110 protein-coding genes and 1 pseudogene (2 of these 111 cut by a window edge) are annotated in these 111260 nt (G+C 68.2%); 38 read left to right on the top strand and 73 right to left on the bottom strand.

Features of this window, described 5'->3' with window-relative positions:
• The 3 genes from AC5WJ1_RS00765 to AC5WJ1_RS00755 form a co-directional block, all read left to right on the top strand.
• Positions 1-315: the end of a CobW family GTP-binding protein gene (locus tag AC5WJ1_RS00765; RefSeq protein WP_494476301.1), read on the top strand. The gene continues 945 nt to the left of window position 1, outside the view; 315 of the gene's 1260 nt are visible here — the last part of the coding sequence; its start codon lies off the left edge, out of view; the stop codon is at positions 313-315.
• Positions 260-724, top strand: a complete 465-nt coding sequence (locus AC5WJ1_RS00760) for a hypothetical protein (protein WP_494476300.1) — start codon at positions 260-262, stop codon at positions 722-724. The genes AC5WJ1_RS00765 and AC5WJ1_RS00760 overlap by 56 nt, the downstream gene beginning before the upstream one ends.
• A 164-nt stretch (positions 725-888) precedes the next feature.
• Positions 889-3057 (top strand): TonB-dependent receptor, encoded by a 2169-nt coding sequence (locus tag AC5WJ1_RS00755; protein ID WP_133098127.1) that lies wholly within the window; start codon positions 889-891, stop codon positions 3055-3057.
• Positions 3058-3190: 133 nt separating this feature from the next.
• On the opposite strand, the gene AC5WJ1_RS00750 is transcribed toward AC5WJ1_RS00755, so the two are convergent.
• The 24 genes from AC5WJ1_RS00750 to AC5WJ1_RS00635 form a co-directional block, all read right to left on the bottom strand.
• Positions 3191-4114 carry an MBL fold metallo-hydrolase gene (locus AC5WJ1_RS00750; RefSeq protein ID WP_133098202.1) on the bottom strand — a complete coding sequence of 308 codons (924 nt, stop codon included), beginning with the start codon at positions 4112-4114 and terminating at the stop codon, positions 3191-3193.
• 11 nt (positions 4115-4125) lie between these two features.
• A complete protein-coding gene (locus AC5WJ1_RS00745) occupies positions 4126-4389 on the bottom strand; it encodes a DUF1289 domain-containing protein (protein ID WP_133098126.1) in 264 nt (87 codons plus the stop codon).
• Positions 4382-4816, bottom strand: a complete 435-nt coding sequence (locus tag AC5WJ1_RS00740) for a thioesterase family protein (protein ID WP_133098125.1) — start codon at positions 4814-4816, stop codon at positions 4382-4384. The genes AC5WJ1_RS00745 and AC5WJ1_RS00740 overlap by 8 nt, the downstream gene beginning before the upstream one ends.
• Positions 4813-5313: a YbaK/EbsC family protein gene (locus AC5WJ1_RS00735; RefSeq protein ID WP_029047310.1), complete on the bottom strand. Its 501-nt coding sequence runs from the start codon at positions 5311-5313 to the stop codon at positions 4813-4815. Before AC5WJ1_RS00735 ends, AC5WJ1_RS00740 begins: the two co-directional genes overlap by 4 nt.
• Before the next feature lie 21 nt (positions 5314-5334).
• On the bottom strand, positions 5335-6270 hold the full coding sequence (locus tag AC5WJ1_RS00730) for a hydroxymethylglutaryl-CoA lyase (protein ID WP_133098124.1): 936 nt from the start codon (positions 6268-6270) through the stop codon (positions 5335-5337).
• A gap of 56 nt (positions 6271-6326) precedes the next feature.
• On the bottom strand, positions 6327-7268 hold the full coding sequence (locus tag AC5WJ1_RS00725) for a 2-hydroxyacid dehydrogenase (protein ID WP_133098123.1): 942 nt from the start codon (positions 7266-7268) through the stop codon (positions 6327-6329).
• A 149-nt stretch (positions 7269-7417) separates the two neighbouring features.
• Positions 7418-9448, bottom strand: a complete 2031-nt coding sequence (locus AC5WJ1_RS00720; RefSeq protein WP_135704198.1) for an acetyl/propionyl/methylcrotonyl-CoA carboxylase subunit alpha — start codon at positions 9446-9448, stop codon at positions 7418-7420.
• 110 nt (positions 9449-9558) lie between these two features.
• Entirely contained in the window at positions 9559-10581 is a 1023-nt protein-coding gene (gene bioB / locus AC5WJ1_RS00715) for a biotin synthase BioB (RefSeq protein ID WP_133098118.1), read from the bottom strand.
• Positions 10582-10604: 23 nt separating this feature from the next.
• Positions 10605-11342: a dethiobiotin synthase gene (gene bioD, locus AC5WJ1_RS00710; RefSeq protein ID WP_494476299.1), complete on the bottom strand. Its 738-nt coding sequence runs from the start codon at positions 11340-11342 to the stop codon at positions 10605-10607.
• The gene (gene bioF, locus AC5WJ1_RS00705; protein WP_494476298.1) at positions 11339-12553 is read right to left on the bottom strand and encodes an 8-amino-7-oxononanoate synthase; all 1215 of its coding nucleotides are present in this window, start codon (positions 12551-12553) and stop codon (positions 11339-11341) included. The genes bioD and bioF overlap by 4 nt, the downstream gene beginning before the upstream one ends.
• Positions 12543-13949 carry an adenosylmethionine--8-amino-7-oxononanoate transaminase gene (gene bioA, locus AC5WJ1_RS00700; protein ID WP_494476297.1) on the bottom strand — a complete coding sequence of 469 codons (1407 nt, stop codon included), beginning with the start codon at positions 13947-13949 and terminating at the stop codon, positions 12543-12545. Before bioA ends, bioF begins: the two co-directional genes overlap by 11 nt.
• 326 nt (positions 13950-14275) lie before the next feature.
• Positions 14276-15064, bottom strand: coding sequence for an enoyl-CoA hydratase/isomerase family protein (locus tag AC5WJ1_RS00695; RefSeq protein WP_133098114.1), 789 nt, complete (start codon positions 15062-15064; stop codon positions 14276-14278).
• 44 nt (positions 15065-15108) lie between these two features.
• A complete protein-coding gene (locus tag AC5WJ1_RS00690) occupies positions 15109-15999 on the bottom strand; it encodes a dienelactone hydrolase family protein (RefSeq protein WP_133098113.1) in 891 nt (296 codons plus the stop codon).
• An 80-nt stretch (positions 16000-16079) separates the two neighbouring features.
• Positions 16080-17687 (bottom strand): carboxyl transferase domain-containing protein, encoded by a 1608-nt coding sequence (locus tag AC5WJ1_RS00685; RefSeq protein WP_494476296.1) that lies wholly within the window; start codon positions 17685-17687, stop codon positions 16080-16082.
• An 87-nt stretch (positions 17688-17774) separates the two neighbouring features.
• The gene (locus AC5WJ1_RS00680; RefSeq protein WP_133098511.1) at positions 17775-18203 is read right to left on the bottom strand and encodes a YchJ family protein; all 429 of its coding nucleotides are present in this window, start codon (positions 18201-18203) and stop codon (positions 17775-17777) included.
• Complete coding sequence (locus AC5WJ1_RS00675; protein WP_133098510.1) at positions 18200-18886, bottom strand: HAD family hydrolase; 687 nt, start codon at positions 18884-18886, stop codon at positions 18200-18202. The genes AC5WJ1_RS00680 and AC5WJ1_RS00675 overlap by 4 nt, the downstream gene beginning before the upstream one ends.
• A gap of 95 nt (positions 18887-18981) precedes the next feature.
• A complete protein-coding gene (locus tag AC5WJ1_RS00670) occupies positions 18982-20112 on the bottom strand; it encodes an acyl-CoA dehydrogenase family protein (RefSeq protein ID WP_494476295.1) in 1131 nt (376 codons plus the stop codon).
• A gap of 31 nt (positions 20113-20143) precedes the next feature.
• On the bottom strand, positions 20144-20824 hold the full coding sequence (locus AC5WJ1_RS00665) for an SDR family oxidoreductase (RefSeq protein ID WP_133098508.1): 681 nt from the start codon (positions 20822-20824) through the stop codon (positions 20144-20146).
• 105 nt (positions 20825-20929) lie between these two features.
• Positions 20930-22108 (bottom strand): acetyl-CoA C-acetyltransferase, encoded by a 1179-nt coding sequence (locus AC5WJ1_RS00660; RefSeq protein ID WP_133098507.1) that lies wholly within the window; start codon positions 22106-22108, stop codon positions 20930-20932.
• 58 nt (positions 22109-22166) lie between these two features.
• On the bottom strand, positions 22167-22838 hold the full coding sequence (can, locus tag AC5WJ1_RS00655; RefSeq protein WP_133098506.1) for a carbonate dehydratase: 672 nt from the start codon (positions 22836-22838) through the stop codon (positions 22167-22169).
• Complete coding sequence (gene aceK / locus AC5WJ1_RS00650; protein WP_133098505.1) at positions 22835-24658, bottom strand: bifunctional isocitrate dehydrogenase kinase/phosphatase; 1824 nt, start codon at positions 24656-24658, stop codon at positions 22835-22837. Before aceK ends, can begins: the two co-directional genes overlap by 4 nt.
• A gap of 126 nt (positions 24659-24784) precedes the next feature.
• On the bottom strand, positions 24785-25966 hold the full coding sequence (locus AC5WJ1_RS00645) for an isovaleryl-CoA dehydrogenase (RefSeq protein ID WP_135704157.1): 1182 nt from the start codon (positions 25964-25966) through the stop codon (positions 24785-24787).
• A 37-nt stretch (positions 25967-26003) separates the two neighbouring features.
• Positions 26004-26498 carry a PaaI family thioesterase gene (locus AC5WJ1_RS00640; RefSeq protein ID WP_135704156.1) on the bottom strand — a complete coding sequence of 165 codons (495 nt, stop codon included), beginning with the start codon at positions 26496-26498 and terminating at the stop codon, positions 26004-26006.
• Positions 26499-26590: 92 nt separating this feature from the next.
• Positions 26591-27055 carry a MerR family transcriptional regulator gene (locus AC5WJ1_RS00635; protein ID WP_133095012.1) on the bottom strand — a complete coding sequence of 155 codons (465 nt, stop codon included), beginning with the start codon at positions 27053-27055 and terminating at the stop codon, positions 26591-26593.
• Positions 27056-27262: 207 nt separating this feature from the next.
• On the opposite strand from AC5WJ1_RS00635, the gene AC5WJ1_RS00630 reads away from it, so the two are divergent.
• A complete protein-coding gene (locus tag AC5WJ1_RS00630; RefSeq protein WP_133095011.1) occupies positions 27263-28339 on the top strand; it encodes an MBL fold metallo-hydrolase in 1077 nt (358 codons plus the stop codon).
• A 9-nt stretch (positions 28340-28348) separates the two neighbouring features.
• Here AC5WJ1_RS00630 and AC5WJ1_RS00625 read toward each other — a convergent pair whose 3' ends face one another.
• The 5 genes from AC5WJ1_RS00625 to argS form a co-directional block, all read right to left on the bottom strand.
• Positions 28349-29182 (bottom strand): helical backbone metal receptor, encoded by an 834-nt coding sequence (locus AC5WJ1_RS00625; RefSeq protein ID WP_135704155.1) that lies wholly within the window; start codon positions 29180-29182, stop codon positions 28349-28351.
• 2 nt (positions 29183-29184) lie between these two features.
• Positions 29185-29988, bottom strand: a complete 804-nt coding sequence (locus AC5WJ1_RS00620) for an SDR family oxidoreductase (RefSeq protein ID WP_133095009.1) — start codon at positions 29986-29988, stop codon at positions 29185-29187.
• A 93-nt stretch (positions 29989-30081) separates the two neighbouring features.
• Positions 30082-30717 (bottom strand): thiol:disulfide interchange protein DsbA/DsbL, encoded by a 636-nt coding sequence (locus AC5WJ1_RS00615; protein WP_133095008.1) that lies wholly within the window; start codon positions 30715-30717, stop codon positions 30082-30084.
• A gap of 184 nt (positions 30718-30901) precedes the next feature.
• The gene (locus AC5WJ1_RS00610) at positions 30902-31660 is read right to left on the bottom strand and encodes an SPOR domain-containing protein (RefSeq protein ID WP_135704153.1); all 759 of its coding nucleotides are present in this window, start codon (positions 31658-31660) and stop codon (positions 30902-30904) included.
• 111 nt (positions 31661-31771) lie between these two features.
• A complete protein-coding gene (argS, locus tag AC5WJ1_RS00605) occupies positions 31772-33568 on the bottom strand; it encodes an arginine--tRNA ligase (RefSeq protein ID WP_135704151.1) in 1797 nt (598 codons plus the stop codon).
• Positions 33569-33846: 278 nt separating this feature from the next.
• Here argS and AC5WJ1_RS00600 point away from each other — a divergent pair, with 278 nt between their 5' ends.
• Positions 33847-34170 (top strand): DUF1840 domain-containing protein, encoded by a 324-nt coding sequence (locus AC5WJ1_RS00600; RefSeq protein WP_063239886.1) that lies wholly within the window; start codon positions 33847-33849, stop codon positions 34168-34170.
• Between the two features lie 160 nt (positions 34171-34330).
• Here AC5WJ1_RS00600 and AC5WJ1_RS00595 read toward each other — a convergent pair whose 3' ends face one another.
• The gene (locus AC5WJ1_RS00595) at positions 34331-34756 is read right to left on the bottom strand and encodes a DUF883 family protein (RefSeq protein ID WP_135704148.1); all 426 of its coding nucleotides are present in this window, start codon (positions 34754-34756) and stop codon (positions 34331-34333) included.
• A 49-nt stretch (positions 34757-34805) separates the two neighbouring features.
• Positions 34806-34970 (bottom strand): DUF1328 domain-containing protein, encoded by a 165-nt coding sequence (locus tag AC5WJ1_RS00590; protein WP_029047756.1) that lies wholly within the window; start codon positions 34968-34970, stop codon positions 34806-34808.
• A 285-nt stretch (positions 34971-35255) separates the two neighbouring features.
• On the opposite strand from AC5WJ1_RS00590, the gene AC5WJ1_RS00585 reads away from it, so the two are divergent.
• On the top strand, positions 35256-36659 hold the full coding sequence (locus AC5WJ1_RS00585; protein WP_133095004.1) for a sensor histidine kinase: 1404 nt from the start codon (positions 35256-35258) through the stop codon (positions 36657-36659).
• Between the two features lie 30 nt (positions 36660-36689).
• Here AC5WJ1_RS00585 and AC5WJ1_RS00580 read toward each other — a convergent pair whose 3' ends face one another.
• The 5 genes from AC5WJ1_RS00580 to AC5WJ1_RS00560 all read right to left on the bottom strand — a co-directional run bounded on the left by AC5WJ1_RS00580 (position 36690) and on the right by AC5WJ1_RS00560 (position 42628).
• Positions 36690-37097 (bottom strand): response regulator, encoded by a 408-nt coding sequence (locus AC5WJ1_RS00580; RefSeq protein ID WP_135704146.1) that lies wholly within the window; start codon positions 37095-37097, stop codon positions 36690-36692.
• 66 nt (positions 37098-37163) lie between these two features.
• The gene (locus tag AC5WJ1_RS00575) at positions 37164-37796 is read right to left on the bottom strand and encodes a response regulator (protein WP_133095002.1); all 633 of its coding nucleotides are present in this window, start codon (positions 37794-37796) and stop codon (positions 37164-37166) included.
• A 303-nt stretch (positions 37797-38099) separates the two neighbouring features.
• Positions 38100-38537, bottom strand: coding sequence for a hypothetical protein (locus tag AC5WJ1_RS00570; RefSeq protein WP_135704144.1), 438 nt, complete (start codon positions 38535-38537; stop codon positions 38100-38102).
• A 265-nt stretch (positions 38538-38802) separates the two neighbouring features.
• Positions 38803-41550, bottom strand: a complete 2748-nt coding sequence (metH, locus tag AC5WJ1_RS00565) for a methionine synthase (RefSeq protein WP_135704141.1) — start codon at positions 41548-41550, stop codon at positions 38803-38805.
• Positions 41551-41566: 16 nt separating this feature from the next.
• Positions 41567-42628 (bottom strand): homocysteine S-methyltransferase family protein, encoded by a 1062-nt coding sequence (locus AC5WJ1_RS00560; protein ID WP_133094999.1) that lies wholly within the window; start codon positions 42626-42628, stop codon positions 41567-41569.
• A 208-nt stretch (positions 42629-42836) separates the two neighbouring features.
• Between AC5WJ1_RS00560 and AC5WJ1_RS00555 the strand changes: the two genes are divergently transcribed.
• Positions 42837-43229 (top strand): rhodanese-like domain-containing protein, encoded by a 393-nt coding sequence (locus tag AC5WJ1_RS00555; RefSeq protein WP_133094998.1) that lies wholly within the window; start codon positions 42837-42839, stop codon positions 43227-43229.
• Between the two features lie 81 nt (positions 43230-43310).
• Here the strand turns inward: AC5WJ1_RS00555 and AC5WJ1_RS00550 are convergent, their stop codons facing one another.
• The 4 genes from AC5WJ1_RS00550 to AC5WJ1_RS00535 form a co-directional block, all read right to left on the bottom strand.
• Positions 43311-43568: a BTH_I0359 family protein gene (locus AC5WJ1_RS00550; protein ID WP_133094997.1), complete on the bottom strand. Its 258-nt coding sequence runs from the start codon at positions 43566-43568 to the stop codon at positions 43311-43313.
• Positions 43569-43802: 234 nt separating this feature from the next.
• Positions 43803-44645 (bottom strand): alpha/beta fold hydrolase, encoded by an 843-nt coding sequence (locus tag AC5WJ1_RS00545; protein ID WP_494476294.1) that lies wholly within the window; start codon positions 44643-44645, stop codon positions 43803-43805.
• A gap of 128 nt (positions 44646-44773) precedes the next feature.
• Positions 44774-45763 (bottom strand): DUF3108 domain-containing protein, encoded by a 990-nt coding sequence (locus AC5WJ1_RS00540; RefSeq protein ID WP_434034033.1) that lies wholly within the window; start codon positions 45761-45763, stop codon positions 44774-44776.
• A gap of 58 nt (positions 45764-45821) precedes the next feature.
• Positions 45822-46655 (bottom strand): IclR family transcriptional regulator, encoded by an 834-nt coding sequence (locus AC5WJ1_RS00535; protein WP_195427779.1) that lies wholly within the window; start codon positions 46653-46655, stop codon positions 45822-45824.
• A 254-nt stretch (positions 46656-46909) separates the two neighbouring features.
• Here AC5WJ1_RS00535 and AC5WJ1_RS00530 point away from each other — a divergent pair, with 254 nt between their 5' ends.
• The 7 genes from AC5WJ1_RS00530 (at position 46910) to rfaE2 (ending at position 54051) form a co-directional block, all read left to right on the top strand.
• Positions 46910-47872 carry a Bug family tripartite tricarboxylate transporter substrate binding protein gene (locus tag AC5WJ1_RS00530; RefSeq protein ID WP_240746010.1) on the top strand — a complete coding sequence of 321 codons (963 nt, stop codon included), beginning with the start codon at positions 46910-46912 and terminating at the stop codon, positions 47870-47872.
• Positions 47873-47963: 91 nt separating this feature from the next.
• Complete coding sequence (locus AC5WJ1_RS00525) at positions 47964-48944, top strand: fumarylacetoacetate hydrolase family protein (RefSeq protein WP_494476293.1); 981 nt, start codon at positions 47964-47966, stop codon at positions 48942-48944.
• A gap of 130 nt (positions 48945-49074) precedes the next feature.
• Positions 49075-49911, top strand: a complete 837-nt coding sequence (locus AC5WJ1_RS00520) for an enoyl-CoA hydratase/isomerase family protein (protein ID WP_135704132.1) — start codon at positions 49075-49077, stop codon at positions 49909-49911.
• 65 nt (positions 49912-49976) lie between these two features.
• Complete coding sequence (locus AC5WJ1_RS00515) at positions 49977-50843, top strand: PhaM family polyhydroxyalkanoate granule multifunctional regulatory protein (protein WP_133094991.1); 867 nt, start codon at positions 49977-49979, stop codon at positions 50841-50843.
• 70 nt (positions 50844-50913) lie between these two features.
• Entirely contained in the window at positions 50914-52200 is a 1287-nt protein-coding gene (locus tag AC5WJ1_RS00510; protein ID WP_434033238.1) for a patatin-like phospholipase family protein, read from the top strand.
• A gap of 186 nt (positions 52201-52386) precedes the next feature.
• Positions 52387-53250: a ferritin family protein gene (locus AC5WJ1_RS00505; protein WP_133094990.1), complete on the top strand. Its 864-nt coding sequence runs from the start codon at positions 52387-52389 to the stop codon at positions 53248-53250.
• A 306-nt stretch (positions 53251-53556) separates the two neighbouring features.
• On the top strand, positions 53557-54051 hold the full coding sequence (rfaE2, locus tag AC5WJ1_RS00500) for a D-glycero-beta-D-manno-heptose 1-phosphate adenylyltransferase (RefSeq protein WP_133094989.1): 495 nt from the start codon (positions 53557-53559) through the stop codon (positions 54049-54051).
• Between the two features lie 9 nt (positions 54052-54060).
• Here rfaE2 and AC5WJ1_RS00495 read toward each other — a convergent pair whose 3' ends face one another.
• The 3 genes from AC5WJ1_RS00495 to AC5WJ1_RS00485 are packed head-to-tail and all read right to left on the bottom strand — an operon-like array spanning position 54061 to position 56093.
• Positions 54061-54309 (bottom strand): hypothetical protein, encoded by a 249-nt coding sequence (locus AC5WJ1_RS00495; RefSeq protein ID WP_494476292.1) that lies wholly within the window; start codon positions 54307-54309, stop codon positions 54061-54063.
• Between the two features lie 33 nt (positions 54310-54342).
• Positions 54343-55215, bottom strand: coding sequence for a type III pantothenate kinase (locus AC5WJ1_RS00490; protein ID WP_494476291.1), 873 nt, complete (start codon positions 55213-55215; stop codon positions 54343-54345).
• Entirely contained in the window at positions 55212-56093 is an 882-nt protein-coding gene (locus AC5WJ1_RS00485; protein WP_494476290.1) for a biotin--[acetyl-CoA-carboxylase] ligase, read from the bottom strand. Before AC5WJ1_RS00485 ends, AC5WJ1_RS00490 begins: the two co-directional genes overlap by 4 nt.
• 193 nt (positions 56094-56286) lie before the next feature.
• On the opposite strand from AC5WJ1_RS00485, the gene AC5WJ1_RS00480 reads away from it, so the two are divergent.
• The 5 genes from AC5WJ1_RS00480 to AC5WJ1_RS00460 are packed head-to-tail and all read left to right on the top strand — an operon-like array spanning position 56287 to position 61251.
• Complete coding sequence (locus AC5WJ1_RS00480; RefSeq protein ID WP_135704123.1) at positions 56287-57417, top strand: MlaE family ABC transporter permease; 1131 nt, start codon at positions 56287-56289, stop codon at positions 57415-57417.
• Positions 57414-58268, top strand: a complete 855-nt coding sequence (locus AC5WJ1_RS00475; protein ID WP_205751645.1) for an ABC transporter ATP-binding protein — start codon at positions 57414-57416, stop codon at positions 58266-58268. The genes AC5WJ1_RS00480 and AC5WJ1_RS00475 overlap by 4 nt, the downstream gene beginning before the upstream one ends.
• Positions 58265-59206: an MlaD family protein gene (locus AC5WJ1_RS00470; protein WP_135704121.1), complete on the top strand. Its 942-nt coding sequence runs from the start codon at positions 58265-58267 to the stop codon at positions 59204-59206. The genes AC5WJ1_RS00475 and AC5WJ1_RS00470 overlap by 4 nt, the downstream gene beginning before the upstream one ends.
• A 42-nt stretch (positions 59207-59248) precedes the next feature.
• On the top strand, positions 59249-59932 hold the full coding sequence (locus AC5WJ1_RS00465; protein ID WP_135704120.1) for an ABC-type transport auxiliary lipoprotein family protein: 684 nt from the start codon (positions 59249-59251) through the stop codon (positions 59930-59932).
• 20 nt (positions 59933-59952) lie between these two features.
• The gene (locus AC5WJ1_RS00460) at positions 59953-61251 is read left to right on the top strand and encodes a VanZ family protein (protein WP_133094982.1); all 1299 of its coding nucleotides are present in this window, start codon (positions 59953-59955) and stop codon (positions 61249-61251) included.
• A gap of 30 nt (positions 61252-61281) precedes the next feature.
• On the opposite strand, the gene pxpA is transcribed toward AC5WJ1_RS00460, so the two are convergent.
• The 6 genes from pxpA to AC5WJ1_RS00430 all read right to left on the bottom strand — a co-directional run bounded on the left by pxpA (position 61282) and on the right by AC5WJ1_RS00430 (position 66193).
• On the bottom strand, positions 61282-62022 hold the full coding sequence (gene pxpA / locus AC5WJ1_RS00455; protein WP_133094981.1) for a 5-oxoprolinase subunit PxpA: 741 nt from the start codon (positions 62020-62022) through the stop codon (positions 61282-61284).
• Positions 62023-62098: 76 nt separating this feature from the next.
• The gene (locus AC5WJ1_RS00450) at positions 62099-63118 is read right to left on the bottom strand and encodes a 5-oxoprolinase subunit C family protein (protein WP_434033241.1); all 1020 of its coding nucleotides are present in this window, start codon (positions 63116-63118) and stop codon (positions 62099-62101) included.
• Positions 63115-63765, bottom strand: coding sequence for a 5-oxoprolinase subunit PxpB (pxpB, locus tag AC5WJ1_RS00445; protein ID WP_133094979.1), 651 nt, complete (start codon positions 63763-63765; stop codon positions 63115-63117). Before pxpB ends, AC5WJ1_RS00450 begins: the two co-directional genes overlap by 4 nt.
• A gap of 120 nt (positions 63766-63885) precedes the next feature.
• A complete protein-coding gene (lipA, locus tag AC5WJ1_RS00440; protein WP_133094978.1) occupies positions 63886-64881 on the bottom strand; it encodes a lipoyl synthase in 996 nt (331 codons plus the stop codon).
• Positions 64882-64921: 40 nt separating this feature from the next.
• Positions 64922-65659: a lipoyl(octanoyl) transferase LipB gene (gene lipB / locus AC5WJ1_RS00435; protein WP_135704116.1), complete on the bottom strand. Its 738-nt coding sequence runs from the start codon at positions 65657-65659 to the stop codon at positions 64922-64924.
• Positions 65660-65824: 165 nt separating this feature from the next.
• Complete coding sequence (locus AC5WJ1_RS00430; RefSeq protein ID WP_029047785.1) at positions 65825-66193, bottom strand: DUF2917 domain-containing protein; 369 nt, start codon at positions 66191-66193, stop codon at positions 65825-65827.
• 248 nt (positions 66194-66441) lie between these two features.
• On the opposite strand from AC5WJ1_RS00430, the gene AC5WJ1_RS00425 reads away from it, so the two are divergent.
• Positions 66442-67398, top strand: a complete 957-nt coding sequence (locus AC5WJ1_RS00425; RefSeq protein ID WP_133094976.1) for a transcriptional regulator GcvA — start codon at positions 66442-66444, stop codon at positions 67396-67398.
• Position 67399: 1 nt separating this feature from the next.
• Here AC5WJ1_RS00425 and AC5WJ1_RS00420 read toward each other — a convergent pair whose 3' ends face one another.
• The 7 genes from AC5WJ1_RS00420 to AC5WJ1_RS00390 all read right to left on the bottom strand — a co-directional run bounded on the left by AC5WJ1_RS00420 (position 67400) and on the right by AC5WJ1_RS00390 (position 75492).
• On the bottom strand, positions 67400-68497 hold the full coding sequence (locus AC5WJ1_RS00420; protein ID WP_494476289.1) for a tyrosine recombinase XerC: 1098 nt from the start codon (positions 68495-68497) through the stop codon (positions 67400-67402).
• Between the two features lie 10 nt (positions 68498-68507).
• Positions 68508-69188 carry a DUF484 family protein gene (locus AC5WJ1_RS00415; RefSeq protein WP_133094974.1) on the bottom strand — a complete coding sequence of 227 codons (681 nt, stop codon included), beginning with the start codon at positions 69186-69188 and terminating at the stop codon, positions 68508-68510.
• 79 nt (positions 69189-69267) lie between these two features.
• Positions 69268-70410, bottom strand: a complete 1143-nt coding sequence (rodA, locus tag AC5WJ1_RS00410) for a rod shape-determining protein RodA (protein WP_133094973.1) — start codon at positions 70408-70410, stop codon at positions 69268-69270.
• Between the two features lie 11 nt (positions 70411-70421).
• Positions 70422-72713 (bottom strand): penicillin-binding protein 2, encoded by a 2292-nt coding sequence (mrdA, locus tag AC5WJ1_RS00405; RefSeq protein ID WP_195427760.1) that lies wholly within the window; start codon positions 72711-72713, stop codon positions 70422-70424.
• 46 nt (positions 72714-72759) lie between these two features.
• Positions 72760-73272, bottom strand: coding sequence for a rod shape-determining protein MreD (mreD, locus tag AC5WJ1_RS00400; protein ID WP_029047791.1), 513 nt, complete (start codon positions 73270-73272; stop codon positions 72760-72762).
• Positions 73269-74252: a rod shape-determining protein MreC gene (gene mreC / locus AC5WJ1_RS00395; RefSeq protein ID WP_494476288.1), complete on the bottom strand. Its 984-nt coding sequence runs from the start codon at positions 74250-74252 to the stop codon at positions 73269-73271. Before mreC ends, mreD begins: the two co-directional genes overlap by 4 nt.
• A 196-nt stretch (positions 74253-74448) precedes the next feature.
• Positions 74449-75492, bottom strand: a complete 1044-nt coding sequence (locus AC5WJ1_RS00390) for a rod shape-determining protein (RefSeq protein ID WP_008648066.1) — start codon at positions 75490-75492, stop codon at positions 74449-74451.
• Between the two features lie 634 nt (positions 75493-76126).
• Between AC5WJ1_RS00390 and gatC the strand changes: the two genes are divergently transcribed.
• The 5 genes from gatC (at position 76127) to gatB (ending at position 81170) form a co-directional block, all read left to right on the top strand.
• Positions 76127-76426, top strand: a complete 300-nt coding sequence (gatC, locus tag AC5WJ1_RS00385; RefSeq protein WP_133094970.1) for an Asp-tRNA(Asn)/Glu-tRNA(Gln) amidotransferase subunit GatC — start codon at positions 76127-76129, stop codon at positions 76424-76426.
• A 101-nt stretch (positions 76427-76527) separates the two neighbouring features.
• The gene (gene gatA, locus AC5WJ1_RS00380; protein WP_133094969.1) at positions 76528-78033 is read left to right on the top strand and encodes an Asp-tRNA(Asn)/Glu-tRNA(Gln) amidotransferase subunit GatA; all 1506 of its coding nucleotides are present in this window, start codon (positions 76528-76530) and stop codon (positions 78031-78033) included.
• Positions 78034-78035: 2 nt separating this feature from the next.
• The gene (locus tag AC5WJ1_RS00375; RefSeq protein WP_135704110.1) at positions 78036-78494 is read left to right on the top strand and encodes a hypothetical protein; all 459 of its coding nucleotides are present in this window, start codon (positions 78036-78038) and stop codon (positions 78492-78494) included.
• A gap of 32 nt (positions 78495-78526) precedes the next feature.
• Entirely contained in the window at positions 78527-79615 is a 1089-nt protein-coding gene (locus tag AC5WJ1_RS00370; RefSeq protein ID WP_195427776.1) for a dienelactone hydrolase family protein, read from the top strand.
• Positions 79616-79712: 97 nt separating this feature from the next.
• Positions 79713-81170: an Asp-tRNA(Asn)/Glu-tRNA(Gln) amidotransferase subunit GatB gene (gene gatB / locus AC5WJ1_RS00365; protein WP_494476287.1), complete on the top strand. Its 1458-nt coding sequence runs from the start codon at positions 79713-79715 to the stop codon at positions 81168-81170.
• 48 nt (positions 81171-81218) lie between these two features.
• Here gatB and AC5WJ1_RS00360 read toward each other — a convergent pair whose 3' ends face one another.
• Positions 81219-81923, bottom strand: a complete 705-nt coding sequence (locus AC5WJ1_RS00360) for a tetratricopeptide repeat protein (protein WP_135704104.1) — start codon at positions 81921-81923, stop codon at positions 81219-81221.
• Positions 81924-82072: 149 nt separating this feature from the next.
• A complete protein-coding gene (locus tag AC5WJ1_RS00355; protein ID WP_133096687.1) occupies positions 82073-83044 on the bottom strand; it encodes a magnesium and cobalt transport protein CorA in 972 nt (323 codons plus the stop codon).
• A gap of 242 nt (positions 83045-83286) precedes the next feature.
• Here AC5WJ1_RS00355 and minC point away from each other — a divergent pair, with 242 nt between their 5' ends.
• The 4 genes from minC to AC5WJ1_RS00335 all read left to right on the top strand — a co-directional run bounded on the left by minC (position 83287) and on the right by AC5WJ1_RS00335 (position 86697).
• Positions 83287-84129, top strand: coding sequence for a septum site-determining protein MinC (minC, locus tag AC5WJ1_RS00350; RefSeq protein WP_494476286.1), 843 nt, complete (start codon positions 83287-83289; stop codon positions 84127-84129).
• 67 nt (positions 84130-84196) lie between these two features.
• A complete protein-coding gene (gene minD / locus AC5WJ1_RS00345; protein ID WP_029047801.1) occupies positions 84197-85012 on the top strand; it encodes a septum site-determining protein MinD in 816 nt (271 codons plus the stop codon).
• Between the two features lie 21 nt (positions 85013-85033).
• Positions 85034-85288 carry a cell division topological specificity factor MinE gene (gene minE, locus AC5WJ1_RS00340; RefSeq protein WP_006164360.1) on the top strand — a complete coding sequence of 85 codons (255 nt, stop codon included), beginning with the start codon at positions 85034-85036 and terminating at the stop codon, positions 85286-85288.
• A 329-nt stretch (positions 85289-85617) separates the two neighbouring features.
• Complete coding sequence (locus AC5WJ1_RS00335; protein ID WP_135704100.1) at positions 85618-86697, top strand: porin; 1080 nt, start codon at positions 85618-85620, stop codon at positions 86695-86697.
• Between the two features lie 94 nt (positions 86698-86791).
• Here the strand turns inward: AC5WJ1_RS00335 and AC5WJ1_RS00330 are convergent, their stop codons facing one another.
• Positions 86792-87499 carry a response regulator transcription factor gene (locus tag AC5WJ1_RS00330; protein ID WP_133096684.1) on the bottom strand — a complete coding sequence of 236 codons (708 nt, stop codon included), beginning with the start codon at positions 87497-87499 and terminating at the stop codon, positions 86792-86794.
• 202 nt (positions 87500-87701) lie between these two features.
• Here AC5WJ1_RS00330 and AC5WJ1_RS00325 point away from each other — a divergent pair, with 202 nt between their 5' ends.
• The gene (locus tag AC5WJ1_RS00325; RefSeq protein WP_133096683.1) at positions 87702-88382 is read left to right on the top strand and encodes a response regulator transcription factor; all 681 of its coding nucleotides are present in this window, start codon (positions 87702-87704) and stop codon (positions 88380-88382) included.
• Between the two features lie 16 nt (positions 88383-88398).
• On the opposite strand, the gene AC5WJ1_RS00320 is transcribed toward AC5WJ1_RS00325, so the two are convergent.
• The 3 genes and pseudogenes from AC5WJ1_RS00320 to AC5WJ1_RS00310 all read right to left on the bottom strand — a co-directional run bounded on the left by AC5WJ1_RS00320 (position 88399) and on the right by AC5WJ1_RS00310 (position 90609).
• Positions 88399-89394 (bottom strand): Bug family tripartite tricarboxylate transporter substrate binding protein, encoded by a 996-nt coding sequence (locus AC5WJ1_RS00320; RefSeq protein WP_494476285.1) that lies wholly within the window; start codon positions 89392-89394, stop codon positions 88399-88401.
• 109 nt (positions 89395-89503) lie between these two features.
• Entirely contained in the window at positions 89504-89809 is a 306-nt protein-coding gene (locus AC5WJ1_RS00315) for a hypothetical protein (protein ID WP_434034035.1), read from the bottom strand.
• A 58-nt stretch (positions 89810-89867) separates the two neighbouring features.
• A pseudogene (locus AC5WJ1_RS00310) lies at positions 89868-90609 on the bottom strand (EamA family transporter).
• A 186-nt stretch (positions 90610-90795) separates the two neighbouring features.
• On the opposite strand from AC5WJ1_RS00310, the gene AC5WJ1_RS00305 reads away from it, so the two are divergent.
• A complete protein-coding gene (locus AC5WJ1_RS00305; protein WP_494476284.1) occupies positions 90796-91356 on the top strand; it encodes a MarR family winged helix-turn-helix transcriptional regulator in 561 nt (186 codons plus the stop codon).
• Between the two features lie 39 nt (positions 91357-91395).
• On the opposite strand, the gene AC5WJ1_RS00300 is transcribed toward AC5WJ1_RS00305, so the two are convergent.
• Positions 91396-92637, bottom strand: a complete 1242-nt coding sequence (locus tag AC5WJ1_RS00300) for an MFS transporter (protein ID WP_434033245.1) — start codon at positions 92635-92637, stop codon at positions 91396-91398.
• 124 nt (positions 92638-92761) lie between these two features.
• Between AC5WJ1_RS00300 and AC5WJ1_RS00295 the strand changes: the two genes are divergently transcribed.
• Positions 92762-93643: an AraC family transcriptional regulator gene (locus AC5WJ1_RS00295; RefSeq protein WP_135704093.1), complete on the top strand. Its 882-nt coding sequence runs from the start codon at positions 92762-92764 to the stop codon at positions 93641-93643.
• Here AC5WJ1_RS00295 and AC5WJ1_RS00290 read toward each other — a convergent pair.
• The 3 genes from AC5WJ1_RS00290 to AC5WJ1_RS00280 all read right to left on the bottom strand — a co-directional run bounded on the left by AC5WJ1_RS00290 (position 93600) and on the right by AC5WJ1_RS00280 (position 96780).
• Positions 93600-94880 (bottom strand): M20 aminoacylase family protein, encoded by a 1281-nt coding sequence (locus AC5WJ1_RS00290; RefSeq protein WP_494476283.1) that lies wholly within the window; start codon positions 94878-94880, stop codon positions 93600-93602. The two genes, AC5WJ1_RS00295 and AC5WJ1_RS00290, sit on opposite strands and share 44 nt — an antisense overlap.
• Positions 94881-95174: 294 nt before the next feature.
• On the bottom strand, positions 95175-96023 hold the full coding sequence (locus AC5WJ1_RS00285; RefSeq protein ID WP_135704089.1) for a fumarylacetoacetate hydrolase family protein: 849 nt from the start codon (positions 96021-96023) through the stop codon (positions 95175-95177).
• Positions 96024-96060: 37 nt separating this feature from the next.
• The gene (locus AC5WJ1_RS00280) at positions 96061-96780 is read right to left on the bottom strand and encodes a GntR family transcriptional regulator (RefSeq protein WP_240745916.1); all 720 of its coding nucleotides are present in this window, start codon (positions 96778-96780) and stop codon (positions 96061-96063) included.
• A 188-nt stretch (positions 96781-96968) separates the two neighbouring features.
• Here AC5WJ1_RS00280 and AC5WJ1_RS00275 point away from each other — a divergent pair, with 188 nt between their 5' ends.
• The 3 genes from AC5WJ1_RS00275 (at position 96969) to gstA (ending at position 99881) form a co-directional block, all read left to right on the top strand.
• Entirely contained in the window at positions 96969-98267 is a 1299-nt protein-coding gene (locus tag AC5WJ1_RS00275) for an MFS transporter (RefSeq protein ID WP_133096676.1), read from the top strand.
• Between the two features lie 87 nt (positions 98268-98354).
• Complete coding sequence (locus AC5WJ1_RS00270) at positions 98355-99083, top strand: maleate cis-trans isomerase family protein (protein WP_029047813.1); 729 nt, start codon at positions 98355-98357, stop codon at positions 99081-99083.
• A gap of 171 nt (positions 99084-99254) precedes the next feature.
• Positions 99255-99881 carry a glutathione transferase GstA gene (gstA, locus tag AC5WJ1_RS00265; protein WP_133096675.1) on the top strand — a complete coding sequence of 209 codons (627 nt, stop codon included), beginning with the start codon at positions 99255-99257 and terminating at the stop codon, positions 99879-99881.
• 33 nt (positions 99882-99914) lie between these two features.
• On the opposite strand, the gene AC5WJ1_RS00260 is transcribed toward gstA, so the two are convergent.
• The 6 genes from AC5WJ1_RS00260 to AC5WJ1_RS00235 form a co-directional block, all read right to left on the bottom strand.
• Positions 99915-100532, bottom strand: coding sequence for a glutathione peroxidase (locus AC5WJ1_RS00260; RefSeq protein ID WP_133096674.1), 618 nt, complete (start codon positions 100530-100532; stop codon positions 99915-99917).
• A gap of 82 nt (positions 100533-100614) precedes the next feature.
• The gene (locus tag AC5WJ1_RS00255; RefSeq protein WP_195427753.1) at positions 100615-102168 is read right to left on the bottom strand and encodes an MDR family MFS transporter; all 1554 of its coding nucleotides are present in this window, start codon (positions 102166-102168) and stop codon (positions 100615-100617) included.
• Between the two features lie 272 nt (positions 102169-102440).
• Positions 102441-102881: a CBS domain-containing protein gene (locus tag AC5WJ1_RS00250; RefSeq protein WP_133096672.1), complete on the bottom strand. Its 441-nt coding sequence runs from the start codon at positions 102879-102881 to the stop codon at positions 102441-102443.
• A 156-nt stretch (positions 102882-103037) separates the two neighbouring features.
• A complete protein-coding gene (gene dbpA / locus AC5WJ1_RS00245; protein WP_494476282.1) occupies positions 103038-104459 on the bottom strand; it encodes an ATP-dependent RNA helicase DbpA in 1422 nt (473 codons plus the stop codon).
• 22 nt (positions 104460-104481) lie between these two features.
• Entirely contained in the window at positions 104482-105393 is a 912-nt protein-coding gene (locus AC5WJ1_RS00240; protein ID WP_494476281.1) for a DUF72 domain-containing protein, read from the bottom strand.
• 150 nt (positions 105394-105543) lie between these two features.
• Positions 105544-106746 (bottom strand): DUF4382 domain-containing protein, encoded by a 1203-nt coding sequence (locus AC5WJ1_RS00235; RefSeq protein ID WP_135704083.1) that lies wholly within the window; start codon positions 106744-106746, stop codon positions 105544-105546.
• A gap of 279 nt (positions 106747-107025) precedes the next feature.
• Between AC5WJ1_RS00235 and AC5WJ1_RS00230 the strand changes: the two genes are divergently transcribed.
• On the top strand, positions 107026-108825 hold the full coding sequence (locus AC5WJ1_RS00230; RefSeq protein WP_494476280.1) for a methyl-accepting chemotaxis protein: 1800 nt from the start codon (positions 107026-107028) through the stop codon (positions 108823-108825).
• Positions 108826-108871: 46 nt separating this feature from the next.
• Here the strand turns inward: AC5WJ1_RS00230 and AC5WJ1_RS00225 are convergent, their stop codons facing one another.
• Entirely contained in the window at positions 108872-109300 is a 429-nt protein-coding gene (locus AC5WJ1_RS00225) for a helix-turn-helix domain-containing protein (protein ID WP_135704081.1), read from the bottom strand.
• A 74-nt stretch (positions 109301-109374) separates the two neighbouring features.
• Between AC5WJ1_RS00225 and AC5WJ1_RS00220 the strand changes: the two genes are divergently transcribed.
• Together AC5WJ1_RS00220 and AC5WJ1_RS00215 are read left to right on the top strand one after the other, a co-directional pair.
• Positions 109375-110265, top strand: coding sequence for a class I SAM-dependent methyltransferase (locus tag AC5WJ1_RS00220; RefSeq protein ID WP_494476279.1), 891 nt, complete (start codon positions 109375-109377; stop codon positions 110263-110265).
• Positions 110266-110410: 145 nt separating this feature from the next.
• Positions 110411-111260: the 5' portion of a hypothetical protein gene (locus AC5WJ1_RS00215; protein WP_494476278.1), read on the top strand. 281 nt of this gene lie beyond the right edge of the window; only the first 850 of its 1131 coding nucleotides appear in the window; it begins with the start codon at positions 110411-110413; its stop codon lies off the right edge, out of view.

The raw sequence follows: 111260 nt of genomic DNA, 5'->3' as shown, positions 1-111260 counted from the left end.
GATGACGCCGACCGTGCCGGGATCGAGGCCGACATGCAGGTCGACGGCGCGCCGGCACCGTTTGGCGACCGCCGCCAGGAGCTGGTGCTGATCGGCTTGGACCTGGACGCTGCCGCGCTGGCGGCGCGGCTCGATGCCTGCCTGCTGGACGATGCCGAGATGGCGGCAGGCACGCAGGCGTGGGCGGACTACGCAGATCCGTTCCCGGCGTGGGTCGACGAGCTGGACGAGGACCACGAACACGACCACGGCCACGATCATGACCATGGCGACGATTGCGGCTGCGGCGCGCCGCACCATCCCCATGCGCACTGACTGGTTCACCCGCCTGCGCGCGCACGGCCCGGGCTTGTGGCTCGCGCTGTGGCTGGCGCTATGCCTGCTGCTGGCGCAGCATGCCGGGCTGACCCACCGCATCGTGCACGGCGGGCTGCCGGGGACCAGCGCAGCCGCGTCGGTCACGTCGGTCACGCCGGCCGAGGCCGACGCGACCAACGCCGATACCGATTCCCATCCACTGACGCAGAAATTCAGCGGCCACTCCTGCGTGCTGTTCGACGGCGCCACGGTGGCCGACACGCTGTGCGGCAAGCTGCCGCTGCCGCGGCTCGCCTTCGGCAAGCCGGTCAAGCCTGCCAACCTCGCCTGGCGCTGGCCCGACCTGCCCGCCGCCCACCCCTTCCATTCGCGCGCGCCACCGGCGCCGGCCATCGCCCTCGCCTGATCCGGGACGCGGCCATCGCCGCGTGCCCGGCTTTCGAATTTTCCTGAGCTGAACGCCTGCCGCCCGCCTGGTGCGGCCGTCCCATACGGGGCGGCTCGCGCCACGCCACGCCATGCAGCCGTGCCCAGCCCGGGGCTGATTGCCACTGCTTCGTTACGCGCGCCATGTCCAAACAGAACTGCACGAAAAACAGCGCCCCTCGCCTGACCCCGCTCGCGGCCATTGCCGCCTCCCTGACCGCCTCGCTCGCTGCCCTGGCAGCGCCCGCGCACGCGCAGACCGCCACGCCTGCGGCCACCGCCGAAACCGCTCCTGCCACCGCCACTGCTACCGGCACGCTGCGCGAAGTCGTCGTCACCGCCAACCCGCTCGGCAGCGAACTGAACGACATGGTCGCGCCGGTCTCGACGCTGGGCGGCGACGCGCTGGCCGTGCGCCAGGCCAGCACACTGGGCGAGACGCTCGACAAGCTGCCCGGCGTGTCATCGACGTACTTCGGCCCCAATGCCAGCCGCCCGGTGATCCGTGGCCTGGACGGCGACCGCATCAAGGTGCTGCAGAACGGCGGCAGCACCGTCGACGCTTCGACCCTGTCCTATGACCACGCGGTGGCGCTGGATCCGCTGGTGGCCGAGCGCATCGAGGTGGTGCGCGGCCCGGCCGCACTGATGTACGGCGGCAATGCCATTGGCGGCGTGGTCAACGTGATCGACAACCGCATCCCCAAGGAGCCGATCGAAGGCGTAGGCGGCGCCGTGGATGCCAGCGGCACCATCGGCGGCGACCAGGCCCGCAATGCCAGCGCGCTGATCGAGGCCGGCAACGGCCAGTTCGCGGTCCATGCCGACGCGTTCGCGCGCAAGACCAGCGACCTGCGCATCCCCGGCTACGCCCGCAGCGACCGCCTGCGCGCCGCCGAGCCCCTGCCCGAGGGTGAAAGCGAGGCCTACGGCCGCCTGCCCAACACCAGCGCCGATCAGCAGGGGGGCTCGCTGGGCGGCTCCTACACCTGGGCCGATGGCTTTGTCGGCGCCAACTACAGCGCCTACCGCAATGACTACGGCACGCCCGCCGAGGACGACGTGCGGCTGAAGATGAAGCAGGACCGCTTCGCGCTGGAAGGCGAGGCGCGCAACCTTGCCGGCACCACCGGCGGCTGGATCGAATCGGTCAAGGGCAAGTTCGGGTACACCGACTATGAGCACAAGGAGATCGAGGGCGGCGAGACCGGCACGATCTTCAAGAACCGCGGCTGGGACGCGCGCTTCGAGGCCAGGCACGCGAAGATCGGCAACATGACGGGGGTGATCGGCACGCAGTTCGGGCATACCGACTTCTCGGCGCTGGGCGAAGAAGCGTTCGTGCCGAGCACCAATACCGACAACGCCGCGCTGTTCCTGTTCGAGGAACTGCCGCTGACCGCGTCGGGCGACCTCAAGCTCAACTTCGGCGGCCGGCTCGACCACAGCAGCATCAAGGCCAGCGCCAACGGCAACGACCGCTTTGCCGACGCCAACCGCAGCTTCAACGCCACCAGCGCCTCGGCCGGCCTGCTGTACAAGGTCAACCCGGCGTGGTCGCTGACCAGCAACCTGTCCTACACGGAACGCGCGCCGACCTTCTACGAGCTGTACGCCAACGGCCCGCACGTGGCCACCGGCTCGTGGGAGCTGGGCGACCCCAACGCCAACAAGGAGCGCGCCACCTCGATCGACCTGGGCGTGCGCTTCAAGTCGGGGGCGCACAGCGCGGGCGTGTCGGGCTACTACAGCCGCTTTGCCAATTACCTGGCGCTGTCGGCCACGGGCCGCGCGCGCGACGAGGCCGGCGACGTGGTCGCCCCGGGCAGCCCGGATTCGCTGCCGGAGTTCCAGTACCTGGGGGTGCCGGCCACGCTGTACGGCTTCGAGGCCGAGGGCAAGACACGGCTGCTGCAGAAGATGCTGACCACCAGCGACACGCTGGATTTCGAGGCGCGCGCCGACTACGTGCGTGGCGAGAACCGCGACACCGGCGAGCCGCTGCCGCGGCTGGCACCGCTGCGCCTGGGCGGTGCGCTGGTGTATGGCGCGGGGCCGTGGGGCGCGCGCGTGGATGTCACGTACGCGGCCAAGCAGACGCGCGTGCCGAGCAACGACACACCGACCGATGCATATACGCTGCTAAGCCTGGCGTTGACCTACAAGTTCAAGGTGGCCGGGACGCAGACGCTGGTGTACCTGCGCGGGGATAACCTTACCAACCAGGATGCGCGCAATGCGACGTCGATCCTGCGGGATATCGCGCCGCTGGCTGGCAGGAGTGTGAAGGTGGGGTTCAGGACGTCGTTTTGAGGCCGCGTGGCGGCTTAGCGGCTGGCGCGACTTCGTTGAGACGCCGGTCCTATCCCCCGGCCCCTCTCCCGCAAGCGGGAGAGGGGCCGGGGAGAGGGCTGGCGCTTCCCATCGCGCAAGCCCTGCAACCACCTCAATCCCGATTCACCACCCACTCCCCCTCCACCGCCAACGCGCCCGCTCCCACCAGCGCCCGCACCGTCTGCGCGGAAATCCCGGCCATCTCCTGCCCCGGCATGAACCGGTCGCGAATCCGCACCATCAACGGCGCCTCCGCCATCCACCGCGCCAGCTCCGCCTGCGCCATCCGCTGCTGCTCCAGCAGCTTGAACTTCACCAGCACCTTGACCGCGTGGCTGGCATTGCGCGCGGGATCGGCGCTGAGGTGACGCAGCCGCGCGGTCGCGCGCTCGACCGCGGCATCGACGTCGGTAAACATGGGCCCGTGACCGGGAATCACCAGCCGCGCATCGAGCTCCGCGATGCGCGCCAGCACGGCCGCCTGCTCGGTGAAGCCGCTCTCGCCATCCAGCTCGGGAAAGATCACGCCGAAGCCGTTCTCCCACAACGCATCGCCGGAAATCAGGATGCGCGGCCCCGGTGCGAACAGCATCACCGCATGCGGGTCATGGCCTGGCGCGGCCACCACCTGCCAGTCGATGCCGCCCAGCGTCACCGCATCGCCATCGTGCAGCACGCTGTCGAAGCCGAAGCGGTCGCACTGCTGTCCGGTGGCACGGTAGGTGAGCGCCTCGGTATCCCACGCGGCCACGGCCGCGGCTTCGGCTGCGGGAATCGCGGTACGCGGCTGCCAGCGTGCCTGCAGCGCGGCATTGCCGCCGCAATGGTCCGAATGCAGGTGGGTGTTGAGGATGCGCACCAGCGGCCGTCCCTGCAGCGCGGAAGCGACCAGCGCCACGGTCTGGGGCGCATGCGTGACGTAGCCGGTGTCCACCAGCGCGGTCTCGTCGCCATCGACGAACAGGATGTTGTTGGCCGACAGCCAGCCGCGCTCGAACACGCGCATGGTGTCGGGCAATGCGGGCAACGCGGGCATCGATGCTTCGCTCAAGGGGGTGTCTCCTCGCCCGCCAGCCAGGCGGCGCGCCGGGGCAGTTGCGCCCAGATGCGGCGCTTGTCTTCGTCGCTGGCCGATGACCAGCCGGCGATCTCTTCGATGGTGCGCAGGCAGCCCTCGCAGTAGCCGCTGGCGGCGTCCATGCGGCAGACGTTGCGGCACGGCGAGGGCACCGGCGATTCCAGCCGGGCGGCCTGCGCGGCAAGCTCCGCGGCCAATGCCGCAAGCGTGGCTGCCGCGCGCGCTTCAGGCATGTTTGTGCTGCCGCGCCGCCTTGGCCGCCACCTTCTCGTTGAAGCGGCCCGCGTCGATCATGTGGCGCTCGTGCACGCCCTCGGAAATCTTGTCCTCGCCATCCCAGGCGCTCAGTTCGAAGCGCAGGCGGCGGCCGTCCACCTCGACCAGCTGGCCCTTGACCGTCACCGTCATGCCCGGCGGCGTCGGCGCCAGGTGCGAGAAGCTGACCAGCGTGCCGAGCGACTGCTCGCGCGGCCAGTCCAGGTGCTTGCGCAGCATCTGCAGGCAGGCGCATTCCATGATGCCGACCAGGTAGCCGGTGGCCAGCACGTCGGGCATCTCCGGGCAGCAGGGAATATCGTCGTACAGGCGCGGCACGGTGGCCTTGGGCGGCACCGTGTATTGCCAGCTGAAGGTCAGCCCCGGACGTAGCTCGGGGCTCATGCCGGCGCTCCGGCGGCCACGTCGGCAACCTCCGCGCCGGTCATCTGCTGCAGCTGCTGCGGCGTCAGGTTGAACACCGCATGCGGATGGCCGGCGGCGGCCCACAGGCTGTCGTAGCGGAACAGGTCCTGGTCGAGCAGCATCACCGGCGCGACCGCATGGCCGATCGGGCAGACGCCGCCGATGGCATAGCCGGTCTTCTCGCGCACGAAGCGCGCATCGGCCTTGCCCAGCGCACCAACGCGGGCGGCCACCTTGGCCTCGTCGACGCGGTTGCTGCCGCTGGCGATCACGAGCACCGGCGCATCGTCCTCGACGCGGCGGAAGATGATCGACTTGGCGATCTCCGCCACGCTGCAGCCCAGCCCCGCCGCGGCTTCGGCGGAGGTCTTGCCGGTGGCGGGCAGCATCACCACCGGGCGGTCGTGGCCGAGTCCGGCCAGCAGGTCCGCCACGCGCTGCGCGGATTCGGGCAGCGCTTCGTTACTTGCCGTCATGGGTTCTCCTTGTTTCTGGACTCAGGCGCAGGCCGGCGCCGCATCGCTGGCGGCGGCCCACTTGGTCAGCAGCGCCCGGCCCACGCGCGAGCTGTTGGCGCGGCCGATCGCCTGCGAGATGTAGTCGCCGGTGCGCACCACCGCTTCCAGGTCGATGCCGGTATGGATGCCCATGCCGTGCAGCATGTACAGCACGTCTTCGGTGGCCACGTTGCCGGTCGCGCCCTTGGCATACGGGCAGCCGCCCAGCCCGGCGACCGAGGCGTGGAAGATCGCGATGCCCACTTCCAGGCTGGCCAGGATATTGGACAGCGCCTGGCCGTAGGTATCGTGGAAATGCCCCGAGAGCCGGTCCAGCGCGAACTCCGCGGCGGCGGCGCGCATCACTTCCTGCACGCGCACCGGCGTGCCCACGCCGATGGTGTCGGCGATATCGATCTCGTCGCAGCCCAGCTCGCGCATGCGGCGCACCACGTCGACCACGGCGCTGACCGGGACCTCGCCCTGGTACGGGCAGCCCAGCGCGCACGAGATGCTGCCGCGCAGGCGCACGCCCTTCTCTTTTGCCGCGGCGGCGACCGGTTCGAAGCGCCGGATCGACTCGGCGATCGAGCAGTTGATGTTCTTCTGCGAGAACGCCTCGCTGGCGGCGCCGAAGATCACCACCTCGTCGGCGCCGGCGGCAATGGCGCCCTCGAAGCCCTTCATGTTCGGCGTCAGCACCGAGTACAGCGTGCCGGGCCGGCGCTGGATGCGGGCCATCACATCCGCGCCATCGGCCATCTGCGGCACCCACTTGGGCGAGACGAACGAGGCGGCCTCGATATTGACGAAGCCGGCGTCGGTCAGCTGGTTGACCAGCGCGACCTTGACGTCGGTCGGCACCATGGCCTTTTCATTCTGCAGGCCGTCGCGCGGGCCGACTTCGACGATCTTCACGTAGTTCGGGATGGTCATGGCCGTCTCCTGTCTGTTCTTCGCTGTCTGTTCTTCGTTGTGGGGTGCCGCGGCGCTCAGTACCCGCGCTGCAGGTCGACCACGCCGGCAATCGGCTGGCCCGCGCGCAGCGCGCGGATCTTGCCGGCGATCTGGGCGATGCTGTCCTCGCGCAGGGTCAGCGCCGAAATATGCGGCGTCACCGTGATGCGCGGCTCCTGCCAGAACGGATGATCCGCCGGCAGCGGCTCGGTGCGGAACACGTCGAGCGTGGCGCCCGCAACCTGGCCCGACTGCACTGCGGCCAGCAGGTCTTCCTCGACCAGGTGCTGGCCACGCGCCACGTTGATCACATAGGCGCCCTGCGCCAGCCGCGCGAACAGGCCGGTGTTCAGGATGCTCTCGGTTTGCGGGGTCAGCGGCAGCACATTGACCAGCACGCGCAGGCCGTCCAGGAACGGCGCCTGGCCCGCATCGCCATAGAAGCCGCTGACGCCTTCGATCGCGCGCGCGGTGCGGCTCCAGCCGCGCACCGGGAAGCCGAAGCTGGCCAGCGTGCGGGCGATATGGGTGCCGAGCGTGCCCACGCCCATCACGCCGATGGTGAAGTCGGCGCGGCGATGCGGCTTGAGGAATTTCCAGTTGCCGGCGCGTTCCTGCGCCTCGTAGGCGTCGAGCTTGCGGAAATAGCGCAGCACGGCGGCGGTGACGTACTCGGCCATCTGCGCGGCCATGCCGGCATCGTCCAGCCGCACGATCGGCACGCCTGCGGGCAGCGCATCGGGTGCCTCGTCGCGCAGCCGCAGGATGCCGTCGACGCCGGCGCCGAGGTTGAAGACCGCCTTCAGGTCGGTGCGGCCGCGCAGCATTTCCACCGGCGGGCGCCAGACCACGGCGTAGTCGGCTGGCTCGCCCCGGCTGCCCTCCCAGGTCACGCATTCGGCTTCGGGCAGGGCTTCGGCAAAGCCTTCGACCCACGGCTCATAGCGGCCGTCGGGGACGTACAACTGCAACTTCATCTTGTCTCCAGGGGATATTGCGGGGCGCGCATCGACTGTCATTCCCGCGCAGGCGGGAACGACGGGTGAGCAGATACCCAGAAGGCTATTTTGGCAGAGGAATGCGATCCGGGTCAGGCTTCGGGCCGGACCCGGACCGTACGCGCCCCTTACTTGCCCTCGAACGCCAGCAGCTGCGCCCCTTCGGCCACCTGCTCGCCGACACGATAGAGCACTTCGCTGACCACGCCGTCGGCCGGCGCGCTGATGGTGTGCTCCATCTTCATTGCTTCCATCACCAGCAGCGGCGTGCCGCGCGTGACCGTGCTGCCGGGCTCGACCATCACCGCGATGACCTTGCCCGGCATCGGCGCGGTCAGCTTGCCGCCCTCGCCTTCGGCCTCGCCGGCGTGGGCCAGCGGGTCGAGCCACGCCAGCGCGACATGCCGCCCGCCATAGAACACATGGAAGGTCTCGCGGTCGCAGTGCACCTGCCCATGCGCACGGCGGGTGCCGAGGTTGACGCGCAGGTCGTCGGCCTGGCAGGTGCTGGCGAAGGGCGCGGCCTGGTCGGCATAGATCAGCGTGCTGCCGCGCGCATTGGTGTTCAGCGTCACGTCGAGCACATGGTCGCCGTAGCCGAAGCGCAGCTGGCGCGAAACGCCGCCATTGAGCCGCCATGCCCCGCCGTGGGTCCACGGCGAGTGCGGATCGGCGGCGTCGATGCGCAGTTCGCGCGCCTCGCGGTCCAGCAGCGCGGCGACCGCCAGCGCGATGATCTCCATGCCGACCGGGGCCGGCGGCGGGAACAGGGTCTTCTCGTTGCGATCGATCAGCCCCGTGTCCAGATCAGCAGTGCGGAACGCTTCGGACTTGACCAGCCGCTGCAGGAACGCCACGTTGGTCGACAGTCCGACCACGTGATACGCCGCCAGCGCCTGCCGCATCCGCGCCAGCGCCTCGTCCCGGTCCTTGCCCCAGACGATCAGCTTGGCGATCATCGGGTCGTAGTACGGGCTGATGGTGTCGCCCTCGCGCACGCCGGCATCGATGCGGATGCCCGCCGGGCCATGGGCGTCCTCGCCGCGCATGAACTGCACCGCCGGCGGCGTGCGCAGGAAGCGCAGCGTGCCGGTGGAGGGCAGGAACTGCTTGTCGGGGTTCTCGGCGTAGATGCGCGCCTCCAGCGCGTGGCCGTCGATGCGCAGTTGCTGCTGCGTCAGCGGCAGCGGCTCGCCGGCGGCGACGCGCAGTTGCCATTCGACCAGGTCCTGTCCGGTGATCATCTCGGTGACCGGATGCTCGACCTGCAGGCGCGTGTTCATCTCCATGAAGTAGAAGGAGCCGTCCTCGCCGTTGGAATAATCGGCGATGAATTCCACGGTGCCGGCGCCGACATAGCCCACCGCCTTGGCCGCGGCGACTGCCGCTTCGCCCATGGCGCGGCGGCGTTCTTCGGTCATGCCCGGCGCGGGCGCCTCTTCCAGCACCTTCTGGTGCCGGCGCTGCACCGAGCAGTCGCGCTCGAACAGGTAGACGCAGTTGCCGTGGGTGTCGGCAAATACCTGGATCTCGATATGGCGCGGGCGCGTCAGGTACTTCTCGACCAGCACCTTGTCGTCGCCGAAGCTGGCGCTGGCCTCGCGCTTGACCGACGCCAGCGCGGCCTCGAAGCCATCGCCCGACTCGACCACGCGCATGCCCTTGCCGCCGCCGCCCGCGCTGGCCTTGAGCAGCACCGGGTAGCCGATGCGATCGGCCTCGCGGCGCAGCAGCGCCGGGTCCTGGTCTTCGCCGTGGTAGCCGGGCACCAGCGGCACCGACGCCTTTTCCATCAGCTGCTTGGCCGCGCTCTTGCTGCCCATCGCGTGGATCGCGGAGGCCGGCGGGCCGATAAAGACCAGCCCCGCCGCGGCGCAGGCCTCGGCGAAGGCTTCGTTCTCGGACAGGAAGCCGTAGCCCGGGTGGATCGCCTGGGCGCCGGTCTCCTTCGCCATCTCGATGATGTGGTCGGCGCGCAGGTAGCTGTCGCGCGCGGCGGCGCCGCCGATATGGACGGCCTCGTCGCAGAAGGCGACGTGGCGGGCATCGGCGTCGGCATCCGAGTACACCGCGACGGTGCGGATGCCGAGCCGGCGGCAGGTGGCGGCCACGCGGCAGGCGATCTCGCCGCGGTTGGCAATCAGGATCTTGCTGAACATGGCTCCCTCCTTGTTATGCCGTTATCGGCATCTTACGGCGGGGAGGTGTCCAATGGGTTAATTCCGCGTCGCTATCTCACGTAACCTTGCCGCGAGACCATCCCGCTCAACTACCCCGCGTAACCCTCCGCGCGGATGTCGAGCCGGGCCAGCAGGGCGCGGTCGCGATCTGCCTGCGGGTTGCCGGTGGTCAGCAGCTTTTCGCCGTAGAAGATGGAATTGGCGCCGGCCATGAAGCACAGCGCCTGCAGCGCCTCGTCCATGGCTTCCCGGCCGGCCGACAGGCGCACCATCGCTCCGGGCATGGTGATGCGGGCCACCGCGATGGTGCGGACGAATTCGAACGGGTCCAGCGCCTCGGTGCCGGCCAGCGGCGTGCCTTCGACCTGGACCAGGTTGTTGATGGGCACCGACTCCGGGTACGGGTCCATGTTGGCCAGCTGCGCGATCAGGCCGGCGCGCGCCTCGCGCGATTCGCCCATGCCGACGATGCCGCCGCAGCAGACGTTGATGCCGGCGTCGCGCACATGGCCGATGGTGTCGAGCCGGTCCTGGTAGGTGCGCGTGGTGATGATCTTGCCGTAGAACTCGGGCGAGGTATCCAGGTTGTGGTTGTAGTAGTCCAGCCCGGCTTCCTTTAGCTGCTGCGCCTGCTCGGCCTTGAGCATGCCCAGCGTGACGCAGGTCTCCAGGCCCATCGCCTTGACCTCGCGCACCATGTCCATCACCGGCTCGAGGTGGCGGTCCTTGGGGCTGCGCCAGGCGGCGCCCATGCAGAAACGCGTGGCGCCGTTGGCCTTGGCGGCGCGCGCGGCGTCGAGCACCTCGTCCAGCGCCATCAGTTTCTCGGCCTTGACGCCGGCGTCATGGTGCGCGCTTTGCGGGCAGTAGCCGCAATCCTCTTCGCAGCCGCCGGTCTTGATCGACAGCAGCGTCGAGAGCTGCACGGTGTTGGCGTCGAAATTCTCGCGATGCACCTGCTGGGCGCGGAACAGCAAGTCGTTGAACGGCAGCGCGAACAGCGCGGCAACGTCGTCGACGCGCCATTTGGCGTCGTCGGGCAATGCATGCTGGCGGGCAGTCTGGCGCAGCGATTCGGCGGAGATGGTGGTAACGGTGTGGGCTTGGGTCATGTTGTTTTCAGTCGGATTGTGGTTCAGGCGGCGAGGCCGGCGGCCTCGGCCCGGGATCTGGCGGTGGCGGCGAACAGCGGCGCGAGGTCGAGGCGCCCTGCTGAGGCGGCGGGGTCGAGTTGCCACGGCAACTCGACCAGGCACGGCGCGTCCAGCGATGCATGCAGCGTGGCGATGTTCTCGTCGGCGAGCAGCAGGTCGGGGTCGACGCGGTTGGCGATCCAGCCGGCCAGCACCAGGCCGCGCGCGCGGATCGCTTCGGCGGTCAGCACGGCGTGGTTGAGGCAGCCGAGGCGGATGCCGACCACCATCACCACCGGCAGGCCCAGCATCACGGCCAGGTCGGCGGTGCTCCAGCGCACCGCGCCGGCATCCAGCGGGACGTGGAAGCCGCCCACGCCCTCCACCACCACAGCGTCGGCCTGCCGGCGCAGCGCGTCGAAGGCAGCGCGGATCGGTGCGCGGGTGATGCGCACCCCTTCCCGCGCCGCGGCCAGATGCGGCGAGCACGGTGTGCGCAGCAGGAACGGACAGGTATGGCCGAGCGGCACCGTCACCGAACTGGCGGCGCGCAGCTGCGCCACGTCGTCGTTGTGCCAGTGGCCATCGCGCCATTCGCTGCCGCTGGCGACGGGCTTCATGCCCGCGCTGCGGTAGCCGGCGCCCTTCAACGCATGCAGCAGCGTGGCGCTGGCGTGGGTCTTGCCGACGCCGGTATCAGTACCGGTGACGAAGCAGGCGAAATTGCGCGGCGCGGTCATGCAGCCTCCTTGCGCGGCATCGCCTCGGACAGCGCGTCGAGCAGCCGTTGCACATCGGCCTCGTCGTGCGCGGCGCACAGCGTGATGCGCAGCCGCGCGGTGCCTTCCGGCACGGTCGGCGGCCGGATCGCGCCGACGCGGATGCCGCCGGCTTCCAGCGCGGCCGACAGCGCCAGCGACGCGGCGTTATCGCCGATGATCAGCGGCTGGATCGCGGTCTGGCTCTCGCCCAGCGACCAACCCGCGCTGGCCGCCAGCCGCGCCAGGCCTTCGCGCAGCAGCGCGATGCAGCGCGCCAGTTGCGCGCGGCGTTGCCGGCCTTCCTCGCCTTCGATGATCGCCAGGCTGGCCAGCAGCGCATGCGCTACCGCCGGCGGCGCGGCCGTGGTGTAGATGTATGGCCGCGCGGTGTTGACCAGGTGCTCGATCACGGTCTCGTGCGCGGCGACGAACGCGCCCGCCACGCCGGCGGCCTTGCCGAGCGTGCCGATGTAGATAAAGCGCTCGGACGACAGCCCCAGCGCTTCCAGCACGCCGTGGCCCTGCTCGCCCAGCACGCCGAAGCCATGCGCGTCATCGACGATGATCCACGCGTCGTAGCGCTCCGCCAGTGCCAGCAGCTCACGCAGCGGCGCGACGTTGCCGTCCATGCTGAACACGCTGTCGGTGACGATCAGCTTGCGCTCGCTGGTGCTCGCCGCCAGCAGCGCTTCCAGCGCGACGGTGTCGCAATGCGGGTAGCGCTGCACGTCGGCGCGCGCCAGCCGGGCGCCGTCGATCAGCGAGGCATGGTTGAGCGATTCGCAGAACAGCGTCGCGCCCGCCGTGCCCAGCGCGGTCAGCACCGCCATGTTGGCCATGTAGCCGGTGCAGAAATACAGCGTCTGCGCATGCGGGATTTGCGGCGCGAACCAGCGTGCCAGTTCCTCCTCCAGCTGCGCATGCGCCAGCGAATGGCCGCTGACCAGGTGCGAAGCGCCGCTGCCGGCGCCGTAGCGGTGCGCGCCTTCCGCCAGCGCGGCGATCACCTTCGGGTGGTTCGCCAGTCCGAGGTAATCGTTGCTGCAGAAAGTCAGCAGCGGCTGTGGCTGCGCATCGGCGGCACCCACAGCCTGGTGCGGCGCGCACGCGGTATGGGCGATGCGGCGGCGGCGCGTCAGCGCCAGTTGCTGGCGCTGTGCGGCGGCCTGTTTCAGTTGTTCAAGCAGCATGGCGGACCTCCGCGCCGGTGGTGACATCGTCGAGCGTGGCCAGCAATTGCTGGCCCAACCAGCTTGCCTGCGCGGCATCGAAGACATAGGGCGGCAGCACGTACAGCGTGTTGCCGATGGGGCGCACCAACAGCTCGCGCGCGCGCGCGGCATGGTGGAAGCGCGATGAGAAATCGGCGCCGGCCACGTCGTCGCGCACATCGGCGGCCCAGACCAGGCCGCGCTGGCGCACGTGCTGCAGGCGCGCGTCGGCGGCCAGCGGCGCCATCGCGTCGGCCAGCCAGCGGGCGCGCTCGCGGTTCTGCCCGATCACGTTGTCCTGCTCGAACAGGTCGAGCGTGGCCAGCGCGGCACGGCAGGCGAGCGGGTTGCCGGTGTATGAGTGCGAATGCAGGAAGCTGCGCGCCAGCTCGTCGGCAACAAAGGCGCGCTGGATTTCCGGGCGAGACAGCACCAGCGACAGCGGCAGGTAGCCGCCGCTGATGCCCTTGGACAGGCACATGAAATCGGGCCACGCATGCGCGGGCAGCGGCGTCTCGGCCGCGGCTTCGCCGCGCGACTGCTCCCATGCGAAGAAGGTCCCGGTGCGGCCGCAGCCGACCGCGATCTCGTCGGCGATCAGGTGGATCCGGTAGCGATCGCACAGCGCGCGCGCGCCGTCGAGGTAGGACGGGTCATGCATCGCCATGCCGGCGGCGCCCTGCACCAGCGGCTCGACGATCAGCGCGGCGATCTGGCCGGCGCGCTCGCGCAGCAGCGTTTCCAGCTCCGCCAGCGCGCGCGCGGCCACGTCGGCGGCCGATTCGCCGCGCAAGGCCTGGCGCGCGTCGGGCGACATCACCACGTGGGCGCGGCGGATCAGCGAGTCGTAGGCGTCGCGGAAGATCTCCACGTCGGTCACCGCGAGCGCGCCCACGGTCTCGCCGTGGTAGCCGTTGCGCAGGCAGACGAACTCCCGCTTGGCCGGCAGTCCGGTGTTGCGCCAGTAGTGGAAGCTCATCTTCAGCGCGATCTCGACCGCCGAGGCGCCATCCGAGGCGTAGAACACATTGCCGAGCGCGCCGCCGCTCAGCGCGGACAGGCGCTCGGCCAGCTCCACCGCGGGTGCATGCGTGCAGCCGGCGAGCATCACATGCTCGAGCGTCTCCAGCTGGCTCGCCAGCGCGGCGTTGATGCGCGGGTTGGCGTGGCCGAACAGGTTGACCCACCACGAGCTGGTGGCGTCGAAATAGCGGCGGCCGTCGGCATCGAACAGCCACGGCCCTTCGCCGCGCACGATCGCCAGCGGCAGGGCGTCGTCATCGGGGCGCAGGCGGGTGCAGGGGTGCCAGACCGCGTTGCGGCTGCGCTGGCCCAGCGACTGCGCGCCGCCTGGGGAAAGGGACAGGTGATCCAAGGTAGCCCTCCTTTGTTGACCGCCCGGGTGTCTGGCGCTGCCGGCTGGACCGGGTACGCGACGTTGGCGGACGGGTTGGGAGGGTCATGTTAGGGATGTCTCCTTGGGGTTGGCAATGTTGCCGAATTTCTTGATTTGGGGGTGATTTGGCAGGAATTGGGGGATGTTATCGGGATGAAGCACCAGTCTTGCGCTTAGCGTGCCGCGATCTCCACGCAAAATTCGGCGAGCTTTTTTTCGGAGCTGCAAGCTTCCGGTGTGCTGCAACGTGGCGTCCCTCTCCCGCACGCGGGAGAGGGGCGCAAACACTCGGTTGGATTAAAGCCTCAGGCCGGCCGCCACGACGGCGACCGCTTTTCCAGGAACGACCGCACCCCTTCCTTCCCTTCCTCCGACGCGCGGATCTTCGCGATCCGGTCGGCCGTATCCGCCAGCAGGTCGTCATCGATCATCCTCCCCGCGATTTCCTGCACCAGGCGCTTGCTCTCGCGCACGGCGTTCGGGCTGTTGCCGACCAGCGCGGCCGCCAGCTCGGCCACCTTGGCGTCGAGCGCTTCGGCCGGAACCACCGCGTGCACGAAGCCGAGCCGCAGCGCCTCGGCCGAGTCGAAGCGCTCGGCGGTGATGAAGTAGCGGCGCGCCGCCTGCTCGCCCATGGCGCGGATCACGTAGGGGCTGATGGTGGCGGGCAGCAGCCCCAGGCGCGCCTCGGACAGGCAGAAATGCGCGTGCTCGGCGGCGACCGCGATATCGCACGCGGCAACCAGCCCCATGCCGCCGGCATAGGTGTCGCCCTGAATGCGCGCGATCACCGGGCGCGGGCACGACCACACCGTATGCAGCATCTGCGCCAGCGTCAGCGCATCGGCACGGTTCTGGTCATCGGAGTAGCCGGCCATCTTCTTCATCCAGTTCAGGTCGGCGCCTGCGCAGAAGGCCGGGCCATTGCCGGCCAGCACGATGGCGCGCACCTCGTCCATGTCGCCGAGCGCGCGGAAGGCGCCGGTGACTTCGGCGATCACGGTCTCGTTGAAGGCATTGCGCACGTCGGGCCGGTTCAGCGTCACGGTGGCGACGTGGTTGGCGATATTGACGGTGAGGGTGGTGAATTCCATGGTTCGCTCCGTTGGCGGATGTCTGAATGATTGGCGGATGCGGCTCAGGAGCCGGTCTCGAACGGCAGGCCGAGCGAGTGGAAAAATGCGGCGACCTCGGGCAGCCACAGCGGGATGCCTTCGCGCGCGCTGAACAGCCGGTGCGAGTCGTTGCCGAAGTCGCCCACGTCGACCAGCCAGGCCCTGGCCGCTTCTCCCTTGGCCTGCGCCTTGTATGCGTTGAACATGCGGCCGGGCAATGGCACCGGCCAGTAGCTGTCATTGTCGCCGTACACCCACAGCGACGGGTAGCGCGCGGAGCTGCCATAGCTCGCGAAGGCGTCGACCAGCCGGTCTTCCCAGTCCGCGCAATTCAGGTTGCGCAGCCCGCCGGCAAAGTTGACCACGCCACGCACGCCGGGATAGCCGATGGTGCTGAAGGCCATCGTGGTCAGCCCGCCGTGCGACTGCCCGATCACCACGATGCGCTCCATGTCGATATAGGGCAGCGTGGCCATGTAGTCGAGCGCGGCCACCACGTCGTCGGCCTGCATCATGCCGTTGGCCTCGATGTCGCAGCTGCCGCCCACGTAGGCGCCGCCCGAGCGCGCAAAACCCTGCCGCATCGGCAGCACCACCGCGTAGCCGCGGCGCAGGAACTCGGCGCTCTGCGCCGCGAAGCGCGCGCGCCCCTGCATGAAAGGCCGGCCCGGCGCCTTGCCGTGGTTGATCACCACCAGCGGGAACGGCCCTTCTCCCGGCGGCTTGAACACCGTCGCTTCCAGGTCGATGCGCGACGGTATCGCGGCCTTGGGCAGCATCACCACCTGCTCGGTGAAACGCATGCGCGGCGTGGCCTGCCCGGTACCGGCCCCGGTCTGCGCCGGCGCCGGCAGCGCCGGCAGCAAGGCCAGCACCGTGGCAAGGCAGGAAAGCAGACGGGTCACGCAACGCATGGAAGTAGCAGCCAAAAAACCGATGAAACCGATGAAGCCATGAAACCAGTAAAGCAGACAGCGACGATGCCGTGACGGCGCTACATGCGGAACACGCCGAACTTCATGTCCTCGATCGGCGCGTTCAGGCTGGCCGACAGCCCCAGCCCCAGCACCGTGCGCGTCTGCGCGGGATCGATCACGCCGTCGTCCCACAGCCGCGCGCTGGCGTAGTACGGGTGGCCCTGGTGCTCGTACTGGTCGCGGATCGGCTGCTTGAACGCATCCTCTTCCTCCGCGCTCCACTTGCCGCCTTTCGCTTCGATACCATCGCGGCGCACCGTCGCCAGCACGCTCGCCGCCTGCTCGCCGCCCATCACCGAGATGCGCGCATTCGGCCACATCCATAAAAAGCGCGGCGAATAGGCACGCCCGCACATGCCGTAGTTGCCGGCCCCGAACGAGCCGCCGACGATCACCGTGAACTTGGGCACCTGCGCCGTCGCCACCGCGGTCACCATCTTGGCGCCATTGCGGGCGATGCCTTCGTTCTCGTACTTGCGCCCCACCATGAAGCCGGTGATGTTCTGCAGGAACACCAGCGGGATCTTGCGCTGGCAGCACAGCTCGATAAAGTGCGCGCCCTTCAGCGCCGACTCCGAGAACAGGATGCCGTTGTTGGCGACGATGCCGACCGGGTAGCCCCAGATGCGCGCAAAGCCGCACACCAGCGTGGTGCCGTAGCGCGCCTTGAATTCGTCGAACTCGGAGCCGTCGACGATGCGCGCGATTACCTCGCGCACGTCATAGGGCTTGCGCGTGTCGGTGGGGATCACGCCATACAGTTCTTCCACCGCGTACAGCGGCTCGACCGGCTCGTGCAGGCGGATCTGGTCCGGCTTGCGCCGGTTCAGGTGCTGCACGATATTGCGCGCCAGGCTCAGCGCGTGGTGGTCGTTCTGCGCGAAGTAGTCGGCCACGCCGGACAGGCGCGTATGCACGTCGGCGCCGCCCAGGTCCTCGGCGCTCACCTCCTCGCCGGTGGCGGCCTTCACCAGCGGCGGGCCGCCCAGGAAGATAGTGCCCTGGTTCTTGACGATGATCGACTCGTCGCTCATCGCCGGCACGTACGCGCCGCCGGCGGTGCACGAGCCCATCACCACCGCGATCTGCGGGATGCCCTGCTTGGACAGGTTGGCCTGGTTGTAGAAGATGCGGCCGAAGTGGTCGCGGTCGGGGAACACGTCGTCCTGGTTGGGCAGGTTGGCGCCGCCGGAATCGACCAGGTAGATGCACGGCAGGTTGTTCTGCTCGGCGATCTCCTGCGCGCGCACATGCTTCTTGACCGTCATCGGATAATACGTGCCGCCCTTGACGGTGGCGTCGTTGCAGACGATCACGCACTCCTGCCCGGCCACGCGGCCGATACCGGTGATGATGCCCGCGCCCGGCGCGGCATCGTCATACATGTCGTAGGCGGCAAGCTGCGACAGCTCCAGGAACGGCGTGCCCGGGTCGAGCAGTTGCTGCACGCGGTCGCGCGGCAGCAGCTTGCCGCGCGACAGGTGCTTGCTGCGCGCATCGTCACCGCCGCCCTGCGCCAGCTTTGCGACCTTCGCCTTGAGGTCGGCCACCAGTTCCCGCATCGCGTCGGCATTGGCCTTGAACGATTCCGAGCGGGCGTTCAGTTTGGTTTCCAGCGTGGGCATCGTATCGTCTCGTTGCTAGGGTCTTGGTGGGGATCCGTCCAGCCTGCGCTGCATGCGAGGGATGGAGGCCGGCCTATGTGGCGATGCTCATGGCGCTTCCCCGATCATGTCGCCATCCACATAGAGCCAGCGCGGGGTCTCGCCGGGCGCGCGCGGCTCGTGCACGAAGCGGCTGCGCTCATGCAGCCGCCAGGCGCGCCCGCCGACCTTGTAGCGCGCGACGAACTCCACTTCGGCATGGGTGTCGTCCTGCTGTGCGTGCGCCTTCACCGACAACCCGAGCCAGCGCGTGGCGGTGTCTGGCGCAAGGTCCGCCGGACAGGTAGACGGATGCCACGTCTGGCGCAGCCAGTCAGTGTCGTTCAGCACATAGGCGCTGTAGCGCGAGCGCATCAGCGCTTCCGCGTTGGGCGGCAGCGCCTCGCCGCGATGGAAGCGGCCGCAGCACGCAGCATAGTCGGCGCCGCCGCATGGGCACGGCACCGGACCGGCCTTGGGCGGGCGGCGCGCGGTCATCCCACCAGCTCCGGCAGCTCGCGCATGTCGGTGAAGAGCGTGTGTGCACCGGCTTCGCGCAGCGACGCGGCGTCGTTGCGCGCGGCGTAGCCGAACACCGTCATGCCCGCGGCCACGCCGGCGGTGACGCCGGTGGGGCTGTCTTCGATCACGGCGCACCGCGCCGGCTCGACGCCCATGGTGCGCGCCGCCAGCAGGTACACGTCGGGCGCGGGCTTGCTGCGCGCCACTTCGGTGGCGGAGAAGATATGCTCGCGCTCATCCTGCTGGAACAGCTCGACCAGCCCGGTCTTGGTCAGCTGCAGCTTGACCTTGATGCGGTCCGCGCCCGACGCCACGCACACCGGCATGCCGGTGGCGGCGATCTTGCCGATGGCGTCGCGCACATGCGCCACGGCCGCCACTTCGGCCTCGAGCACCGCGTTGCGGCGCGCCAGCCAGGTCGACAGCCAGTTCTCGGGCAGCGGCGCGCCGCGCATGCGTTCGATCATGCCCAGTTCCTCGCGCACGGCGCGGCCGAGGAACAGGCGCGTGGAGTCTTCCAGCGAGATCCCGATGCCGAGTTCGTTCAGCATCTGGTTGAGCACGCGGTTGACGATGGGCTCGCTGTCGACGAGCACGCCGTCGCAGTCGAAGATCACGCAATCGAAACGGCCGGAATGGCCCTGGGTTACTGCGGTCATGCGGGTTTCTTTTCCTTGTTGTCCAGGCGGTCGTGCCTCCTGTTGCCGGGGACGCCGGCGGCACATGGCATCATCGTACGCTTTTTAAGCCCGGGTCAGGCCAGCGCGCGCGCAATCAGGATCTTCTGGATATCGCTGGTGCCCTCGTAGATCTGGCACACGCGCACGTCGCGGTAGATGCGCTCGACCGGGAAGTCGCTGACATAGCCATAGCCGCCGAACACCTGGATCGCGTCCGAGCAGACCCGCTCCGCCATCTCGCTGGCAAAGAGCTTGGCCATCGCCGCTTCCTTCAGGCACGGGCGGCCGGCGTCGCGCAGCGCCGCCGCGTGCCACACCATCTGGCGCGCGACGTCGATGCGCGTGGCCATCTCGGCCAGGCGGAACTGCACCGCCTGGTGCTGGAACAGGGGCTGGCCGAAACTCTCGCGTTCCCTGGCGTACGCCAGCGCCGCTTCAAACGCGGCGCGCGCCATGCCGATGCTCTGCGAGGCGATGCCGATGCGCCCGCCCTCCAGCCCCGACAGCGCCATCTTGTAGCCGCCGCCCTCGTCGCCCAGCAGGTTGGCCGCCGGCACGCGGCAGTCCTCGAACAGGATCTGCGCAGTGTCCGACGAATGCTGGCCGAGCTTGTCTTCCAGCCGCGCCACAACATAGCCGGGCGTGGAAGTCGGCACGATAAACGCGCTGATGCCGCGCTTGCCGGCGGCCTTGTCGGTCACCGCCAGCACGATCGCCACGTCGGCGTTCTTGCCGCTGGTGATGAACTGCTTGACGCCGTTGAGCACGTAGTCGCCGCCGTCACGAACCGCCGTGGTGCGCAGCGCCGAGGCATCGGAGCCGACGTGCGGCTCGGTCAGGCAGAACGCGCCGAGCATCTCGCCGCGCGCCAGCGGCACCAGCCACTGCTGCTTCTGCGCCTCGCTGGCGAATGACATCAGCATGCTGCACACCGGGCAGTTGTTGACGCTGATGACGGTGGAGGTGCCGCCGTCGCCGGCCGCGATCTCTTCCAGGATCAGCGCAAGCGACAGGTAGTCCAGGCCAGCGCCGCCGTATTCTTCCGGCACGGCCACGCCATAGGCGCCCAGCGTGGCCAGTTCGCGATGCACGTCCTTGGGAAAGGTCTTGTCGCGGTCCCACTGCGCGGCCTGCGGCGCGATCACCTCCTGCGCGAACTGGCGCACGGCGTCGCGGATCATTTCCTGTTCGGGGGTCAGCAGCATATCGATGGTCGGTTGGTCGTGCGCGCCGCGATCACCAGGGGATCGGCGTGCCGTCGTAGTTGTGGAAAGTGCCGTTGTCGCGCCGCTTGACGCCGGCCAGCACCTGGCGCATGCCCTTGACGCTCTGCTGCACGGTCAGGTCGGCTTCCTGGCCGCCCATGTCAGTCTTGACCCAACCGGGGTGCAGCGCCACGCAGGTGGCATGGCGCGCGTCGAGCGAGACCGCGCGCAGCGCTGCGTTGGCGCCGGCCTTGCTGACACGGTACAGCCAGCTGCCGTTGTGCTCCATGCCGCCGATGCTGCCCATGCGCGAGGACAGCACCGCCAGCACGCCGCCGTGGCCGGACTGTCCGGCCTCGACATAGGGCAGCACCAGCGGCAGCGCCATCATCGGGCCGAGCACGTTGACGTGCATCACCCGGTCGAAGTCCTGCGGCGTCACCGGCTGCGCGCCTTCGGTGCGCGGGCCCAGCACGCCGGCGTTGTAGATCGCCACGTCGAGCGCTTCGCCGTCGAGCTTCCAGCCCAGCCCGGCGACAGCGCCGGGATCCGACAGGTCTACCTGATGGGCTTCGGCGCCAAGCGCCTGCAGCGCGCCCACGCCTTCCAGCGTGCGTGCCGCCGCGATGACGCGCCAGCCGTCGGCGCGGTACTGGCGGACGAATTCAAGGCCGATGCCGCGGGAGGCACCGAGGATCAGGACGGTTGGCAAGGTTGCTCCTTGGTCTGGTACCGACGGGTTCAGCAAACTGCCTCTGCATGGCTCCCCTCTCCCGCATGCGGGAGAGGGGAGAAAACAAGCGGGAAGCGAAAGCCCTTACAGGATCTCAATCCCCACCGCCGTTGCCTCACCACCACCAATACACAAGCTCGCCACCCCACGCTTGCCGCCGGTCTTGCGCAGCGCGCCGATCAGCGTGGTCATGATGCGCGCGCCCGAGGCCCCGATCGGATGCCCCAGCGCACACGCGCCGCCGTGGATATTGACCTTGTCGCGCGGGATCTTCAGATCGTGCATCGCCGCCATCGGCACCACGGCGAAGGCCTCGTTGATCTCGAACAGGTCGACGCTGTCGGTGTTCCAGTCCAGCTTGCGGTACAGCTTGGCGATGGCCTCCACCGGCGCGGTGGTGAACCAGCCCGGCGCCTGCGCATGCGTGGTGTGGCCCAGCATGCGGGCGATCGGCTGCAGGCCCAGCTTTTTCGCCGTGGAAGCGCGCATCATCACCAGCGCCGAGGCGCCGTCGTTGATCGACGACGACGATGCGGCGGTGATGGTGCCGTCCTTGGCAAAGGCGGGCTTCAGCGACGGGATCTTGTCGAGCTTGATGCGGCGCGGGCCTTCGTCGGTGTCGATCACCGTGTCGCCGCCCTTGCCCGATACCGTCACCGGCGCGATTTCCCAGCGGAAGTCGCCCTTCTCGGTGGCCTGCTGCGCGCGGCGCACGCTTTCCATCGCGAATTCGTCCTGCTGCTGGCGCGTGAAGCCATACTTGGCGGCGCAGTCCTCGCCGAAGGTGCCCATGGCGCGGCCCTTGTCATACGCGTCTTCCAGGCCGTCCAGCATCATGTGGTCGTAGATCATGCCGTGGCCGATGCGATAGCCGCCGCGGCCCTTCGGGATCAGGTACGGCGCGTTGGTCATGCTTTCCATGCCGCCGGCGACCGCGACATCGAACGAGCCGGCGATCAGGCCGTCATAGACGGTCATCGCCGCGCGCATGCCCGAGCCGCACATCTTGTTGACGGTGGTGCAGCCCACGGCCAGCGGCAGGCCCGCGCCCAGCGCGGCCTGGCGTGCCGGCGCCTGGCCCTGGCCGGCGGGCAGCACGCAGCCGAACACCACTTCTTCCACCTGCTCCGGCTTCAGGCCGGCGCGCTCTACCGCCGCGCGGATGGCGGCGGCGCCGAGCTGCGGCGCGGTCACGCTGGCAAATTCGCCCTGGAACGCAGCCATAGGCGTGCGGGCGGCTGAAACGATGACGATCTCTTCCATGTCGGGTCTCCTGGATCGGTATGGTTGCGTAAGTGGTGCCTGGTGCAGGACCAGCGCGTCAGCGGATTGACGCCTGCGGCGGATCGCCGTACTGGCGGTAGGCCGCGGCCAGTTGCTCGCGCAGCTCGTCGTTGTTGCTGGCGGCCATGCCCAGGTCGCGCAGCAGGCCGTCGGACACGCCGTAGATCCAGCCGTGCACCGTGACGGCCTGGCCGCGGTCCCAGGCGTCCTGGATCACCGTGGTCTGGCAGATATTGCTGACCTGCTCGATCACGTTCAGTTCGCACAGCCGGGTATGCGCGTCTTCCTCGCGCAGCACGGTGCCGAGGTAGGCCTCGTGCTTGTCGGCCACGTCGCGCACATGGCGCAGCCAGTTGTCGGCCAGGCCGATGCGCTCGCGCTTGAGCGCGACCTTGACGCCGCCACAGCCGTAGTGGCCCACCACCGTGATATGGCGTACCTTGAGCACTTCCACGGCGAACTGGATCACCGACAGCGCGTTCAGGTCGCTGTGCGCGATCACGTTGGCGATATTGCGGTGGACGAACACCTCGCCCGGGGCCAGTCCCAGGATCTGGTTGGCCGGCACGCGCGAATCGGAGCAGCCGATCCACAGGTATTCCGGCGCCTGCTGGTTGGCCAGGCGGGTGAAGAAGGTTGGATCTTCCGCGTTGACGCGGTCCACCCAGTCACGGTTGTTGCGGAACAGCTGGGCGATGGCGTCATTCATGCGACTCTCCTTGCAGGGTCGGCGGCAGGCAGTTCAGAGACAGCGCCGTAGCGGTTGATGAATCGCTCGGCAGGGTGATAGGCAAAAAAGTCATGGACATGTCCGGCCAGCAGCCGGTCCTTGTGACCCTGCCACATGGCAGGGTCGAAAAAATCCGCGTGGTGCCGCAGGAACGCCGCGCGCACGCGCGCATCGCCCAGCAGGAACGTGCGGAATGTCTCGGGAAAAATATCGTGCGGACGCACCGTGTACCAGACCTCGCCCGACATCTCCTCTTCCTCGTTGCGCGGTTGCGGCACGTTGCGGATATTGCAATCGGTCAGGTACTCGATCTCGTCGTAGTCGTAGAACACCACGCGCCCGTGCCGCGTGACGCCGAAGTTCTTGTACAGCATGTCGCCCGGGAAGATATTGGCGGCCATCAGTTCCTTGATGGCGTTGCCGTATTCCAGCACGCCGTGCTCTACCTGCGCGTCGGTGCCTTCCTGCAGGTAGATGTTCAGCGGCGTCATGCGGCGTTCGATATAGACGTGGCGCACCACGATTTCCTCGCCGCCGTGCTTGTCGCGCTGGTATTCGATCATCGACGGCGCGTGCTGCTCGAACTCGCGCACCAGCGCTTCATCGAAGCGCGACAGCGGGAAGGCCACGTCGGAGTACTCCAGCGTATCGGCCATGCGGCCGACGCGATCGTGCTGCTTGACCAGCTGGTACTTCGACTTCACCAGTTCGCGCGTGGTTTCCTTGGGCGCCGGGAAGAAGTCCTTGATGACCTTGAACACGTACGGGTACGACGGCAGCGTGAACACCAGCATCACCAGCCCGCGGATGCCGGGCGCGACGATGAACTTGTCCGACGAATGCTGCAGGTGATGCAGGAAATCGCGGTAGAACAGGTTCTTGCCCTGCTTCTGCAAACCCAGCGACGTGTAGATCTCCGCGCGCGGCTTGCGCGGCATGATGTCGCGCAGGAAGGTCACGTAGGCCGACGGGATCTCCATGTCGACCATGAAGTAGGAATGCGTGAACGAGAACAGGATCAGCAGCTGTTCTTTCTTCAGCAGCACCGAGTCCAGCACCAGCTTGCCCGACGGGCCGTGCACGATCGGGATCGCCAGCGGGAAGGTGCGGTCGCCGTTCAGGATGCGGCCGATGATGAAGGCCGACTTGTTGCGGTAGAACAGCGACGACAGCGTATGGATCTGGAAATTCGGCGCGGTGCGGAAGTCGCCGAAATGCTCGCCGACGGCGCGCACCACGTAGCCGATATCGCGCGCCAGGTCTTCGAACGGGCGCTCGAGCTGGAAGTTGTGCACGATGCGCTCGAAACACGCCGCCATGCCCTCGCGGCTGCCCGGATAGTAGGCGCGGAAGGTCGGCCGCGTCGGCGATTCCTCGTTCTCGATGTACTCGGTCGAGATCGCCGGGCGCACGAAGATGAAATCGTTGTTGAAGTACGAGCGGTGCAGGATGCGCGTGCAGACCGAGTTGAAGAAGGTCTCGGCCAGTTCGGGCTGGTGGTGGTTGGTCAGCAGCCCGATGTAGTGCAGCTTGATCTGCTGCCAGATCTCGTCGTCGATGTTCTCGGCGTCGTACTCGTCTTCCAGGATGATGCTCGATTCGCGCACGCGCTCGTTATAGAAGGCGATGCGGTCGCGCTGGATCTGCTGCAGCCCGTGCCAGTCGCCGGCCTCGAACTTGAGCTTGGCCTGGTGGCTGACCTCGCGGAACAGCCGGTAGTGCTTGTCGAACCCGTCGAGCATCGTTCTCGCCACATCGAAGGCAATCTGCGAAGAGAGCAGTTTGGGGAAGTGGGACATGGGTCGACGGGGGGCGACTGCGTGACGGTCTTGCGACGGGTAGTGAGATTGTAAATGGGTTCCGGGGGAGCGCTGCGGATGTCCGGGGGCGCCGGAGGTGAATCCGGCGCCCCTCCCGGCATGCCGTTACATCGTTTCCGCGAACAGCTCGCGGCCGATCAGCATGCGGCGGATCTCAGAGGTGCCGGCGCCGATCTCGTACAGCTTGGCGTCGCGCCACAGGCGCCCGGCCGGGTATTCGTTGATATAGCCGTTGCCGCCCAGGATCTGCACGGTCTCGCCCGCCATCCAGGTGGCCTTCTCGGCCGTGTACAGGATCACCGCGGCGCAGTCCTTGCGCACCTGGCGCACGTGGTCGCTGCCGAGCGCGTCCAGGTTCTTGCCGACCGTGTACAGGTAGCTGCGCGCCGCCTGCAGCGTGGTGTACATGTCGGCCACCTTGCCCTGGATCAGCTGGAATTCGCCGATGCTCTGGCCGAACTGCTTGCGGTCGTGGATATACGGCGTGACCACGTCCATGCACGCCTGCATGATGCCGACCGGGCCGCCCGACAGCACGGCGCGCTCGTAGTCCAGCCCGCTCATCAGCACCCTGGCGCCGCTGTTCTCGGCGCCGAGGATGTTCTCGGCCGGCACCTCCACGTCCTCGAACACCAGCTCGCCGGTGTGCGAGCCGCGCATACCCAGCTTGTCCAGCTTCTGCGCCACGGAGAAGCCCTTCATGCCCTTCTCGACGATAAAGGCGGTCATGCCGCGCGCGCCCAGCTCGGGCTCGGTCTTGGCGTAAACCACCAGCACGTCGCAGTCCGGACCGTTGGTGATCCACATCTTGGTGCCGTTGAGCACGTAGCGGTCGCCTTTCAGTTCCGCGCGCAGCTTCATGCTGACCACGTCGGAGCCGGCGTTGGGCTCGCTCATCGCCAGCGCGCCGATCCATTCGCCCGACACCAGCTTGGGCAGGTACTTCGCCTTCTGCGCGGCCGTGCCGTTGCGGTGGATCTGGTTCACGCACAGGTTCGAGTGCGCGCCGTACGACAGGCCCACCGACGCCGAGGCGCGGCTGATCTCTTCCATCGCGATCATGTGCGCCAGGTAGCCCATGTTGGCGCCGCCGTATTCCTCGGCCACGGTGATGCCGAGCACGCCGAGGTCGCCCATCTTCTTCCAGGCGTCCATCGGGAACTGGTCGGTGCGGTCGATCTCCCCCGCGCGCGGGGCCAGTTCGGCCTGGGCCCAGGTACGCACGGAATCGCGCAGCATCTCGATGTCTTCGCCGAGGTCGAATTTCAGGCCTGGCAGTTCGGTCATGTCGGTCTCCTGTTTGGATTCGCTTTGTATTCGTGCTTCAGACGTGATCCAGGGTCTTGACCACGCACAGCGTCATCAGCATGGTGGCCACCTGCTTGCGGCGGCCCTGCTGCGCCGCCTGTTCGACGTAGACCTCGCCCTGCGCCACGATCAGTGTGCGCCCGGGCTTCAGCACCCGGCCCACCGCGACCAGGCGTTCGCCTTGCGCGGGGGACAGCAGGTTGATCTTGTATTCGGCGGTCAGGCCCGCCTCGCCCTCGCCCACCATCGACAGCGCGGCATAGCCGCAGGCGCTGTCGGCCAGCGCGCCAACTACACCGCCGTGGAAGAAACCGTGCTGCTGGGTCACTCCATCGGACCACGGCATCGCGATCTCGACTTCGCCGCGCTCCACCCGCTGCAGCGTAGCGCCAAAGCTGGTCATCAGCCCCTGGCGCGAGAAACTGGTGGCGATGGCATCGGCGCGCGCGGCGGACAGCGCGTCAGGTTCGGCACTTTCGGCAGCAAGGGCACTGGCGTTGGCAGGCGTCATGGCTGGGTTCCGGTGTGGAGCGTTGGAGTATTCTATTTACGTTTACGTAAACGTCAATCCAAATCGGCACGGAAGCCGTGCCAGGTGATGCATCAGGCCGATCGCTTCCGGGCCGGGGCATCGCCGCCCTCCGTGGCCGCGGGCTTGCCGCCGGTCTGGGCGGCCAGCAAGTCCCGGCAATGGCGCTCGTGCTGGTCGATCTCGGCGAGTTGCGCCTGCAGGTCTTCCATCTGCCGTTCCAGCGCGCCGCGGTGGGCGGCAAGCGCGTGCAGGAAGCGTTCGAGCTGCGGTGCGGTGTCGCGCGGCGACTCGTAGAGGTCCAGGATCTCGCGGATCTCATTGAGAGTGAGCCCTAACCGCTTGCCGCGCAACGTCAGCTTCAGCCGGGTCCGCTCGCGGCTGTTGTAGACCCGCTTGCGGCCGCCCGGGCCTTCGCGCTCCGGCGACAGCAGGCCCTGGTCTTCGTAGAAGCGGATGGCGCGGGGCGTGACATCGAACTCGCGGGCGAGGTCGGTGATGGTGTAGGTTGCGGAGGCTGGAGGTTGCGTGACTGCCATGGGTGCGCCCAGTAAAGTGAACGGTCGTTCGTTGCGAAGTCAAGTTTTCGCTTAAGATGGAGACGAACCGCCAGAGTTGACGTTTACGTTAGCGTCAACCCTGGCGACTGGCAACTGGCGCGAACCGGAACGTTACGCCAGCGCGCCCCGCAACGAGAAAGCCTGCCTGCCCCCGCCCGGCACAAGGCTTCGAACAAGAGACTCCTCATGAACGCACTCGAACACCAGCTCCAATACCCGTTCGGCGACACCATGCCCGATCCCGGCACCAAGCAGGAAGTCGCCCCCGGCGTCTACTGGCTGCGCATGCCGCTGCCGTTCGCGCTCGACCATATCAACCTGTGGCTGCTGCGCGACCGCCTGGACGGGCGCGACGGCTGGACCATCATCGACTGCGGCATTACCAACGACACCATCAAGGCGCATTGGGAAACCATCTTCGCCAACGAGCTGGAAGGGCTGCCGGTGGTGCGCGTGCTGGTGACCCACAGCCACCCCGACCACGTCGGCCTGGCGCACTGGCTGTGCAAGCGCTTCGGCGTGCGACTGTGGATGAGCCTGGGTGACTACATGAGCGCGCGCGTGATGGGCACCGGCACCGGTGCCGGCTCCAGCGCGGGCGGCGACGCGGCCGCCGCGCACTTCGCGCGGCATGGCCTGACCGATCCCGACAGCCAGGAAAAGCTGCGCGCGCGCAAGACCTACTACCCGTCGCTGGTGCCCGACCTGCCGGCGCAATACCGCCGCCTGATGGAAGGCGACACGGTGCGGATCGGCACTGACGCGGCCACCTCGGGCTGGCGCGTGATCACCGGCTTCGGCCATTCGCCCGAGCACGTGGCGCTGTACAACGAAGCGACCAACGTGCTGGTGTCCGGCGACATGGTGCTGCCGCGCATCTCGACCAACGTCAGCGTGTTCGACATGGAGCCGGAAGGCAATTCGCTGCAGCTCTACCTGGACTCGCTTACCCGCTACGAGCCGCTGCCGCAGGACGTGCTGATCCTGCCGTCGCACGGCCGCCCGTTCCGCAACCTGCATACCCGCATCATGCAGCTGCGCGAGCACCATGCCGACCGCCTCGCCGAAACGCTGGAAGCCTGCCGCGAGAAGCCGTGCTGCGCACACGATATCGTCAGCGTGATCTTCAAGCGCCAGTTCGACATCCACCAGATGACCTTCGCCATGGGCGAATCGCTGGCGCACCTGCATTGCCTGTGGCACCGCGGCGAGCTGGTGCGGCAACTGGATGACGACGGCGTGTACCGCTTCCGCGCCGCCTGATCGCGCAAGTCAGTTGGCGGCCGCCAGGGCCGCCAGGTAGCGCACGCCGTCCACCGCGCGGCTGCCGTACCACGACAGCATCTCGCCGTCGACCAGCAGCACCGGCTTGCCGAGCTGGCGCTCGAGCGCGTCGGCGTGGTCTTCGGCGAAGCGATAGGGTTCGGTCGACAGCAGCACCAGGTCGAGCTCGCGCACCAGCGCATCGCTCCAGCGGAAGGTGGGATAGCGTTCGCCGGGCGCGTTGGGGCGGCTGCAATCGCCGCCCGCGCACGCCTGCACGGCGCCTGCGCCGCCTGGCCAGGTCTGCCAGTTGGCCAGCGCCAGCATGCGGCTGATATAGGTGTCGCGCGACACCGTCATCCAGGGGTCCTGCCAGATCGCGTAGAGCACGCGGCGCGCCGGCCAGGCACGCGCGCGGATGGCATCCAGCTCGGCCTGCAAGGCCGCGCACAGCGATTCGGCCTCGGTATGACGGCCAAAAATGCCGCCCAGCAGCCGGTACAGCGGCAAATTATCTTCCGGCGCGCACGGATGCGTGACGATCACGTTGGGCACGAAGGCGCGGATCTCGTCGACGGTCTCGCGCCGGTTCTCGTCGATATTGACCACCACATGCGTGGGCGCCAGCTCGCGCAGCCGCGCCACCCTGACGTCCTTGGTGCCGCCGACCTTGGGCACCGCGCGCACGGCCGGTTCCGGGTGGATGCAGAAGCCGGTGCGCGCCACCATCTGCGATTCCAGCCCGAGCGCGAACAGCAGTTCTGTCACCGATGGCACCAGCGAGGCAATGCGCACCTCGCCGCTTGCGGCGGCGTGCTGCTCTCCAATGGCATCGGTCCACATCGTCAGGGCTCCTTGCTTTCCCCGCGCCGCGGCTTGCGCGGCGCGCCGGTCGCCACCATGTCGTACAGCCAGCGCGGCATCACGTGCATCAGCCCCGCCACCACGCCCATCTGCCACGGGATCACGCGGAAGCGCCGGCCGGCGGCGATCACGCGCGCGGCCTTGCGCGCGAACACGTCGGCATCGGTCAGGAACGGCATCCGGTACGGGTTCTTCGCGGTCATCGGCGTGCGGATATAGCCCGGCGCGATCGTGACCACGCGGATGCCAAGCGGGCGCTGCTCCAGCCGCAGGCTCTCCAGCAGCTTGATCACAGCCGACTTCGACGCGCTGTATGCACCGGCGCCCGGCAGCCCGCGCACGCCGGCGACGCTGGCGATGCCGACCAGCGTGCCGCGCCGGCCGCCGGGCCCGGGCTCGCGCTGCTGCATCGCGTGCAGGAAAGGCTGGAACGTGGTCAGCACGCCGAACCAGTTGGTGTCCATCACCTGCCGGAACGCATCCAGGTCCTCGCGTTCGCTGGCGACGGTGCCGACCGAGACGCCGGCATTGGCGATCACCACGTCGGGGCAGCCGAAATGGCCGAGAAAGTCTTCCGCCGCGCGCGCCATCGCATCGGCATCGCGCACATCGGCGCCGTAGACGCGCACCGCGCCCGGGTTAGGCAGCGTCGCCACGAATTCGCGCAGCGCGTCTTCGCGCCGGGCCACCAGGCCGAGGATGGCGCCCTGCGACGCGTATTCGCGCGCCAGCGCCTGGCCGAGTCCGCTGGAGGCGCCGGTGAGGAAGACTTTGAGGGGACGCATGGATGGAAGAAGGCTGTCCGAAATGAAAAACGGCTGGTACAGGATACCAGCCGTTCGGCAAACCACCGGCCTGTTCAAGGCCGCCAGTCGGATTTACATCTTCTTCGCCTTCACCTGCTCCACCAGGTAATCCATGGCCTGGATCGCGCCCTGCTTGTTGCCGGTGATCGACGGCGAGGTCACGTACTTGCCCTGCACCACCACGGTCGGCACGCCGTCGATCTTGTAGGCGTCGGCGATCTTGTTGGCGCGCTGGGCGTTGGTGGTCACCGTGAACGAGTTATACGCGTCCAGGAAAGCCTTGCGGTCGACACCGTTCTTGGCCATGAAGTCGGCGATCTCGTTGCTGTCGAGCAGGCGCTTGCGCTCGACGTGGATGGCGTTGAAGACCTTCATGTTCATGGCGTCGAGCTTGCCGATGGCTTCGAGCGCATAGAAGATCTTGGTGTGCGGCAGCAGGTCGTCGCGGAAGGCGACCGGCACGCGCTTGAACACGACATTGCCGCCCTGCTTCTTGACCCAGGCTTCCAGGTCGGGCTCGAAGTCGAAGCAGTGCGGGCAGCCGTACCAGAAGAACTCGGTGACCTCGATCTTGCCCGGCGTGACCGGCTGCGGCGCCTTCAGGACCTGGTATTCCTTGCCCTCGGTGGGCGCAGCCTGGGACGGCGCGGACATCAGCAGGCCGCCCACGGCGGCGAACATGGCGAACAGTGCGGCGAGTTTCTTCATCTTGGTGCGGCCTTGCGGTTGGGTCGATGAGCGTATGACCGCGGCGGCGGCGTCCGGTTCAGCCCGGGCGCCGCCGCCGCAGTGACAAGGGTGTTGCGTTGGTTACGGCGTATTTATGACGCTTTCGTGGCCGGGTGCGCCCCGCCCAGGCGCATAACGCCCGAGCCGGGGTTCCCGCTGACCATTACTGCTTGGTGAAGCGGATCACGGACGCCTCGAAGCCCTGCGACTGCAGCCGCTCGCGCGTCTTGTTCATGTCTTCGATGCGATTGTATGGGCCCATGCGCACGCGGTACATCTTTACGCCGTTGACGTCGCGCTCGGTGATGCGGGCCTCGAAGCCCTGCATCGCCAGGTTGGCTTTCTGGCGGTCGGCGTCGTCGGCCGAGCGGAACGCGCCCACCTGCAGCAGGTAGCCGACCTTGTTGGCGTCGGCCTGGGCGATCTCGGCGATCGGGTCGGACACCGGCTTTTCCGCCGGCTTGGTGGCGACAGGCTTGTCGGCGGGTTTTTCGGCCGGCTTCTCGACGGGCTTCTCCGCCGGGCGGGTGACCGCCACCGGCGGCTCGCCGTTCTGGCGGCCGTTCTGGTGACCGTTCTGCTGGCTTGGCTGGCTCGGCTGGGTGCCCGGCCTGGGTTCTGGCTCGGGCGCCTGGCCCACCGGCTTGGCCGGCGTCTTGCTCCACAGCGGCTTGTTCGGGTCGCTCGGCCCCTGGTCGGCGGGCTGCGCCGGCGGCGGCAGCTGGCTGGCGACGTTGCCCGGCTCGCTCGGCCGCGGCGCGCTCTTCTGCTGGAACGGCGTCGGCGACTTGGTGATGTAGAGGGCGACCACCACGGCGATGGCCAGCCCGACGATCAGCCCGAGCACAAGGCCCAGGAACGTCCCGCCGCGCTGCTGGCTGCGGCGGGCCTTGCGCGCATCGCGCTTGCGTTGCTGTTGCATGAAGTCCTCTTAGGTGATGCCGGGATTATAGGGCCACCTCCGGGCAGCCCTGTGGGTCCCACCGGGCGCCCCGCTGGGCGCCCACCGGGCGTCCGGCTGAACGCCCGTCGATTACATGCGGCGCGGCGCCGAGACGCCGATCACCGCCAGGCCGTTGCGCAGCACCTGGCGTGTCGCGGCCAGCAGCGCCAGCCGGGCGCGCTTGACCGCCTCGTCGTCGACCAGCACGCGGTCGGCATTGTAGAAGGCGTGGAAATCGCCGGCCAGGTCGCGCAGGTAGAAGGCAACCGCATGCGGCGCCAGTTCGGAGGCAGCGTCCGACAGCATGTCGGGGAACTCGGCCAGGCGGCGGGCCAGCGCCTGCGCCTGGGCGCCGGCCTCGGGGCCGGTCACGGCCGACAGGTCGGCGCCGGCCAGCTCGGCCAGGCGGCTCTCCCAGTCGGCGCCGCCCCACGACTCGAAGATCGAGCAGATGCGGGCGTGGGCGTACTGCACGTAGTACACCGGGTTCTCGTCGTTCTGCTTGAGCGCCAGGTCGACGTCGAACACGAACTCGGTATCGGCCTTGCGCGACAGCAGGAAGAAGCGCACCGCGTCGCGGCCGCGCGTGAAGTGCGCCGGCCAGTCGGCCACGCCCTGCTCCAGGCAGCTGCGGATGGTCTCGCAGGTGTCATCCTGGCCGTTGGACCATTCGATCAGGTCGCGCACCGTGACGTACGAGCCGGCGCGCTTGGAGATCTTGACCTCCTCGCCGTTCTTCATCACGGTGACCATCTTGTGCAGCACGTAGTCGGGGTAGCCCTTGGGAATCCCCATGTCCAGGCCCTGCAGGCCGGCGCGCACGCGCGCGATGGTGCCGTGGTGGTCGCTGCCCTGCACGTTGATGACCTTGGTGAAGCCGCGCTCCCACTTGGTGGTGTGGTAGGCCACGTCCGGCACGAAGTACGTGTAGGTGCCGTCGGTCTTCTTCATGACGCGGTCCTTGTCGTCGCCGTCGTCGGTGGTGCGCAGCCACAGCGCGCCTTCGCTCTCGTAGGTCTTGCCCTTGGCGACCAGCGACTGCACCGAGGCCTCGACGCGGCCGTCGCTGTACAGCGACGACTCCAGGTAGTAGCGGTCGAACTTGACGCCGAAGGCCTGCAGGTCGATGTCCTGCTCGTTGCGCAGGTAGGTCACGGCGAACTTGCGGATCGAATCGATATCCTCGACGTTGCCCGACGCGGTCACCGGCTCGCCGTCGGAGGCGCTGACGGTCTTGCCGGCGAGGAAATCGGCGGCGATGTCGGCGATGTAGTCGCCGTTGTAGGCCGACTCGGGCCAGCTGGCGTCGCCCGGCTTCAGGCCGCGCGCGCGCGCCTGCACCGACAGCGCCAGGGTCTGGATCTGTACGCCGGCATCGTTGTAGTAGAACTCGCGGTGCACATGGAAGCCCTGCCACGACAGCAGGTTGGCGAGCGCGTCGCCCAGCGCCGCCTGGCGCCCGTGGCCCACGTGCAGCGGGCCGGTCGGGTTGGCCGAGACGAACTCGACCAGTACCTGGCCCTGCACGCCGCGCTCGCGCGCTCCGTAGTGGTCGCCCTCGGCCAGCACCGCGCGCAGCACGTCGGCCTTGGCGGCTGCGGTCAGGCGCAGGTTGATGAAGCCGGGACCGGCGATCTCCATGGCCTCGACCAAGCCCTGCGCGCGCGCATCGGCCTGCACTGCGGCGACGATGCGCTGCGCCAGCTCGCGCGGATTGCTCTTGAGCGCGCGCGCCACCTGCATGGCGATGTTGCAGGCAAGGTCGCCATGGGCGGCCGCCTTGGGCCGCTCGAAAGTGACGGCGGGCAGGGTGGCATCGGCCGGGGCGAGCACGCGCACGGCATCGGTGAACGCGGCGGCGAGATTGGAGGTCTGAACAGGCAGCATGGATGTCGGAAGCCCTGTGGGCAAGTATTCAGGCGCCGCGTAAATGCGGCACCAACTGCGGCACCAACGTGCGGCACCAACGCCCGAAGCGGCATGTGACGGCAAAGGTACGCCGCACCGCTCAACAGGCATTGAAACAGGCATTGGAATCGGGAACGCGGAATTTTATCAGGTGCTATGCTGACATCATGCGCGAAGATGGCCCCGGGCCACAATCCATGCGGCTTCCCGCCCCCGGGAACGCCGTCCCCTGCATGTCCGGAAAAGGAAACCACACCATGCTGATCACCTTCAAATCCCACGCTGCGCAAGACCTGATCATGATGAAGGATCTGGCCATCACGCTGCTGGGCATCATCGGCAAGCATCTCGGGGAACGGGGGGTGATCACCGTCGAAGAACTGCCCCGCGCGATCCAGAAGCTGGAAGCGGCAGTGACCGACGCGCGCCGCGACCATCCCGCCGGCACGGCCGTGGAAGGCAAGTCGGGAGTCGATGAAGACGAGGAAGAGCCGCTGCACCTGGGGCAGCGCGCCTATCCCTTCCTGGACATGCTGCGCGCCTCGCAGCGGGAAGGGACCAACGTCCTGTGGGGGGTGTAGCCCGAAGGCAAGGCAGCCCCGGGCGCGCCGCCGCACGCGCGGCGCGCACAAAAAAAGACGCCCGGCACCGAGTTGGGTTGCCGGGCTTCCGGACGAGGGCGCCGGAAAGGGGGGAATGCTTTTCAGGGGCCCCGCCGCGCGGGGCCCGGTGCCGCCAGTCCTACTCCTCTTCGTGGTGGCGGCCGTTGGCCAGCAGAACACCGAGCAGCGCACCGATGGCAGCGGCAATCGCCACCGCCTTGAGCGGCGAATCGACGACCCGCTGGCGCGAGTGTTCGACCGCACCGTCCATCCGTTCGCGGGCGCGCATCATGCCGTCGGTGGTCTGCTCGCGCAGCCGGTGCGCCATCTCGCTGGCACGGTCGCGCAGCCGCTGGCCGGCACGCAGGCTCTCGGCCGAGCCTTCCCGCGCCAGCACTTCGATGGTGTGCTCCAGCTGGGCGATCAGCGCCTTGACCTCGCCGGAAACCGGCGCAGCGGCCTCGCGCGAATCGCGCGCTGCGTGCTTGAGATGGCGGATGGCGCTGTCGGCACTGTCGGACAAGTGGTTCAGTTCCTTCCGGACTTTGGGGTTCTGGGTCAGCATAGGGTCTCCTCAGGTTGCGATCGGCACAGGAGCCGGCGCGTGGCCGGCGCTATCGCCTGCGGACCAGTCCCATCACCGCGGCCACCAGTGCCACGACCAGGAAGATGAAGAACAGGATCTTGGCGATTTCCACGGCGCCGGCAGCGATACCGCCGAAGCCGAAGATCGCCGCGATCAGGGCGATGACGAAAAATACGAGTGCATAGTGCAGCATGGCTAGGCTCCCGAAGATGGCTGACCGGGCCGGCACTGGCCCGGAGCCCAAGTGAAGACTTGCGCCACAAGGTGCAAGCTCATAGCCTCATCGTAGGAAGCCAGCCGCCGCGCCAATACCGACAGCGAGCCGATTCCGCTGTCAGCCGAGTCCTACAGCATGGCAGTAAGGGCGCGGCACGCCCGACGCATCAAGGTTGACCCATGCGGATCGATGTGATCCCATGAGCGCTCCCTGGCGCCGCACGGGCAGGCAGCGCACCCCAACCACAGGAAAGATGCCCCCATGTTCAAGCAGTCATTTCTTCCTCACACGCTGTTGCTCGCGGGCGGCATCGTGCTGACGCTGGCGGTGCTGGTGGCGTCGGAAACCGGCAATATCCGCCTGCGCGAAAGCTACACCGACGTAATCCGCTCGCAGCGCGTGCAGACCGAGCTGGCCGCGCTCAACGGCGAGCTGGTCAACGCCGAGGCTGGCCAGCGCGGCTTCCTGCTGACCGGCAAGGAAAGCTACCTCGAGCCCTACTACAAGGGGCTGCCGCGCATCGCCGAGCTGATGGCGCAGATCCGCGCGGACTATGCCAACGACCCGGAGGGGCTGAAGATGTTCGGCGACACCTCCAAGCTGATCAACAGCAAGCTCAACGAGATGGCGCTGACGCTGGTCTATGGCAAGCGCGACCTGGAAGTGGCGCTGGACCTGGTCCGCACCGACTACGGCAAGCAGACCATGGACAACGCGCGCCGCGGGCTCGACCAGCTGCAGGCGCGCGAGGCGGGCTCGGTCTCGCACCGGCTGGAAGGCGCCGAGAACGATGTGCAGCTGTCGCGCTACGGCATCGGCCTGCTGACCGCGATCAACATCATCCTGCTGCTCGCGGTCGGCGTGGGCCACGCCAAGCGCCTGTCCATGGCCGAGGCGGTGCGCGCGCAGCTGGAAGAGGAAAGCGCCAAGCTCGACCGCAAGGTGCGCGCGCGCACGCGCCAGCTGTCTGCGCTGGCGGCTCACCTTCAGCGCGTTACCGAAGACGAGAAAACCCGGCTGGCGCGCGAGCTGCACGACGAGCTGGGTGCGATCCTGACCGCCATCAAGCTCGACCTGCACTGGGTGCGCCGCCAGATCCAGCAGGCGCATCCGCAAGGCGCCGAGCGCCTGACGCGGGTGATGCTGCACGTCGACCAGGGCATCCAGATCAAGCGCCGCCTGATCGAGGACCTGCGCCCCACCGTGCTGCTCAACCTCGGCCTGCGCGCCGCGGTGTGCCAGCTGGTGGAGGAAGTCGGCGCGCGCAACAGCTGGGAAACCGAAGTCAGCGTGCCCGAGGACCTGCCGGCGCTGCGCGACGAAGCGGCGATCGCGCTGTACCGGATCGTGCAGGAATCGCTGACCAATGCCAGCAAGTACTCGGAAGCCAGGCGCGTCGAGGTCTGCCTGGCGTGCCGCGGCGAGCTGCTGACGCTGACCGTGCGCGACGACGGCAAAGGCCTGCCGCCCGACTTCGACGCCGGCAGCATCGCCGGCCACCACGGCCTGCTCGGCATGGAGCAGCGCGTCACCGCGCTGGGCGGCAGCATGAAGATCGACTCGTCGGCGCACGCGGGCGTGCGCATCCACATCGAGGTGCCGCTGACGGCATCCGTGCTGGCGCCGGCGGAAGAGCCGGAAGGCGAAGAGCCTGCACGCGCCTGATGGGTGCTGCCTGAAGGATAGCCAGGAGGATCAGGACGCCGCCGCCGCGTGCTCCTCGATCACGCGGAACACCTGCTCCAGCTCGAGCGACTTGTCGAAGAAATAATCGGCACCCGCCTCGGCGCACTGTCTGCGGTACATCTGCACCTCGGCGTGGTTGGTATAGACGATGCGCACGGTGTCCGTGCCTTTGCGCTGCATCGCGCGCAGCACATTGATGCCGTTGCCCTGGCGCAGCTGCAGGTCGACGATGGCGACGTCGTACTTGCCGGCATCGAGCAGGCGCACGGCCATGGCCTCGGTGTCGGCCCAGTCCACGTTCTCGATGAACGGGAAATCCTTCAGGTATTCGAGCAGCATGCCTCGCAGGACCGCCGAGTCTTCGATCAGCAGTATGCTCAGCGCCCGGTAGGAAGTGTTCGAAGCCTGCTCCGACATGTTCTGGTTTGCGGGCCCGGTCCGGTGCGATCCGCCGCAGGCCGCGATGCGGCCCGCGGCCTGCCGCTACTCGACCAGGCCGTTCTTGATGGCGTAGTAAGTCAGGTCAGCGTTGGTCTTCATGCCCATTTTCTCCAGGATGCGGGAACGATAGGTACTGACGGTCTTGACGCTGAGAAACAATTCGTCGGCGATCACCGACACCGACTGCCCGCGCGAGAGCTTGCAGAAGATCTGGAACTCGCGCTCGGACAGCATCTGGTGCACCGGCTGCTCGGTCGGCTTGTCGAGCCCGCCGATCAGCAGGTCGGCCACCGTGGCGCTGACATAGCGGCGTCCCTGCGCCACCGTGCGGATGGCCTTGACCAGATCGTCGGGGGCACTTTCCTTGGTCAGGTAGCCTGAAGCACCGGCACGGATCAGGTTGATGGCGTACTGGTCTTCCGGGTAGGTGGACAGGATCAGCACCGGCAGTTCAGGCTTGCGTTGCCGGATCAGCTTGAGCACGTCGATGCCGTTGCGGTCGGGCATCGAGATATCCAGCACCAGCACATCGTATTCGGCGTCACGCAGCCGAGCCATGACTTCGTCGCCGCTGCCGGCTTCGCCAGTCACCTGGATGTCGGGCTCGTCGGAAATGAACTGTCGCAGCCCGGCACGCACAATCTCGTGATCGTCAGCGATCAGGACGCGGATCATGAGGGGCTCCACGGGGTTGAACGGACCGGCACATTGCCCGGTGCAGTCGGGTGCAGGCGGAACCGCTTGCGTTGCTGTCATTGTAGTGCCGGCCGGGCGCTGGGGCTGTCGGTGTCAGGCTGACATGATGCACGGCCACAACGCGTAGAGCGCACATGGAGGGGCCCGCGGGTCAACGGCAGGAGGCATGGCGTACAAAAGCAAAGCGGGACGGCCTGGAGTCCGTCCCGCTTTGCTGCGGCGCGTCAGGCCCTGAGAATCAGGGCATCAGAGCCTGCGCGCCTGTGCCGGCTGGCGGCGAGCTTACTGCACCTTCGCGCCGGCCTCGGCGCCCACGCTGGCGTCTGCCTTGGACTTCTTGGCCGACTTGGTGGTGTTCTTGCCGTGCTTGGCCTTGCTGCCGGCTTCGGCCTTGGCATCGGCCGACGTGCTGGCGCCCTTCTCGACCGCCGCACCGGCGGTGGACAGGCCCTTGTCAGCCGCGGAGCCCGCTGCCGACACGCCCTTGTCGGTTGCCGCACCCGCGGTCGACAGGCCCTTCTCGGCGGCGCTGGTGACGCCGGTGGCGGCGCTGCCCGCGGTATTCAACGCACCCTGCGTGGCGGCCGAGGGCGAGGGCGCGGTCACCGATGCGCCGACGTCGGCCTTCGCGCCGGCGCCCACACCAGTACCTTGTGCCATGGCCAGCGAGGAAGCGGCGGCGATCGACAGGGCGGACAGGGAGAGCAGCAGTTTCTTCATGGACAGACTCCTTTCAGGATGCCCCGCGGCGAAACATTCGTCGCGGTGTTCACGCGCTGGTGTTTGCGTGAATCGAGCCCTCAGTCTAGGGATCGCACCTGCACCGGTCTGTGAGGGATTGAAAGGCTCTGTAAGGAGTTGTGAGGCGTCGGATACGCCGCTGCAACCAGGCCGGGAAGCCGTTGCACGGGGAAATTCCCTGTGACATCAACGGGCTGGCGGCAGGATCGCGCGGCCGTGGCCGGCGCCCTGCCGTCGCACCCCGTTACAGGTTGGGCGCGAGCGCGCGCTCCAGCGTGGCGCGTTCTTCATGGCGGCGCGCCACCATGTCGTCGAGCTGGTCCTGGCCGATCTTGCCGATGGTGAAGTAGGTCGACTCGGGATGCGCCAGGTAGAAGCCGCTCACCGAAGCGGCCGGCGTCATTGCCAGAGACTCGGTGATGCCCATGCCGATCTCGGCCGCGTCGAGGAACTCGAACATCGGGCCCTTGACGGTGTGCTCCGGGCAGGCCGGATAGCCGGGCGCGGGACGGATGCCGCGGTAGGACTCGGCGATCAGCTGCTCGTTGCTCAGCTGCTCGGCCGCGTCGTAGCCCCACAGGTCCTTGCGCACGCGCTCGTGCAGGCATTCGGCGAAGGCTTCGGCCAGGCGGTCGGCCAGCGCCTTCAGCATGATCGCGCTGTAGTCGTCGTGGTCGGCCTCGAACTGGGCTTCCTTCTTGTCGACGCCGAGGCCCGCGGTGACGGCAAACATGCCCACGTAGTCGGCGATGCCGCTGTCCTTCGGGGCGACAAAGTCCGCCAGGCAGCGGTTGGGGCGGCGCACGCCATCGACCACCGGGCGCTCGCTCTGCTGGCGCACGTTGTGCCAGGTCAGCGCGACCTTGCTGCGGGTCTCGTCGGTGTAGATCTCGATATCGTCGTCGTTGACGGTGTTGGCCGGCAGCAGCGCGATCACGCCGTTGGCCGTCAGCCAGCGGCCCTGGATCAGGCGCGACAGCATGGCCTTGCCGTCCGAGAACACCTTGCGCGCCGACTCGCCGACGATCTCGTCGTTGAGGATATCGGGGAATTTGCCGGCGAGGTCCCAGGTCTGGAAGAACGGGCCCCAGTCGATGTAGTTGGCCAGTTCCGCCAGGTCGTAGTTGCGGAACACGCGGCGGCCGACGAACTTGGGCCTGGGCGGCACGTAGCCGCTCCAGTCGATCGGCGTCTTGTTGGCGCGCGCCTGCGCCAGCGTCACCATCGGCGTGGCCTTCTTGCTGGCGTGCTGGGTGCGGATGCGGTCGTAGTCGGCCTTCAGTTCGTCCAGGTACTTCGCCGCCCCTTCATCGGACAGCAGGCTCGACGCCACGCTGACCGAACGCGAGGCGTCAGGCACGTACACCACCGGCCCTTCGTAGTTGGGCGCGATCTTGACCGCGGTATGCACGCGCGAGGTGGTGGCGCCGCCGATCAGCAGCGGGATCTTCTTCACGCGGAAGTAGTCGTCGCGCTGCATCTCCGATGCGACGTAGGCCATTTCTTCCAGCGACGGCGTGATCAGCCCCGACAGGCCGACGATGTCCGCGCCCTCGACCTTGGCCTTGGCCAAGATCTCGTTGCACGGGACCATCACGCCCATGTTGACGACCTCGAAGTTATTGCACTGGAGCACCACCGACACGATGTTCTTGCCGATGTCATGCACGTCGCCCTTCACAGTGGCGATCACGATCTTGCCGCGCGCGCGCACATCGCCGCCGGCCTCGGCCAGCAGGCGCTTTTCTTCCTCGATGAAGGGCAGCAGGTGCGCCACCGCCTGCTTCATCACGCGCGCGCTCTTGACCACCTGCGGCAGGAACATCTTGCCGGCGCCGAACAGGTCGCCGACGATGTTCATGCCGTCCATCAGCGGGCCCTCGATCACCTCGATCGGGCGGCCGCCGCGCGCGGCGACCTGCTGCCGGACTTCCTCGGTGTCTTCGACGATGAAGGTGGTGATGCCATGCACCAGCGCATGCGCCAGGCGTTCGCCCACGGGCACCGGCTGCTCGGGCGTGCCGCGCCAGGCCAGGTTTTCTTCCTTCTTCGCGCCGCCGCCCTTGTAGCGGTCGGCGATTTCCAGCAGGCGATCGGTGGAATCCTCGCGGCGATTGAGCACCACATCTTCCACGCGCTCGCGCAACTCGGGATCGAGCTGGTCATACACGCCGAGCTGGCCGGCGTTGACGATGCCCATGTCCATGCCCGCGCCGATCGCGTGGTACAGGAAAACGGTGTGGATCGCCTCGCGCACCACGTCGTTGCCGCGGAACGAGAACGACACGTTGGACACGCCGCCGCTCACCTTGGCGTATGGCAGGTTCTGCTTGATCCAGCGCGTGGCTTCGATGAAGTCCACGGCGTAGTTGTTGTGTTCCTCGATGCCGGTCGCGACCGCGAAGATATTCGGGTCGAAGATGATGTCTTCCGGCGGGAAGCCGACTTCATTGACCAGGATGTCGTAGCTGCGCTTGCAGATCTCGGTCTTGCGCTCGAAGGTATCGGCCTGGCCCTTCTCGTCGAAGGCCATCACCACGCTGGCCGCGCCGTAGCGGCGAATCAGCTCGGCGTGGTGGCGGAACTGCTCCTCGCCTTCCTTCAGCGAGATCGAGTTCACCACCGGCTTGCCCTGCACGCACTGCAGGCCGGCCTCGATCACGTCCCACTTGGACGAGTCGATCATGATCGGCACACGCGCAATGTCCGGCTCGGAGGCGATCAGGTTCAGGAAGCGAACCATCGCGGCCTTCGAGTCCAGCATGGCCTCGTCCATGTTGATGTCGATGATCTGCGCGCCGTTCTCGACCTGCTGGCGGGCCACCGCCAGCGCCTCGTCGAACTGGCCGTTCAGGATCATGCGCGCGAAGGCCTTGGAGCCAGTCACGTTGGTACGCTCGCCGACGTTGACGAACAGCGTGTCGTCGTCGATGGTGAAGGGCTCGAGGCCGGACAGGCGCATCGGGCGCGGGGGCAGTTTGTTCTCGCTCATGTTCTCGGGCTCCGGCTCAGGCGGCGTCGCGGTACTGGCCGGGCCAGGTGCGGGGTTTCTTGTCGGCCACGCGCTGGGCAATGGCGGCGATGTGCTCGGGGGTGGTGCCGCAGCAGCCGCCCACCAGGTTCACCAGCCCGGAAGCGGCGAATTCCTCGACCAGCGACGACGTGACTTCCGGCGTTTCGTCGAAGCCCGTATCGCTCATCGGGTTCGGCAAACCCGCGTTCGGGTAGCACGACACCGCGGCGTCGCACACCTTGGCCAGCTCGGCGATATACGGGCGCATCAGCGTGGCGCCCAGCGCGCAGTTCAGCCCGAAGGTGACCGGCCTGGCGTGGCGCAGGCTGTTCCAGAACGCTTCCACGGTCTGGCCCGACAGGATCCGGCCCGAGGCATCGGTCACGGTGCCGGAGATCATCACCGGCACGCGTTCGCCGGTGTCCTCGAACAGCTGGTCGATGGCGAACAGCGCGGCCTTGGCATTGAGCGTATCGAAGATGGTCTCGACCAGGAACACGTCGGCGCCGCCTTCAAGCAGCGCCTTGCCCTGCTCGTAGTAGGACTGGCGCAGTTCCTCGAAGGTGACGTTGCGCGCGCCGGGGTCGTTCACGTCGGGCGAGATGCTGGCGGTCTTGGGCGTCGGGCCGAAGGCGCCGGCGACGAAGCGCGGCTTGTCGGGCGTACTGTACTTGTCGCAAGCGGCGCGCGCCAGGCGCGCGGCCTCGACGTTCATCTCGTACGCCAGATCCGCCATCTTGTAGTCTTCCTGCGCCACGCGCGTGGCGCCGAAGGTATTGGTCTCGATCAGGTCGGCGCCGGCGGCCAGGTACTGCTCGTGGATCTCGCTGATGACCTGCGGGCGCGTCAGCAGCAGCAGTTCGTTATTGCCCTTCACGTCCACCTTGTGTTCGGCGAAGCGCTCGCCGCGGTAGTCGGCCTCGGTCAGCTTGTAGCGCTGGATCATGGTGCCCATGGCGCCATCCAGGATCAGGATGCGTTCTTGCAGAAGCCGGGGCAGCTCGGCAGCCCGGGTGTAGGGGCGCGGTGCGGCCGCGCGGGATTCAGGGGCACTCATGGCGGGGAACTCTGGAAAGGCGGCCGGCGCGATCGTGGATCGGCGGCGGGCGCTGCTGGGGCCGATGCTGGCCAAGAGCAGCGATTTTATCAGGTGTATCAAGGCCTTGCGGTTGCCTGTCGGGCCGATGGCGGCCTACACTGAGAGGCGCAACCGTCACCATTCCGGCCATTCCGCGTCCTTTGCGCGCCCCTTGTCCCCGCCGACCATGCAACACCTGTCCCCCGCCGACGCCAGCGACCTGCTAGCGCAATCGCCCGACACGCTCTTCATCGACTGCCGCAGCGAGATGGAATACCTGTTCGTCGGCCATCCCAAGGGTGCGCACAACGTCCCCTGGAACGACGGCCCCGACTGGGAGGTCAACCCGCATTTCGTGCAGATGGTGAAGAAGCTGGCCGGGCATGTGTCGGCGCGGCCGGTGCTGCTGATCTGCCGCAGCGGCAACCGTTCGGCGGCGGCGGCGCGGGCGCTGGAGGGCGCGGGCTTTGCCAACGTCTACAACGTGCTGCACGGTTTCGAGGGGGATCTCGACGGGCAGCGCCACCGCAATACGCTCAACGGCTGGCGCCACGACGGCCTGCCGTGGGAGCAGTACTGAACCGCCGCCCAATAAAAACGCCCGCCGGGGCGGGCGCGATGGCATTGCCGCCGGCCGTGGCCGGCGGCAATGGAAAGCCGCTCAATGCATGACCAGCGGATGCGTCATCACGTTGTCGAACTTGGCGAGGAAGTCATCGACCTCTTCCACTGATGGCTCGCTTTCGATCAGGCGCTTGACGTCGGCGCGGAAGCTTTCAGCCAGGTGCCCGCCGAGGAAAATCTCGCGCTTCAGGTTCTTGTCGACGATTTCATAGCCGCCAAATTCGAGCGGCGCTTGCTCGACATCCGCACCGAACTCGACGATGCAGTAATTGTCGCTGTTGTAGATCATTTGCATGGCACACCTCCTGGGCGTCATGGTTGGGCGGCTTGCCCTTGTGATTCTTGCCTCGTCGATGTTGCCGTGAGGGGGCGCCGCGGCTTTACCTCCAAACTTGGGGTGACCCGCGCGAAATCAAGGCTTGGCAGGATTTAGCCGGTCACTGCGTTGCCACGTCATTGCTGCCTACATAGATTGGGCATCGCCCTTTGCAACAAGTTTCTTGAGCCTGGCGCATCAGTGTGTTGTCTGTCACGGAACGTCGCACTGGCCGCCGCACGCCGCATTGCCGAGGAACGCGTCCAGTGCCGCGTGGAAGCGTTCGGGCTGCTCCACATGCACCAGGTGCGCCGCCTGCGGCATCACTTCCAGCCGGGCGCCTCGGATGGCGGCCGCAATGCTCTGCGCCATTGCCACGGTCGCGCCCTGATCGTTCTCTCCTGCTACTACCAGCGTAGGACAATGGATACGGGAAAGCGCGCCGGCGAGATCGAAAGCCATGATCGCCTCGGCCACGCCCACATAGCCGCGCACCGGCGTGGCCACCAGCATGGCGTGGATGCGCGCCACCGCATTGGGATGGGCGGCGCGGAAGGCCGGCGTCAGCCAGCGCTCCAGCGTGGCATGGGCCAGGCCGGCCATGCCGTGCGCCTCGGCCTGGCCGATGCGGTTGTGCCACATCGGGTGCGCTTCCATCGGGGTCTGGCTGTTGGTGGCCACCAGCGCCAGCGACAGCAGCCGCTCCGGATGGCGCAACCCCAGCGTCTGCCCGATCATGCCGCCGACCGAAATGCCGCAGAAGTGGGCCTGGGGGATTTCCAGCGCGTCCATCACCGCGATCACATCGTCCGCCAGCCGGGTCATGGTGTAAGGGCCCAGCGGCGCCTCGCTGCCGCCATGCCCGCGCAGGTCGGGGCGCACCACGCGGTAGCGCGATGCCAGGTGGGCGGCAGTCTGGTCCCACAGCGCATGGCTGGCGGCCAGCGCATGGGCCAGGATCACCCACGGTCCGTCGGTGCCGTCGATGCGCACGTAAAGCTCGGCGCCGTCGGCATGGACGCGGTGCGTTTCGGCGGGTGGCGTGGCAACTGTCATGGCGGGGCTCCTGTCAGTAAGAATGCGCCAAACGCGGCGGCGTTGACCCGGGCGAGACGCTTTTTAACGATTGTTGACATTCGCCCGCTGGTTACCGGTGGTGATCGACCCCGGCGAACGGCCCGTGGCTATTGCCCGCCGTTGCCGCGGTACACCAGTTCGATCTGGGTGCCGTCGGGCTCGGTCTGCCGCAGCCGCACCGGCATCCAGCCCAGCGATTGCGCAAGCCACAACTCGACCCGGCGACGGTCATTGGCGCGGCGCGGCAGCCGCACGAAGTGCTTCGCACGTACCATGCCATTGCCCGTATCGAAATCCTCTTCTCCAACATACTGCACTTGCATCGGTTCCACATCGCGCGTATCGGCAACCTGGAACGTTTCCGTCACACCGGGGGTGACATAGCGTTGCGGATTGCCACGCACCAGGCCGACCAGCTGCAGGAACACGCTGAAGCGATCCTGGGCCCCGGGCGGGAATGGCGACTGCGCGCCGTTGCGCAGCGTGGCGATGCCGGCGGCGGTGTCAAAGCGCGATGACTCGGCCTTGTTGCGCCGGTGCTCTTCGTAGCGTTCCGGCAACAGTCCCTGCTCGGACAGCGCACCGTTGCTCTGGAACGCGAAGCGGAACCACAGCACGCGCGTTTCCACCGCGAGCCGGTAGCGGCGGCCGTCGTGCTCCCAGCGGATCAGGCCATCGGGGTTCTGCACGCCGTTGACAAAGCTGGCGTAGTGGTACGTGGCGGGCGGCGGCGCGCTGTAGACGACGCCGTCGACGCCGCCCTGCGGACCGCCGGAAGGCGCCGGCGCGGGCGCGGCGGGTGGTGTTGGCGCCGCTCCGGTGCCGCCTGGACCGGTTGCCATCTCGGCCGGGCCTTGCGGGCTGGTCGCCAACGGCGGGGCTGGCGGCTCAGGCTCGGGCGCCGGGACCGGCGCCGCGGCTTTCGGGCGCGGCTGTGGCGCGGGGCGCGGCCTCGGCTGGGCCGGTGGCCTGGGCGGCGGCAGCAGGACCGCCTCCAGCGTGGGTGTGTTGCTGGTGTCGAACGGGATCAGCGGCCCCGGCATGCGCAGGAATCCCACCACCGCCAGCACGTGCACAAGTACCACCAGCGCAACCACGATCACCCAGCGCCGGCGGCGCCAGACGGGGGTATCCGCGCCCGGGCGGGCGCGAGGACTAGGGCTGGCCGGTTTCTCCGGCCGGGGGGACGGCACCAAGGTAGCCGAGTTCCGATGAGAGCTGTTGGGCGATATCGCGTACGCGACGATCCATCGTACCGCCCCATTCTGCATCGAACAGGCTCTGCGCGCCCAGTACGATTAACCCCATGGCGAGGTGGCCGTTGGCATCGAACACCGGCATAGAGAATGCATTGATGCCCGGCAGCACGCCGCCGAGCGTGCGCGCGGCGCCGTGCGCGCGGACTTCGGCGCAGATCGCGTCGTATTCGGACAGCGACGCCGGCATGTCCGGCACCGCGCCATTGCCGCGCGCGCCCAGCTCGCGCTCGATCAGCGGCAGGGTCTGCTTGCGCGGCAGGTAGGCGCCGTAGAGACGGCCGGTGGCGGAATTGAGCATTGGCATCACGTCGCCCAGGCGCAGGCTCACGGTGACGGGGTGGCTGGATTCCTCCCAGTGCACGATAGTCGGGCCGTGGTTGCCCCATACGGCGATGCCGGCGGTCAGGTCCATCTCGTCGCGCAGCTGCGACAGGATCGGCCGCGCCTTCTTGACCGGATCGAGCCGGTTGAGGCCGGCCAGCCCCAGCTGCAGCGCGAACGGGCCCAGGTCGTAGCGGCCGCTGACGGGGTCCTGCGCCACCGTGCCCAGCCGCATGAAGCTGACCAGGTAGCGGTGCGCCTTGGCCGGGTTCATGCCGGCGGCGGCGGCGAGGTCGCGCAGCATCATCGCGCGCGGCGACGCCGCGAGGGCCTGGAGCAGCTTGAAGCCCACTTCGATGGACTGGATGCCGGAGCGCAGCTTGGCGTCGTCTTCTTCGTTTTCAGCAATGCGTGACATGGCCGGCGGCAGGGGGGGCAGAGGGAATTGGGACCAGGAAATCGGCGCCCGGAGACCCGGGCAAGTTCGTAGGTAAATTTACTATAGCGAAATCGATTTACCAATTTTTAAGCCATCGGTAGACTTCCTTCGCAACAGACCCGGCGGCGCGCGTGTCGATGCCCGCCAAGCCGGGCCCCTTTTTAACACGGAGACTACCGATGCGCCCCCTGCGTCCCTTCCCTGGGCGTCGCCATGCCCATTTCATGCTCGCCGCCATGGCTGCCGCCGGCGCCCTGTTCACCGCCAGCGCGCCCGCGCATGCCGATGACTGGCCCGCCCAGCCGATCCGCTGGGTCGTGCCCTACCCGGCCGGCGGCGGCACCGATGTGGTGGCGCGCACCGTGGCCCAGGCGATCACGCCGGGGCTGGGCAAGCAGGTGGTGATCGACAACCGCCCGGGCGCCGCCACCATCGTCGGCGCCGATGCTGTCGCCCACGCCAAGCCCGATGGCTACACCGTGCTGACCGCCGACACCGCCACGCTCGCGGCCAATCCGTCGCTGTACAAGAAGCTGCCGTACAACCCCGACAAGGACTTCGTTTATATCGGCCAGCTGGCGCGCTTCCCGCTGGTGCTGGTGGCCACTCCCAAGTTCCCGGCGCGCACCCTGCAGGAAGCCATCGAATACGCGCGGAAGAACCCCGGCAAGGTCAACTTCGCCTCGCCCGGCGCGGGCAGCCCCCACCACCTGGCCATGGAGCTGTTCATGGACCAGGCCAGGGTCAAGATGACGCACGTGCCCTACAAGGGCGCGGCACCGGCGGTGCAGGACCTGCTCGCCGGCCAGGTCGACCTGATGTTCCTTGACCTGGCCTCGGGCCAGCAGAACGTGAGCGCCGGCAAGCTGCGCGCGCTGGGCGTGGCCACGCCGAAGCGGCTGGCGGTGCTGCCAGGCGTGCCGACCGTGGCCGAAGGCGGCGTGAGCAACTTCGAGGCCTACGCCTGGCAAGGCCTGGTGGCGCCGGCGGGCACGCCCAAGGCGGTGGTCACGCGGCTGAACGCCGAGCTGGTCAAGGCGCTGAAGACGCCCGAGGTGCAGAAGAAGCTGGAAGGCGTGGGGGTCGAGGCGGTGTCGGGCACGCCCGAGGAATTCGCTGCCTACGCGCGCGCCGAAGCCGAGCGCTGGGGCAAGCTGATCAAGGCCAAGGGCATCACGGTCGACTAAGCCACCCGCAGGGGCGCGCAGCGCGGCGCGGTAGACTAGCGGGCGCTGCGTCCGCCGCGCGGGCGCCCCGCTCTCTACCGCATCGCATCCCATGAAACTCGCAACCCTGAAGGACGGTTCGCGCGACGGCCAGCTGGCGGTCGTGTCGCGCGACCTGAAGCAAGCCCACTTCGCCACCGACATCGCCGGCAAGCTGCAGACCGCGCTGGACGACTGGCATTTCTACGCGCCGCAGCTGCAGGACCTGTACGACGCGCTCAACACCGGCCGCGCGCGCCATCCGTTCGCGTTCAACCCCAGGGACTGCATGGCGCCGCTGCCGCGCGCCTACCAGTGGGCCGACGGCTCGGCCTACGTCAACCACGTCGAACTGGTGCGCAAGGCGCGCGGCGCCGAAATGCCGCCCGAGTTCTGGGCCGACCCGCTGATGTACCAGGGCGGCTCGGACGACTTCCTCGGCCCGCACGATGACATCGTGTGCGCCAGCGAAGCCTTCGGCATCGACTTCGAGGCCGAGGTCGCGGTCATCACCGGCGACGTGAAGATGGGTGCCACGCCCGAACAGGCCGGCGAAGCCATCCGCCTGGTGCTGCTGGCCAACGACGTCTCGTTGCGCAACCTGATCCCCGCGGAACTGGGCAAGGGCTTCGGCTTCTTCCAGAGCAAGCCGGCGACCGCCTTCTCTCCGGTCGCCGTCACGCCCGACGAGCTGGGCGAGGCCTGGCGCGAGCGCAAGGTGCACCTGCCGATGACGGTGCACTGGAACAGCAGGAAGGTCGGCCAGCCCGACTGCGGCACCGACATGGTGTTCGACTTCGGCCAGCTGATCGCGCATATCTGCAAGACCCGCAACGTGCGCGCCGGCAGCATCGTCGGCTCGGGCACGATCTCCAACGTCGACCGCAAGAAGGGCTACTGCTGCATCGCCGAGAAGCGCATGCTCGAGACCATCGACGACGGCAAGCCCGCCACCGAGTTCATGAAGTTCGGCGACGCGGTCAAGATCGAGATGTTCGACGCGCAGGGGCATTCGGTGTTCGGGGCGATCGACCAGCTGGTGGCCGCGCCCTGAGCCGGCAACTGAGCCGGCCGCGCCTGTCGGCAAGGGTGCGCCGGATGTGCATATAATTGACCGACCGATCGGTTGGTAAATCCACGATGCACCCGGCGCGGCCGCGCGCCACTCACCTGACAGGCCCCCCATGACTGCCCCGAACGACGCCTCTTCCACCGAACTTTCCGAACGCTACGCGCGCTACCGCGCGCTGACGCTGCGCCGCCACGGCCCCATCCTCGAGGTCGTCATGGGCGCGGCGCAGTCGGCCAACCAGAAGCTGGCCACGGCCGACGCCAACATGCACCGCGAGCTGGCCGAGATCTGGCGCGACGTCTCCGCCGATCCCGACATCCGTGTGGCGCTGATCCGCGGAGAGGGCAAGGGCTTCTCCGCCGGCGGCGACCTGGCGCTGGTGGAAGACATGGCCAACGATTTCGAGACCCGCACGCGCGTGTGGCACGAAGCGCGCGACCTGGTCTACAACGTCATCAACTGCGACAAGCCGGTGGTCTCGGCGATGCATGGCCCGGCCGTCGGTGCCGGCCTGGTGGCAGGGCTGCTGGCCGATATCTCGATCGCCTCGAAGACCGCGCGCATCGTCGACGGCCATACCCGGCTGGGCGTGGCCGCGGGCGACCATGCCGCGATCGTGTGGCCGCTGCTGTGCGGAATGGCCAAGGCCAAGTACTATCTGATGCTGTGCGAGTCGGTCAGCGGCGAAGAGGCCGAGCGGATCGGCCTGGTCTCGCTGGCGGTGGAAGAGGACGAACTGGTGGCGCGTGCCTTCGAGGTAGCCAACCGGCTGGCGGCGGGGTCGCAGACAGCGATCCGCTGGACCAAGTACGCCCTCAACAACTGGCTGCGCATGGCCGGTCCCGCTTTCGATACCTCGCTGGCGCTCGAATTCATGGGCTTTGCCGGCCCCGACGTGCACGAAGGCATGGCGAGCCTGCGCCAGAAGCGGCCGCCACAATTCAGGTAACGACGACGCAGCCGCGCGGCCCGCATCCGGGCGCGAGGGCTGCGCCGCACACGGAGCACGCGACCATGTTCGGACAGATTCCCGATTTCACCAACGGCTTCGACTTCATGCGCCGCCTGTGGGGTGGCAGCGCTGGCATGTCCGGCGGCCTGATGCCCGGGCTGCAGGCGATGACGCCGCCGATGGACCTGGATGACCTCGACAAGCGCATTGCCGACCTCAAGGCAGTGGAGAGCTGGCTGCAGCTGAACACCAACCTGCTGCGCACCACGATCCAGGGCCTGGAGGTGCAGCGCGCCACGCTGGTGGCGCTGCAGACCTTCGGCAACGCGCTCTCGCCCGACGCCATGCAGTCGGCAATGGAAAACGTGGCGCGGGCCGCCAATGCGCCGAGCGCAGCGCCACCGCAGCGCGCCGGCGCCGACACCGGCGCAGGTTCCGGCACCACCAGGCCCCGCGAAGAAGCACACGCGGCGCAGGCCGGCGCCGAGCCGGAGCCGGCTCCCGAGCCGTCGGCCGAGGCAGCGCCAGACGCTGCACCCGAAGGCGCACCCAACGCCGCGCTGTGGTGGGACCTGCTGCAGCACCAGTTCAGCCAGATCGCCAGCAGCGCAGCCGCGGCCAGCATCGCGCCGTTCAACATGGGCGCCTTCGGCGCCGGCGGCATGCCGGCACAGCCGGGGGCCGCGCCGGACGGCGGGTCCGCGGCCAAAGCCACCTCACGCAAGGCCGCTGGCAACGGCAACGGCGCCAGGGCGAGCGCCACGGCAAAGAGCGGCGCCACGAGTGCGGCCAAGTCGGGGACCAAGGCTGCGGCCAAGCCCGCTGCAAAGAAAACTGCCGCAAAGAAGCCCGCTGCAGGCAAGACGGCCAAACCCACGCCCACCGGCAACCACGCCGCCAAGGACGACGACAACGGCGGCGACGAATGACGCAACTGCGGACGCAACTGCGGACGCAACTGCGCACCGCCTGACCTGTCGCTACGCAGCGCCTTCCCCCATGCACCGCGAGCCCCTGCCGGGACACCATCCGACCCCGCACAACGGCCCTGGCGTCCCTGGCGCGCCTAACGGCCCCAATCCCAACGCCACCGCGCTGATCATGATGGGCGGCGGCGCGCGCGCCGCCTACCAGGCTGGCGTGCTGTGCGGGCTGGCGCGCATTGCCGCGCGCCACGGCAAGGCCCATGGCGGGCTGCCGTTCGGCATCATCGCCGGCACCTCGGCGGGCGCGATCAACGGTGCCGGGCTGGCCATCAATGCCGGCGATTTCCAGGCCGCCACGCAAAGCCTGGGCGCGCTGTGGCACGGCATCCATGCCGACGACGTCTACCGCACCGACGTGCTGCGCGTGGGCATATCGGGCGCACGCTGGCTGTCGACGCTGGCGCTGGGCTGGGCCACGCAGCGCCGGGCACCGCGCGCGCTGTTCGACAACACGCCGCTAGGCGGCATGCTGGGCGAGCTGTTCGATCCCGCGCGGGTGCAGGCCAGCCTGGACAGCGGCGCGCTGCAGGCGTTCGCGGTCACCGCGCTGTCCTACAGCACCGGCCGCCACGTCACCTTCTACCAGTCGCACCACCGCATCCATCCGTGGCACCGCAGCCAGCGCATCGCTGTGCCGGCGCCGATCACGGTGGACCACCTGCTGGCCTCTGCATCGATACCGTTCCTGTTCCCCTCGGTTCCGCTCGAGATCGACGGCCATCACGAGTGGTTCGGCGATGGCACCATGCGGCAGATGTCGCCGCTGTCGCCGGCGATCCACCTGGGCGCATCGCGCATCCTGGCGATCGGCGCAGCCTCGCGCCAGCGCTCGGGCTGGTTCGACACCGTGCCCGCCGGCGGCTACCCGTCGCTGGCGCAGGTGGGCGGCCAGGCGCTGGCCAGCATCTTCCTGGACGGCCTCAATGCCGACCTGGAGCGGCTGCTGCATATCAACCGGCTGCTGGCGCGCATGCCCGAGATCGCCGGCGACCGCGAAGGCTGGCGCCCGGTGCAGGTCATGACGATCTCTCCCAGCGAGCCGATCGAGGCGCTCGCCGCCGAACAACAGAAGCAGCTGCCGCGCACCGTGCGCGCGCTGCTGGCGCCGCTGGGCGGTACCGAGGCGCGCGGCGCCGCCTTCGCCAGCTACCTGCTGTTCGAGCCCGAGTTCACCCAGGCGCTGATGGCGCTGGGCGAGCGCGACGCCGAAGCGCAGGCCGCCGAACTGGCCGCGTTCCTGTACGGCGTGGTGCCGGGCACTGCACCTGCCGCCTTGCGCGAGGGCGCGGTTTCGCCCTGAGCACCTGCCCGCCAGGCGCCGTTGCTGGCACCTGTGCCGTCCGGCGCGCCGCTGATCGCCCGCAATATGCAGTCGGCTGCGCCAAAGCTCCGCAAAAGTCGTTGCATTTGCCCCTATCCGCCCTAAAAAAGGAGAAGAGAATAATTCGCATCTGGTAGAATCTGCCCGTAATTTCAAAGGCTTACCATGCTCTACCCCGAACTGTTCAAATCGTTGGAAGCCGTCCGCTGGCACATGGACAAGGACATCCCTTGGGATACCTTCGACGCCAGCCTGCTGACGGACGACCAGGCCAAGACCATTCGCATGAACGCGATCACGGAATGGTCCGCCCTGCCGGCGACCGAGATGTTCCTGCGCGACAACCGCCACGATTCGGACTTTTCGGCGTTCATGAGCATCTGGTTCTTCGAGGAACAGAAGCACTCGCTGGTGCTGATGGAGTACCTGCGCCGCTTCCGCCCGGACCTGGTGCCGACCGAGGAAGAGCTGCACGCCGTGCGCTTCGAGTTCGACCCGGCGCCGCCGCTGGAAACGCTGATGCTGCATTTCTGCGGCGAGATCCGCCTGAACCACTGGTACCGCCGCGCCGCCGAATGGCACTCGGAACCGGTGATCAAGCATATCTACCGCACCCTGTCGCAGGATGAAGCCCGCCACGGCGGCGCGTACCTGCGCTACATGAAGAAATACCTGGCGCAATTCGGCGACAGCGCGCGCGCCGCGTTCGCCAAGATCGGCGTGCTGATGGCATCGGCACGCCGCACCGAAAAGCCGCTGCACCCGACCAACCTGCACGTCAACAAGGCGCTGTTCCCCAACGACACCGTGCAATCGCGCCTGCCCGACCCCGACTGGCTGGAGAAATGGCTGGACGAGCAGATCCGCTTCGACGAAGGCTGGGAGAAGAAGGTCATCGAACGGATCCTGCACAATATGTCGCTGCTGTTCGAACGCACCTTTGAATCGGTGCAGGACCTGAACCGCTACCGCAAGGAACTGAACGCCCGCCTGCCCGGCGCCGGCGGCGCCCAGCCAGCACAGGCCTGATCCGGCGGCTCGCTGCCAAACCGACAGAAACCCCGCTACGGCGGGGTTTTTTCCTTGGCGCGCCAGCGCCGCCAATTCCCGCATACTTGACCGTCCGCACCGGCGCTTGCCGGTGACGAACTGTTCTACGAGCGGTGATGCGCCGGCATTGCCGCCGCCACGGTGCCGCTGCCCGCCAACGACGCGGCGGTGGCGCTGGTGGGCTAGGCAGCGCTGAACGGACGGCGAACCCCGGCGGACGGGGTACCATTCGGACAAGCGTGCCGGCGCCGCCAGCGCCGGCCTCCACCATCCGATCCCTGACCCATGTCCGTACCCGCCTTCGAATCCAAGCTGACTCCCGCCGACAACCACGCCGAGCTGGCCGCGCGCATCGCCGCGCTGCCGCGCCCGCTGGTGTTCACCAACGGCGTCTTCGATATCCTGCATCGCGGCCATGCCACCTACCTGGCGCAGGCGCGCGCGCTGGGCGCGAGCCTGGTGGTCGGCGTCAACAGCGATGCCTCGGTCAAGATGCTGGGCAAGGGCGACGACCGCCCGCTCAACCACGAATCGGACCGCATGGCGCTGCTGGCCGCACTGGCGTCGGTCGACCTGGTGGCGATGTTCCGCGAGCAGACGCCGGTCGAGCTGATCCGGCTGGTGCGCCCCGACATCTACGTCAAGGGCGGCGACTATGACATCGATACGCTGGAAGAAACCCGGCTGGTGCGCAGCTGGGGCGGCCAGGCCTACGCCATCCCCTTCCTGCACGACCGCTCCACCACCAAGCTGCTGACCAAGGTGCGCCAGGCCGGCTGAGCCGCGCGCTCAGTCCTGACGCCGCGCCACCGGCAAGGTGCCACGCGGCGCGGCGTCTGCCGCGCGCGAAGGTGCCGGCGGCAGCTGCTGCAGGCGCTCGGCGCGCACTTGCTGCCCGAGGCGGTGCGGCTCGCGCGGCGTGCCGAACCAGCCGCCAAGCGGATTCGCGCCGAACAGGCCGGCCAGCGCCGCCACCAGCAAGGCGTTGGCAAGCAGCAGCAACATCAGGGCAATGCGCAGGGTGCGTGGGGCGGACATGGAACGGCGGCAGAGCGTGCGGGGATTACGTGGTCAAGGCGATGGCCGCCAGGCCTCGGCCGACGCCATCGCATGCAGGCCGAGCAACACCAGATTATCGTGCATCTCGAAGGGCACCGCGAGCGCGCCGGCCAGCGCGCTGCGAGCGCCGCCGGACAGCAGGCAGCGTGTCGGCCCGCGCTCTCCCAGCGCGCGCCAGGTGCGTTCGATCGCGCCCGCCTGCGCGGCCAGGCAGCCGGCGGCGATCGCGTCGTGGGTGTTGTCGGCCCAGCGCAGATGCGCGCCGGCCCCGGTGCCGGCCTCCTGCACCTCCTGCACCTCCTGCACCTCCTTCACCTCCAGCGCCGGCAGCTGCGCGGTATTGCGCGCCAGCGTGCCCAGCATCAGCGCCAGCCCCGGCAGGATCAGGCCGCCCTCGAAGCGAGCGCGGCCATCCGCGCCGACGGTGACGATATCGAGCGTGGTCGCGGTGCCCGCGGTCACGACCAGCAGCGTGTCGTGCGGCAGCCAGCGATGCGCGCCGATGGCGCCGACCCAGCGGTCGACTCCCAGCTGCGTGGGCTCGCGGTAGCCGTTGGCCAGGTTGCCGTGCGCCGCGCTGCTGCGCACCCAGTGCACCGGCGCGCAGCCGCCGAAGGCGTCGGCCAGCGCCGCATCGACGGCGGCGGCGATCACCGGGCCGGCGACGTTGGTGATCCAGACCGCCGGCATCGGGCCGGTGCCGCGCAGCGCGCGCAGGTCGGCGGCCAGCGTCTTCAGCGCGTTTTCATCGGCATGCGCGACCGCGCCACCGTGCTGCCACGGCGTGGGCAAGCCCGCCCCGGCCGGCAGCGGCGCGCCGGCCTCGCACCATGCCCATTTCAGGCGCGTATTGCCGATGTCGATCAGCAGCTGCGGCACGCTCATGCGCCATCCTCCTGCCCCGGCGCCGGGCGCAGCGACAGCTCGCCGCTGGCCACCCGCTCCAGTCCCGTCTGGGTTTCCAGCAGCAGCTGGCCGGCCTCGTCGACGCCGCGCGCCAAGCCCTCCGCGATCACCTTGCCGTCGTGCAGCAGCCGCACCGGCTGGTCGCGGTAGGCATCGGCGGCGGACCAGCGCCGCGCCATCGGCCCGAAGCCATGGGCCAGGAACGCGGTGCGCATCGATGCCAGCCGCTCCAGCACCGCAGCCAGCAGGCGCGCCGCGTCGCGGCTGGCGTCGAAGCCCGGCACGGCCTCGGCCACGCCGGCCAGCTCGCGGCCCAGCGCGGCTTCCATCTGCGCATCGCGCACCAGGTTCAGGCCGATGCCGATCACGGCCCAGATCCGGTTCTGCCCGGCGCGCACCGATTCGATCAGGATGCCGGCCAGCTTGCGGCCATCGATCTGCAGGTCGTTGGGCCATTTCAGGCCGACGCGCGCGCCCAGGCGCGGGTCGACATCGCCGAGCGCCTCGGCCAGCGCCAGCCCCACGGCCAGGCTCAGGCCGGTGAGTTGTGCCGGCGCCAGCGCGAGCGGCAGCGCCACCGAGAAGGTCATGCCCGCCTGCCCCTGCCACGGCCGTCCCAGGCGCCCGCGCCCGGCTGTCTGGCGGTAAGCCAGGCGCAGCCAGCCGGCATCCGACCAGGGTGCGTGGCGGCACGCGGCGGTCAGGTCGGCATTGGTCGAGCCGGTTTCTTCGACCAGCTCCAGCTTCCAGTCGCGCAGTGCCGGCGGCAGCGCGGCGCGCAGGGCGGCGGGATCGATGCGCCAGGAGTCGGACGGGCCCGAGGCGGGCGTGAGGGAGGATTCAGGGGCGTCTGGCATGGGAAGCTGCGCTGGTGGCAATCTGCGGTGCGGAGTGGTGCGAAAGCTGGCAGGCATGGCGCCTGCCCGACTGCCGCATTGTAGCCGCGCGGCACGTATGCTCCAGGACCGCCCCCCTGCCCGGACGCGGCCGCGGTCGCGCCAGCCGGGCGGGTGGCTTAGAATCGGGACTCGGCCATCACATCGCTAGCCCTTGGAACGACAGACGACGCCAGACTTCCATATCACGCGCGGGGACGGGACCGTCAGCGTAGCGCTGAGTGGCGACTGGACCGCGCTCGCGCTGGCCGGCTGCCACCAGGCCCGGCAGCTGCGCACGCAATTGCACGAACTGGCGCAGGCGCCGGAGCATGCGCAATGGTCGCTGGCCGAAGTGCAGCGGCTGGACCATATCGGCGGACAGCTGCTGTGGCAGGCGTGGGACGGCAAGATGCCGCAGCAGATCGAGGCCAGCGAGGGCCAGCGCCGTGTATTCGAGCGCATCGCCGCGGTGCAGGACGAAGGCTGGAAGAAGCACATGGTGGACCGCTTCAACCCGATTACGCTGTTAGGCGCCAACGTGATGTCGTTCGGCGTGCAGCTGGCCATCGGCATCACCATGCTGGGCCAGCTGGCGTTCGACCTGCTGCGCTTCGCGCGCATGCCGCAGCGCGGCCCCTGGCGCGAGGTCTCGGCAAATATCTACAACGTCGGCTACAAGGCGCTCGGCATCACCGCGCTGGTCGGGTTCCTGATCGGCATCGTGCTGTCGTACCTGTCGGCGAACCAGCTGCGCATGTTCGGCGCCAGCACGTTCATCGTCAATATCCTCGGCATGGCGGTGATCCGCGAACTGGGGCCGGTGCTGGCGGCGATCCTGATCGCGGGCCGGTCCGGCTCGGCCATCACCGCGCAGATCGGCGTGATGCGCGTCACCGAAGAACTCGATGCCATGCGCGTGATGGGGATCTCGCACGGCTTCCGGCTGATCATGCCGCGCGTGATCGCGCTGGCCATCTCGATGCCGCTGCTGGTGGCGTGGACCGACGTGATGGCGCTGGCCGGCGGCATGGTGGCCGCGCGCATGCAGCTCGGCATCAGCGCCGCGTTCTTCCTGCGCGAACTGCCCGACGCGGTGCCGGTGGCCAACCTGTGGCTGGGGCTGGGCAAGGGCGTGGCATTCGGCATCCTGATCGCGCTGACGGCGTGCCACTTCGGGCTGCGTATCAAGCCCAATACACAAAGCCTGGGCGAAGGCACCACCGCGTCGGTGGTGACCTCCATCACCATCGTGATCCTGGCCGACGCGGTGTTTGCCGTCCTGTTCAAGGACGTGGGGATATGAGCGCGCCAACGGAACCGTCCGCGCCCTCCGTGCCGCCCGCGCCGGCGCAGCGTACCGCGGTGATCGAGGTGCGCAACCTGGTCAAGCGCTTTGGCAAGGCCGTGGTGCACGACCACGTCGACCTGGACGTGTGGCGCGGCGAGGCGCTGTCGATCGTGGGCGGCTCGGGCAGCGGCAAGACCGTGCTGCTGCGCCAGATCGTGGGGCTGGAGCGGCCGACCTCGGGCAGCATCAAGGTGTTCGGCGAAGCCCCGGCCAAGTTGCGCCCGGCGCAGCTGCAGGCGCTGCGCAACCGCTGGGGACTGCAGTTCCAGCGCGGCGCGCTGTTCTCGGCGCTGTCGGTGATCGACAATATCGCACTGCCGCTGCGCGAGTTGCGCGCGCTGCCGGACAACCTGATCTGCCGGGCGGCGCTGCTCAAGCTGCAACTGGTGGGCCTGTCGGCGCGCGATGCGGACAAGATGCCGTCGGACCTGTCCGGCGGCATGATCAAGCGCGTGGCGCTGGCACGCGCGCTGGCGCTGGAGCCGGAACTGCTGTTCCTCGACGAGCCTACCGCCGGCCTCGATCCGATGGCTTCGGACGACTACGTGGCTCTGATCCGGGAACTTCGGCGCGAGCTGGGCCTCACGGTAGTGATGATTACGCACGACCTCGACACGCTGGTGGCGCTGTCCGACCGCGTCGCGGTGCTGGCCGACCACAAGGTCGTCGCCGCCGCGTCGATCCCTGAAGTGGTAAAGGTGGACCACCCCTTCATCCGCGAATATTTCCTGGGCGAACGCGCCCAGCGCGCCTTGCAGGCGCTGCCGCAAGCGGGGCAACCCGCGGCGCCTCCCGGAGAAGCATGATGGAAAACAAGTCACACGCGTTCCTTGCCGGCGTGTTCACCATCGGCCTGGCAGTGCTGGTGCTGTTCGCGCTGTTCTGGTTCAGCAGCGACCACGCCGTGCGCGTGCCGTACGACCTGATCACGCGCTCCACCGTGAACGGGCTCGGGCCGCAGGCCGACGTCAAATACCGCGGGTTGGCGGTGGGCAAGGTGGAGTCGATCAAGTTCGACCCGCAGGTGCCGGGCCAGATCATCGTGCGCATCAGCGTCAACCAGGACACGCCGATCACGCGCACCACCTACGCCACGCTGGGCTTCCAGGGCGTCACCGGCATCGCCTACGTGCAGCTGGACGACACGGCCGCGCATGCGGGCGCCGATGCCTCGCCGCCGCTGCGCACCTCGCCCAAGGCGGTCGCGCGCATCGCCATGCGCCCGGGCTTCTTCGAAGAGCTGGAAAAGCGTGGCGATTCACTGCTGACGCAGACCGAGACGCTGATGGCCTCGCTCACCGACATGTTCCAGACCGCCAACCGCAATGAACTGATGGCCGCGATCCGCTCGGTGCGCAAGACCGCCGAGGACTACTCGAAGCTGTCGGACGCGCTGGCGCCGGCGGCCAACCGCCTGCCGCGCGTGGCCGAGAACCTCAACGCCACGCTGGAATCGACGCGGCGCCTGACGCAGGAGCTGGCCAGCCCCAACGGCACGGTGCTGCGTACGGTCGACAGTGTCGGGCACGACCTGCAGGGCGCGGCGGCGTCGGTGCAGACCGCGGCCGGCAACTTCAGCCAGGAGACGCTGCCGCAGCTCAACGGGCTTGCACGCGATGCGCGCCAGACCGCGCGCAGCTTCGAGCGTGCCGCCGGCCAGTTCAACGACAGCCCGACCAGCGTGCTGTTTGGCGCGCCGGCGCCGGTGCCGGGGCCGGGCGAGCCGGGCTTCAGCACGCCCTGATGTAACAGACGACATGACGACGACGAACCGACGACCATCGCCATGCCAGACAACGACAACCGCCAAGGCCTCGCCGTGATCCCTGCCACCGACAATTCACGCCGGACCATCCGCCCCCGCACCGCCGCCACACTGCTGGCGCTGGCCGGCGCCGCGCTGGTGCTGTCCGGCTGCGCGCTATCGCGCGGGACGCCGACCGTCACGTACGACCTGGGGCCGTCCGCCGCGCTTGCCGGCACGGCAGGCAATGCTGCCGGCGCAGCGCCCGCGCCGCTGCCCAGGCTGCGCGTATCGCAGACCGACGGCCCCGACTGGCTCGAAGGCAATGCACTCTACTACCGCCTGCTGTACGCGCAGGCGCAGCGGCTGCAACCCTATGCCACGCAGCGCTGGGTGATGTCGCCGACGCGCCTGTTCGACGAGCGCCTGCGCGAGTCGGTGGCGGCGCGCGGCGGGCTGGCCTGGGCCGGCGATACCAGCGTGCCGGGGCTCAAGGTCGACCTGCTGGCCTTCGAGCAGGTGTTCGACAGCACCACCACCAGCCAGGGCGTGGTGCGGCTGCGCGCCACCGTGTTCCACCGCGGCCAGCTCGGCCAGCAGACCTTCGAGGTGCGCCGGCCCGCGCCCAGCGCCGACGGCGCCGGCGGGGTCAAGGCGCTGGCCGAAGCCAGCGACGCCGCCATCGCCGCGCTGCTCGACTGGACCGCCACGCTGCCGCTAAAGTAAGACAGACAAGGAGATTTGCCATGGAGCCGGCTGCCCCGCCGCCCTCCGCACCGCCCCCGGCGCCGGCTGCGCAACCGGCGGCGCCACCGATGGCGCAACCGGCGGAAACTGCGACCGTGACCGAACCCTCCGGCCCGCAGTATTCGCCGCTGGCCCGCGTGGGGCTGATTTGCTTCACGCTGCTGGTGGTGTATGCCAGCCTCTACCCGTTCTCCGGCTGGGTCGACAACGGCATCTCGCCGTTCGCCTTCGTCACCGCGCCCAAGCCGCGCTATATCACCGACTTCGACCTGATGACCAATGTCATCGGCTATGTCCCCTTCGGGGCGCTGGTGGTGCTGTCGCTGCATCCGCGCATGTCGGGCGGGCGCGCGACGCTGGTGGCGCTGTGCGCCGGCGCGCTGCTGTCGGCCTGCATGGAGGCCTTCCAGACCTGGCTGCCGAACCGGATCTCGTCCAACATCGACCTGATCACCAATGCGCTGGGGGCGCTGCTGGGCGGCGCGGTGGTGGCGCCGTTTACGCACGCGCTGATCGACGACGGCCGGCTGACGCGGCTGCGCCATGCCTGGTTCGAGCCGCATGCCAGCTTTGCCATCATCCTGCTGATGCTGTGGCCGTTCGCGCAGATCTTCCCGCAGGAGCACCTGTTCGGCATGGGCGGCATCGTGCGCGAATGGCTGACCGATCCCGAATCCTGGCCGATGCAGGTGCTGCAGATGCTGTTCCCGCGGCTGGAGGCGTGGCAGGTCCACATCGGCCTGCGGCCCGAGGACATGCAGAGCCAGCAACTGCTGGAATCGCTGGTGACCGCCAGCAGCTGGATCGGCACCGGCCTGTTCGCCTCGATCGCCATGCGCCGCAACGCGCCGATGCTGCGCATCCTGGCCGGCCTGCTGGCTGCCGCGCTGCTGATCAAGGCCACCGCGGCCGAGTTGCAGTTCCCGGCCGACAGCGCCTTCAACTGGCTGTCCGAAGGCGGCCGCTTCGCGCTGCTGACCAGCTCGCTGGTGCTGGCGCTGCTGTTGTACCTGCCGCGCTGGCTGCGCGCGGTGCTAGCGATGGTAGCGCTGCTCGCGCTGGTGGTGCTGACCAACGTGCTGCCGTCGAATCCCTATGCATGGATTTCCGAGCAGGGCTGGCGCATGGGCCGCTTCATCCACTTCAACAGCCTGGCGCAATGGCTGGGGTGGCTATGGCCGTTCCTGGCGTTCTGCTATGTGATCTGGCGCTTCGAGCAGGTCAGCCTGCGCCGCCACGCCATGAAGAAGGCCGCGGCGCGCCGCGAGTCGGCCGCGGCCGGCACGCAGGAACCGTGACTGCGTGATTGCGGGGGGCGCTGTCAGTTGTCAGTTGCCGGCGCGGATGGCAATGCCCTCGGCGGTGAGCCGTTCGCGGATGCGGCGCGCAAAGGCCAGCGCATGGGCACCGTCGCCGTGCAGGCACACGGTCTCCGCCTGGATCGGCACCCAGGTGCCGTCGATGGCGCGCACGCGCTTCTCGCGCACCATGGTCAGCGTCTGGTTCAGCGCGACTTCCTCGTCCTCGTGCAGGGCGCCGGGCGTGCCGCGCCTGACCAGCGTGCCGTCGGGGTTGTAGCCGCGGTCGGCAAACACCTCCTGCTTGACGCGCAGTCCGGCCTCCCTGGCGATGTCGATCATGTGGCTGCCGGCCAGGCCGAAGAACACCAGGTCGGCATCGAAATCCCGCACCGCGCGCACGATGGCGCGCGCCAGCACCGGGTCGCGCACGGCCTGGTTGTACAGCGCGCCGTGCGGCTTGACGTGGTGCAGCTCGCCGCCCTGCGCGCGCACGATCGCCTCGAGGGCGCCGATCTGGTACAGCATGTCGGCATAGACATGCTCGGGGTCGCGCTGCATCTCGGTGCGGCCAAAGTTCTCGCGGTCCGGATAGCTCGGGTGCGCGCCGATGGCGACCCCATGCTCCAGCGCCCACTTCACCGTTTGCACCATGGTGGCGGCGTCGCCCGCGTGCCAGCCGCACGCTATGTTGGCGGAACTGATCAGCGCCAGCAGCGCCTCGTCGTTGCCGCAGCCTTCGCCGAGGTCGGCGTTCAGGTCGATCTGCATTGCCGTTCTCCCGGGCGGTGCGGTGACGGGGCCGCGATACCGCCTTCTGTCGATGTGTACAAATACCGCGGACGGCTCAGGCCGCCGCGCGGGTCAGCGTGCGCCGGCGCGCGGCGATGGCCATGCCGTCGCCCTGCCATTGCAGCGCCTGTTCGATCTGGCGCAGGTAGCGGTCCAGCTCCGCCTGCGCGGCAGCGGCCTGTGCCAGCGTCACCGGCACGAAGCGCACGGCCGCGCCCAGCGGCACCTGCGCCAGCCGCCACAGGTCGGCGCCGATCACCACGCCGATCTTGGGATAGCCGCCGGTGGTCTGCGCATCGGCCATCAGCGCGATCGGCTGGCCGGCCGGCGGCACCTGCATCACGCCCGGCACCACGCCGTGCGACAGCAGGTCGGCGCTGCGCTCGGCGCGGCGCGCCAGCGCGGGGCCGTTCAGGCGCAGGCCCATGCGGTTGCTGTTGGGCGTGACAACCCAGTCGGACTGCCACAGCGCCTGCTGCGATTCCGCCTCGAAGTCTTCATACTCCGGGCCTGGCAACATGCGCACCGGCATGGCCTTGCCGCTGACGTCCGCGGGCAGCGCCCACGCCGGCGCCTGCACGCCGATCCAGTCGCCATCGGCCGCCAAACCCGCGCGTCCCACCGGCAAGCGGTCGCCCTCCTGCAGCGCGCGGCCATCCAGGCCGCCAAAGGCGGCCTTCAGGTCGGTACTGCGCGAGCCCATCACCGGCTCCACGGCAATGCCGCCTGCCACGCACAGATAGGCATGTGTGCCGCCACGCGCCGGCGGCAGCACCAGGATCTCGCCGGCGTGCGCGTCGAAGGCATGCCAGGACCAGACCGGCGTGCCATCCAGCGTCGCGCCGCACTCCGCGCCAGCCAGCGCGACGCGCATGTCCGCATGGAAGCGGACCGCGGCGCGTCCCAGCGTGAATTCAATGGCGGCGCACCCGGGCGCATTGCCCAGCAGCCGGTTGCCGACCGCCACGGCCAGTGTATCCATCGCCCCGCAACTGCCCACGCCAATATGGCGGAAGCCGGTACGGCCCAGGTCCTGCACCGAGGCGAGCGCGCCAGGTCGGATGATTTCGATCACGCGATGATTTCCTCGGCGACAAAGCGCACGGTATCGCCGGGCGCCAGCAGGGACGGCGGATCGCGATCCGCGACGAAGAGTGCGATATCGGTGTGGCCGATCAGCTGCCAGCCGCCCGGCAGCACCGCCGGATAGATGCCGGTCTGCTCGCCGCCGATGCCGACCGAGCCGGCCGGCACCGCCAGCCGCGGCTCGCGCCGGCGCGGCGTGGCCAGCTCGGGCACCAGCCCGCCCAGATAGGCAAAGCCAGGCTGGAAACCCACGAAATAGACAACATACTCGCCGGCGGCATGGCGGCGCGCCACTTCACGCGGCGACAGCCCGGTGTGCGCGGCCACGTCGGCCAGGTCCGGCCCATGCCCACCGCCATAGCGCACCGGGATCTCGACCACCTTGCCGGTGGTGTTGCGCGCCTCGCCGGAGGCCCAGGCCTGCTTCAGGCCGCGCTCCAGCCCTTCGACATCGGCGCTGCCGTCGAAGATCACCGTCAGGTTGTTCATGCCCGGCACCACGTCGACCACGCCGCGCCACCCTTCGGCCCGCGCCGCCATCGCCCAGATGCGGCGCTGGACCTCGAGCGATGCGGGCGGCGCCACGCTGTAGAGCAGCGCTCGTTCGGCGAGGCGGTGGATGGTGCAGGGGCTCATGGGATTCCTGGTAGCGCACTTTTTACCAGTGTAGGCTGGCAGCCCGGGGAATGCGATGCGCAAAGCAAAACGGCCGGGATTAGTCCCGGCCGCTCTGACAAGTCATGAACCCGATGCTGCTCAGGCAAACCCCGCCTGATGCGCCTGCTGGTCAGCATGGTACGAGCTGCGCACCATCGCACCCACGGCAGCGTGGGTGAAGCCCATCTTGTAGGCCTCTTCCTCGAACATCTTGAAGGTGTCCGGGTGCACGTAGCGCAGCACCGGCAGGTGGTGGTTCGACGGCGCCAGGTACTGGCCGATGGTCAGCATGTCGATGTCGTGCGCGCGCATGTCGCGCATGACTTCCAGGATTTCCTCGTCGGTCTCGCCCAGGCCGACCATCAGGCCGGACTTGGTCGGAACGTTCGGATTGCGGCGCTTGAATTCCTGCAGCAGCTTGAGCGAGTGCGCGTAGTCCGCGCCCGGGCGGGCCTGCTTGTACAGGCGCGGCACGGTTTCCATGTTGTGGTTCATCACGTCAGGCGGGCAGGCCTGCAGGATGTCCAGCGCCTTGTCCAGGCGGCCGCGGAAGTCGGGCACCAGCACTTCGATGCGGGTGTCGGGCGACAGCTCGCGCGTCTGCGAGATGCAATCCACATAGTGCTGGGCACCGCCGTCGCGCAGGTCGTCGCGGTCGACGCTGGTAATCACCACGTAGTTCAGCTTGAGCTGGGAGATGGTGCGCGCCAGGTTGCCGGGCTCGTTCACGTCCAGCGGATCCGGGCGGCCGTGGCCGACGTCGCAGAACGGGCAGCGGCGCGTGCACTTGTCGCCCATGATCATGAAGGTGGCCGTGCCCTTGCCGAAGCATTCGCCGATGTTCGGGCAGCTGGCTTCCTCGCACACCGTCACCAGGTTGTTGGCGCGCAGGATGTCCTTGATCTCATAGAAACGCGAATTGCCGGTGGCGGCCTTCACGCGGATCCAGTCCGGCTTCTTGAGCTTTTCGGCCGGCACGATCTTGATGGGGATGCGTGCGGTCTTGTCGGCCGACTTTTGCTTGCGGGTCGGGTCGTACGCCTCCGCGGGGGACTGCGGGGCTTCGCTGGAAGTGGCGATCAGGGCGTCGCTCATACATTTCTCCGCACGCGCTCAGCGTGCATTTCGCTTTTGACTAGGAGGCCAGGGCCGGGTCGGCATTCACGTCGGCGGCTTCAGCCGCCAGCACGCGGGATTCGTGCGCTGCCAGCACTTCGCACAATGCAGCCGCCAGGCGCTGTGCGATGTCGGTTTGTCGTGCCGCGGTCACGGGCATGGGGGCGCCATCGGCATCCGCCACCGGGCAGGTGGCGCCCGCGGTCGCCATGTCGACCGTTTCCAGTCCGGCATAGCCGCAGGGATTGATGCGCAGGAACGGCGACAGGTCCATCTGCACGTTGAGGCTGACGCCGTGGTAGCTGCAGCCGTTGCGGATCTTGAGGCCGAGCGCGGCAATCTTGGCGCCCTGGTGCGGCCCGTCGGACAGGTAGATGCCGGGGGCGCCGGGCTTGCGTTCGGCTGCGAGATTATACGCCGCGAGCGTGTCCAGCACTGCCTGCTCGATGGCGTGGACCAGCTCGCGCACCATCAGGTGCCGGCGGCGCAAATCGAGCAGCAGGTAAGCCACTACCTGGCCTGGACCGTGATAGGTGATCTGGCCGCCACGATCGATCTGCACTACCGGGATGTTGTCGTCAGGCGACAGCAGGTGTGCGGGATCGCCCGCCTGGCCCAGCGTGTAGACCGGCGGATGCTCGACCAGCCAGATCTGGTCGGGTGTCTCGGGGGAGCGTGCGGCGGTGAAGGCGCGCATCGCGTCGAAACACGGCTGATAGTCCTCGCGGCCGCGTTCGATGATCTGAATCGGATGCATGGCGAGAGTGTAACGAAAAGGGCCGGCTTGCGCCGGCCCTGCTCTGCTCCCGTCAGTCTTGCCGCACCGAGGACTTGCCGCTTGCGTCACGCGGCCAGGCCAGGCGCAGATGCGCGTGGCGCCGGTGTAACGCGGACGAATCCCCGCCCGCTTCCCGCGTCGGCTTCAGGATGCGGCCGCCTGGTCCTGGTTAGGCGTCCATTCCGTGCCTCGAACCAGCCGGCGCAGGCTGCGGTACACCAGGTGCGGCACATCCGCCAGCGCCAGCGCCGGACGCCGCGCCTCGGCGATCAGCGCCAGGCGTACCGGTTCCTGCGCGCGCGGGTCAATGCTGACCACCACCTCGTCGCCGGAGCGGAGCAACAGGCTGCCGCCACAACGCAGCCAGTAGTCTTCCGAATCGCCTTCGCGCGTCAGCCACACGTCCATGCCATTGGCTTTCTCGACATGCAGGCGCTGGGCGGCGTGCACCGACAGCGCGGTGACTTCGCCAGGATTCAGGGTGAACACGGTCGTTGTGAGCACGGTTTTCATCGAAGTTCTCCGTTCAGCCGGCCGGGGGCACTTGCGCCACGCTATCGCGATGCGGCAACGAATCCACTGAAATTGGCCCGGCAAGGGGACCAGGCCAGTTAAACCTTGTGGAATTCGCTGTTAAGTAAGTCGCTACAGCGGGGGCCGGTGATGGAATATTAGTGATTGCCCTGACACTATCAAAACGATATATTTTCTTTGTTCTTGTTAGTCAAACTCACATACACCCGACTTCACCGGAGGCAGCCATGGCCTGGAAAAGCGCCTGGGAAAAGGACCTGCCGCGCGGCTGGCACCGCGAACTGCCGCGCCTGCCGGCACTGACCGCCCTGCGCGCGTTCGAGGCGGCGGCGCGCCACGAGAGTTTTTCGCGCGCGGCGACGGAGCTGTTCGTCACCCACGGCGCGGTCAGCCACCAGATCCGCGCGCTGGAAGACGAGCTGGGCCTGCCGCTGTTCGAGCGCCACGGCAAGCGCGTGGCGCTGACCCCCTCGGGCCGCATCTACGCCGAACGCGTACGCGACGCGCTGCTGCAAATCGCCGATGCCACGCGCGTGCTGCAGGCCGGCAACCGCGACAAGCGCCTGACCATTAGCACCATGCCCTCGTTCGCCGCGCGCTGGCTCACGCCGCGCATCGGCAGCTTTATCGAGCGTCATCCGGAGCTCGACGTCGAGCTGCTGTCGTCGAACACGCTGGTCAACTTTGCCCATGAGGAAGTCGATATCGCGCTGCGCATGGGCAGCGGCGACTATCCCGGCCTGTATGTGGAAAAGCTGCTCGACGACGTCTTCTTCCCGATGTGCAGCCCCAGCTTCAACGGCGGCCGGCTGCCACAGAAACCGGAGGAGATGGCCGGCCTGCCGCTGCTGCGCGGCGAGGGCGATCCGTGGAAACCGTGGTTCGAGGCCGCCGGGCTGGACTGGCCCGAGCCGCGCAAGGGCCTGCTGATGGAGGATTCGTCGCTGCTGCTGCAGGCCGCGTCGGAGGGCCAGGGGATCGCGCTGATCCGCTCGTCGCTGGCCTACAACGACCTGCTGGCGGGGCGCGTGGTGCGGCTGTTCGACGTCAGCATCCCGTGTCCGTGGCTGCTGTACTTCGTCTGTGCGCCGGGCTCGCTCAACCTGCCCAAGGTGCAGGCCTTCCGCAGCTGGCTGATGCCGGAGATCGAGCGCTTTCGCGAGGTGCTGGCGCAGTGGGAGTGAGCTAGTCCTCGGCTTCGTCCGCTTCGTCCACTTCGTCCGCTTCGTCCGCCTCGTCGGGCGGTGGCGCCGAACGCCGTCCCGCGCGCGGGTGCGCCTTGTCGTAGACGCGCGCCAGGTGCTGGAAATCCAGCGCGGTATAGATCTGCGTGGTCGAGATGCTGGCGTGCCCCAGCATCTCCTGCACCGCGCGCAGGTCGCCCGACGACTGCAGCACGTGCGTGGCAAACGAGTGCCGCAGCATATGCGGATGCACGTCGGCCGGCACGCCGGCGCCCAGCGCCTGCTGCTTGAGCCGCAGCTGCACCGTGCGCATCGACAGCCGGCGCCCGCGCGGTCCCAGGAACAGCGCGTGCGCGTCGTCGGGTGCCGCGCCGGGGCGCAGCAGCGTGTCGCGTACCGCGATCCAGGCGCGCAGCGCCTCCATGGCCTTGCTGCCGACCGGCACCGTGCGCCGGCGTGCGCCCTTGCCGGTCACCGTCACTTCGGCGCCAGCCAGGTCGAGCCAGCCGCTGGACCGGTAGCCGTCGGCGTCGGCATAGCGCAGGTCCAGCTGCACCAGTTCCGACAGCCGCAGCCCGCTGGAATAGAACAGTTCATACACCGCATGGTCGCGCAGGGCCTGGGCATCGGTGCCGGCGCTGTGGGCAACCAGCGCCACCGCATGCTCGACCGACAGCGCCTTGGGCAGCGCATGGCCGGAGCGCGGCGCGCGCACGCCTTCGACCGGATTGACCGTCACGCCATGGCCATGCCGCGCCGCCCACTGGTAGAAGCCGCGCCACGCCGACAGCGTGCGGGCGATGCTGGTGCCCACCAGCCCGCTGCCATGCAGCCTGGCGGCGAAGTTGCGGATATGGTGGGTCTGCAGCGCCAGCAATGCGACGCCGCTCGCGTAGCGCGTGGCATGCGCCTGCAGCACGCGCAGGTCGCGGCCATAGCTGGCGAGCGTATGGTCGGCGAGCTTGCGGCTGCCGCGCAGCCAGTCGAGATACTGTACGACCAGCGGATCGGCCGGCCGATCTGACGACGGCGACGGCGGCGGCGCGCCGTCATCCGCCAACGCGGGAGCGGGCTGGCGCGGCGGCCGGCGTGCGCTCACGGCATTGGCCTCAGTCGCGCAGGCGGTTCAGCGCGGCGCCGGCGACTTCGCCGATCTGCGCCAGGTAGGCGGTGCCCATGCCTTCATGGAAGCGGCGCGGATCGGGAGATCCCAGCACCAGCAGGCCGAACGCCGTGCCCTGCACGTCCGCGCCGGCATCGGCCGCGCGCACGGGCACGCGCAGCGCGACCATCGCCAGCGAAACGATGTCGTCGCGCTCCAGCAGCGCTGCCGCCTCGAAGCCGCTGTTGGCGCCGCAATACGGCGCGCGCAGGCCCTCGGCAAACAGGCGCATGTCTTCGCTGGCATCCTGCGCGACTTCCATGTGGGCGTATTGTTCGGCCACGTTCCACAGGCGCAGCGCGACCGCGGGCACGTCGAACGCCTGCTGCAGGCCGTCCTGCACGGCATACGGCAGCGCGTGCGAATCGGCCTCGGCCAGCAGCCGCAGCTGCCAGTCGTGCAGGCGCTGCTGGGTACGGTCGTTGTCGTGGCCATGGCGTACCAGGTCGGCCAGGCGCAGCTCCAGGCCCTTGTTCTTCTCGCGCAGGATTTCCATCTGGCGTTCCTGCAGCGACACGGCGCGATGGCTGTGCGGGCTGGTCAGCTGCACGGTGGCCAGCAGCTCGGCGTGCTCTTCGAAGAATTCGGGATGGCTCTGCAGGTAGGCGGCAACGTCTTGGGCGTTCATGGGGCTTGGACCGGTAGAGGAAAATTGGGTGGCAGTTTAGCAAAGGGGAGCCGCGCCCCCCTTTCCTGTGCCGCCCGCGCTACGTCTGTATCAACCGCTTCTGCCGCGAAATACTCAGCAGGAGCCCAACCCCCGCCCCCAGCGTCACCAGCGCCGTCCCGCCATAGCTAATCAGCGGCAGCGGCACGCCAACCACCGGCAGGATTCCGCTGACCATGCCCATGTTGACGAACGCATAGGTAAAGAAGATCAGCGTGATCGACCCGGCCAGCAGCCGCGAGAACAGCGTCGGCGCGTTGGCGGCGATGAACAGCCCGCGGAAGATCAGCAGCAGGTAGAGCACCAGCAGCAGCGCATTGCCGATCAGGCCGAACTCTTCGGAGTAGACCGCGAAGATAAAGTCGGTGTGCTTCTCGGGAATGAATTCGAGGTGGGTCTGCGTGCCCTTGAGGAAGCCCTTGCCCTCGACCCCGCCCGAGCCGATCGCGATGATCGACTGGATGGTGTGGAAGCCCTTGCCGAGCGGATCGCTGGTCGGATCGAGCAGCGTGCATACGCGGTGCTGCTGGTAGTCGTGCAGCACCGGCCAGTTCACGCCCGGCGCGCAAATGTCGTTCTGGAACGTGATCAGCAGCGTGATCGCCACCACCAGCAGCCCCAGCAGCGGCAGGATCAGCTTCCACGACAGCCCGGCGAAGTAGATCACATACAGGCCGGCGGCCATCACCAGCAGCGCGGTGCCAAGGTCAGGCTGCTTGGCGATCAGGCCAACCGGGATCAGCAGCAGCCCCAGCGCGACGATGAAGTCGAACCACCGGATCACGCCCTCGCGCTTCTGGAAGTACCACGCCAGCATCAGCGGCATCGAGATCTTCATGATCTCGGACGGCTGGATCACCATGCCGACATAGAGCCAGCGGCGCGCGCCCTTGCGGATCAGCCCGAACATGGCCACCGCGATCAGCAGCGCCACGCCGACCGTGTACATCGGCACCGCCACCCGCATCAGCGTCTGCGTGGGCAGGTAGGCAATCACGAGCATCACCACGTACGACAGCAGGATGTTGCGCAACTGGTCTTCGACGCGGCCCGGCATGTCGATGGCGGCCGAGTACAGCGCGACGACGCCGGTGGCAAACAGCAGGAAGACGATCAGCGAAAGCGGCTTGTCAAAACCGGTCAGCGCGGTCTTGATCAGGGACATGACGCGGCGGCGATCCATGCGCGTCTCCTTCAGCGGGTGGCGTCGGCACCGCTGGCCGCCTTGGCGGACACGGGCTTGACGCGAGGTTTGGGCGCGGGCGCCCTGGCGGGCTGCACGGCGGGGGCGGAGGCCGGCTGCGGCGCGGGCTTGCTGTGGCCGAGGGCCTGCAGCATGCGCTGGTCCAGCGTCTCGACGGCCGAGGCCGGCGCGATCGCCTCGGCGTTCAGCGCGGCGGCAATGGCCTCCGGCGTCACCGGCTGCGCGCCGGAAGCCGCGGCCACGGCGCTCGCGGGCGCGGCACCGGAGGACATCACCGTGGCACTGGCAATGCTGGCGGTCTGGCCGGTGGTGAACACGCTCGGCGTATCCACGGGCGGACGGCCGGCCACGCGCTCGCTGGCCGGGGGCGCCATCGCCTCCAGTTCGGCCGGCCACTTGCCGGTCAGGTAGTAGTCCATCAGCTTGCGCGCGATCGGCGCGGCAACCGCGGCGCCGAAGCCGGCGTTCTCGACGATCAGCGCGATCGCGATCTTCGGCTGGTCGGCCGGCGCGAACGCGGTGTACAGCGAGTGGTCGCGCTTGTGCTCGGCCAGCGCGTGGTGGTTGTACTTCTCGCCCTTGGACAGGCTGTAGGTCTGCGCCGTGCCGGTCTTGCCGGCCGACTCATAGGCCGCGCCGGCGAACACGCGCGCCGCGGTGCCGGCATGCGTCACCGCCACCATGGCGCGCTTGATCACGTCGATGTCGGCCTGCTTGAACGGGATCGTGTAGCTTTCCTTGGGCACCGTCAGCGTGCGCTTGCGCGTGACCGCGTCCTCGACCGCCTTGACCAGGTGAGGCTTCATCACCTTGCCGTTGTTGACGATCACCGAGGTCGCCTGCGCCAGCTGCAGGATGGTGAAGCTGTTGTAGCCCTGGCCGATGCCCAGCGAGATGGTCTCGCCGTCATACCACTTCTGCTGCTCGGGCTTGCGGTAGGCGCGGCGCTTCCACTCGGTCGACGGCAGGATGCCGCGGCTTTCGCCCTCGATGTCGATGCCCGTGATCTGGCCGAAGCCCAGCGGCTTCATGAAGTCATGGATGCCGTTGACGCCCATGTCGCGCGCCAGCGCGTAGTAGTACGTGTCGCACGAATGCACGATCGAGCTGTGCATGTCGACCCAGCCGTGCCCGCCCGGCTTGTCATCGCGGAAGGTGTGGTTGCCCAGCGTGAAGAAGCCCGGGTCCGACATGCCCCACGCCGCGGTGCGCTTGCCGGTGCTCAGCGCCGCCAGCGCCATGAACGGCTTGTAGGTCGAGCCCGGCGGATACGTGCCACGCAGCGGGCGGTTCAGCAGCGGCTTGTCGGGCGAGCCGTTGAGCTCGTTCCAGGTATTGGTATCGATGCCCTCGACGAACAGGTTGGGATCGAAGGTCGGCTTGGAAACGAACGCCAGGATGTCGCCGGTGGTCGGCTCGATCGCCACCAGCGCGCCGCGGCGGTCGCCGTAGAGCGCCTCGGCCAGCTGCTGCAGGCGGATGTCGAGCGACAGGATCAGGTTATTGCCCGGCGTGGCGGGCGAGGTCGACAGCGTGCGGATCGGGCGCCCGCCGGCGCTGACTTCCACTTCCTCGAAGCCGGTCAGGCCGTGCAGCTCGGTCTCGTAGCTCTGCTCCAGGCCGATCTTGCCGATGTAGTTGCTGCCCTTGTAGTTGTCGGCGTCCTTGCGCGGATCGTACTTGGCGCTGTCGGCATCGTTGGCCTCGTCCATGGCCTCGATGCGCTCCTGGTCGCGCTGCGAGATGCGGCCCAGGTAGCCGATCACGTGCGAGGCCGACTCGCCCAGCGGGTACTGGCGGAACAGCCGTGCGCGCACGTCCACGCCGGGGAAGCGGAAGCGCTGCGCGGAGAAGCGCGCCACTTCGGCATCGGTCAGCTGGCTGCGGATCGGCAGGCTTTCAAAGCTGCGCGACTCTTCCATCAGCCGCTTGAAGCGGCGCCGGTCGCGCGGCTGGATCTCCACCAGCGTCGACAGGCTTTCGATGGTGTTTTCCAGCGTATCGGTCAGCTTGGACGGCGTGATCTCCAGCGTGTACGCCGAATAGTTGCGCGCCAGCACGATCCCGTTGCGGTCCATGATGATGCCGCGGTTGGGCTCGATCGGCGCCACCGAGATGCGGTTGTCCTCGGCCTTGGCCGAGTACTGGTCATGCTTGTACCACTGCAGCCACAAAAAGCGCGCGAACAGCAGGCCAAAGCAGATCACCGTGAACAGGGCCGCGGCCGCCACGCGGATGCGGAAGCGGCCGATTTCCAGTTCGACGTTGCGGATTTCGGTCATAGTACTGCGCGGGGCCTGTTAGGGACGGGTGGCGTCAAATCTGGCGTCAGATCGGACGCGTCTCGTCGACATCGCTCGAACGGCGCTGCGGCGCCAGCAGCAGGCTGGTCGCCAGCGGCCACAGCAGCGCCTCGATCGCCGGCGCCAGCAGCAGCGGCCAGCCGGGCAGCGGCGCGCCCATCGCCAGGCGGATCAGCACCGGCACCGCGTGCGCGATGAACAGCAGCGGCAGCACGTGCAGCGCCTGGGTGTAGACCGTGAACCACAGCACGCGGCGGTGGATGGTGATGGCAAAGTAGGCCAGCAGCGTATAGGCCAGCGCATGCTCGCCCAGCAGGCGCGCATCATGCACGTCCATCAGCAGGCCGAGCGCAAAGGCCACGCCCATGCCCACCTTGCGCGGCTGGTGGATGTTCCAGAACACCAGCACCAGCGCCACCATGTCGGGGATCCACAGCGTGTCGCCCCACGGCATCAGGTTGAACAGGAACGCCAGCACGAAGCTGAGCGCGATAAAGGCGGGATTGACCGGCCGCAGCAGGTATTGGGGGTTGGTCACCGTTGGCCCTCCCTGGCGTCCCTGGCCTCTCTGGCGGAAGGCGCCTTGGCCGCCGCGGCGCTGGCCGCTGCCGCGCGTGCGGCGGCGGACTTGGCGCCCTTGACCGGCGCCTCGGGCTTGGCCTCGACGGTCTCGCGCGGCGGGATCGCGGAGTCGTAGCGCACCACCAGCAGCTGCCGGTGCGCGCGCACGCCTGCCACCGGCTCGCAGTAGATGCGCGAGAACGCGGTGTCGGCCTTGCGCTCGATATGGACGATCTTCGCCACCGGCAGCCCCGGCGGATAGATGCCGTCCAGCCCCGACGTCACCAGCAGGTCGCCCTGCTGCAGGTCGGCGGCGGCGGCCATGAAGCGCAGGTCCAGCTGGCCCGCGCGCGCGCCGCCGAAGGCGACGCTGCGCAGGCCGTTGCGCACCACCTGCACGGGGATCGCCTGGTCCTTGTCGGTCAGCAGCGTCACTTCGGACTGGAACGGCGACACGCGCGTGACCTGGCCCACCACGCCGCGCTCGTCGATCACCGGGTAGCCGGCGCGCAGGCCCTGCTGGCTGCCCTTGTCGATCACGATGCGCTGGCTGTAGGGGTCGCGCGCGTCATAGAGGATCTCAGCCGCCGTCACCGGCGTGGCCGATTGCTGGGCCAGGCCCAGCAGCTTGCGCAGCTGGTTGTTCTCGGCCTCAAGCTGCGCCTGGCGCACCGAGGCCTCGGCCTGCTGCACGGCGATCTGGCGCAGTTCGCGGTTCTCGGAGGCGAGGATCGCCGAAGACTGCGCGTAGTCGAACACCGTGCGCAGCGCGTCGCGTGGCACCAGCACCAGGCGTTCGACCGGCATCAGCACGGTGGCGGCCACCTGCCGGCCAACGCTGAGCGCGTTGAAACGGGCGTCGATCACCAGCAGCGCCAGCGCGATGCCCACGTAGAGCACCAGCCTGGCGACAGCGGAGGAGCCTTGCTTGAAGAGCGGCGGAGGAGAGTAATCCATTTACCCGAACGCAGGCCGGTGCACGCATGCGAATGCCGCAAACACCGCGCCGCCCGCGGTGCCGCGCCCGGGGTGGGCACGGCGCCGCAGGGCGGCGGGCGTTGCCGGGGCGATCCCCCGGCGGATGCGGCGCCGCGACACCGCCCTGATCCAACGATCCGGCAGGCCGCGCATCGCCACGTGCAGTTCCTGGTGCTTACTCGTAGGAGAAGATGCTGCCCAGCTTGTCCATGCGTTCCAGCGCCATGCCGGAGCCGCGCACCACGCAGGTCAGCGGGTCTTCGGCGACCAGCACCGGCAGGCCGGTTTCCTCGGCCAGCAGGCGATCCAGGTCGCGCAGCAGCGCGCCGCCGCCGGTCAGCATCATGCCGCGCTCGGCGATGTCGGCGCCCAGTTCCGGCGGGGTCTGTTCCAGCGCGATCTTCACCGCCGACACGATCTGGTTCAGCGGGTCGGTCAGGGCTTCCAGGATTTCATTGGACGAAACGGTAAAGGCGCGCGGGATGCCCTCGGAAAGGTTGCGGCCCTTGACTTCCATCTCGCGGACTTCGGAGCCCGGGAAGGCCGAGCCGATTTCCTTCTTGATCGCTTCGGCGGTCTGCTCGCCGATCAGCATGCCGTAGTTGCGGCGGATGTAGTTGACGATGGCCTCGTCGAACTTGTCGCCGCCGACGCGCACCGAACCCTTGTAGACCATGCCGCCCAGCGAGATGATGCCCACCTCGGTGGTGCCGCCGCCAATGTCCACCACCATCGAGCCCGACGGCTCCGACACCGGCAGGCCGGCGCCGATCGCGGCCGACATCGGCTCCTCGATCAGGTACACCTGGCTGGCGCCGGCGCCCAGGGCGGATTCACGGATGGCGCGGCGCTCGACCTGGGTCGAGCCGCACGGCACGCAGATGATGATGCGCGGGCTCGGACGCAGCAGCTTGCTGTCGTGCACCATCTTGATGAATTGCTTGAGCATCTGCTCGGTGACGGTGAAGTCGGCGATCACGCCATCCTTCATCGGGCGGATCGCCTCGATGTTGCCCGGCACCTTGCCCAGCATCTGCTTGGCTTCCTTGCCCACCGCCGTGATCGTCTTCTTGGCGTTGGGGCCGCCTTCCTGGCGGATCGCGACGACCGAGGGCTCGTCCAGCACGATGCCCTTGTCGCGCATGTAGATCAGCGTGTTGGCGGTGCCGAGGTCGATCGCCAGGTCGTTGGAGAAGTAGCTGCGGAGAAATCCGAACATCAGGAGTCCTGTCTGTGATGGTGTTCGCGGGTAGGCGAAGCGGCCGGCGCCACGGGCGGCCCGGCCACGAATTGCTTGGGTGTTGAATACGGAATGGTTCTCGGCTTCCCGGCCCGCCCACGCTCCGGCGCGGTGGGCCCGGGCCGGGTGCTGGATTGGAGTCGGGTTCGGCACCGCCGCCGTCATGCCGCGCAGGCCGGCCCTACGGGAACCTTTGATTAGACCTCGCGAGAAAGTTCGCGACGATGCGCACGAAAATGTGCAGGCACCGGCGCGTCATGACCCGTTGCATTCGGGCGTGTCGTGGCCGGTGGCAAAGGCCTAATCAGAGGACCCAGGTTCGCCCTTCGGGCACCTTCGGCCGCCAGGCACGGCGGGCCAGCCGGGGACCGGCTTGCGGCAAAGTGACGAAGGCGTTGCCAAAGGTCGGGAGCACGCAATGATACCTTATAATTCCTGCTGCTTCGGGCGTTTACGGCCTGAAAAACCCTGTAATTCCGATGGCTCCGTTGCGCCGTTGCAGCGTCCCGGAGCCGCCCTGTCCGACCGCGCGACGCCACCGCCGCACGGCCGGCCGCCGGCCGCTGCCGGCACCTTCCGCATCCGAGCATCCGAGCATCCGAACCACCACGCCATGGCCCTCGACCTATCCGACGTCAAGCGCATCGCCCACCTGGCCCGCATCGAAACCAGCGATGACGAGGCCGAACAGACGCTTGCGCAGCTGAACAACTTTTTCTCGCTGGTCGAGCAGATGCAGGCGGTCGACACCACCGGCATCGAGCCGCTGGCGCACCCGCTGTCGGCCGTACGCGACATGGTGCAGCGCCTGCGTGACGATGCAGTCACCGAGAGCGACCGCCGCGACGACTACCAGCGCCCCGCCCCGGCCACCGAGAACGGGCTGTACCTGGTGCCCAAGGTCATCGAGTGACCTGCGCCGGCCGCGCGCTGCCAATCCTTGTCGAAGCTTGCAGGATCTTGCCGCCCGGCCGACCCAGCCAGTACGCCACCCCGAATGCCAACCCGACTGTCATGCCCTTTTCCGCTGATTCCGTGACCTCCCTGCGCCAGCTCGCCGACGCCCTGGCCGCGCGCACCGTCTCCGCCGAGGAACTCGCGCGCGAGTACCTGTCCCGCATCGAGCAGGCCGCCGCGCTCAACGCCTTTATCCACGTCGACCCCGAGCGCACCCTGGCGCAGGCGCGCGCCGCCGACGAGCGCCGCGCGCGCGGCGAGGCCGCGCCGCTGACCGGCGTGCCGGTCGCGCACAAGGACGTGTTCGTCACCCGCGGCTGGCGCGCCACCGCCGGCTCGAAGATGCTGGGCAACTATGAAAGCCCGTTCGACGCCACCGTGGTCGAGCGCATGGCCGCCGCCGGCATGGTCACGCTGGGCAAGACCAACATGGACGAATTCGCGATGGGCTCGTCCAACGAGAACTCGCATTTCGGCCCGGTGCGCAACCCGTGGGACACCAGCCGCGTGCCCGGCGGCTCGTCGGGCGGCTCGGCCGCGGCCGTCGCCGCCGGCCTGGCGCCCGCCGCCACCGGCACCGACACCGGCGGCTCGATCCGCCAGCCGGCGTCGTTCTCGGGCATCACCGGCATCAAGCCGACCTACGGCCGCGTGTCGCGCTACGGCATGATCGCCTTCGCCTCGTCGCTGGACCAGGGCGGCCCGATGGCGCACTCCGCCGAGGATTGCGCGCTGCTGCTCAACGCCATGGCCGGCTTCGACCCCAAGGACTCGACCAGCATCCCGCCGGAGCAAGGCGGCGTGGACGAGGACTACACGCGCCTGCTGGGCCAGCCGCGCGCCGGCGCCAGCGCCGAGCGCCCGCTGGCGGGCCTGCGCATCGGCCTGCCGAAGGAATACTTCGGCAAGGGCCTGTCGGCCGACGTCGAACAGGCCGTGCGCGCCGCGCTGGCCGAGTATGAAAAGCTGGGCGCCACGCTGGTGGAGGTGTCGCTGCCCAAGACCGAGCTGTCGATCCCGGTGTACTACGTGATCGCGCCGGCGGAGGCTTCGTCGAACCTGTCGCGCTTCGACGGCGTGCGCTATGGCCACCGCGCCGCCGAGTACCGCGACTTGCTCGACATGTACAAGAAGAGCCGCGCCGAAGGCTTCGGCCCGGAGGTCAAGCGCCGCATCCTGGTGGGCACCTATGTGCTCTCGCACGGCTACTACGACGCCTACTACCTGCAGGCGCAGAAGATCCGCCGCATCATCGCCGACGACTTCCAGCGCGCCTTCGCCCAGTGCGACGTGATCATGGGCCCGGTGGCGCCGACGGTGGCGTGGAAGCTGGGCGAGAAGACCTCGGACCCGGTGCAGATGTACCTGGCCGATATCTTCACGCTCTCGACCAGCCTGGCCGGCCTGCCCGGCATGAGCGTGCCGTGCGGCTTCGGCGATGGCAACATGCCCGTGGGCTTGCAGCTGATCGGCAACTACTTCGACGAGGCGCGCCTGCTGCAGGCCGCGCACGCGTTCCAGCAGGCGACCGACTGGCACCTGCGCCGCCCCGCCAAGGCCTGACCATGAACCCGACCTTCCTCCGGCTGCTCGCCGCCCTGGTATTCGCCACGCTGGTGGCGGGCTGTATCCAGCTGCCGATCATCGGCAAGCCCACGCCCATCGCCAGCCGCGACATCGACCTGGCCGGCGACTGCCGCCGCACCGAGGAAGACGGCTTCCGCGAGGACGCCCAGCTGCGCGTTTCCGACAACACCGTGCAGCAGCTATCGTGGAAGCTGTGGGTGGGCCGGCGCGGCTCGTGCACCTTCAACCTGGCCGACTTCCGCCAGGTCCAGAGAAAGCCGCATATCGAGCTGCGCGCCAACGACGGCAGCGGCTGCAAGCTGATGGTCTGGCAGGACCCGCGCCGCGTCACGCTGGCGCATGCCAACTGCCAGCAGCGCTGCACGCCCGGCATCTATGAACAGGCCTGGCCCGTGATGTTCGAGCCCGGCAGCGGCGGCTGCGCCGCCACGCGCTGATAACCGCAGATACCGCAACCGACATGCCGCGCATGCCCGCCTTCCGGCCCCACCCTGCCAGCGCCAGCCGCGCCGCGCGCCGCGCTGCGGCGGTGATGGCGCTCGGCCTGGTTGCGTGGTCGGGCGGCGCCGCGGCGCATGCACCCGACCTGCCGCCGCCGGCGCTGGTACAGCCGCCGCTGCTGTCGCCGGCCGGCGCGCTGGCGCCGGGCACGGTGACGCGCCAGGGAGCCGGGCCGGCGACGGCAGCCACCAGCGCGGCGCCGGTGCCCGCGCAGCGCGTGCTGCTGCGCGGCGATGCCGCCACGCCGGCGCTGACCGCCTACTGGTTCGTGCCGCGCGAAGGCGCCACGCCGCGCGCATTGCCGGTAGTGGTGGCGCTGCATGGCTGCGGCGGCCTGCTGTCCCCGCGTGACCCCATGGCCACCAGCGACGGCGCCGACGCCTCGGCGCTGCTGCAGCAACGCTACCGCGAATACGCCCAGTGGCTGACCGCGCGCGGCTACGCCGTGCTGATGCCCGACAGCTTCAGCGCCCGCGGCAAACCGCACGGCATCTGCACCGAGCCGATCGACAACCGCGGCATCGACGACCGCACGCGCCGCGCCGATGCGCTGGCCGCATTGCGCTGGCTGGGCAGCCAGCCGGGCGTCGACCCCGCGCGCATCGTGCTGCTGGGCTGGTCCAACGGCGCGCAGGCGGTGCTGGCCACCGTCGACGCCAGCCGCCCGTGGCCGGCCGGCACGCCGCAGGTGGAACGCGCCGTCGCGTTCTATCCCGGCTGCAAGCGCGCGGTGCGCCAGCACGATTACCGGCTGCGCACCCCCATGCTGCTGATGATCGGCGGCGCCGACGACTGGACGCCCGCGACGCGCTGCGCCATGCTGCAGTCCGCCGTGCTGGCGCGCCAGCCCAACGCGCGCTTCCGGCTCGAGATCTACCCCGGCGCCCATCACGGCTTTGACGGCACCAGCGAGCTGCACGTCCGCCACGACGTGCCCGCTGCCGGCAACGGCGGCGGCGTGCGCAAGGCGCGCGCGGTGACCGTCGGCGGCGACGCGGTGGCGCGCGCCGCGGCGCTCGCGCAACTCGATTCCTGGCTCGCCAGCCCCGACCCCTGAGGCGCACCGAGGGCCCGCAGCCAGACAGACCCAACCCGGGGCGGCCCGCCGCCCCGCCGCAACAGACAGAACGAAAGAACCGAACAGGAATACCGCCATGCAATGGGAAGTGGTGATCGGCCTCGAAACGCACGCGCAGCTTTCGACGGCCTCCAAGATTTTTTCTGGCACGTCCACCGCCTTCGGGGCCGAGGCCAACACGCAGGCCTCGCCGGTGGACCTGGCGCTGCCCGGCGTGCTGCCGGTGCTCAACAAGGGCGCGGTCGAGCGCGCGATCCAGTTCGGCCTGGCGATCGGCGCTACCATCGCGCCGCGCAGCATCTTCGCGCGCAAGAATTACTTCTACCCCGACCTGCCCAAGGGCTACCAGATCAGCCAGTATGAGATCCCGGTGGTCCAGGGCGGCACCATCACCATCCAGGTCGAAGGCAAGAAGGGCGAGTTCTACGAGAAAACCGTCAACCTGACGCGCGCGCACCTGGAAGAAGACGCGGGCAAGTCGCTGCACGAGGACTTCGCCGGCATGACCGGCATCGACCTGAACCGCGCAGGCACGCCGCTGCTCGAGATCGTCACCGAGCCCGACATGCGCAGCGCCGCCGAAGCGGTGGCCTACGCCAAGGCACTGCACTCGCTGGTGGTGTGGCTGGGCATCTGCGACGGCAATATGCAGGAGGGCAGCTTCCGTTGCGACGCCAACGTGTCGGTGCGCCCGGTCGGCCAGAAGGAATTCGGCACGCGCCGCGAGATCAAGAACCTGAACTCGTTCCGCTTCCTGCAGCAGGCCATCGAATACGAAGTGCAGTGGCAGATCGCAGAAATCGAGGACGGCCGCAAGATCCAGCAGGCCACCGTGCTGTTCGATCCGGACACCGGCGAGACCCGCGCGATGCGCACCAAGGAAGACGCGCACGACTACCGCTACTTCCCTGACCCGGACCTGATGCCGCTGGAGATCGAACCGGCCTGGATCGAGCGCGTGCGCAATGCGCTGCCGGAGCTGCCGGCCGCGATGCAGGCGCGCTTTGTGTCGCAATACGGCTTGTCGGCGTATGACGCGACCACGCTGACCGCGACCAAGGCATTTGCCGCCTACTACGAGGCCGTGGTCGCCGATGCCGGCGCCGCCAACGCCAAGCCCGCCGCCAACTGGCTGATGGGCGACGTGGCCTCGCAACTGAACCGCGAAGGCATCGCCATCGACGACGCACCGGTCAAGCCGGCGCAGCTGGCCAGGCTGCTGGCGCGCATCGCCGACGGCACGGTCTCGAACAACACCGCCAAGAAGGACGTGTTCCCGGCCATGTGGGCTGGCGAGCACGACGGCGATGCCGACGCCATCATCGCCGCCAAGGGCCTGAAGCAGATGTCGGACAGCGGCGAGCTGGAGAAGATCATCGACGACGTGCTGGCGGCCAACGCCAAGTCGGTCGAGGAATTCCGCTCGGGCAAGGAAAAGGCGTTCAATGCGCTGGTCGGCCAGGCGATGAAGGCGACCAGGGGCAAGGCCAATCCGGCGCAGGTGAACGAGCTGCTGAGGAAGAAGCTGGGCTGATCCAGGCCTGCCAGCTGTTTGCTACCTCTCCCGCGATGCGGGAGAGGACTACATCCCCGCCCTTCCCTTCACCGTCTCCTCCAGCAGCGACCTCAACTTCGCCAGCGCCCCCGGATCGCCGCGCGCCGCTGAGCGCGCATACCAGATCTTCGCCTGCTCGATATCGCGATCGACCACGCCCGGCTCGCCGTGCTCATAGAAGCTGCCGACGATGTACTGCGCCCCGCCATCTCCCGCACTCGCCGCGCGCCGGTACCACGCAAACGCCTGCGCATAGTCGCGCGGCACGCCGCGACCGGTGAAGTAGTTCGTTGCCAGCTCCATCTGCGCCTGCACGTGCCCGCCTTGCGCCGCGCGCTCATACCAGCGGTTCGCCTCTTCGAGCGATTTCGGCACCAGCTGGCCGCGCTCGTACAGATCGCCCCAGGTGTATTGCGCATGCGTCATGCCGTTGTCGGCCGCCCTGCGCAGCCACACCAGGGCCTCTTGCGGCCGCGCAGCGGTGCCCTCGCCACGCAGCAGCATCATCGCGTAGTTGAATTGCGCCAGGCGGTTGCCCTGGCGCGCGGCGCTGGAGAAGCCCTGCAAGGCCTCGTCGAAGCGGCCCGACTCATAGGCAGCAACGGCGTCGCGGGTCTGCGTCTGTGCGGGGGCGGGCGGCTGGGGTGCGGCGGCGGCGGGCGGCAGGCACAGCCATGCACAGCAGAGGATGCCGGCCAGCACGGCGGCATGCGGGGAACGGGCTTTCGACATGGCGGACTCCGGGCGCGGCGCCTTCTTTGCTCCAGTGTAGGAGTCAGCGGGGGCACCCGGTAGGCGGGCCAGTTTATCGATGCGAATAATCAATCATATGAAAAATAATGATCCGTCATTCTTAGCATCAATAAATTAGCGCGATCGGATCATATCCATCCCGCGCGGTGGAGCCGCCGCCATAGCAGTCCGCACGCCACCGCCGTCACGCCGATCACTGCCGGGTAGGCGTAGTGGAGAGTCAGCTCCGGCATGAAATCGAAGTTCATCCCGTACAGGCTGAACACCACCGTCGGGAGCGCCAGGATCGCGCCCCAGCCGGCAAGCCGCTTGACCACCTCGTTCTGGCCCACCGTCACCAGTGCCAGGTTGACCTGCACCGCGGTGGTCAGCATTTCGCGGATCACGTCCAGCGTGCGCACCAGCCGGCTGGCGTGGTCCTCGATGTCCCGGAAGTAGGCGCGCAGTTCCTTCGGCACCAGCTCCTCGTGCAGGCGGATCAGCTGGCTGCACATGTCTTCCACCGGGCTGACCGCATTGCGCAGGCGCAGCACCTGGCGCTTGACCCGGTACAGATTCTCGATCGCCCCGCGGTCGAACTCGTCGCGGAAGATGCCCTGCTCCAGGTCCTCCAGCGTGTCTTCCAGCCGCGTGACGATCGGCAGGTAGTGATCGACCACGAAGTCCATCAGCGCGTACAGCACGTAGCCGGGTCCGTTCGCCAGGCCTTGCGGGTCGCTTTCGCAGCGCTCGCGCACCGGAGTGTAGGCGCTGCTCGCACCATGGCGCACCGAGACCACGTAGTTGGGACCGACGAACAAATGCGTCTCGCCGACCACCACTTCGTCCTCGGCCAGCTGCGCCGTATTGAGCACGACGAACACCGAATCGCCATAGGCCTCCAGCTTGGGCCGCTGGTGCGCATCGAGCGCATCTTCCACCGCCAGGTCGTGCAGGCCGAAGGCGAGCTGCACCTTGCGCAGCAGCGTCAGGTCTGGCTCATGCAGCCCGAGCCAGACAAAAGTGCCGGGCACGCCCAGCACCGTGGGGATCTCTTCCATGCCGACCGTGCCGAGCCGCTGGCCCTGCCGGTAGGCCACGCAATTGACGATGGCGCCCATGGGAACTCCGCTGTCCAATGGCGCAATCGTAACAAGGCTTTGCAAATTGCTACGGCGGCGAGAGCCGGCCCTGCGTGTCGCCGGTCACTCGGCGCCGGCGGTGCGAGCCGCGTGCTGCACAACGCGCGGGCAGATGGAACGCACAGGGCACCTATTGCGGCTCGATCTCACGGATCGCGCCAATTGTTACAGTTCGCGTGTAAGACAACGTTAGAATGTGGCATTTCCACGGTCACCCGGCTATGTCCCAGAAGAAATCGCCACGCTTCGAGCTGCGCAGTGGCAACGTCGATGCCCTCCTTCTCGCCCTCCAGACCGCCGACATGGCTGCGCTGCGGGATGACCTCCTCTCCCGGTTCGAAGCCACTCCCGATTTCTTCTCCAATGACGTGATCGCGCTGGACCTGCGCGCGCTCGAGGACGATAGCGAAGTCGCGCTCGGCACGGTGATCGAGACCCTGGCCACGCTCAAGGCACGCGCCATCGGCGTGGTGGCCCGCGCCGGCCAGCGCGAATGGGCCGAGCGCTTCGGTCTGCCGCTGCTCGACAGCCAGAGCCGCCGCGGCAGCGGTGCCGGCGCCGATCGTGCCGCCGAGGCCAAGGCCGCCGCCGAGGCGGAACAGGCCGCTGCTCAGGCCGCTGCTCAGGCCGCCGCGCAAGCCGCGGCCGAGCAGGCCGCGCGCGAAGACGCCGTCCGCGCCGCCGCGCAGGCCACCACCGACGCCGCGGTCGCCGCCGCGGTGCGCCAGCACCAGACCCTGCTGATCGACAAGCCGCTGCGCTCGGGCCAGCAGGTCTACGCGCACGGCGACGTGGTGATCCTCGACGTGGTCAGCTATGGGGCCGAGGTCATTGCCGAAGGCAACATCCATATCTATGCCCCGCTGCGCGGCCGCGCGCTGGCGGGCGTCAAGGGCAACACCGGTGCGCGCATCTTCAGCACGTGCATGGAGCCCGAACTCATTTCCATTGCCGGCATCTACCGTACCGCGGAGCAGACGCTCCCGGCCGACGTGCTCGGCAAGACGGCCCAGGTACGCCTGGCCGAAGAAAAACTGATCCTCGAGGCGCTGCGGCTCAAGTAACCGCACCGGCATCGGGGACCCCAATCAAGCAGCGCAAGCTTCAACCTAATTACTGGACCAAAGAGCCATGGCAAAAATCATCGTTGTGACCTCCGGCAAGGGAGGCGTCGGCAAGACCACCACCAGCGCCAGCTTTGCCGCCGGCCTGGCCCTGCGTGGCCACAAGACTGCCGTGATCGACTTCGACGTCGGCCTGCGCAACCTCGACCTGATCATGGGTTGCGAGCGCCGCGTGGTGTACGACCTGATCAACGTGGTGCAGGGCGAAGCCAACCTGCGCCAGGCGCTGATCAAGGACAAGAAGTGCGAAAACCTGTTCATCCTGCCGGCCTCGCAGACGCGCGACAAGGACGCGCTGACCAAGGAAGGCGTGGAGAAGGTCATCAACGGCCTGATCGAGATGGACTTCGAGTACATCGTGTGCGATTCGCCCGCGGGCATCGAGTCGGGCGCGCTGATGGCGATGTACTTTGCCGATGAGGCACTGATCGTCACCAACCCCGAAGTGTCCTCGGTGCGCGATTCGGACCGCATCCTCGGCATCCTGTCGTCCAAGACCAAGCGCGCCAGCGAAGGCGGCGATCCGATCAAGGAACACCTGCTGATCACCCGCTACAACCCCAAGCGCGTGCACGGCGGCGAGATGCTGTCGCTGACCGACATCCAGGAAATCCTGCGCATCAAGCTGATCGGCGTGGTGCCGGAATCGGAAGCCGTCCTGCACGCATCGAACCAGGGCACGCCCGCCATCCACCTGGAAGGCAGCGACGTAGCCGACGCCTATGGCGACGTGGTGGACCGCTTCCTCGGCAAGGACAAGCCGATGCGCTTCACCGACTACCAGAAGCCGGGGCTGTTCTCCCGCATCTTCGGCAACAAATAAACGGTCCGGAGGCTCATCCCAATGTCGATCCTTTCCTTCCTGCTGGGGGAGAAGAAAAAGTCCGCGTCGGTCGCCAAGGAGCGGCTGCAGATCATTCTCGCCCACGAGCGCACCGGCCATTCCGCCCCCGCCGACTACCTGCCCGCGTTGCAGCGCGAGCTGGTGGCGGTGATTTCCAAGTACGTCAAGATCAGCGACCAGGACCTGCGCGTCAGCCTCGAGCGCCAGGACAACCTCGAGGTGCTCGAAGTCAAGATCGAGATCCCGCAAGGCTGATCCCGGTCGCCATAGCCCGGTCCCCATCCGTCCCGCTACAGGCCAGGGCGCAGTGTCTGCGTCCTGGCCTGTAGTCTTTTGCGCTCCGCCATCAGTTCACAAGCCCAGTGCCCAAGCGGCCTGGGGCATTGCGCGTCGCACCAAAACTGGAATTTGTAGCGGCGAGACAACGAATTCGCACCAAAATCCTGCTTGAAAGCCGGGCTTGGCGGACATTTGTGTCCTTACTGCTTACGTTTTGTTAAATTTTCGCCGGCGTTTACACGAAACGTAGACCTTCTCCCTGCCGTGATCCGGCAGAGAACAGTACAAGACAGAAAAGGAGCACCATGAAGAAATCGGCCATCGTCCTCGCAGCCGGCAGCCTGTTGGCAGGTTCGGCATTCGCCCAGTCGTCCGTCACCCTGTACGGTATCGTTGACCAGAGCATCCGCTTCCAGACGAACTCGAGCGCCAACAACGACAACTCGTGGGAACTGACCAACGGCGCAGTGACCAACAGCCGCTGGGGTATCAAGGGCAGCGAAGCGCTGGGCAACAACCTGAAGGCGATCTTCCAGCTGGAAAACGGCTTCGATCCGGACACCGGCCGTGCCAACCAGGGTGGCCGCCTGTTCGGCCGTCAAGCCTATGTGGGCCTGTCGGGCGACTTCGGCACGATCAAGCTGGGCCGCCAGTACACCGAAGGCTTTAATTTCTTCGGCGACTTCGATCCGCTGACCATCGGCAACTACACCAACAACGCCTGGCCGTTCTTCCTGACCAACTTCCGTAACGACAACGTCGTCAGCTACGGCGGCAAGTTCGGCGGCCTGGACGTTGGCGCCAGCTACGGCTTCGGCGAGCAGCCGGGCAGCATGAGCCAGAACCAGTACTGGGGCACGCGTGCCGCTTACACCTACGGTCCGTTCGCCGTCGGCGGCGTGTACCAGGAAGTGCGCAACACCACCGGCCAGAAGCAGCAAATGTGGGGCGCTGCCGGTAAGTACTCGATCGGCCCGGCAAAGATCTTCCTGGGCTACATCGGCGGCCAGGACCGCACCGGTTCGGTCGACGCTTCGCTGAACTTCACCGGCGGCGCGACGAACAACCCGGTCCCGGCTGGCGGCAACTTCGCGGCTAACCCGCGCAAGGACACCATCGGCTACATCGGCATGACCTACCAGGCCACCCCGGCCCTGGCCCTGACCGGCGTGTTCTACGGCGACTACGTCGAGAACGTCAACGGCGTGAGCGACAACAACGGCCGCCGCTACACCGGCGTGCTGCTGGCCGAGTACTCGCTGTCGAAGCGCACCCAGGTCTATGGCACCGTGGACTTCAACAAGGTCTCGGGCGGCACCATCACCGAAATGCCGGGCCGCAACAACCAGACCGGCGCTGCCGTCGGTATCCGCCACATCTTCTGATCGTTACCCCATCAGCAGTCCCTGGCGAAAGGCACCTTCGGGTGCCTTTTTTTCATTGGCGTGCGCTGCCCTCGTGCCTGCCCTCATGCTTCCCTCACGCGGCGGCGCGCTCGATCCGTTCCAGCCGGTAGCCATGCGTGTAGACGGGCGTCAGCCGCAGCGCCTGCGACGCCTGCAGGCCGAGCTTGCTGCGCACGCGCGACACATGGGTATCGATGGTGCGCGACAGCGAAGAGATCTCGCGCCCCCAGACCGCGGCGGTGATGTGGTCGCGCGTGACGATGCGGCCCTCGTTGCGGAACAGCAGCACGGCGAGGTCGAACTCCTTGGGCGTCAGGCAGATGGGATGCCCGTTGCAGGTGGCCGTGCGCATGGCGCAGTCGAAGGCGTATTCGCCCAGCCGCAGCGGGGCGTGCGGCGACTGCACCGGGGGATAGGCGCGCCGCAGCAGGCATTCCACACGGGCCGACAGTTCGGCGGGACGCACCGGCTTGACCATGTAGTCGTCGGCGCCCGCGGCGAGCGCGCTGATGATGTCCTGCTCGGCATCGCGCCCGCTGAGGAACATCACCGGCACGCGCCGGTCGAGATGCGTGCGCACCCACGCCAGCACCTCGCGCCCGGACAGGTCCGGCATCGACCAGTCGAGCAGCAGCAGGTCGAAGCACGCATTACGCAGCGCCAGCAGCAGCTTGCGACTTTCGGTGAAGGTCACGCACTCATGCCCGCCGCCGGCGATGATCCGGCGGATCAGCGCCGCATCGGCGGGCGCGTCCTCTAGCGATGCAATCTTCTTTCCCATGTGTGGTCTCCGGCGACGTTCGCCCGCAGCGCACAGTCGCTGCAGTCGTAGCGCGTCATTTAAGACCGCGTGCCCCGCCGGACGAATAGGAAAGACCTCAATTCGGGCTTTCAACAATCTTTTACTTCTTGCCTCAGCCAGGCGCCCATAACATGGCTTCGCCATTGCCGGCGGCATTGCGCCGGCAGGAGGAGCCACGACCGTGAAGATTGCCTCGCTGCAGGCCGATCCGACCCTCGCCATCCGCATCGAACAGGCCCTGCGCCTTGACGGCCACCAGTGCCGGCGCTACCTCAGCGGCCGCACGCTGCTGGGCGCGCTGCACGCCGAGCCGTTCGACCTGCTGATCCTCGATTGCGAAACGCCGGGAATCCCGGCGCTGGATGTGCTGGCGTGGGTGCGGCGCTCGCTGGGCCATGAGCTGCCGGTGATGCTGACCGGCGGCTCGAATGAAGAGGACTTTGTCGCGGCCTGCTTTGCGCAGGGCGCCGACAGCTACCTGCCGGGGCCGCCGCGGCTGGGCGAGCTGGCCGCGCGCGTGCAGGCGCTGCTGCGGCGCGCGCGGCCGTCCACGCAAGCCTGCGAGGTGGCGCATGGCGCGTTCCGCTTTGCCCCTTCCGAGCGGCGTGCCTGGGTGCATGGCAGGCCGGTGCCGCTGGCGCCGAAGGAATTCGACCTGGCCGTGCTGCTGTTCCGCAATCTCGGCTGCGTGGTGCCGCGCCAGACCATGGTCGACCAGGTCTGGCGGTATCACATCGAGCCGACCTCGCGCACGGTGGACAGCCACCTGTCGCGCGTGCGCACCAAGCTGTCGCTGTGGCCGCACAACGGTGTGCGGCTGTCTGCGGTCTATGGGCTGGGGTGCCGGCTCGATACCGCCTGAGCCGGCATTCGCCAGGTCAGTCCGCCTTGATGCCGGCTTCCCTGACGATGCGTGCGTTCTCCGCGTACTCCTCGCGGATCGACCTGGCGAACTGCGCCGGGGTGCCGCCGGTGGGCACTTCGCCGCCCTTGAGCAGGCGCTCGTGGACGTCCGGTTCGGCCAGTGCCTTGTTCAGCTCGGCATTCAGGCGCTCGATGATCGCCGCGGGGGTCTTGCCCGGCGCGAACACGCCGAAGGTCGAAGTCAGGTTGGCCTTGGGATAGCCAAGCTCGGCCAGCGTGGGCACCTGCGGCAGGCTCTCCAGCCGCTTTGGCGCGCCGACCGCCAGTGCGCGCAGGCGGCCGGCCTGCATATGCTGGGTCAGTGCCGGGCTGGCGTTGGTGCTCATCACCTCGAACTGGCCGCCAAGCGCATCGTTCATCTGCTGGCCGGCGCCCTTGTAAGGGATCAGCGTGATGTCGGCCTTCGACTTCTGCCTGATCTGCTCCAGCACCACATGGCCGACCGTGCCCAGCCCCGAGGTCGCCCAGCGCACCGAACCCGGCTTGGCGCGGGCCTGGCCGACCACGTCGGCGAAGCCCTTGCCGCTGAAGCCGTTGGTGGCGATCACCAGCACCGGCGAGTACATCACGCTCATCACCGGCGCCACGTCCTTCTGCGGGTCGTAGTTGACGTGGCCGACATGCGAGTTCAGCGTCAGCGGGCTGGTCGAGGCGAAGCCGAGCGTGTAGCCGTCCGGCGCGGCCTTGGCGACGGCGTCGATGCCGATGCTGCCGCCGGCGCCGGCCTTGTTCTCGACCACCACCGAGGTGCCCATCTGCGCCGACAGGCGCTCGCCGAGCGCGCGCGCCACGGTGTCGCTGATGCCGCCGGTGGGATAGGCGACGATCAGGCGGATCGGGCGGCTGGGGTAATTGTCTGCGGCAGCGGAGGCGGCGACGGGGAGTGCGGCGGCCAGCAGGCCGGCGGCAACGGTGGCTGCCAGCAGGGTCGGGCGGAACGGGAAGGCCATGGTGTCGGGAATACGGGGAGAGGATCCGGAGCGCGCCTTCGCCGGGCAGGGCGCCGGCCGGCGCGCGACAGCCGCTATCTTAGCCGATCGGTTGCGCGCTCAACGGTGCCTAGCGCACCAGCGGGCGTTCCGGCACCCAGGAGACAAAGAGCTCGTTGGCGCGGTCATAGAGGCGCCAGACCGTGCCGCAGTCGCGGCAGGCAAAGGTCAGCATGCTGAACGGCACGCCCGCGGCACTCTGGCTCACCAGCGGCGCGGTATTGCGCAGCGCCAGGCAGGCAGGCGGCTCGCGCCGGCGTGGGTCGGCGGCCAGTTCCAGGCAGCGCTCGCAGGCCGGCGTGACAGGCGCGGAGGTGACCGGAGAAGGCGGGGCGAGCGGGGGCATGGTGGGCACGGCGGACTTCATGCCCGCCATGATGCCGCAAAACGCAGGCCGGCAGCAGTCCGCGGCGGCTGCGGCGATGCCCATGCACTCAGTTTGCCGCGCGCTGCCCCAGCCAGACACTCGCCAGCACCAGCAACGCCCCCACCGCCTGCACCGCGGTCAGCGCCTGCCCCAGCACCACGAAGCCAAGCACGGTGGCGCTGACCGGGCTCAGCAGGCCCAGCGCCGAAACCGCCGACGACGGCATGCGTCCCACCCCGCGGAACCACAGCGCATAGGTCACGCCCGCGCCGATGATGCTCAGCCAGGCGTAGCCCAGCCAGTTGGCCAGCGTGAAATGCCCGGGCAGCGGCTCCAGCGCCAGCGCGAACGGCAGCAGGAACAGGCCGCCCGCGCACAGCTGCCATGCGGTCAGCACCAGCGGCGACAGCGGCGGCTGCCAGCGCCGCGTCAGCACGGTGCCCACCGCCATCGATGCCGCACCCGCGGCCGCCGCGGCCACGCCAATGGCATCGAGCCGTGCCGCCGGCCCCAGCACGCTGGATCGCCCCGACCGTGGCGGCCACGCCGCCGGGCAACCGGTACGCCGCGATAAACAGCATCGCCTGGAAGAAGCCGATATTGAGCACGCCCAGCACCGCCGCCCGCCACCACCAGCTGCCCTTGGGCAGGGTGCGGCCCCAGGCCAGCATCAGCAGCCCGGCCGGCAGCGCGCGGATCACGCCGGACAGCAGCGGCTGGCCCGGCGGCAGCCACTGGCTGGTGACGAGGTAGGTGCTGCCCCAGATCGCCGGGGCCAGGCCGGTGAGGAGGATGTCCCGCAGCGGCAGCCGACCGGTTGCGGGGGACGCTGAAGCCGCGGAAATTGCCCCGGCAGAAGCGGATACAGCAGCGGACGCAGCAGAGTTGGCCGGACCATTCGCCTTCATGTCAAGTTTCTTGATATCAAGATAAACCCACTTTACGAAGCAGATCGTTTGATGTCAAGATACTTACGTTCCTGCCTGAATGTACCAATGCCAGCCCGCCGCAAACCCCAGCCCGCAATCCCGGACGACACGCCAGACTACGTCGACACCATCCTCGCGCAGTGGGCGCGCGAACGCCCTGACCTGGATGCTTCGCCGATGGGCCTGATCGGCCGCGTGGCCCGGCTCAACCGTCATACCGGCAAGTCGATCGAGTCCGCGCTGGCGGAAACGGCGCTGCAGCCGTGGGAATTCGATGTGCTGGCGACCCTGCGGCGCTCCGGCCCGCCGTTTGCGCTGTCGCCGGGCGCGCTGATCGGCTCGCTGATGATCACGTCCGGCACCATGACCAACCGGCTCGACCACCTGGAGCGCGCGGGCCTGGTGCAACGCCGCCCCAACCCGGACGACCGGCGCGGCCTGCTGGTGGAACTGACCGACGCCGGGCGCGAGCGCATCGATCATGCTGTGGCAGTGCACGTCGAGAACGAGCACCGCCTGGTGGCGGCGCTCAGCGCCACGGAACGGGCCCAGCTGGCCACGCTGCTGCGGCGCTGGCTGCGCCAGTTCGAACCGCCTCCTGGCGGCGACGAGACCAGCGACGCCTGAGCCCTGACTGACCCGGCGCCCCGGAAAGCCGGCCGAGTGTCAGCCGTGCGCGCGCTCGCGCAGGTCCGGCAGGAACACCGTCAGCAGCCCCAGCAGCGGCAGGTAGGCACAGTACTCATAGACCGCGCCGATGCCGTGCGTATCCGCCATCCCGCCCAGCACCGCAGCGCCGATGCCGCCCATGCCGAAGGCAAAGCCGAAGAACAGCCCCGACACCATGCCGACCTTGCCGGGGATCAGCTCCTGCGCGAACACCAGGATCGCCGAGAACGCCGACGCCAGGATAAAGCCGATGATGAAGGTCAGCACCGTGGTCCAGAACAGGCCCGCGTGCGGCAGCAGCAGCGTGAACGGCGCCACGCCCAGGATCGACGCCCAGATCACGCGCTTGCGCCCGATGCGGTCGCCGATCGGCCCGCCCAGGATGGTGCCCGCCGCCACCGCGAACAGGAACAGGAACAGGTGCAACTGGGCGTTCTGCTGCGCCAGCCCGAAGCGCTCCATCAGGTAGAAGGTGTAGTACGAGGTCAGGCTGGCCATGTAGAAATACTTGGAGAACACCAGCACCATCAGCACCAGCATCGCCCGCATCACCACGCGCGTCGGCACCGGGCTGGCCGCGGCGCCCGCGGCCTTGCGCTTGCGCGCGCCCTGCGCCAGCTGGCGCGCGTACCAGCCGCCGATGCGCCACAGCACCACGATGCCCACCAGCGCCGCCAGCGAGAACCACGCCAGGCTCGCCTGCTGGTGCACGATCAGCGCCGCCAGCAGCGGCCCCATGGCGCTGCCGCCGTTGCCGCCGACCTGGAAGATCGATTGCGCCAGCCCGTGCTGGCCACCCGACGCCATGCGCGCCACGCGCGACGACTCGGGATGGAAGATCGACGAGCCGGTGCCGACCAGCGCCGCCGCCACCAGCAGCACGCCGTAGGTCGGCGCCACCGACAGCAGCAGCAGGCCGCCCAGCGTAAAGGCCATCGCGATCGCCAGCGAATGCGGCTTGGGATGCTTGTCGGTGTACAGGCCCACCACCGGCTGCAGCAGCGACGCGGTGACCTGGTACGTCATGGTCAGCAATCCGATCTGCGTGAAGCTCAGGTTGAAGCCGCCCTTGAGCATCGGATAGATCGCCAGGATCAACGACTGGATCATGTCGTTGAGGAAGTGGGCGAAGCTGATCGCCGACAGCACGCGGAAGCCGGTGCGTTCGGCCTGCGCCGGCGTGGTGGAGATGCTGGAAGCTGAGGCGCCGGACGGCGCGGAGTCGATGGTTGTGCTCATTGGCGGCTCTCGACAAACGGAAAGCGGTCAGCGGGGGCGCTGGCCAGGACTGTGAGTCGGGATGCTAGCTGGCACGCACGCGCCTGTCCTGCGAGAATGGGGCCGCAACCTTGGAGAAAAGGACATGCCGCGCGCGCCCCGTGCCTCCGACGACACCGCCCCGCCGGGTTCCGCAACCGGGCGGGCCCGCGATCTGCGCGGCTTGCCGGTGCCGCCAGCCGCCACGCCGGACGACACCTACAGCAGTCCCCCGCGCTACGTCCGCTACGACCGCAGCCCGATGCCGGTTGCCGCGATGGCCGCCGACTACCTGCCCGGTGAAATGACCAAGCGGCACCAGCACCCGCACGCGCAGCTGATCCACGCGGTGCACGGTGTGATGGTGGTAGCCACCGAGGAAGGCCAGTGGATCGTGCCGCCCACGCGCGGCATGTGGATGCCGGGCGGCACCATGCACTGGATCCGCATGGTCGGCCACGTGCAGATGCGCACCGCTTATATCCGCCCGGATGCCGCGCCGGGCCTGCCGCAGCGCTGCACCGTGCTCGGCATCTCACCGCTGCTGCGCGAGCTGATCCTGGCCGCGATCGACATCCCCCTGCCCTATGAACCGGATACGCGCGATGCGCGCCTGATGCGGCTGCTGCTCGATGAAGTCCTGCTGGTGCCATCGCTGCCGCTGCACCTGCCGCGCCCGGCTGACGCAGGCCTGCGCCAGATCTGCGACGCGATCGTGCAAACGCCCGACATCGCGCTGACCCTGGCGGACTGGGGCGAAAAGCTGGGCGTGGATCCCAAGACCATCCAGCGCCGCTTTGCGCGCGAGACCGGCATGACCTTCGGGCAATGGCGCCAGCAGGCGCGGCTGCTGGCGGCGCTGGAAAAGCTGGCCGCGGGCAGCAAGGTGGTCGACGTGGCGCTGGACCTGGGCTACGACAGCCCCAGCGCCTTCGCGACGATGTTCAGGCGGCAGTTCGGCGTGCCGCCGAGCGCGTTCTTCCGCTGAAGCGCGGCGCCCCGTCGCGCCCCAGATACCGCTCCACCAGGCGCGTCCAGTACGCCGCGCCCACCGTCAGGTTCTCGTCGTTGAAGTCGTAGCCCGCGTTATGCAGCAGCGGCTGGCTGGCACCATTGCCCAGCCGCACGAAGCAGCCCGGACGCTGCTGCAGGTAATACGCAAAGTCCTCGCTGCCGGTGATGCGCGCGGCCTGCGACACCACCTTGTCGGCGCCGACCAGTTCCTCGGCCACCTGCCGCGCGAACTCGGTCTCGCGCTCGCTGTTCACCAGCACCGGATAGCCGCGCACGTAGTCGACTTCCGCCACGGCGCCATAGCCCTCGGCCTGCGAGAGCGCCAGCTGGCGGATGCGGTTTTCCAGCGACGCGCGCACATCGGGGCTGAAGGACCGAACGCTGATTTCCATGCGCGCGCTGTCCGGGATCACATTGGGTGCGTGGCCGGCGTGCAGCGTGCCGATGCTCACCACCGCGGCCTCGTTCGGATCCACGAAGCGCGACACCACCGACTGCAGCGCCATCACCAGGCTGCCGGCCACCAGGATCGGATCGACCGACTGGTGCGGGCGCGCCGCGTGGCCGCCCTTGCCGCGGATGGTGATGGTGACCGTGTCGCACGCCGCCATGAACGGGCCCGCGCGGAACAGGAAGTTGCCCTGCTCCACGCCCGGATGATTGTGCAGGCCGAAGATCGCGTCGCACGGGAAGCGCTCGAACAGGCCATCAGCCAGCATGCGCTCGGCGCCGCCGCCCGCGCCGATTTCCTCGGCCGGCTGGAAGATCAGGTGCACGGTGCCGTCGAAGTTGCGCGTACGCGCCAGCTGCCGTGCCGCACCGAGCAGGATCGCGGTGTGGCCGTCGTGGCCGCAGGCATGCATGCGGCCCTGATTGACGCTCGCGTAAGGCAGCCCCGTGCGCTCGTGGATCGGCAGCGCGTCCATGTCGGCGCGGATGCCGATGCTGCGCGTGCCCTCGCCGCTTTGCAGCGTCCCGACCACGCCGGTCCCGCCCACGCCACGCGTGACCGTGAAGCCCCACGCTTCCAGCAGGCTGGCGATCAGGCCGGACGTGCGGACCTCGTCAAAGGCAAGCTCGGGATTCTGGTGGATGTTGCGCCGGATCGCCTCGAGTTCGGCGCGGCTGTCCAGGGTGTCGGCCAGCCCGCAGTAGCGGCGCTTGAGTGTGGTACCGAGGTAGGACTCGATCTCGGGGGCGTGCTCTGACATGACGTTTGCTCTCTGGCGAAACCTGTATAACCAGTATTTCACGCAGAAAACGCAAGCGAAATGCCAAGTGTGCGATTTCGGGTAAATCGAGGCGATCCGGGCGTTTTCGCCACCGGAACCGTTGCGCGCACGGCACGCTTTGTATGGAAACCCAACGCTTTGTGTGAAAGCGTTTCGACGGGGAACCATTGAAGCTGGCGCTCTTTACCTGCGTTGCAGCATCGCGCAACGCGCGCGGCGGCGTCACCTTGCCAGGTAACGCCACGCCCTGCCCGGCTTGCGCCGGGAGGGTGATCAGCGCTCGCCGTAGGCGACCACGCGCTGGCTCTGCACGCCGAGCCCTTCCACGCCCAGGCGCATGGTGTCACCCGCCTTCAGGAAGCGCGGCGGCTTGAAGCCCATGCCCACGCCCGGCGGCGTGCCGGTCGCGATCAGGTCGCCTGGCAGCAGCGTCATGAAGCGGCTGACATAGCTGACCACCGTGGCCACGTCGAAGACCATGGTCGCGGTGCTGCCCCGCTGCACGCGCTCGCCGTTGACCTCCAGCCACAGGCCCAGCGCCTGCGGATCGGCCACTTCATCGCGCGTCACCAGCCACGGTCCGGCCGGGCAGAAGGTGTCGCAGCCCTTGCCCTTGTCCCAGGTGCCGCCACGCTCGATCTGGAACTCGCGCTCGGACACGTCGTTGACCACGCAGTAGCCGGCCACGTGGTTCAGCGCCTCTTCGCGCGAGACATTGCGCGCGACGGTGCCGATCACCACGCCGAGCTCGACCTCCCAGTCGGACTTCTCCGAGCCGAACGGCAGCATCACATCGTCGTCCGGGCCGTTGAGCGAGCTGTTGGCCTTCAGGAACACGATCGGCTCCGCCGGCAGCGGCATGCCAGCCTCGGCGGCGTGATCGGCATAGTTCAGGCCAATCGCCACGATCTTGCCGATACCCGTCCAGGGCACGCCAAAGCGCGCGCCCTCGAGCACGGGCAGCGCTGCCACGTCCACCTGCGCCAGCCGCGCCAGCGCCGCGGGCGCCAGCTCGCCCGGGCCGATCTCGCCCACCACGCCGCTCAGGTCGCGCACGCGGCCGTCTGCATCGATCACGCCAGGGCGCTCGGCGCCGGGATTGCCTACTCGAACCAGTTTCATCGTCGTTGCTTTCGTCAGGGATTGGATTAGGGATGATTCATGCGGACTGCTTCAGGCCGGGGGCGCGCGCACCGGCTTCGCCCAGCGAAGCCGCCACCACGGCGAGTACCTCGGTCGCGGTGTTCTCCGAATGCCGGCGCAGCACCTGCGCCAGGCGCGGCCTGCCGGGCTCGCGCAGCGCGGCCATGATTTCTTCATGTTCCTCATGCGACTCCTGCCAGCGCAGGATGTCGGCATTGGCGGCGCCGCGCGCGCGGTGGACCTTGCTCATCAGCGTGGCGTAGACGCCGGCCAGCACCGGGTTGGCGGCGCCGTCGATGATGAGCTGGTGGATTTCCTGGTTGATGCGGAAATAGTCGGTGCGCCGCCCCGCGGCATGCGCGTCGATCATGGCCTGGTGGCGCCGCTCCAGCTTCGCCATGGCGGCGTCGCCCAGCCGCCGCGCCGCCAGTTCGCCGGCCAGCGCCTCGAGCCCGTGCAGGGTCTCGAAGGTGGCGCGCAACTCCTCCAGGTCCAGCGGCGCCACGCGGTAGCCGATGTACTGCCGGTGCAGCACCAGTCCCTCGGAGACCAGCACCTTGAGCGCCTCGCGCAGCGGCGTCTTGGAGACGTCGAAGGTCTCGCAGAAGGCGCGCTCGTCGATGCGGGCGCCGGGCGGCAACTCGCCCTCTTCGATCATGGTGCGCAGCCGGGCAGCGATGCCGGCGGACATGCCGAGCGTGCGCAGGCGCGTGGTAGGGGAAAGCGTTTGTGTCACAGACGTCACCAGAATGGGGAAATGCACCACGAGAAGGCTATCACATACCAAAATTGTGCATTCGCAACATCGTAAAATCAATAACTTACAAGCGTTGTAATTACAGATTACGTATCCTATACTCCGGCCTGTTGCGCGACACCCATTAAAACTGCCCACCCAAAGGACCGAGACAAGGAGACGCCGCCATGCAAACGACAAGCCAGGCGACGGTGTTGACGGAGGCCAAGACCTCCGTGCGCTGGAAGATTTTTTTGATGATGCTGTTTCTCATCGCGATCAACTACATCGATCGCGCCTCGCTTTCGGTGGCCATGCCGCTGATCGCGAAGGAGTTCGACCTCAGTCCCACCATGCAGGGCCTGATCCTCAGTTCGTTCTTCTGGACCTACGCGCTGATGCAGGTGCCGGGCGGCATGCTGGCCGACAAGTACAAGCCGCGCATCGTGATCGCCTGCGCCACCGTGTTCTGGGGACTGGCCCAGACCATCGCGGCGTTCACCACCAATGCCATGTCGCTGATGCTGACGCGGCTCGGCCTTGGCGCCGCCGAAGCGCCGATCTACCCGGCCGGCGGCAAGCTCAACGCCATCTGGATGACGCAGAACGAACGCGGCCGCGGCGCCACGCTGCTTGACGGCGGCGCACCGCTGGGCGCGGCCCTGGGCGCGATCATCATCACGTGGCTGATCGCCTCGCTGGGCTCGTGGCGGCTGGCCTTTATCGTGGCCGGCGTGGGCACCGTGCTGGCCGGCTTCATGGCCTGGTATTACGTGCGCAATTCCCCGCGCGAGCACCGCGGCGTGAACGAGATGGAAGCGCGCTATATCGAAGAAGCGCAGGCCAGCGAGCACCGCGCCGAGCCGGCCAACCTGTCGGGCCGCTCCATGGATTTCTTCAAGTACCGCTCGGTGTGGTGCATGGCCGCTGGCTGGATGTGCTTCAACACCGTGTTCTACGGCCTGCTGACCTGGATGCCCAACTACCTGAACAAGGTGCACGGCTTCGACATCAAGCAGATGGGCGGCGCCAGCTTCATCATCTTCTTCAGCGGCTTTATCGGCGAACTGGTCGGCGGCTGGATCGCCGACAAGTGGAAAGAGGCGGGCGGCCGTCCCAACGTGGTGATGCGCACGCTGTTCGGCATCGCCGCGGTGGTGGCCACGGCCTCGATCTTCTCGGTGGCATATGTCAGCGACCCGATCATCGTGGTGGTGCTGCTGTCGTCCACGCTGTTCTTCCTGCGCTGGTGCGGCCTGTTCTGGTGCGTTCCGTCGATGCTCGGCACCCGCAACAAGGTCGGCTTCCTGGGCGGCGTGATGAACCTGGGCGGCAATATCGGCGGCATCACCGTGCCCATCATCGTCGGCATGATCGTGCAGTTCACCGGCTCGTACTTCCTGGCGCTGATGTTCTTCGCTGCTGCCGGCGTTGGCCTGCTGCTGGCCTCGACCGCCATCGACTACGAGACCAAGATTCCGGTCTGATCCGCGCGGATCGCTGCGATCACCAAATTCCAAGACAAGCAGGGGGCCGGCAACGTCCCAGCCCCCACGTTTACTCCTGAACACAACATGACCAAGCAAATCCGACTCGGCATGCTCACGCCGTCTTCCAACACGGCGCTCGAGCCCATCACCAGCGCGATGGTTGCCGGCCTGCCCAATGTCAGCGCGCATTTCTCGCGCTTCACCGTGACCGAGATCTCGCTGCGCGACCAGGCGCTGGGGCAGTTCAACCTCGACAAGATCCTGGCCGCCGCCAGCCTGCTGGCCGATGCGCGCGTCGACGTCATCGCCTGGAACGGCACCTCGTCCGGCTGGCTCGGCTTCGACAAGGATGAAGCGCTGTGCAGGCAGATCACCGAGGCGACCGGCATCCCGGCCACTACCTCGGTGCTGGCGCTCAACGAGATCCTGGAAAAGACCGGTGCGCGCAACTTCGGCCTGGCCACGCCGTACCTGGACGACGTGCAGCAGCGCATCATCGCCAACTACGAACGCAGCGGCTTTCACTGCGTGGCGGAAAGCCACCTCGACCTGCACGTGAACTACAGCTTTGCCGAAGTCGAAGCCGACACCATCCGCGAGATGGTGCGCGGCCTCGCGCAGCATGGGCCGCAGGCAATCACCACGTTCTGCACCAACCTGCGTGCGGCGCACCTGGCCGAGGAGCTTGAAGCCGAGACGGGGATCCCGCTGTACGACACCATTTCTACCGTGGTGTGGAAATCGCTGCGGCTGTGCGGCGTGGATACGCGCGAGCTGAAAGGGTGGGGCCGGCTGTTCCGCGAAGTGGAGTGATTGCCTGAGCCACGATGGCGCGATCCAGTCGCGCCATCGACGCACGCGGGCTGTGCAAATCTGCAATCCCCCTCCGCACGCCCGCGCATTGCCGCACCGAATCCGCGATCCTAGACTGCTCCCACGGCCCCACAATGGCGTGGCGGCCAGCCCACCCCAAACAGGATCGCGATGAAGCTCTACTACTCCCCCGGCGCATGCTCGATGTCCGTCCACATCGCGCTGCGCGAAGCCGGCCTGCCCGTTACGCTGGCCCAGGTCGACCTGCAACACCACAAGCTGGCACAGCCCGAGAACGGCAGCGACGACTACTACGCCATCAACCCGCGCGGCTATGTGCCGCTGCTGCAGCTGGTCGACGGCTCGCGCCATACCGAAGTGGCATCGCTGCTGCAGTACATCGCCGATCTGGTGCCCGAACGCGGCCTGCTGCCCGCCGCCGGCACGCGCGAGCGGCTGGAAGCCACCGGCTGGCTGACCCTGGTCTCCACCGAACTGCACAAGGTGTTCAGCCCGTGGCTGTGGCACAAGGAAACCGCGGCAAGCACGCAGCAGGCATGCAAGGCAAAGCTGCAGGCGCGGTTCGCCGAACTCGATCGCCACCTGCAAACCCGCCAATACCTGATGGGAGACCGCTACACCGTGGCCGATGCGTACTGCTTCACCATCCTTGGCTGGGCGCGCATGCTGATGATGCCGCTGACCGCCTACCCGTCGCTGCAGGAATACCTGTCACGTGTGGCCGCACGGCCCGCGGTACAGGAAGCAATGCGCGCGGAAGGGCTGGTGCGCGACTGAGCTGGCGCGGAGGTGGTGCGGGGAGGGCGCCGCTCAGCGCTGCGCGCCGAGCAGCGATTCGATCTTCGCCACCAGTTCCTTGTCGTCGGGCCTGGTGCGGCTGTCGTAGCTGGCCACCACCTTGCCGTCGCGGCCGATCAGGTACTTGTAGAAGTTCCACTTGGGCGCGGTGCCGGTCTGTCTGGCAAGCAGCGCGTACATCGGGTTGGCGTCGCTGCCGCGCACGTGCGACTTGCCCAGCATCGGGAACTTGACGCCGTAGGTGTTGTAGCAGAAGTCCGCGATCTGCTTCTCCGAGCCCGGCTCCTGCGAGAAATCGTTGGACGGGAATCCCAGCACCACCAGCCCGCGCGCATTGTATTTGGCGTGCAGCGCCTCAAGCCCTTCGTATTGCGGCGTGAAGCCGCAATAGCTTGCCGTGTTGACCACCAGCACCACCTTGCCGGCGTACTGGCACAGGTTCTGCGGCGCTTCGTCCTGCAGGCGCGGGAAGGTGAAGTTGAGCGATGCGGGGCAAGCGCCCGCCTGCGTCGCCACAACGGGCGCTGCGGGCTTGTCGGCGGCGCGGGCAGGCGAGGGCAGCAGTGCCGCCGCGGCGAACGCCACGGCGGCGAAGGCGACGGGATGGGTAATCACGGAACGGCGGAACATGGCGACGGGGCTCCAGGGGTCGGCTCGCTGTATCGGGTACGCGTAGTCTACGCCGATGGCGGGGCCGCTGCCGCCCGCCGCTTCAGTCCATGGCCAGCGTCGCCGCGTGTTCGGTGACGCTGCTGCGTAGCTCCAAGTCCGGCATGCTGCGCACGACCAGCAGCGCCAGCACCGACGCGGCCGCACCGGCGGCAAAGATCAGCTGGAAGCCCGACTCGACACCGCCCGCCAGCACGTGCCGCACCGCCGGCGACAGCTGCGCCAGCGCTTCGCTGCCATGGCGCAGCGCGCCCAGGTCGAGCGCCTGCTTCACGCCCGAGGCCGCCAGCGCATGGCGGAATTCCAGCGTCAGCAGCGTGCCCGCCAGCGCCCCGCCCAGCGCGCTGCCGAGCGAGCGCAGCACCAGCAGCGCGCCGGTGCCGGCGCCGGTATCGCGGCGCTCCAGCACGTTCTGCACGCTCATCAGCGTGGCCACCATGGTGATGCCCAGGCCCACGCCGGCCAGCGTCATCGCCATCAGCACGACAGCCAGCGGCACCGCCGGCGTCACCAGCGCCAGCACGATCAGGCCGAGCGCACCGGCGACATAGCCCGCCGTCAGGATGCCGCGCATGCGGCCTACGCGCGGCGCCACCCATGCCACGATAAAGTTGCCCGCCACCGTTGCCAGCAGGAACGGCATCACCAGCAGGCCGGAAGTCGAAGCATCGGCACCGCGCACCAGCTGGAAATGCAGCGGCAACGCAAAGATGCACAGGAAGATGTTGAGCGCCGACAGCGCCGACGCCGCCACGCCCATCACATAGGCGCGGTTGGCAAACAGCCGCGGCGGCAGCATCGGGTCGGCCGCGCGGCGCTCCTGCCACGCCAGCAGCGCCACCGCCACGGCCGCGGCGAGCAGCAGGGCGGCCAGCTCAGGCGAGAGCCAGTCGTAGACATCGCCACCCCAGCTCATCGCCAGCAGGAAGGCGACGATGGCCACCGCCAGCAGCAGCGCGCCCAGCCAGTCCACGCGCGCCGGACCGCCGCGCGGCGCCAGCATCGCCAGGCCGCGATGGCACATCGCCATCGCCAGCAGGCCCAGTGGCACGTTGACCCAGAACAGCCAGCGCCACGACATGTAGTCCGACACCCAGCCGCCGACCAGCGGCCCCGCGATCGACGCCACCGCCCACACCGTGGCCAGGTAACCCTGGTAGCGCCCGCGCTGGCGCGGCGCCACCACGTCGGCGATGGCCGCCTGCGCCAGCGACATCAGCCCGCCGCCGCCCACGCCCTGCAGCGCGCGGAACAGGATCAGCTGCCCGAGCGTCTGCGCCAGCGCGCACGCCACCGAGGCGCCGATGAACAGCGTGATCGCCACCATCAGCAGCCGGCGCCTGCCGAAGCTGTCGGAAAGCTTGCCGTACAGCGGCGTGGTCACCGTCGACACGATCAGGTACGCGGTCACGATCCACGACAGGTGGCCGAACCCGTTGAGGTCGTTGGCGATGGCCGGCACCGCCGGGATCACCACGGTCTGGTCCAGCGCCGCCAGCAGGATGCACAGCACGATGCCGCCGATGACGCGCATGATGGCGCGATGGTCGTGGACGGGCGTTGGAATGGCTTGGGCGGCGGGTGCGGACGACGACATTGCAGACACGGGTACGCGGCACAGTGCCGCGAGGGAAACACAGGGAAGGGGGAATTGCCGGCCGGAAGGTCCGCCAGGAACGGCCGGTAAGCCGCAGCGGAGTGACCGTAATTCAGTAACCGCATAATTATATGCGGTCGGCGCATATCGCGCTAAGGGAGGCCGCGGGGCATGTCGTCAAACCCCTACGGTTTTCTCCCCTCTCCCGCCCGCGGGAGAAGGGCCAGGGGGCAGGGCCGGCGCATCAATTCCCCACCAGCCCAACGCATTGCCTAATGCCCACCCCCATGGATGTAATGCTCCAGCTGCTCGATGATGAACTGCTGCTCGGAGATGATGTCCTTCACGAGGTCACCGATCGACAGCATACCGACCAGTTCATCGTTTTCCATCACCGGCAGGTGGCGCAGCCGGTGCTTGGTCATCAGCGCCATGCATTCGTCAGTGCTCTGGCCGGCACTGACGTAGATCACCGAGGTGGTCATGATGTCGCGTACCAGCGTCTCGCGCGAAGTACGCTGCATCAGGATCACCTTGCGCGCATAGTCGCGCTCGCTCAGGATGCCCTTGATGTCACCGTGCTCGATGACCAGCAGGGCGCCGATCCCTTTCTCGGCCATCAGCTGCAGCGCGGCATAGACCGTCGCCGTCGGCGGGATGCTGTAGATAGCCTGAGTCGGCTTGGATTCCAGAACCTGGCGTGCAGTTTTCATCACCAACTCCTCTTCCGTCGAGAAATCATGCGGCTGGCGCTACCTGCCTTGCGACCAATGGAACCAGAGTAGCAAAGGAATGCGCCGGCTTACAGGGTGACTTACGCGAATCTTTGTAAGCGATGTTGTGGCGCACCCACGACTGCGGGCTTCCACTTATTCCGTCATCAGTCGCACCTTCACCTTCTTGCCTTTGACCTTGCCGGCGTTGAGCCGCTTCACCGCCTCGCGGCCGATGCTGCGCTCCACGGCGATATAGGTCGACATATCGAGCACGTTGATCTTGCCGATCTGTTCCTTGGTGAAGCCGGCCTCGCCGGTCAGCGCGCCAAGGATATCGCCGGGGCGGATCTTCTCCTTGCGGCCGCCAAGCATCTGCAGCGTCACCATCGGCGGCAGCAGGCGCTCACTGCTCGCGGGCGTCAGTTCGGCCAGCGAATGCCATTCGAACTCGCCGCCGTGGTGCTGTTCGAGATTACCTACGCGTCCCATCTCGTCCATGCTGACCAGGCTGAACGCCCAGCCCTCCTGGTCGGCGCGGCCGGTGCGGCCGATGCGATGCACGTGCACCTCGGGATCGGGCGTGATCTCGACGTTGATCACCGCTTCCAGCTGCGCGATATCCAGCCCGCGCGCGGCCACGTCGGTGGCCACCAGCACCGAGCAGCTGCGGTTGGCAAACTGCACCAGCACCTGGTCGCGATCGCGCTGCTCCAGGTCGCCATGCAGGGCCAGCGCCTGGTAGCCCTGCGCGCGCAGCAGCTCCACCAGCTCGCGGCAGCGCGCCTTGGTATTGCAGAACGCCAGCGTGCTGGCCGGGCGGAAATGGTCGAGCAGCCGCCCGACCGCGCCCAGGCGCTCGCCTTCTTCCACTTCATAGAAGCGCTGGCGGATGGTGGCGTTGTCGTGCGTCGCTTCCAGCTTCAGCGACTGCGGCTTGCGCAGGAACTTGTGGGCAAGCTTGTCGATGCCTTCGGGATACGTCGCCGAGAACAGCAGCGTCTGGCGCTCCTTCGGGCAACGGCTGGCGACGTAAGCGATATCGTCGAAGAAGCCCATGTCGAGCATGCGGTCGGCTTCATCGAGCACCAGCGTGCTGATCGCCGCCAGGTCCAGGCTGCCGCGATCGATATGATCAAGAATCCGGCCCGGTGTACCCACCACGATATGCGCGCCGTGAATAAGGCTATCCACCTGCGGGCGCATCGGCGAGCCGCCGCACAGCGCCAGCACCTTGATGTTCTCTTCGGCGCGCGCGAGGCGGCGGATTTCCTGGGTGACCTGGTCGGCCAGCTCGCGCGTGGGGCACAGCACCATGGCCTGCACGTCGAAGCGGCGCGGATCGAGCCGGTTCAGCAGCGCCAGCGCGAACGCCGCGGTCTTGCCGCTGCCGGTCTTGGCCTGCGCGACCAGGTCCTGGCCCGCCAGCGTGATCGGCAGGCTGGCCGCCTGGATCGGCGTCATCTCGTCGTAGCCGAGCTGCGCCAGCGTGGCGAGCATGGCGGGCGACAGCGGGAGGGTGGAAAAAGCGGGGCCGGCTTGCGGCTGCGGGGGTGCGTGGACAGGGGTCGAGTTCATGCGGGATTATAGCGAGCCGGCGTCAGGCATCCGCGTCGGCGGGCGGCGTCCAGCCCAGCCGCTCCAGCAACGCCTGCGCGGCGGCCGGCGCGCGTTCCTTGGCGCCGTTGATGAAGAAGACAAAGACTTCGCGCTTGCCGCGCTTGGGTGCCGCGGGCTTGCGGTCTTCGAGCACCGGCAGGTCGTCCGGCTGCGCGCCCTGCGCCCATGACTGCGCGCGTCCGGCCCATTCGTCGAGCGCACTGGGGCCATAGCCGGTCTTCAGCTTCTCGCTGCTTTCCATCAGGCGCGCATAGACAAAATCCCCGGTCAAATCCGCCATCGAGGGGAATTTCGGCGAATCGGTGAACACCGTGGCGGCCTTGTACTTGCGCGCGAGCTTCAGGTAGTCCGGCGTCATGAAGCTGTCATGCCGCACTTCGAGCACGTGACGCAGCTTCACGCCTTCGACGGAAGCCGGCAGCAGTTGCAGGAAACCTTCGAAGTCCTCCCCGTCGAACTGCTTGGTCGGTGCGAACTGCCAGACCAGCGGACCCAGCTTGGGGCCCAGCTCGGCAATGCCGCTGTCGATAAAGCGTTCGATCGATTCGGCCGATTCCGCCAGCACGCGCCGGTTGGTGGCAAAGCGCGACGCTTTTACCGCAAACACGAAATCTTCCGGCGTTTCATCACGCCATTTGATAAACGACGAACGCTTTTGCGTGCCGTGATAAGTGCTGTTGATTTCGATCGCGCTGAGGTACCGGCTGGCGTAGGCCAGTTCGCGCGATTGCGGCAGCCTGGCCGGATAGAAGTTGTCGCGCCAGGGTGCGAAATTCCAGCCGCCGATGCCGACCCGGAACAGGCCGCCGGGCTTGCGCCGCGCTGCTGTCGGCGCAGACGCTGGCTCAGCTGCCGGCGCAGGTGCGGACTTGGCCGCGGTGCGTGCTGCCATGGCGCGATCTCCCTGGACGCGAGAGTCCAAGTCTAGCGGGAAACCGCGGCCAGCGGGGCGCCATGCCGAACCGGGCAGGCGCCAGAAACGAAGAAGCCGGAAGCAGGCTTGCGCCCGTTTCCGGCTGGTCCCCCGTTAACCCGGGCCCGCTCAGAACGACAGGTTCTGGATCACATCGGCAGTATTCACATCGACCTGTTGCGTCACCACCGCACCGCTGTTGCTGGTGGCCTGCACGCTGTACTTGCCGCCCGCGGCGCCGTCAGGCTGCAGCGGGATCGGCAGCGAGGCCTGGTAGGTGCCGATCACCGGCGCGGCCACCGGCAGCGCCCGCTCGGTCACGAACAGGCTGTAGGCACCGGTATTGGTTTCCGCGGCGGTCGCCGCGATCTCGAAGGTGCCGCCGTTGACCAGTTGCAGCGCGCGCAGCGTCGCTTCGGCCGAAGCCGGCGTCACCGTGCCCGAGACGCGGCGGTACGCGGAAGTCGGCAGCGACATCGGCGATGCCGAATTCGAGATCGCCGTGCTGCCGCCCGCCACAACCGGCACGCTGCGTACGATGCCCGTGCCACGGCCATTGGCTTCGCCCGGCACCACCACCACGTCGACCGCGCCGGCGGTGCTGCTCTGCTCGATCGGCGACAGCGTGAAATTGCCGTTGGCATCGGCCACCGTCGCCTTCACCACCACGCCGTTGCGCTCGGCATAGACGCGTGCGCCCGGGGCCGAGGCCACCACGCCGGTGACCGCGCCGCTGACCACCGTCGGAATCGCCGTCACCACCGGCTTCAGGCCATAGGTGCCGTTGCCGCGCGTCACCACCGACTTGCAGGCATCGAAGTCCAGCACCAGGTCGGTGAGCGTGCCGGACGCGACCGTGAACGAGCGGTTGATCTTGATGCCGGACTGCACCGCGCTGGGCGTATCGAGCGCCTGCTCGGTACCGCCGGTGGGTACCACGGAGTTGGCCAGCGCACCCGAACCGCCCCCGCGGTTCGCGTCGAGCACCAGCCGTACCTGCTGATAGTTGCCGGCCGGCAGCACGGTCTGGCCCAGCGTGGTCAGCACGCCGTTGGTCAGCGACAGCAGGTCGATCTTGCGCGCGGGCACCACGTCGATATCGACCCAGCCGCCGGCGCCGGGCTCGGCATTGGCGCTGCTGTGCACGCGCACCTTGTTGACGGTTACAAAGACATTGTCATAGCCGCAGGCGGGCGCATCGGTCATCGAGACCTTCAGCGTTCCCTGGCCACCGGAATCATCGCCACCGCCGCCGCCACAAGCGGCCAGCGCGAGCGCGCCGCTCAGCGCCAGGATGCGCAGCGGCGTGGATGAGTGTGAAAGGTTCAGCACGGTGTCTCTCCAATTTTTGTCATAGGTTGATCGGAGAATATGCTGCGAAACGCATACCCGGTGTAAGCCTTTGTAATGCGTTGTAAGGAAGCCTCGCCTCAGTATCCTGAACGACGCTCCGATCACACAGCAAGTGGGTACGTTGCGTCATCAACTTCGGTGAATTCCCCAACATCTCGCCTTCCTGCCTCAAGTCGGCAAGCGGGTGCACCGTATACAGCGGGGTGGAAATCCCACGAACAAACGCCCCCAACGATTCCCTACGAAGGAACTCCCCCGATGTTTAATACCCTCCGCGCCCGGATCATGGCCCTGTGCGTGGCCATTGTCGTGGCCGCGCTCGCCATCAATACGGCGCTGAACCAGTCCGTCGCCAGCCGCTACAACGAAGACGCCATCGACAGCAGCCTAGCCGCCGTGCAGAGCGGCCACACCAGCGCCATCGTCGAATGGGTGGCGTCGCACAGCCAGATGATCAATTCCCTGCAGGACGCCGTGCTGCAGCCCGAACCCGATGCCGCGCTCAGGCAGATTGCCGATGCCGGCCGCTTTGCCAACGTCTACGTCGGCTATGCCGACAAGACCGCCAAGTTCTCCAAGCCCGAAGGCATCCCGCCCGACTACGATCCCACCGGCCGCCCATGGTACAAGCAGGCCGCCGCGGCCGGCAAGCCGGTGGTCACGCCGCCTTATGTCGATGCCGGCACCGGCAAGCTGGTGGTGGCCTTCGCCGTGCCGGTGATCCGCGACGGCGGCATCAAGGCCGTGGTTTCGGGCGACGTCGCCATGGACACCGTGGTCGCCAACGTCAAGGCGATCCATCCGACGCCGGCGAGCTTCGGCATGCTGGTCGCCAAGTCCGGCGAGATCGTCGCGCATACCGACGACAAGCTCACGCTCAAGCCCGTCACCGACCTCATCCCCGCGCTGACCGCGGACACGCTCGGCACGCTGGCCGGTGCGACAACGCCGCTGCAGGTCGATGTCGGCGGCAGCGCCAAGCTGCTCGGAGCGCGCGCCATCGCCGGCACCGACTGGATGGTCATCGTCGCGCTCGACAAGGCCGAGGCCACCGCTGGCATGCGCTCGGTGCTGATCGCCTCGGTGATCGCGCTGGTGCTGATCGCCGGCGTTGCGGCCATCGTGGTGTGGGGCGTGGCGACCATGTCGCTGCGCGGCCTCGGCACCGTGCGCGACGCCATGGACGCCATCGGCTCCGGCGACGGCGACCTGACCCAGCGCCTGCCGGCGCACGGCAACGACGAAGTCGCGCAGATCGCGCGCGCCTTCAACACCTTTGCCGACAAGCTCTGCACCACCATGCGCCAGATCCGCGAAGCCAGCGAATCCGTGCGCGCCGCGTCCGACGAGATCGCCGCCGGCAATATCGACCTGTCGCGCCGCACCGAATCCGCCGCCGCCAGCCTGGAGCAGACCGCGGCGTCGATGGAAGAAATCACAGCCACCGTCAGCCAGTCGGCCAACTCGGCGCAGCATGCCAACGAGTCGGTCAGCACCGCCTCGCGCGTGGCCGCCGATGGCGGCGCGGTGATCGGCGAAGTCATCGCCACCATGGGCCAGATCGAGAACGCCTCGGTCAAGGTCTCGGACATCATCGGCGTGATCGAAGGCATCGCCTTCCAGACCAATATCCTGGCGTTGAATGCCGCCGTGGAAGCCGCGCGTGCGGGCGACCAGGGCCGGGGCTTTGCCGTGGTCGCGGGCGAGGTGCGCGCGCTGGCCCAGCGCAGTGCGCAGGCAGCCAGGGAGATCAAGACGCTGATCGAGTCCACGGTGGGCAGTGTCACCTCCGGCTCGGGCCAGGTCCGGCGCGCCGGCGAGACGATGGACGAGATCGTCAGCAATGTGTCGAAGGTGACCAGAATTATTAACGAGATTACTCACGCATCGATGGAACAGACGCGCGGCATTCAAGAAGTGAATAAAGCGGTCAGCCAGCTCGATGAGATGGTCCAGCAGAACGCGGCGCTGGTGGAGCAGTCGACCGCGGCGGCCGCGGCATTGCAGACGCAGGCGGGAAGCCTGGCGGGGGCGGTGGGGCAGTTCAGGCTGGGGTAAGGGGCTGGCCACGCGAAGGCTGGCCGCAGGCCGCCTTCGCGCCGGCTTAAGCGGCGGCCGTACGTTTGCGGCGCCCGCCAATCGCCCCCGATGCCGCCGCACCAAGAATCCGCCGGAACGTCGGGCATTCCATATGGCTCGGCGCCGGGCACGCAGCCGCGTGCCGCAATCCGTCCCGCATCGCCGTCAGCTTCCGGATGGTCCGGTCCAGCTCATCGGCCTTGGCGGCGAGCAGCTTCCTGTCGATCTGCGGCCCGCCCTGCCGCGAGAACATCCGGGCGATGTCGTCCAGCGAGAATCCCGCCGCCCGCCCGAGCGCGATCAGCGCCAGGCGTTCGAGCACCGCGGCGTCGTACACGCGCCGCATGCCACGCCGGCCGATCGGGGCGATCAGGCCCTTTTCCTCATAGAAGCGCAGCGTCGACGCAGGCACGCCCGCCTGCTGCGCCACTTCGGCGATATCCAGGCTTGTCACCGCTTGACCTCAAGTTGACTTGAACTGGCACAGTGTAGCTTCGCCGCCGCGATGGCGTGCAGGAGGACACAACCATGGGTGACAAGCAGGCAACAAGCAGTGGCGCCGGCGAACAAGCCGCGCTGTGGAACGGCCCGACCGGCCAGGCATGGGTAGCGCAGCAGGCGCTGCTTGACCGGATGCTCCAGCCGATGGAAGCGCTGCTGGCCGGCGCGGTCGATGCCGGCACGGCGCAGCACTTGCTCGACGTAGGATGCGGTGCGGGCGCTACGACGCTGGCCCTCGCGCGGCTGACCGGTGCGCGCGGGCATTGCACGGGCATCGACATCTCCGGCCCGCTGGTGGACATGGCGCGGTCGCGCGCGCAACGGGAAGGCGTGCCGGCCACGTTCGTCCACGCGGATGCACAAGCCCATGCCTTCGCGCCAGGCAGCTTTGACGCCATCGTGTCGCGCCTTGGCGTGATGTTCTTCACCGACCCGGTCGCCGCCTTTGCCAACCTGCGACGTGCCGCAAAGCCGGGCGCCGCGTTGCGTTGCATCGCCTGGCGCAGCGCGGCGGACAACCCCTTCATGACCACTGCCGAGCGCGCCGCTGCGCCGTTGTTGCCGAACCTGCCACCCCGCCAGCCGGGTGGGCCTGGCCAGTTCGCGTTCGGCGATCGCCAGTTGGTGCGGTCCATCCTCGAGGACAGCGGCTGGACCGCCATCGACATCACGCCGGTCGACGTGGCATGCGCGCTGCCGGCGCACGCGCTGGAAGACTACTTCACAAGCCTGGGCCCCGTCGGCCTGGCGCTGCGCGACGCAGACGCAGGCACGCGTGCCCAGGTTGTCGAAGTCGTCGGCAACGCCTTCAGGCCCTATGTGCAGGGCGAGACCGTGCCCTTCACCGCAGCCTGCTGGATGATTACTGCGCGGGCGCCCGCCGGCCCGGAGGCAGAGCACGCAACTGAGCATGGCTGACGCCACGGTTTCGGGCCTGCCGCACTCCACGACCGGGAATGCCTGGGTTGAGTGCGCTACCGCACCGAGCTTCCGTTGTGCAGGTCGAGAATAGGAACCCTTCGGCGCCATCGCGCACCGCATCCCGCTACTGCGGGAAAATTGCATGGCAAGGCTTCCTGGCCGACTGGCCGCCTGCGTCGCGTTCAGCCTGATGCTCACCACGGGTGCGCAGGCGTCGGATATTGCCTGCCATCATGGGCTGGGTTCGCAGGCCGCCCGCTGCGACGGCCAGTCGGCCCCAGGGAATACGTGCAGGCATGCGGACAAGCCGCCCAGTGGCGCGGCCCTCATTTGCGATTACACAATGCTCCGCGGCGCGTATGAACGCGTCTACGCCGAGCAGTTGCAGGGCTTGCGCACCGGGGAGTTCGGGCCGGACGATATCGCCGCATGGCGAAGGCTACGGGATGCCTGCACGTCGGTGCCGTGCCTGGACAGGGCCTTCGCCAACTGGCGCGACTACGCGAGGCAGAAACCCATTCCCGCCGCCGCCGACGCGCCCCCGGGGGTGCCTGCACAACCCGCGCGCGCTACCAGGAAGAGCAAGCCGGATGCTGCCGGACAGAAGGCTGAGGTCCGGCAGCCTACGCCTGTCGGGAAGCCGGAGCCGCGGGTGAAGCAGCAGGAGAGACAGCAGGAGAGGCAGCAGGAGGGGCAGCAGGAAGAGCGGCACGAACGGCAGCAGCGGGACACGCTGCCGGCTGCGGCCGTGGCGTCTACAGAAAGCCGGGAACAGCCCGCCCCTGTCGAGAAGAACCGATCGCTCCCCGATACCGTCTCACCACCTGCGCCGCAGCTTCCGCCTGAGCCTGTGGCCGACAGGAACATCAAGGAGCTTCCCATCGCGCCGGTCACGATCGACCCGCCGCTCCCGGATTCCGCCTCAGTGCCCGCGCCACAGCTCAGGCCCGAGGCCGCGACCGGAAGAGAAACCCCTGAGCGCCCCATCGCCT

The sequence above is a fragment of the Cupriavidus sp. MEYA8 genome, from assembly GCF_059278825.1.
The sequence above is the reverse complement of the archived record's forward strand: the minus strand, read 5'-3'. Positions and strand labels throughout refer to the sequence as shown.

Coding starts and splice junctions, on each gene's coding strand:
- AC5WJ1_RS00760 (WP_494476300.1), top strand. CDS start 260: ATGACCATGGCGACGATTGCGGCTGCGGCGCGCCGCACCATCCCCATG.
- AC5WJ1_RS00755 (WP_133098127.1), top strand. CDS start 889: ATGTCCAAACAGAACTGCACGAAAAACAGCGCCCCTCGCCTGACCCCG.
- AC5WJ1_RS00750 (WP_133098202.1), bottom strand. CDS start 4,114: ATGCCCGCGTTGCCCGCATTGCCCGACACCATGCGCGTGTTCGAGCGC.
- AC5WJ1_RS00745 (WP_133098126.1), bottom strand. CDS start 4,389: ATGCCTGAAGCGCGCGCGGCAGCCACGCTTGCGGCATTGGCCGCGGAG.
- AC5WJ1_RS00740 (WP_133098125.1), bottom strand. CDS start 4,816: ATGAGCCCCGAGCTACGTCCGGGGCTGACCTTCAGCTGGCAATACACG.
- AC5WJ1_RS00735 (WP_029047310.1), bottom strand. CDS start 5,313: ATGACGGCAAGTAACGAAGCGCTGCCCGAATCCGCGCAGCGCGTGGCG.
- AC5WJ1_RS00730 (WP_133098124.1), bottom strand. CDS start 6,270: ATGACCATCCCGAACTACGTGAAGATCGTCGAAGTCGGCCCGCGCGAC.
- AC5WJ1_RS00725 (WP_133098123.1), bottom strand. CDS start 7,268: ATGAAGTTGCAGTTGTACGTCCCCGACGGCCGCTATGAGCCGTGGGTC.
- AC5WJ1_RS00720 (WP_135704198.1), bottom strand. CDS start 9,448: ATGTTCAGCAAGATCCTGATTGCCAACCGCGGCGAGATCGCCTGCCGC.
- bioB (WP_133098118.1), bottom strand. CDS start 10,581: ATGACCCAAGCCCACACCGTTACCACCATCTCCGCCGAATCGCTGCGC.
- bioD (WP_494476299.1), bottom strand. CDS start 11,342: ATGACCGCGCCGCGCAATTTCGCCTGCTTCGTCACCGGTACTGATACC.
- bioF (WP_494476298.1), bottom strand. CDS start 12,553: ATGCTGCTTGAACAACTGAAACAGGCCGCCGCACAGCGCCAGCAACTG.
- AC5WJ1_RS00695 (WP_133098114.1), bottom strand. CDS start 15,064: ATGGAATTCACCACCCTCACCGTCAATATCGCCAACCACGTCGCCACC.
- AC5WJ1_RS00690 (WP_133098113.1), bottom strand. CDS start 15,999: ATGCGTTGCGTGACCCGTCTGCTTTCCTGCCTTGCCACGGTGCTGGCC.
- AC5WJ1_RS00685 (WP_494476296.1), bottom strand. CDS start 17,687: ATGCCCACGCTGGAAACCAAACTGAACGCCCGCTCGGAATCGTTCAAG.
- AC5WJ1_RS00680 (WP_133098511.1), bottom strand. CDS start 18,203: ATGACCGCGCGCCGCCCGCCCAAGGCCGGTCCGGTGCCGTGCCCATGC.
- AC5WJ1_RS00675 (WP_133098510.1), bottom strand. CDS start 18,886: ATGACCGCAGTAACCCAGGGCCATTCCGGCCGTTTCGATTGCGTGATC.
- AC5WJ1_RS00670 (WP_494476295.1), bottom strand. CDS start 20,112: ATGCTGCTGACCCCCGAACAGGAAATGATCCGCGACGCCGTGCGCCAG.
- AC5WJ1_RS00660 (WP_133098507.1), bottom strand. CDS start 22,108: ATGGAAGAGATCGTCATCGTTTCAGCCGCCCGCACGCCTATGGCTGCG.
- can (WP_133098506.1), bottom strand. CDS start 22,838: ATGAATGACGCCATCGCCCAGCTGTTCCGCAACAACCGTGACTGGGTG.
- aceK (WP_133098505.1), bottom strand. CDS start 24,658: ATGTCCCACTTCCCCAAACTGCTCTCTTCGCAGATTGCCTTCGATGTG.
- AC5WJ1_RS00645 (WP_135704157.1), bottom strand. CDS start 25,966: ATGACCGAACTGCCAGGCCTGAAATTCGACCTCGGCGAAGACATCGAG.
- AC5WJ1_RS00640 (WP_135704156.1), bottom strand. CDS start 26,498: ATGACGCCTGCCAACGCCAGTGCCCTTGCTGCCGAAAGTGCCGAACCT.
- AC5WJ1_RS00635 (WP_133095012.1), bottom strand. CDS start 27,055: ATGGCAGTCACGCAACCTCCAGCCTCCGCAACCTACACCATCACCGAC.
- AC5WJ1_RS00630 (WP_133095011.1), top strand. CDS start 27,263: ATGAACGCACTCGAACACCAGCTCCAATACCCGTTCGGCGACACCATG.
- AC5WJ1_RS00625 (WP_135704155.1), bottom strand. CDS start 29,182: ATGTGGACCGATGCCATTGGAGAGCAGCACGCCGCCGCAAGCGGCGAG.
- AC5WJ1_RS00620 (WP_133095009.1), bottom strand. CDS start 29,988: ATGCGTCCCCTCAAAGTCTTCCTCACCGGCGCCTCCAGCGGACTCGGC.
- AC5WJ1_RS00615 (WP_133095008.1), bottom strand. CDS start 30,717: ATGAAGAAACTCGCCGCACTGTTCGCCATGTTCGCCGCCGTGGGCGGC.
- AC5WJ1_RS00610 (WP_135704153.1), bottom strand. CDS start 31,660: ATGCAACAGCAACGCAAGCGCGATGCGCGCAAGGCCCGCCGCAGCCAG.
- argS (WP_135704151.1), bottom strand. CDS start 33,568: ATGCTGCCTGTTCAGACCTCCAATCTCGCCGCCGCGTTCACCGATGCC.
- AC5WJ1_RS00600 (WP_063239886.1), top strand. CDS start 33,847: ATGCTGATCACCTTCAAATCCCACGCTGCGCAAGACCTGATCATGATG.
- AC5WJ1_RS00595 (WP_135704148.1), bottom strand. CDS start 34,756: ATGCTGACCCAGAACCCCAAAGTCCGGAAGGAACTGAACCACTTGTCC.
- AC5WJ1_RS00590 (WP_029047756.1), bottom strand. CDS start 34,970: ATGCTGCACTATGCACTCGTATTTTTCGTCATCGCCCTGATCGCGGCG.
- AC5WJ1_RS00585 (WP_133095004.1), top strand. CDS start 35,256: ATGTTCAAGCAGTCATTTCTTCCTCACACGCTGTTGCTCGCGGGCGGC.
- AC5WJ1_RS00580 (WP_135704146.1), bottom strand. CDS start 37,097: ATGTCGGAGCAGGCTTCGAACACTTCCTACCGGGCGCTGAGCATACTG.
- AC5WJ1_RS00575 (WP_133095002.1), bottom strand. CDS start 37,796: ATGATCCGCGTCCTGATCGCTGACGATCACGAGATTGTGCGTGCCGGG.
- AC5WJ1_RS00570 (WP_135704144.1), bottom strand. CDS start 38,537: ATGAAGAAACTGCTGCTCTCCCTGTCCGCCCTGTCGATCGCCGCCGCT.
- metH (WP_135704141.1), bottom strand. CDS start 41,550: ATGAGCGAGAACAAACTGCCCCCGCGCCCGATGCGCCTGTCCGGCCTC.
- AC5WJ1_RS00560 (WP_133094999.1), bottom strand. CDS start 42,628: ATGAGTGCCCCTGAATCCCGCGCGGCCGCACCGCGCCCCTACACCCGG.
- AC5WJ1_RS00555 (WP_133094998.1), top strand. CDS start 42,837: ATGCAACACCTGTCCCCCGCCGACGCCAGCGACCTGCTAGCGCAATCG.
- AC5WJ1_RS00550 (WP_133094997.1), bottom strand. CDS start 43,568: ATGCAAATGATCTACAACAGCGACAATTACTGCATCGTCGAGTTCGGT.
- AC5WJ1_RS00545 (WP_494476294.1), bottom strand. CDS start 44,645: ATGACAGTTGCCACGCCACCCGCCGAAACGCACCGCGTCCATGCCGAC.
- AC5WJ1_RS00530 (WP_240746010.1), top strand. CDS start 46,910: ATGCTCGCCGCCATGGCTGCCGCCGGCGCCCTGTTCACCGCCAGCGCG.
- AC5WJ1_RS00525 (WP_494476293.1), top strand. CDS start 47,964: ATGAAACTCGCAACCCTGAAGGACGGTTCGCGCGACGGCCAGCTGGCG.
- AC5WJ1_RS00520 (WP_135704132.1), top strand. CDS start 49,075: ATGACTGCCCCGAACGACGCCTCTTCCACCGAACTTTCCGAACGCTAC.
- AC5WJ1_RS00515 (WP_133094991.1), top strand. CDS start 49,977: ATGTTCGGACAGATTCCCGATTTCACCAACGGCTTCGACTTCATGCGC.
- AC5WJ1_RS00510 (WP_434033238.1), top strand. CDS start 50,914: ATGCACCGCGAGCCCCTGCCGGGACACCATCCGACCCCGCACAACGGC.
- AC5WJ1_RS00505 (WP_133094990.1), top strand. CDS start 52,387: ATGCTCTACCCCGAACTGTTCAAATCGTTGGAAGCCGTCCGCTGGCAC.
- rfaE2 (WP_133094989.1), top strand. CDS start 53,557: ATGTCCGTACCCGCCTTCGAATCCAAGCTGACTCCCGCCGACAACCAC.
- AC5WJ1_RS00495 (WP_494476292.1), bottom strand. CDS start 54,309: ATGTCCGCCCCACGCACCCTGCGCATTGCCCTGATGTTGCTGCTGCTT.
- AC5WJ1_RS00490 (WP_494476291.1), bottom strand. CDS start 55,215: ATGAGCGTGCCGCAGCTGCTGATCGACATCGGCAATACGCGCCTGAAA.
- AC5WJ1_RS00485 (WP_494476290.1), bottom strand. CDS start 56,093: ATGCCAGACGCCCCTGAATCCTCCCTCACGCCCGCCTCGGGCCCGTCC.
- AC5WJ1_RS00475 (WP_205751645.1), top strand. CDS start 57,414: ATGAGCGCGCCAACGGAACCGTCCGCGCCCTCCGTGCCGCCCGCGCCG.
- AC5WJ1_RS00470 (WP_135704121.1), top strand. CDS start 58,265: ATGATGGAAAACAAGTCACACGCGTTCCTTGCCGGCGTGTTCACCATC.
- AC5WJ1_RS00465 (WP_135704120.1), top strand. CDS start 59,249: ATGCCAGACAACGACAACCGCCAAGGCCTCGCCGTGATCCCTGCCACC.
- AC5WJ1_RS00460 (WP_133094982.1), top strand. CDS start 59,953: ATGGAGCCGGCTGCCCCGCCGCCCTCCGCACCGCCCCCGGCGCCGGCT.
- pxpA (WP_133094981.1), bottom strand. CDS start 62,022: ATGCAGATCGACCTGAACGCCGACCTCGGCGAAGGCTGCGGCAACGAC.
- pxpB (WP_133094979.1), bottom strand. CDS start 63,765: ATGAGCCCCTGCACCATCCACCGCCTCGCCGAACGAGCGCTGCTCTAC.
- lipA (WP_133094978.1), bottom strand. CDS start 64,881: ATGAGCGACGCCCTGATCGCCACTTCCAGCGAAGCCCCGCAGTCCCCC.
- lipB (WP_135704116.1), bottom strand. CDS start 65,659: ATGCATCCGATTCAGATCATCGAACGCGGCCGCGAGGACTATCAGCCG.
- AC5WJ1_RS00430 (WP_029047785.1), bottom strand. CDS start 66,193: ATGAAAACCGTGCTCACAACGACCGTGTTCACCCTGAATCCTGGCGAA.
- AC5WJ1_RS00425 (WP_133094976.1), top strand. CDS start 66,442: ATGGCCTGGAAAAGCGCCTGGGAAAAGGACCTGCCGCGCGGCTGGCAC.
- AC5WJ1_RS00415 (WP_133094974.1), bottom strand. CDS start 69,188: ATGAACGCCCAAGACGTTGCCGCCTACCTGCAGAGCCATCCCGAATTC.
- rodA (WP_133094973.1), bottom strand. CDS start 70,410: ATGGATCGCCGCCGCGTCATGTCCCTGATCAAGACCGCGCTGACCGGT.
- mrdA (WP_195427760.1), bottom strand. CDS start 72,713: ATGACCGAAATCCGCAACGTCGAACTGGAAATCGGCCGCTTCCGCATC.
- mreC (WP_494476288.1), bottom strand. CDS start 74,252: ATGGATTACTCTCCTCCGCCGCTCTTCAAGCAAGGCTCCTCCGCTGTC.
- AC5WJ1_RS00390 (WP_008648066.1), bottom strand. CDS start 75,492: ATGTTCGGATTTCTCCGCAGCTACTTCTCCAACGACCTGGCGATCGAC.
- gatC (WP_133094970.1), top strand. CDS start 76,127: ATGGCCCTCGACCTATCCGACGTCAAGCGCATCGCCCACCTGGCCCGC.
- gatA (WP_133094969.1), top strand. CDS start 76,528: ATGCCCTTTTCCGCTGATTCCGTGACCTCCCTGCGCCAGCTCGCCGAC.
- AC5WJ1_RS00375 (WP_135704110.1), top strand. CDS start 78,036: ATGAACCCGACCTTCCTCCGGCTGCTCGCCGCCCTGGTATTCGCCACG.
- AC5WJ1_RS00370 (WP_195427776.1), top strand. CDS start 78,527: ATGCCCGCCTTCCGGCCCCACCCTGCCAGCGCCAGCCGCGCCGCGCGC.
- gatB (WP_494476287.1), top strand. CDS start 79,713: ATGCAATGGGAAGTGGTGATCGGCCTCGAAACGCACGCGCAGCTTTCG.
- AC5WJ1_RS00360 (WP_135704104.1), bottom strand. CDS start 81,923: ATGTCGAAAGCCCGTTCCCCGCATGCCGCCGTGCTGGCCGGCATCCTC.
- AC5WJ1_RS00355 (WP_133096687.1), bottom strand. CDS start 83,044: ATGGGCGCCATCGTCAATTGCGTGGCCTACCGGCAGGGCCAGCGGCTC.
- minC (WP_494476286.1), top strand. CDS start 83,287: ATGTCCCAGAAGAAATCGCCACGCTTCGAGCTGCGCAGTGGCAACGTC.
- minD (WP_029047801.1), top strand. CDS start 84,197: ATGGCAAAAATCATCGTTGTGACCTCCGGCAAGGGAGGCGTCGGCAAG.
- minE (WP_006164360.1), top strand. CDS start 85,034: ATGTCGATCCTTTCCTTCCTGCTGGGGGAGAAGAAAAAGTCCGCGTCG.
- AC5WJ1_RS00335 (WP_135704100.1), top strand. CDS start 85,618: ATGAAGAAATCGGCCATCGTCCTCGCAGCCGGCAGCCTGTTGGCAGGT.
- AC5WJ1_RS00330 (WP_133096684.1), bottom strand. CDS start 87,499: ATGGGAAAGAAGATTGCATCGCTAGAGGACGCGCCCGCCGATGCGGCG.
- AC5WJ1_RS00320 (WP_494476285.1), bottom strand. CDS start 89,394: ATGGCCTTCCCGTTCCGCCCGACCCTGCTGGCAGCCACCGTTGCCGCC.
- AC5WJ1_RS00315 (WP_434034035.1), bottom strand. CDS start 89,809: ATGGCGGGCATGAAGTCCGCCGTGCCCACCATGCCCCCGCTCGCCCCG.
- AC5WJ1_RS00305 (WP_494476284.1), top strand. CDS start 90,796: ATGCCAGCCCGCCGCAAACCCCAGCCCGCAATCCCGGACGACACGCCA.
- AC5WJ1_RS00300 (WP_434033245.1), bottom strand. CDS start 92,637: ATGAGCACAACCATCGACTCCGCGCCGTCCGGCGCCTCAGCTTCCAGC.
- AC5WJ1_RS00295 (WP_135704093.1), top strand. CDS start 92,762: ATGCCGCGCGCGCCCCGTGCCTCCGACGACACCGCCCCGCCGGGTTCC.
- AC5WJ1_RS00290 (WP_494476283.1), bottom strand. CDS start 94,880: ATGTCAGAGCACGCCCCCGAGATCGAGTCCTACCTCGGTACCACACTC.
- AC5WJ1_RS00285 (WP_135704089.1), bottom strand. CDS start 96,023: ATGAAACTGGTTCGAGTAGGCAATCCCGGCGCCGAGCGCCCTGGCGTG.
- AC5WJ1_RS00275 (WP_133096676.1), top strand. CDS start 96,969: ATGCAAACGACAAGCCAGGCGACGGTGTTGACGGAGGCCAAGACCTCC.
- AC5WJ1_RS00270 (WP_029047813.1), top strand. CDS start 98,355: ATGACCAAGCAAATCCGACTCGGCATGCTCACGCCGTCTTCCAACACG.
- gstA (WP_133096675.1), top strand. CDS start 99,255: ATGAAGCTCTACTACTCCCCCGGCGCATGCTCGATGTCCGTCCACATC.
- AC5WJ1_RS00260 (WP_133096674.1), bottom strand. CDS start 100,532: ATGTTCCGCCGTTCCGTGATTACCCATCCCGTCGCCTTCGCCGCCGTG.
- AC5WJ1_RS00255 (WP_195427753.1), bottom strand. CDS start 102,168: ATGTCGTCGTCCGCACCCGCCGCCCAAGCCATTCCAACGCCCGTCCAC.
- AC5WJ1_RS00250 (WP_133096672.1), bottom strand. CDS start 102,881: ATGAAAACTGCACGCCAGGTTCTGGAATCCAAGCCGACTCAGGCTATC.
- dbpA (WP_494476282.1), bottom strand. CDS start 104,459: ATGAACTCGACCCCTGTCCACGCACCCCCGCAGCCGCAAGCCGGCCCC.
- AC5WJ1_RS00240 (WP_494476281.1), bottom strand. CDS start 105,393: ATGGCAGCACGCACCGCGGCCAAGTCCGCACCTGCGCCGGCAGCTGAG.
- AC5WJ1_RS00230 (WP_494476280.1), top strand. CDS start 107,026: ATGTTTAATACCCTCCGCGCCCGGATCATGGCCCTGTGCGTGGCCATT.
- AC5WJ1_RS00220 (WP_494476279.1), top strand. CDS start 109,375: ATGGGTGACAAGCAGGCAACAAGCAGTGGCGCCGGCGAACAAGCCGCG.